This is a genomic window from Streptococcus sp. SP8, assembly GCF_030440045.1.
Classification (GTDB): Bacteria; Bacillota; Bacilli; order Lactobacillales; family Streptococcaceae; genus Streptococcus; species Streptococcus parasanguinis_I.
Genome location: NZ_JAQFJL010000001.1, coordinates 1 through 115,343 on the forward strand (window position 1 = coordinate 1; position 115,343 = coordinate 115,343).

Genomic DNA, 115,343 nt, shown 5'->3' on the forward strand with positions numbered 1-115,343 from the left:
ATGGTTCAACAACCAAGACTGTAGACGGTGTAGGTACTTTCACAGTAGCTGCAGATGGAACCGTAACCTTCGTTCCTGAGAAATCATTTGTCGGAACTGCGCCAGCTGTAACGGTTGTTCGTGAAGACATGAATGGATCTAAGGCTTCAGCGACTTACACACCAACCGTAACACCAGTAACCCCAACAGCAACACCAGCTGAAACAACAGGTGTTCAAGGTGCTACACAAACTGGTAAACCTGAATTTACTGCAGGTAACAGTCGTGTTCCAATGAACGATGATGTTGCTGCAACATTTGACGATGGCTCAACTACTAAGACAGTAGATGGCGTTGGTACTTATACAGTAGCAGCAGACGGTACTGTTACATTTGTTCCAGACCCAAGCTTTACTGGTACTGCACCAGCCGTAACCGTTGTTCGTGAAGACATGAACGGAAGCAAAGCTTCTGCAACTTACACACCAACTGTAAATCCAGTCACCCTTACTCCAACAAATAAAGTTTCTGAAGACATTCAAAATGTTCCTCAAACAGAAACTCCTACATTTGCATTGAGTGATGATGAAACTGCTCAAATTACAAGTAAGAAATTGATTGACCCTGCAACAGGTCAACCGACTGATGAAACAACTGTAACAGTAGCAGGTGAAGGAACTTACACAATCGATCCTACTACAGGAGCAGTAACCTTCACACCTGAAAAAGACTTTGTCGGAACTGCAACTGGTGTGAAAGTCCAAGCGACTGCAACAATTACCAATGCAGACGGTAAGACTGCAACAATCACTTCAGATGCAAGTTACACACCAACAGTTGTAGCAGCTGTTCCAACAGCTAATCCAGCTACATCTAAAGATATCCAAGGTGCGACACAAACTGGAACACCAACCTTTGCAGGAACAACTGTTCAAGTAAATGGTCAAGATAAAGCGATCACGATTAAAGATAATAGCTACACACTTTTGGATAAAGATGGAAATGAAGTTTCAAGTACAACAGCTTATGCTGAAGATGGTACAACTGAAATCGGTACTTACTCAATTGATTCAGCAACTGGACAAGTAACCTTCACACCAACTGACAAATCTTATACTGGTAAAGTAACGCCTGTTAAGGTTCAAGCTGAAAGTTCAAACGGCATCAAGGTAGATACAACCTACACTCCTGAAATTGTTCCAGTAACTCCAACAGCAACACCAGCTGAAACAACTGATATTCAAGGGGCTACTCAAACAGGTAAACCTGAATTCAAGGGTGGAACTGTAACGGTTGATGGCGTTGAGAAAACTGTTGAAATCAACGAAGATGTTCCAGCGACATTTGACGATGGTTCAACTACCAAGACAGTAGATGGCGTTGGTACTTACACAGTAGCAACTGACGGAACTGTAACCTTTGTTCCTGAGAAATCATTTACTGGAACTGCTCCAGCAGTGACGGTTGTGCGTGAAGACATGAACGGAACCAAAGCTTCTGCGACTTACACACCAACTGTAACGCCTGTAACACCAACAGCTGAAGATGCTACTTCAACTGGTAAACAAGGTCAAACTCAAACAGGTAAGCCTGAATTTACTGAAGGCAACAGCCGTGTGCCAATGAACGATGATGTTCCAGCAACCTTCGATGATGGATCAACTACTAAGACAGTTGATGGCGTTGGTACTTACACAGTAGCAGCAGACGGAACTGTAACCTTTGTCCCTGAAAAATCATTCACAGGTAAAGCACCAGCCGTAACCGTTGTTCGTGAAGATAAGAACGGAACCAAAGCTTCTGCGACTTACACACCAACTGTAACTCCAGTAACTCCAACAGCAACACCAGCTGAATCTACTGGACCTCAAGGTCTTGTTCAAACTGGAACTGTAACCTTTACAGAAGGTGATGAAGTAGCTCCAATTAACAAGGATTCGATTACTCTTCTTGATGAAAATGGTCAACCAGCAGCATCAGTAGAAGCGAAATCACCAGCAGGTGATGTAATCGGTACATACACAGTTGATAAAGATACAGGTGTAGTTACTTTCACACCGACAGATAAATCTTATTCAGGTGATGTTGTCCCAGTTAAGGTTCAAGCAGCTGATACAAATGGAACTACAGTTGAAACAACATATACACCGAAGATTACTCCAGTTGTTCCAACTTCTGAAGATGCTACATCGACAGATATTCAAGGTCAAACACAATCTGGTAAACCAACCTTCACCGAAGGAAATCCAAATGTTCCAATCGATGAAGATACACCAGCGACCTTCGAAGATGGTTCAACCACTAAGACAGTAGATGGCGAAGGAACTTACACTGTTTCTCCAGATGGAACCGTAACCTTCGTACCAGAAAAATCATTCACTGGAACTGCTACAGGCGTAACAGTGAAACACGTGGATAAGAACGGTACTGAGATCACAGCGAAGTACACACCAACTGTGACACCAGTAACTCCAACAGCTGAGCCAGCAACATCTACAGATATCCAAGGTGCTACACAAACTGGTAAACCTGAATTCACTGAAGGCGATAGCCGTGTACCAATGAACGATGATGTTCCAGCAACCTTCGAAGATGGTTCAACTACGAAGACTGTAAACGGTGTTGGTACTTACACAGTAGCAGCAAATGGAACAGTGACATTCGTACCAGAGAAATCATTTGTCGGAACTGCACCAGCGGTAACTGTTGTTCGTGAAGATATGAACGGAACTAAAGCTTCTGCGACATATACACCAACCGTAACCCCAGTTACACCAACTGCAGAAGATACAACATCTACTGACAAACAAGGTCAAACGCAAACAGGTACACCAACCTTCACACCAGGTAATCCAAATGTTCCAATGGATGATGATACACCTGCAACATTTGAAGATGGATCAACAACCAAGACGATTCCAGGTGAAGGAACTTACACTGTTGCTCCAGACGGAACCGTAACATTTGTTCCAGAAAAATCATTCACAGGAGAAGGTACAGGCGTAACGGTGAAACGTGTCGATAAGAACGGTACTCCAGTTACTGCTAAGTACACACCAACTGTGACACCAGTAACTCCAACAGCGACTCCAGCTGAATCAGAAGCCCCTCAAGGTGTGGTTCAAACTGGAACTGTGACCTTCACTGAAGGTGACCCAGTTGCACCAATCGACAAGGATACCATTACTCTTCTTGACGAAAATGGTCAGCCAGCAGAATCTGTAGTTGCTAAATCACCAGAAGGTAAAGAAATTGGTACCTTCACCGTTGATAAAGAAACAGGTGTTGTGACCTTCACACCAACGGATAAATCATACTCAGGTGATGTGGTTCCAGTTAAGGTTCAAGGTAAAGATACAAACGGAACTGTTGCTGAGACAACTTACACACCTAAGATCACTCCAGTTGTACCAACTGCTGAACCTGCAACATCTACAGACATCCAAGGTCAAACTCAAACAGGTACACCAAGCTTCACACCTGGTAACCCTGCTATCCCAATGGATGATGATGTACCAGCTACCTTTGAAGATGGTTCAACAACAAAAGTTATTCCAGGTGAAGGAACTTACACCGTTGCTCCAGACGGAACCGTAACCTTTGTACCAGAAAAATCATTCACAGGAACAGGTACAGGCGTAACAGTGAAACGTGTTGATAAGAACGGTACTCCAGTTACTGCAACCTACACACCAACCGTTACACCTGTAACTCCAACAGCTAAGCCAGCAACATCTACAGACATTCAAGGTGCAACTCAAACAGGTAAGCCTGAATTTACTGAAGGTGATAGCCGTGTACCAATGAACGATGATGTTCCAGCAACATTTGACGATGGTTCAACTACGAAGACAGTTGAAGGTGTTGGTACTTACACAGTAGCCCCAGACGGAACAGTGACATTCGTACCTGAGAAATCATTTGTCGGAACTGCACCAGCAGTGACAGTGGTTCGTGAAGATAAGAATGGAAGCAAAGCTTCTGCAACTTACACACCAACTGTAACACCAGTTACACCAACTGCAAGCCCAGCAGTATCTACTGATGTGCAAGGTGCAACTCAAACAGGTAAACCTGTATTTACTGAAGGTGACAGCCGTGTTCCAATGAACGACGATGTTCCAGCAACATTTGACGATGGTTCAACAACTAAGGTAATTCCAGGCGAAGGAACATACACAGTAGCTCCAGATGGAACAGTTACATTTGTACCAGAAAAATCATTCACAGGAACAGGAACAGGCGTGACTGTTAAACGTGTTGACAAGAACGGTACACCAGTTACAGCTAAGTACACACCAACTGTTACACCTGTGACACCAACAGCTGATCCTGCTACATCAACAGATATTCAAGGGCAAACACAAACAGGCAAACCAACATTCACACCGGGTAACCCAGATGTACCAATGGATGATGATACACCTGCAACCTTTGAAGATGGTTCAACAAATAAGGTAATTCCAGGCGAAGGAACCTACACAGTAGCTCCAGATGGAACAGTTACCTTCGTACCAGAAAAATCATTCACAGGAACAGGAACAGGCGTGACTGTTAAACGTGTTGATAAGAATGGTACACCAGTTACAGCTAAGTACACACCAACTGTAACTCCAGTAACACCAACAGCAGAACCAGCTACAACTATTGGACCAAAAGGTAAAGAACAATCTGGTAAACCAACATTCAAGGAAGGCGATAGCCGTGTTCCAATGAATGATGATGTTCCAGCTACATTTGACGATGGTTCAACTACGAAGACAATTCCAGGTGTTGGTACTTACACAGTAGCACCAGACGGAACAGTAACCTTCAAACCAGAACCTGAATTTACAGGAACTGCACCAGCAGTGACAGTGGTTCGTGAAGATGTGAATGGAACAAAAGCTTCTGCAACTTACACACCAACTGTTCTTCCAATCACTAAATTTGTTGATAAAGAAGGTAAGGAAATCCCAGGATATCCTACAGTTGATGGAGAAGAACCAAAAGCTGAAATTCCAGGTTACCGCTTTGTGGAGACCAAGAAATTGCCTAATGGTGATACTGAACACGTCTATGAAAAAGTTACAACTTCATACGTAGACGAAAATGGGGATCCAATCCCAGGTAACCCTACAGAAGATGGGGAACAACCGAAGAAAGAAATCCCAGGTTATGACTTCGTGAAGACTGTTGTAGATAAAGATGGAAACACTCAACATATCTACAAGAAGACTGTGACACCAACTCCAATGCCGGATCCAACTCCGACACCAGAGCCACAGCCACAGCCACAGCCTACTCCACAACCGCAACCAACACCAGAACCACAACCACAACCTACTCCACAACCAAAACCAGAAGAACCAACGATTCCTGTCGTTCCAGAAACGAAAGAAGAAGTGAAGTATATCGATCCACAAAATCCAACTGCACAACTTCCAAACACGGGAACAAAAGAATCTTCTACTGCTGGTCTTGCAATCTTTAGTGCTTTAGCAGGTCTCTCATTATTCGGATTTGCAAAACGCAAAAAAGAAGACTAAGCTAACTTGTGGCTAAGAAAAACCGCGAAAATCTCGCGGTTTTTTCTGTTTGTATTTAAAAAAATATCCTCCAAACTAGATAGTTGAAATCAGTCTTTTATAAGAAAATTTGATAAAATAGAAGTATCAGTGTAAAGGATGAGAGAATGAAAAAGATAATTGGTATCTGGGCTCAAACTGAAAATGGCATTATTGGAAAGGACCAAGTCATGCCTTGGCACCTGCCAGCTGAGCTTCAGCATTTCAAAGAAACGACCATGGGGCAAGCCATTCTCATGGGAAGAGTGACCTTTGATGGTATGAAAAAACGGGTTCTACCAGGTCGGACTAGCATTATCTTAACGCAAGATCAAGCCTACGATTCTGAAAATGACGCTGTACTTGTCATGCACAGCAAAGATGAAGTCTTGGAGTGGTATCAGAACCAAGAGAAGAATCTTTATATTATCGGTGGCAGTCAGATTTTAAAGCTCTTTTCTGACCAGTTAGAAGAGTTGATCCAGACCATGATTCATGCAACGATTGATGGAGATACATTGGCACCAAAATTTGAAGAGAACCGCTATGAAAGAGTCCGTCAAGTCCATCATCCGAAAGATGAAAAGAACCAATATGATTTTACGGTCAACTATTATAAGAGAAAGGATTTAGACTAATGGAGCGAAGTGTCTTTGGTTTTTTTACAGCTGTCTTATGCGTCATCTGTTTGATTTGCGCCTTACAAACCTTTCGTAAAAAACGGTTTGGCCTCGCTATTTTATTCTTACTAAATGCTTTTACCAATCTTGTGAATTCCATTCACGCCTTTTACATGACCTTATTTTAAACTAAATAGAAACAGAAAATGACAGAAAGAGGAAATACATGCCAACGAATCAAAATAATGATATGATGGTTTATTGTTCATTTTGCGGAAAGAGTCAAGATGAAGTCCAAAAAATCATTGCAGGAAACAACGCGTTTATCTGTAATGAATGTGTAGAGTTAGCACAAGAAATTATCCGTGAGGAGCTAGCAGAAGAAGTTCTTGCAGACCTTAGCGAAGTTCCAAAACCAATCGAATTGCTCAATATATTGAACCACTATGTGATCGGTCAAGATCGTGCCAAACGTGCCCTTGCTGTAGCGGTATATAACCACTACAAACGCATCAACTTCCACGATACGCGTGAAGATGAGACAGATGTTGAATTGCAAAAATCAAATATCCTCATGATTGGCCCTACTGGTTCAGGTAAGACTTTCTTAGCCCAAACCTTAGCACGTAGCTTGAATGTCCCATTTGCCATTGCAGATGCAACAGCCTTGACTGAAGCTGGTTATGTAGGAGAAGACGTTGAAAACATTCTCTTGAAACTTCTTCAGGCGGCTGATTTTAACATCGAGCGCGCTGAACGAGGCATTATCTATGTCGATGAAATCGATAAGATCGCTAAGAAAAGTGAAAATGTCTCTATCACACGTGACGTTTCTGGTGAAGGGGTACAACAAGCCCTCTTAAAGATCATCGAAGGAACCGTCGCTAGTGTCCCACCTCAAGGGGGACGTAAACACCCACAACAAGAGATGATCCAAGTGGATACCAAGAATATTCTCTTCATCGTAGGTGGGGCTTTTGACGGGATCGAAGAAATTGTCAAGCAACGTCTCGGTGAAAAAGTCATCGGTTTCGGTAAAAACAATAAAGCTATTGATGAATCAAGCTCTTACATGCAAGAAATCGTGGCAGAAGATATTCAAAAATTCGGGATTATCCCAGAATTGATCGGACGTCTTCCAGTCTTTGCTGCTCTTGAGCAATTGACAGTTGACGACCTTGTCCGTATCTTGAAAGAGCCACGCAATGCCTTGGTAAAACAATACCAAACCTTGCTCTCTTATGATAACGTTGAATTGGAATTCGATGATGAAGCTCTTCAAGAGATTGCTAATAAAGCCATCGAAAGAAAAACAGGAGCTCGTGGACTTCGTTCGATTATCGAAGAAACCATGATGGATGTCATGTTTGAAATTCCAAGTCAAGAAGATGTCAAACTTGTTCGAATTACAAAAGAAGCTGTAGATGGAACTGAAAAACCCATTCTCGAAACAGCCTAGAAAGATAAAATATGGAAATTAACACACATAATGCGGATATCCTCTTAAGCGCTGCAAATAAGAGTCATTATCCTCAAGATGAGATTCCAGAAGTTGCACTTGCCGGTCGATCCAATGTCGGCAAGTCTTCTTTTATTAATACTCTCTTAAATCGAAAAAACCTGGCCAGAACATCTGGGAAACCAGGTAAAACCCAATTGCTCAATTTCTTCAATATCGATGATAAACTCCGTTTGGTAGACGTACCTGGTTATGGCTATGCACGTGTCTCTAAAAAAGAGCGCGAGAAGTGGGGGCGGATGATCGAAGAATATCTCACCAGCCGGGAGAATTTAAAAGCAGTCGTTAGCCTAGTCGATTTTCGCCACGAACCTTCAGCAGATGATGTTCAGATGTATGAATTCTTAAAATATTATGAGATTCCTGTGATCTTAGTTGCTACCAAGGCAGATAAGATTCCACGTGGAAAATGGAACAAACACGAATCGATCATCAAGAAAAAACTAGATTTTGATCCAGCTGACACCTTTATCGTCTTTTCTTCTGTAACCCGGGAAGGATTAGAGAAGTCATGGGTTGCTATTTTAGAAAATGCGTTTTACGAAATAAATTGAAATGACATGAAAATGTCATTTTTGTTTTGGATTTATCTCGCAATTGTAATACAAGTGTAATATAAGTGCCTTTGTTTTCTTCTATTTATATGGTATAATCTCTATAAAGATAAAAGATGATAAAAAATTAATTGGAGATAAATTGTATTATGAAAAAGAAAATACGGAATAAAACGAAATTATTTGGTTTGTTCGTTTCTGTATTAGCAGTGGGGACATTTGCTGCTGCTATGAGCGAGCACGTCACATCAGTTGGTGCTAATGATGGAACTTACCAAGCTTATTCAGACCCTACTGAAGCTTTCATCTCACAAATTGGTGAGTCAGCTCGTCAGCTCGGTCAAGAGAATGACCTTTATGCTTCCGTTATGATTGCACAAGCGATCTTGGAAAGTGGATCAGGACAGTCTGGTTTGGCTTCTTATCCACATTACAACCTTTTTGGAATTAAAGGAAGTTATGCTGGGCAATCTGCAGTGATGCAAACTTGGGAAGATGATGGTGCTGGAAACGCGTATACGATTAATGATGCTTTCCGTTCATACCCATCTTACTATGAATCATTGCAAGACTATGTAGCAGTTTTGAAACAAGGACATTTTGCAGGTGCTTGGAAGAGTAACACATCAAGTTATCAAGACGCAACAGCTGCTTTGACAGGTGTTTATGCGACAGATACTAGCTACTACGCAAAGCTCAATAATATCATTGAAACCTATAATTTGACTCAATATGATTCACCAAATGTTCAAGGTGGTATTACAGGTTCGGTATACAATCCATATCGTCAACAGTTCACTTCACAAGAAATCTTGAATTTGGATATCGCTTGGGCGAACCGTTTGAATTATTAAAACTAAAACAGGCATCTGCCTGTTTTTTTGTTGTTTTTAGCAAACACTGATATTCGATATAAAACGTATATGATGAAAAGTTAAGAATTCTTCCTGAAAACCTTTTCAAACTTTTCTCTCTATGATATAATGATTTTATTCACAAACATTATATAAGGAGAATATTATGTCTGAATCTAATTTCATTCAAAAAGTAGGAGCGGCGTGTAATAAGAAAGAGGATCTCTATCAGAAATCTAAAACGCGCTATGCAGTCCGTTCTATTTTTGCTGGAGGATTTCTTACTTTAAGTACGGCGGTCGGAGCAGTTGCAGCTGACTTATTAAATACCTTTGTACCTGGATTGGGTCGTTTTCTATTTCCATTCATCTTTGCCTGGGGCTTGGTTTACCTCTTATTTTTAAATGCGGAATTAACCACCTCAAATATGATGTATTTGACGGCGGGTACCTATCTAAAGAAGATTCATTGGAAGAAAGCTCTGGAAATTCTTCTTTATTGTACCTTCTTTAATTTAATTGGTGCTTTAATCGTCGCTTTTCTTTTCAATCAAACAACTGCCTTCGCACATATCGATCCAAAAGGTTTCCTAGCCACGGTAGCAGAAAATAAACTACAACGTAGCAATCAAGTAGTTTTCTTTGAAGGCGTTATTGCCAATATCTTTGTAAATATTGCTATTCTTTCTTATCTATATTTCAAAGATGAAACAGCCAAGGTGCTCTTAGCACTCTCAGCTATCTATATGTTTGTCTTTATGACCAACGAACACTTGGCTGCAAACTTTGCTTCTTTCTCATTATTGAGCTTTAATTCAGTTTCTAGCCAATTGCCACATTTTGAGTTTTTAAATATTTTACGTCATTATAGCGTCACCTTTTTTGCCAACTGGGTAGGAGGAGGAGTCTTAATGGGACTAGCCTATGCTTGGTTGAATAATATCAAGAGCCTCTACAACGATTAAAAAATATAAAAAAAGTTTGCAAAAGTACTTGCATTCTTTTTTTATATATGATAAACTAATCTACGGTTTGAAAAAACTGCCTAAGACAGTAGGGGAGCTCGACTCATAAAGATCCTACCGAGGACAAAACGTATCAATTAAAAGAAGCGTATTGTACTTTCGTGTCTAGGTTTGGGCGCGTTTTTCTTTTGGAAAAATTCCCCAAGCAAAATAATTACGGAGGTGAACACACTAATGAGTGAAGCAATTATTGCTAAAAAAGCGGAACTTGTTGACGTAGTAGCTGAAAAAATGAAAGCTGCTGCATCAATCGTCGTTGTAGATTCTCGCGGTTTGACAGTTGAGCAAGATACAGTTCTCCGTCGCAACCTTCGCGGAAGCGAAGTTGAGTTTAAAGTTATCAAAAACTCAATCTTGCGTCGTGCAGCTGAAAAAGCTGGTCTTGAAGATCTTGCATCTGTATTCGTTGGACCTTCTGCAGTAGCATTTTCTAACGAAGATGTTATCGCACCTGCGAAAATCTTAAACGATTTTGCAAAAGACGCTGAAGCACTTGAAATCAAAGGTGGTGCAATCGAAGGCGCTGTCGCATCTAAAGAAGAGATTCTTGCACTTGCAACTCTTCCAAACCGCGAAGGACTTCTTTCTATGCTCCTTTCTGTACTTCAAGCGCCAGTGCGCAACGTTGCTCTTGCAGTCAAAGCGGTTGCAGACAACAAAGAAGACGCAGCTTAATCTTAAGCTACGCAGCGTAGCCTAGCTACAAAAAAATAAAAATATAAAATTAAAACTTATTTGGAGGAAATAACAATGGCATTGAACATTGAAAACATTATTGCTGAAATTAAAGAAGCTTCAATCCTTGAATTGAACGACCTTGTAAAAGCTATCGAAGAAGAATTTGGTGTAACTGCAGCTGCTCCTGTAGCTGTTGCTGCAGCTGGTGCTGCTGACGCAGGTGCTGCTAAAGATTCATTCGATATCGAATTGACATCTGCAGGCGACAAGAAAGTCGGCGTTATCAAAGTTGTACGTGAAATCACTGGTCTTGGTCTTAAAGAAGCTAAAGAACTTGTTGATGGTGCACCTGGTGTTATCAAAGAAGGTGTTGCTACAGCTGAAGCTGAAGAAATCAAAGCTAAATTGGAAGAAGCTGGAGCTTCAGTTACTCTTAAATAAGAGGCATATACCAATTAGAATTCGGAATACTATAGTATCAGCCTTTTAGAATCGTGAACACATTTTAGAAACTGATAAATTAATTTAGTTTCCTACCAAAAACCCTACCAAAAATTAATTTGGCAGGGTTTTTCTTTTTAACAAATTTATCGTGGAGAACAATTGAATATTGTTCTCCTTTTTTTATTTTCAGGAGGGAAAATGACAAAAGAATTACAATCATCACGCTATATTGTCATTTCATTTTTAGTACGTGAAATGGGAATTGATATTGTTGAAGCCATCTCTCTTATGGCAGAATTAGAAAAAAGTGGCTTGGTTCGATTGGAATCAAGTGGAGATTTAATACTCAAAGAACTAGGAGGAGCTCTATGAAACGAATTACCGCAAATCAATACCATACTTCAGAACGGTATTATAAATTACCTAAAATTCTTTTTGAGGATGAAAAATATATGGATATGAAACTAGAAGTAAAGGTGGCTTATTCTATTTTAAAAGATCGTTTAGAATTATCTCTCAGTCGTGGTTGGATAGATGAAGAAGGGGCGGTTTATTTAGTATTTTCTAATTCTAAACTGATGAAGTTGTTAGGTTGTTCTAAGTCAAAATTACTGTCTATCAAAAAAATTCTTAAAGAATATGACTTAATTGATGAAGTTCAACAGTCTTCAAGTGAGAAAGGGAGACTTGCTAATAAGATTTATTTAGGGGAATTGTCTTCTACCCCAGTAGCTAATTCAAACAGGCCTAGTGTTAAAAAAAGACTAGGGCAGGATGAAAATGAAACGGCCCCCGTCTCACATTCAGCCCCTAGTGAGACTGAAGTTAGTGAGACTAAATATAGTGAGACTGATTCTTTATTTATTGAGGATGAGGAGGAGAGGTATACTCAACCTATCTTGAAAAGAAAAGTAGAAAAGGTCACAAAATATGATCAAGATTATATTTGGGGATTGGTACAAGATCAATTTAGACGAGAAGGTTTTTCTGAAACAGCCAGTGAAATTGCTATGACTGATTTTGAGAGAATCTATCAGTATGCTCTAGATAATGTCCGCTTTGTTAGACGTGCGGAAGTGCTTGCTGAATTTGTGTTTAACGGCCTATATTCCGTTTGGAATAACCGTGTTAGAAAAGGAGGTGGTTAAATGTCGCCAATCGAGTGGGTATTAGCCATTCTTATTTTAATTTCAAGTGGTGTGACACTTTGTACATTGATAGTCGATCAGGAGGAGGTGATAAAGAATTGAGATTTATTGATTTATTTTCAGGTATCGGTGGCTTTCGACTTGGAATGGAAAGTGTCGGACACGAGTGTATTGGGTTTTGTGAGATTGATAAATTTGCTAGAGAATCTTATAAGTCCATTTTTCAAACGGAAGGAGAAATTGAATTTCATGACATACGAGATGTTTCAGATGACGAATTTAAAAAACTTAGAGGGAAAGTCGATATCATCTGTGGGGGATTCCCTTGTCAAGCATTTTCAATCGCAGGAAGACGATTGGGATTTGAAGATATTAGAGGAACTTTGTTCTTTGAAATTGCTCGGGCGGCCAAACAAATCCAACCACGTTTTCTTTTTCTTGAAAATGTTAAAGGCCTACTCAATCACGATAAGGGACGGACGTTCACCACAATCCTTACCACACTTGATGAGTTGGGGTTTGATGTTGAGTGGCAGGTGCTTAACAGTAAGGATTTCGGCGTTCCCCAAAACAGAGAGAGGGTGTTTATTATCGGACATTCTAGAAAGAAAAGTACCAGACTCTTATTTCCTTTCAGACGAGAAGGTCAAGCAACTAACTCTGAGATTTTAAAAACATTAGGGAATTTGAATCCATCAAAAAGTGGAATGAGCGGTAAAGTCTATTATTCAGAAGGTCTTGCGCCAACCTTAGTTCGTGGAAAAGGAGAAGGATTTAAGATTGCGATTCCTTGCATTACACCAGATAGATTAGACAAGAGACAAAATGGTAGACGCTTTAAGGAAAACCAAGAGGCGATGTTTACTTTAAATACTCAAGATCGCCATGGTATTGTCGTTGTTGGAGATTTACCAACTAGCTTTAAGGAAACTGGTCGAGTTTATGGAAGTGAGGGGTTATCTCCAACACTGACTACAATGCAAGGTGGAGATAAAATTCCCAAAATACTAATTCCAGAACCAATCAAATTTCTAAAAGTACGGGAAGCAACGAAAAAAGGATACGCTCAAGCAGAAATAGGAGATTCAATCAATTTGGAAAGACCAAGTTCTCAGTATCGTCGTGGTAGAGTTGGAAAGGGTATAGCTAATACGTTAACAACTAGTGGACAAATGGGAGTAGTAGTTGCTAGTTATGAAGGAGAAGATAAACAAGTTTATCATGTAGCAGGTGTATTAATAGATGGACAATTTTACCGTCTGAGGATACGACGAATCACTCCTAAAGAGTGTTTTCGCTTGCAGGGCTTTCCTGATTGGGCTTTTGAAGCTGCTAGAAAAGTCTCTAGTAATAGTCAGCTCTATAAACAAGCTGGTAATAGTGTAACCGTTCCTGTGATTGCCGCAATCGCAAAGAAATTAAAAGAAGTAGAGGAAAAAGATGAAAGCATTAAATAAAGAATCAATACTAGATTGTGATGAATTAGAAACAGAATTACATGATGCAGAAATCAAACAGCTGGATGAACAAATATTTTTGATGCCCAATTATCCATGTGAGTTTGAGGTGACATTTTTAGATGATTACCATAAAAAACACAACTACCCCCTATTTTACGAATCCTATCTTCAAAACATTATGGAATTCCTTGAAAGTCAGGATATAAAGAACGGAGCTGATGCCTTTGTAGATGATAATCAGAATCTTGTTTTTGTTTTATATGGACAAGGCTATCGAGCCGAGGGAAAAGAGGGAATACTTACAACCCAAGTAACTGTAAAAGCTTATGATGAAGACAAGAAACCGATTAACTTCGCAAATTTATTAGATTCCTTAATAGTCTCAGAATATCAAATGGAACCGAATCTTTGGGAGGTCTCCCATGATTGATCTCTATCTAAGTAAAAATAGCCAAAGAAATCAACTTCTTTTAGACTTCTTCCAAAACTATGGCATAGAGGTATCTTGTCATTCAGTTTCTGAAATGACAAAGGATAAATTAATTGAGATGATGAGCTATTCTTCTGATTGTTTTGAATTTTTATCTCCCAATTTATTACGATTTAAGAACCGTGATAATCTAAGATTAACGGATTTCGTTGAGATGATTTTAAAAAATCCTGAACTAACCATCAGACTTCCTCTTGCGGTTTCAAATAAGCGGGTTTATCCAAATCTGAATTTGGAAGAGGCTAGAGCTTTATTGCCAAGAGATACGAAACAATTGATTTACATGGCACAAACACATTATTTATCTAACTAAAGGAGAAGTAATATGGCTGAACGATTTTGGGAGAACTTGTCCATTATTTTAGCTGAAAGAAATATTAGCTGGATTGAGTTAACCAGAAAAATGTTTGCGGGAGAGTTTCACTATCCAAGTGAATTGAATCGTTTGTATCAAAAGATTCGTCACTACAAGATGGAACAACGAATGCCTCAAAGTCCATGGGTAGAAAGGATTGTGCAGGTATTAGATTTAGATTATGAAGATTTATTTCGGAGGTAACTATGAAAAGAATAATTCCAGTTTATATATTCCAACAAGTAAATGTCCTATTGGTATCTCTATACTTATTGAAATTTCTTTGTATCGGTGAGTTAACTATACTACAGATTCTCTATAGTTCGTCACTCATTTCTTTTTTATGGATGTATGGTCAACGCAAACAAGCTCATAAGGTCAATATGAAATCTAGGATGAAATGGCTTGGTATTGGATTCGTTAGCCTACTGATTATAAGTCTATGTTTTAGCCTAATCCATGCTCAAGGAACTACGAATCAAGCAAACTTAATTGGCCTTCAACATCAAGTCCCTTGGTTTTCATTTTTATTGTTCTTAATCAATGCGAGTATGGTTGAAGAATTTCTGTATCGAGAAATTTTATGGAACTTGGTTAGAAAATTAGATATTCGAGTTGCTTTGACAAGTGTTTTATTTGCCTTAGCACATCATCCAGGAACCATTCTAGCTTGGTGTTTATATGTTTCACTTGGGATGTTTTTAGGGCTTGTACGCTACAAATCGGACTTATGGGGCAGTATGGGGCTACATTTGGTGTGGAACCTACTAGTTTATAGTTTGCTGCTTTTTTAAAATAGGTGACCTGATTTTTAGATATTCATAATGAATGTAATTGTTGACAAATATGGACTAATTGCGTATAATGAAGATAATTAAATGATATAATTACTTGTGGGCTAGTGGATATGGTCTGCACCCGCCTGTGGGCTCCGCTCTCAGTTCAGACTGTTTGTTGAGAAAAAGAATAGCAGGACTGCCTACCCTTGAGGAATAGATAGGGCATATCTAGCGTGAGGTGAAACTCAATACGTGGGAGAGAAGGAAGCAGGAGCTTCCTTCTCTTTTTTAGGAGAAAATTCAAATGACTTATACTTTGGAATGGCTAAAGACTTTTGATGGAGAGATTGATATTCTCAATATTAAGATGAATTGCTTGGCCAATACTATTGAGAAAAATGTTTCTCAGTACAAATATATTTATCAGACAAATATGGAGAACTGTCCTGAAATTATTCTATCAGTCCCGAACTCCTCCATTCCTCATCTATTAGGATTATCTAGAGAACATCATGTTAATTTACCAACTAATAATGCAGGGAGTATTTTTGAAGGATTAAAAGATGATTGGACATTGGAAAGCCTGAATAAAGCTGATAATGGTTGGTTCAACGAAAATAAATTCAAAATAGTTGGAACCTTGTTGCTTTATCAAATGTTACATGTAATGGAGTGTAAATTCTATACAACTGATGGCATTTTGAATAGAAGAGTTGGTAGCCGATTTAGAAGAGATAATATTTATTTTGTAGTCTTTAAATTAAGTAATGGTATTAGTTATACAGTAGAACTATCACGTGAACAAGGTAATCAATACTTTCCAAGAAGCCTTAAAATCAATGATACCTCCGTTACAGATTGTAGAGAAATAGATCTTAGACTCATTAATAAGATTAGATTCAAGCCAGTTAAGGCAAGAAAGGTGAAATGGCCATCATGATTTAAAAATTGAAATCATGATTACATCACTATTCTTTTCTTAATAAATGTGAGTATTGTCGAAGAATTTCTGTATCGAGAAATTTTATGAAAGTTAATCAGAAAATTAGATATCAGAGTTTCTTTGACAAGCATTTTATCTTGCTGTTTGTATGTTTTTACTAGAAATGTTTCTAGGGCTTCATTTGGAGTGGAAACTATTAGTCCATGGCTTACTTCTTCTTTATAATAGGTGGTCTAGCTTACTTATAGATTCAGTTTGAAATAAAAAACTAAATGAATTGATTTTAAAGAAATATATTAATCACAAATCACTTATCACAAATCACTTATCACAAATCACAAGTGATTTGTGATTGTTGATGATAAAATAAGAATAAGAAGAAATAGAAAGAAGTGAGTGATTGTGGGAAATTTAGGCGCACAAAAAGAAAAACGAAATGATACACCAATCAGTGCAAAAAAAGATATAATGGGAGATAAGACGGTTCGTGTTCGTGCTGACTTGCACCATATCATAAAAATCGAAACAGCAAAGAATGGCGGAAACGTAAAAGAAGTTATGGAAATAAGACTTAGAAGCAAACTTAAGAGTGTGTTGATAGTGCAGTATCTTAAAATTTTGTGTATAATAGGAATTGAAGTTAAATTAGATGCTAAAAATTTGTAATTAAGAAGGAGGGATTCGTCATGTTGGTATTCCAAATGCGTAATGTAGATAAAACATCTACTGTTTTGAAACAGACTAAAAACAGTGATTACGCAGATAAATAAATACGTTAGATTAATTCCTACCAGTGACTAATCTTATGACTTTTTAAACAGATAACTAAAATTACAAACAAATCGTTTAACTTCTGTATTTATTTACAGATGTAATCACTTCAGGAGTGATTACATGAACAAAAATATAAAATATTCTCAAAACTTTTTAACGAGTGAAAAAGTACTCAACCAAATAATAAAACAATTGAATTTAAAAGAAACCGATACCGTTTACGAAATTGGAACAGGTAAAGGGCATTTAACGACGAAACTGGCTAAAATAAGTAAACAGGTAACGTCTATTGAATTAGACAGTCATCTATTCAACTTATCGTCAGAAAAATTAAAACTGAACATTCGTGTCACTTTAATTCACCAAGATATTCTACAGTTTCAATTCCCTAACAAACAGAGGTATAAAATTGTTGGGAGTATTCCTTACCATTTAAGCACACAAATTATTAAAAAAGTGGTTTTTGAAAGCCATGCGTCTGACATCTATCTGATTGTTGAAGAAGGATTCTACAAGCGTACCTTGGATATTCACCGAACACTAGGGTTGCTCTTGCACACTCAAGTCTCGATTCAGCAATTGCTTAAGCTGCCAGCGGAATGCTTTCATCCTAAACCAAAAGTAAACAGTGTCTTAATAAAACTTACCCGCCATACCACAGATGTTCCAGATAAATATTGGAAGCTATATACGTACTTTGTTTCAAAATGGGTCAATCGAGAATATCGTCAACTGTTTACTAAAAATCAGTTTCATCAAGCAATGAAACACGCCAAAGTAAACAATTTAAGTACCGTTACTTATGAGCAAGTATTGTCTATTTTTAATAGTTATCTATTATTTAACGGGAGGAAATAATTCTATGAGTCGCTCGCAGAAAGGACTGGCTGGTGCGGGAGAATGGGAGACTTTGAAAAAGATGCTACCTGATTTTAAGGGTAAGCGTGTGCTTGATTTAGGATGCGGCTATGGATGGCACTGTATATATGCGATGGAAAACGGTGCTTCCTCTGTAGTAGGTGTTGATATTTCTCATAAAATGCTCGAAGTAGCAAAAGGAAAAACCCATTTTCCACAGATTGAATATGAATGCTGTGCCATAGAAGATGTGGATTTCCCAGAGGAGAGCTTTGATGTAATACTAAGTTCGCTTGCGTTTCATTATGTAGCAGACTATGAGAATTTAATAAAAAAGATATATAGGATGCTGAAGGCTGGTGGCAATTTAGTTTTTACAGTTGAACATCCTGTTTTTACTGCTCATGGAACACAAGACTGGTATTATAACGAAAAAGGAGAAATACTGCATTTCCCGGTGGACAATTATTATTATGAGGGCAAACGGACAGCTATGTTTTTGGAAGAAAAGGTTACAAAATATCATAGAACACTGACCACATATCTAAATACACTGCTTTCAAATAGTTTTATAATAAATCAGATTGTGGAGCCACAGCCGCCAGAGAACATGATGGATATTCCGGGGATGGCGGATGAAATGCGACGCCCAATGATGCTGATTGTATCGGCAAAAAAGAAGATGTAATAATATAGAAAAAATAAACGAGGAGTATGTAAATGAGATCAGAAAAAGAAATGATGGATTTAGTACTTTCTTTAGCAGAACAGGATGAACGTATTCGAATTGTGACCCTTGAGGGGTCACGCGCAAATATTAATATACCTAAAGATGAATTTCAGGATTATGATATTACATATTTTGTAAGTGATATAGAACCGTTTATATCTAATGATGACTGGCTTAATCAATTTGGGAATATAATAATGATGCAAAAGCCGGAGGATATGGAATTATTCCCACCTGAAGAAAAGGGATTTTCCTATCTTATGCTATTTGATGATTACAATAAAATTGATCTTACCTTATTGCCCTTGGAAGAGTTAGATAATTACCTAAAGGGCGATAAATTAATAAAGGTTCTAATTGATAAAGATTGTAGAATTAAAAGGGACATAGTTCCGACTGATATAGATTATCATGTAAGAAAGCCAAGCGCAAGGGAGTATGATGATTGCTGCAATGAATTTTGGAATGTAACACCTTATGTTATTAAAGGATTGTGCCGTAAGGAAATTTTATTTGCTATTGATCATTTTAATCAGATTGTTCGCCATGAGCTGCTGAGAATGATATCATGGAAGGTCGGCATCGAAACAGGCTTTAAATTAAGTGTAGGCAAGAACTATAAGTTTATTGAAAGGTATATATCCGAGGATTTGTGGGAGAAACTTTTGTCCACCTACCGGATGGATTCCTATGAAAACATATGGGAAGCATTATTTCTATGCCATCAATTGTTCAGGGCGGTATCCGGTGAGGTGGCGGAAAGGCTTCATTATGCCTATCCGGAGTATGATAGGAATATAACAAAATATACCAGGGACATGTATAAAAAATACACTGGTAAAACCGGCTGCCTGGATAGCACATATGCCGCTGATATAGAAGAGAGGCGGGAACAGTGATTACAGAAATGAAAGCAGGGCACCTGAAAGATATCGATAAACCCAGCGAACCATTTGAGGTGATAGGTAAGATTATACCGAGGTATGAAAACGAGAATTGGACCTTTACAGAATTACTCTATGAAGCGCCATATTTAAAAAGCTATCAAGACGAAGAGGATGAAGAGGATGAGGAGGCAGATTGCCTTGAATATATTGACAATACTGATAAGATAATATATCTTTACTACCAAGACGATAAATGCGTCGGAAAAGTTAAACTGCGAAAAAATTGGAACCGGTACGCTTATATAGAAGATATCGCCGTATGTAAGGATTTCAGGGGGCAAGGCATAGGCAGCGCGCTTATCAATATATCTATAGAATGGGCAAAGCATAAAAACTTGCATGGACTAATGCTTGAAACCCAGGACAATAACCTTATAGCTTGTAAATTCTATCATAATTGTGGTTTCAAAATCGGCTCCGTCGATACTATGTTATACGCCAACTTTGAAAACAACTTTGAAAAAGCTGTTTTCTGGTATTTAAGGTTTTAGAATGCAAGGAACAGTGAATTGGAGTTCGTCTTGTTATAATTAGCTTCTTGGGGTATCTTTAAATACTGTAGAAAAGAGGAAGGAAATAATAAATGGCTAAAATGAGAATATCACCGGAATTGAAAAAACTGATCGAAAAATACCGCTGCGTAAAAGATACGGAAGGAATGTCTCCTGCTAAGGTATATAAGCTGGTGGGAGAAAATGAAAACCTATATTTAAAAATGACGGACAGCCGGTATAAAGGGACCACCTATGATGTGGAACGGGAAAAGGACATGATGCTATGGCTGGAAGGAAAGCTGCCTGTTCCAAAGGTCCTGCACTTTGAACGGCATGATGGCTGGAGCAATCTGCTCATGAGTGAGGCCGATGGCGTCCTTTGCTCGGAAGAGTATGAAGATGAACAAAGCCCTGAAAAGATTATCGAGCTGTATGCGGAGTGCATCAGGCTCTTTCACTCCATCGACATATCGGATTGTCCCTATACGAATAGCTTAGACAGCCGCTTAGCCGAATTGGATTACTTACTGAATAACGATCTGGCCGATGTGGATTGCGAAAACTGGGAAGAAGACACTCCATTTAAAGATCCGCGCGAGCTGTATGATTTTTTAAAGACGGAAAAGCCCGAAGAGGAACTTGTCTTTTCCCACGGCGACCTGGGAGACAGCAACATCTTTGTGAAAGATGGCAAAGTAAGTGGCTTTATTGATCTTGGGAGAAGCGGCAGGGCGGACAAGTGGTATGACATTGCCTTCTGCGTCCGGTCGATCAGGGAGGATATCGGGGAAGAACAGTATGTCGAGCTATTTTTTGACTTACTGGGGATCAAGCCTGATTGGGAGAAAATAAAATATTATATTTTACTGGATGAATTGTTTTAGTACCTAGATTTAGATGTCTAAAAAGCTTTAACTACAAGCTTTTTAGACATCTAATCTTTTCTGAAGTACATCCGCAACTGTCCATACTCTGATGTTTTATATCTTTTCTAAAAGTTCGCTAGATAGAGTTCTATATTAGAGATGTAAAGAGTTTTGGTGAAGAGGTTTGTGAGTATGGCTTTTATAACCAGGGTGCAATGAGAAGCACTAACAGCAGCTAGCTTAAGAACGCATAGGATATACTTTTTATGGAAGTCACAGAGGAGGAATAAAATTTGAACAGGATTAACAGAGTAACCTCTATTCTTATTCAGCTGCAATCAAAAAAAATAATTCCTGCCAAAGAAATTGCACAGCGATTTAATATAAGCTTAAGGACAGTTTACAGAGATATCCGGACACTTGAAGAAGCCGGAATACCAATTGGATCTGAGGCCGGAAAAGGATATTTTCTTGTAGAGGGCTTCCTACTTCCGCCGGTAATGTTTACAGCGGCGGAAGTGGGTGCATTGATTACAGCAGGGAAATTTTTAAATTGCCATGGAGATGAATCATTTATAAAGGATTTTGATTCAGCTATGTATAAAATCAAATCTATTTTGAAGCATGGTGAAAAAAACTATGCACAGGAGTTGGAGAACAGTATTAACGTGTACAGCACATCTGGACAGAAAAATACATTGGCGGATAACGTTATTGCAGCAATTCAGACTGCAATCTGCAATAAAAGGGTAATATCAATTCAATATCCTGCATCAGGAGGGCAAGAACCGGAAAGCAGAATGATAGAGCCTATATCACTGGGGTTTTATGAACAGAACTGGTACTTAATCGGTTTTGCAGGCTAAGAAATGAATATAGGAATTTTCGTGTGGATCGGATTAAAAGCATTTGCATAGAAGAAGAGCTCTGTCAAAGCCATGATGGCTCTTTGGAACAAATATTAAAACAAATGCTTTCATATAAAAAACTATATAATGTAATTCTTAGAGCTGAAAAAGGGGAGACATACAATTCTATCAAGAACAGGTATTCTCTCGGCTTCCTTGAAGAAACCGATTTGGGAAGTAAAATGGAAATCGAATTCCAGACAGATTCCTTTGAGATATTGAGCAAGCAGCTGATTGAATATGGATCAGGCATTGAAATAGTCCAACCTGATGAATTAAAATGCATAACCCGTAAACACCTGGCACAAATTACGAATCACTGCCTAAACTTGATTTAGAGAAAGCGATTGGTCTGTTATGTATTTTTTGTAAGGTTTCATATCCCCTGCTGACATACAGCTGTCAGTGTATTATGATATTCTACTATCAAAAAGGAGGATTGAAAAATATGAAACCAAAGATAATTATGCACACACAAATTAGCCTTGATGGCCGCATTAAAGGCTTTGATAATCCGGAAGTTTACTACCAGGTTGCCGGGGGAATTCATTCGGATGCGGTGCTGTTTGGGTCCAATACTGTTTTTACTGCATTTGAAAAATATCCTGCTGAAACAGAGGCTGATTTTGGATAAAGTCCGTATAATTGTGTAAAAGTAAAAAGGCCATATAACAGTCCTTTTACGGTACAATGTTTTTAACGACAAAAACATACCCAGGAGGACTTTTACATGACCCAAGTACATTTTACACTGAAAAGCGAAGAGATTCAAAGCATTATTGAATATTCTGTAAAGGATGACGTTTCTAAAAATATTTTAACAACGGTATTTAATCAACTAATGGAAAAACAATGTTTTATTTACACTCAATAGGAATGTTACCTAACTATCAAGACAAAGGTTATGGTTCAAAATTATTATCTTTTATTAAGGAATATTCTAAAGAGATTGGTTGTTCTGAAATGTTTTTAATAACTGATAAAGGTAATCCTAGAGCTTGCCATGTATATGAAAAATTAGGTGGTAAAAATGATTATAAAGATGAAATAGTATATGTATATGATTATGAAAAAGGTGATAAATAAATGAATATAGTTGAAAATGAAATATGTATAAGAACTTTAATAGATGATGATTTTCCTTTGATGTTAAAATGGTTAACTGATGAAAGAGTATTAGAATTTTATGGTGGTAGAGATAAAAAATATACATTAGAATCATTAAAAAAACATTATACAGAGCCTTGGGAAGATGAAGTTTTTAGAGTAATTATTGAATATAACAATGTTCCTATTGGATATGGACAAATATATAAAATGTATGATGAGTTATATACTGATTATCATTATCCAAAAACTGATGAGATAGTCTATGGTATGGATCAATTTATAGGAGAGCCAAATTATTGGAGTAAAGGAATTGGTACAAGATATATTAAATTGATTTTTGAATTTTTGAAAAAAGAAAGAAATGCTAATGCAGTTATTTTAGACCCTCATAAAAATAATCCAAGAGCAATAAGGGCATACCAAAAATCTGGTTTTAGAATTATTGAAGATTTGCCAGAACATGAATTACACGAGGGCAAAAAAGAAGATTGTTATTTAATGGAATATAGATATGATGATAATGCCACAAATGTTAAGGCAATGAAATATTTAATTGAGCATTACTTTGATAATTTCAAAGTAGATAGTATTGAAATAATCGGTAGTGGTTATGATAGTGTGGCATATTTAGTTAATAATGAATACATTTTTAAAACAAAATTTAGTACTAATAAGAAAAAAGGTTATGCAAAAGAAAAAGCAATATATAATTTTTTAAATACAAATTTAGAAACTAATGTAAAAATTCCTAATATTGAATATTCGTATATTAGTGATGAATTATCTATACTAGGTTATAAAGAAATTAAAGGAACTTTTTTAACACCAGAAATTTATTCTACTATGTCAGAAGAAGAACAAAATTTGTTAAAACGAGATATTGCCAGTTTTTTAAGACAAATGCACGGTTTAGATTATACAGATATTAGTGAATGTACTATTGATAATAAACAAAATGTATTAGAAGAGTATATATTGTTGCGTGAAACTATTTATAATGATTTAACTGATATAGAAAAAGATTATATAGAAAGTTTTATGGAAAGACTAAATGCAACAACAGTTTTTGAGGGTAAAAAGTGTTTATGCCATAATGATTTTAGTTGTAATCATCTATTGTTAGATGGCAATAATAGATTAACTGGAATAATTGATTTTGGAGATTCTGGAATTATAGATGAATATTGTGATTTTATATACTTACTTGAAGATAGTGAAGAAGAAATAGGAACAAATTTTGGAGAAGATATATTAAGAATGTATGGAAATATAGATATTGAGAAAGCAAAAGAATATCAAGATATAGTTGAAGAATATTATCCTATTGAAACTATTGTTTATGGAATTAAAAATATTAAACAGGAATTTATCGAAAATGGTAGAAAAGAAATTTATAAAAGGACTTATAAAGATTGATTATATAATATATGAAAAGCTATTATAAAAGACATTAGTATTAAATAGTTTAAAAAAATGAAAAATAATAAAGGAAGTGAGTCAAGTCCAGACTCCTGTGTAAAATGCTATACAATGTTTTTACCATTTCTACTTATCAAAATTGATGTATTTTCTTGAAGAATAAATCCATTCATCATGTAGGTCCATAAGAACGGCTCCAATTAAGCGATTGGCTGATGTTTGATTGGGGAAGATGCGAATAATCTTTTCTCTTCTGCGTACTTCTTGATTCAGTCGTTCAATTAGATTGGTACTCTTTAGTCGATTGTGGGAATTTCCTTGTACGGTATATTGAAAGGCGTCTTCGAATCCATCATCCAATGATGCGCAAGCTTTTGAATATTTTGGTTGATCGATATAATCATGAATCAATCGATTTTTAGCCTCACGCGCTAAGTTAATATCTGTGAACTTAAAAATTCCTTTAACAGCTTCTCTGAAAGATTTTGAATTTTTTTTAGGAATGGTGGTAAAGATATTTCTTAGGAAGTGAACTTGGCATCTTTGCCAACTTACGTTGGTGAAGGATTTTCTAATGGCAGAGACTAATCCTTTGTGCGCATCAGAAATAACGAGTTCCGTACCTTGTAAACCGCGTTCTTTTAGGTATTCAAAAAATGTTGTCCAGGTCTCTTCGCTTTCGCCACTTTGAATCATGAAGCCGATAATTTCACGGTCGCCATCTTTGGTTATTCCAATCGCTATATGACAGCTTTTTGAGAGTACTCGATTTTCTTCTCGTACTTTTATATAGAGTACATCGGTCATTAAGTAAGGATAATTTTTTTCTGATAATAAACGATTCTGCCACTCCGAAGGAATATTTGAATTATTTGGAGGAAAGGCATTACCCATATATTGTGTCAGGAAATGATCATGTGGACTATGAAAAAGCCTTTCAGATCCTGCATGAGCAATATGGGTGTAAATACATGCGGACAGACAGTGGCGGTGGATTAACCAACAAATTATTAGAAAACGGACTTATTGATGAAATCAGTCTTGTGATATCACCATGTTTTGTAGGTAATAAAGAAAAACAACTATTTGATAACCTTCTGTTATCTGAAAAAGTTAATTTGGAATTGCAGGGAACAGAGAATGCAGAACATGGCTGTCTGTCATTGCGCTATGCTGTGAAAAATAAGGATTAGTGCAGCATACTTTAAAAAGTGTCTGTTGGGACAGTGTCCTAAAGGAAGCATAAGCTCATGGCTAGCGGCGGTGTTAAAGTAACGGCACTCGGCCCCAATATATAGTTGATATGCCCCTAAGCCTTTGAGGGCAAGGCGGTCAACCGCGCCTTTTCCGGTCCGCATACAGTCGTTCAATGAGGGTATCAAGCTCGGCAATGCGGCGGTGCTTCTCGGTGGTTCGTTTCTTCGCCGCCGTTTTCGGCTAATTCTAATTGATCCGAACTGTAAGGATAAGCAATTATCCGGGGCTAGTTAAGTATCTTAGAGAGGAAGATAAAGATAAGTAAACCAATTTTAAAGTTGTACCGAATAAAGCCTTCAAGAGGACAACATGCTTTTGAAGGCTTTATTGCTTACAATTACTTGGATTGTAACGCAAAAGCAGGCACCAAATCAATGAAAAATAGCCTATCCAGGCGACTGTTTCAGAAATATGGGCTTCCGCCAAGGGGATACCAGTGGGGTGCGACATCTTTTTTGCCCACTCAAGGCATGTGGAGTGTGTGGCGTTGTTGCGTAGAAAGTAAGGCTGGAGTCCTTATATCTGGCTGAGCTTAATCTCTTTTTCTTCTACGACTTACACTGTTTGGTTTCATGAGCAAGCCCCTCAAAGTGAATTAATAACAAATCATTAGAAGTCATAGTGATGAAATTTCTGTAACGGAAGTAGAGCGAATTGCTGAACCATTAAATGAGTATCTCTCGAAGTAGAAGCGTCTATTTTGACTTTTAGTTTGATAGAATGGTAGTTTGAAAATGTAAATGATAGCTACTGTTCATAAAACATATAAGGTACGTACGGTGTTGTGAGAGGAGCTAGAAATTAGCACTTACCTTATTATTCCAACAACCCCAAAAATGTGATAAAAATTTCAACTACTCTTATCTATAATAAAGCTACCTGTTCTTTGAAAATTGAATCCACTCCGTCTTGATTAGCGTGCCTGTGTAAGTAGGGACTGAGAGTATTTCCCTGTGAAGGGCGACTGGCACAAGACGTGTGTGAGAATTTTCTAACAGACACGGAGTTTATCGTTACCAGACTTAAACGATGCGACAAACTAGATAAAGGAGTTAATCATGAAGGTAGTAAACTTGTATGATTTGAAACAAATGGGAAATAAAGGTGGTTGTACCATCCAATTGATTCATCACTTTCCTTTTGGTATGGGCTTAGGACATCTCAAAAGAGACTACATTGAATTTAAACGTGTTGGTATCTTTGATGGGAAAGCAGTAGAAGTTACTCTTCGAGAACCTTATTCGAGAGATCTACTGCAGGTTGTCAAGTCGATTAAGCAACGTCAGAAATTGATAGCTTATCGTTATAAAGAAGGAAAGCTGCTATTTGTTAAGAAGGAGGCATCAGATGTCCTCTGAACAACAGGAACGAATGGCAGTTCAATATGCTGAGCGTAGTCTTTTATTTACTGTAAAAAGTCTTTTAAAGATTCTAGAATGGTCTAGACGTCAGGCTTTAGCACAAGATTCCGCCTATAAGATAGGGGTGCAGAAATTAGAAGAATTGCTACAATCTCCCTATTCGATTGATACGATTAATCTGAAAAAAGATTTTTTAGACAAACCAATTGATATAGAGAAATTTAAAGCTTTTTTAGAAAAAGAAGAGATTCCTTTAGCCATCGCTTGGCAAGGGGATTCTCTGCATTTCTACACGAAAGACCGTTCGATTCTAGACAATCATTTAGACCATCTGTTAGAAAAAATGGTTAATGATCCGGAGAAATTAGCTGATTTTATCATGGATAAGTCATTAGACGATGCAATTGATGAGGCTAAATCCCAAATTACCTTTAGACAAGAAGGTGCCGTCAAACAGAAAGAGATGGTGAGATGATGTACAGTGGAAAGAAATTCCTACTATTCTCACTGTTAGGTATCTTACTAGGCTATCTTTTTCATCGTTTGACGCTTTTGTATGATTCCTATACTGGAAATACATTAGATAAATGGATTCATCTTCTGATGGAAGGTCAAGATGAAGTTCTTCAGTCGCCATGGAATGTTTCCTTTACTGGAAAATCAAGTGCTTTTTTTCTACTAGGCTTTGTGATGATGTTGCTGGTTTATCTCTATCTAGAGACTGGTAAAAAACAATACCGAGAAGGGGTAGAATACGGGAGCGCCCGTTTTGGAACTCTAAAAGAAAAGAAGCTCTTTTACGGTAAGGAATTTTTACATGATACGATCTTAGCACAAGATGTTCGTTTGACATTATTAGATAAAAAACCACCCCAATATGATAGAAATAAGAATATTGCAGTGATCGGAGGTTCAGGAAGTGGGAAGACATTTCGCTTTGTGAAACCCAATCTAATTCAGATGAATAGTTCTAATATTGTAGTGGATCCTAAAGATCACTTGGCCGAGAAAACAGGAAAACTCTTTTTAGAACATGGCTACCAAGTAAAGGTGTTAGATTTAGTCAATATGAAGAACTCAGATGGCTTCAATCCTTTTCGCTATATAGAGACAGAAAATGATTTGAATCGCATGCTGACGGTTTATTTCAATAACACCAAAGGCTCTGGCTCTCGTAGTGATCCATTTTGGGATGAAGCTTCTATGACTTTGGTCCGAGCTTTAGCCTCCTACTTGGTCGATTTCTATAATCCACCCAAAACAAGAGAACAGCTCATAGAAGAAAGTCGTTTAAGTCAAAAAGAATACAAAAACTTGTTGAAACGTCAAAAAAAAGAAGTGGAGGAGCGAAAAAAACGAGGGCGTTATCCAAGTTTTGCTGAAATCTCAAAACTCATTAAACACTTATCCAAGGGTGAAAACCAAGAAAAAAGTGTCTTAGAAATTCTATTTGAAAATTATGCTAAAAAGTATGGGACTGAAAATTTTACCATGCGAAATTGGGCAGATTTTCAAAATTATAAGGATAAGACTCTGGATTCTGTTATAGCTGTAACCACTGCTAAATTTGCCCTCTTCAATATTCAGAGTGTCATGGATTTGACCAAAAGAGATACTCTTGATATGAAGACATGGGGCAAGGAAAAATCAATGGTTTACTTAGTTATCCCAGATAACGATAGTACCTTTCGCTTTCTTTCAGCCCTCTTTTTTTCAACAGTATTTCAAACTCTAACAAGACAAGCAGATATTGATTTTAAGGGGCAATTACCTCTTCATGTGAGAGTCTACTTAGATGAATTCGCAAATATCGGAGAAATCCCAGATTTTGCTGAACAAACCTCAACAGTCCGTTCTCGGAATATGAGTCTCGTTCCTATTCTACAAAATATTGCTCAACTTCAAGGACTCTATAAAGAAAAAGAAGCTTGGAAAACTATTCTTGGGAACTGTGATAGCTTAGTCTACTTAGGTGGTAATGATGAAGATACTTTTAAATTTATGAGTGGGTTACTCGGTAAACAAACCATTGATGTTCGAAATACTAGTCGTTCCTTTGGCCAAACAGGTTCAGGATCCCTTTCTCATCAAAAGATTGCTCGTGATTTAATGACACCTGATGAAGTCGGAAATATGAAACGGCATGAATGCTTAGTTCGAATTGCCAATATGCCTGTCTTTAAAAGCAAAAAGTACAATTCAACTAAGCATCCAAACTGGAAGTACCTTGCCAATCAAGAAAACGATGAACGGTGGTGGAACTATCAGATCAATCCTTTGAATCAAAGTCAGGAAAATCATCTTGAAGGCCTTAGAATTCGTGATTTAACTTTTGAATCTAGTTTAAAATAAAAATAGAAAAGAGGAAATAGATGATTACGCATTTTAAAGGTTTTGTTTATGGAGTAGACGCAAGTGCTATGTTTGCACAAGCTATGTCTTTGTTACAGAAGGGATTGATTGCGGTTGGTGCCTTTCTCGTTGTTGTGGGGATTGTCAACCTTGCAACCAACATTAAAGATGGTGGACCAGGTGTTCGGAATGCCATTCTTGAAATTGTCGGTGGAGTTATGGTAGGGGCTGCTGGAGCCTTTGTAACCCAGATTTCAATTTAGGAGGATAAACAATGACATGAATCTTAGTTTAGTCTCACCCTTTGTTTACCTTGCATCTGAAAAAATATCAGCTGAAAATTTATTTGAAGGATTTAATGTGGATTTACAATCTACGGTAGATCTGATTAAATCTCTATCTAGCTACAATCCAACTGTTTGGACTTATATGTCTAGTATTACTAAAAGTGTCATGCAACCTCTTGGTGTTGCGATTTTATCAGTTGTTCTCATCTTAGAATTTTCGAAGATGGCAAAGAAAATTGCTAACTCAGGTGGAGCGATGACCTTTGAAGCATTAGCGCCGATGTTGATTAGTTATATTATGGTCGCAGTTGTAATTACCAATACTACCGTTATTGTAGAAGCTATCATCGGGATTGCGAGTCACGCCATTGAACAAGTGGCCTCGATTGTGGCTCACGGTGGGGCAAAGTATGATACACTCTCTGGATTAAAAGGTTCAGGATTTATTGGCCGGATGATTGTGGGCTTTTTCGCCCTCCTCATTTGGCTTGTTCGGATAGTAAGTGCAGCCATGGTTAATCTTTTGGTATCTATTCGATTTATTCAACTCTACCTTATGATTCCATTTGCCCCTCTTACGATTCCAACATTTTTAAGTGATGAATGGAAGTCTATTGGTATTGGTTATTTAAAAAATATTATGGTTTATGCGGTACAAGGGGTTCTCATTTTTCTGATTGTTTCTCTTGTTCCTTTGTTTGAATCTGCTGGGAAAATAGCTGTTTCAAATGGTGCAGGAGTCTTGCAATCACTTGCGATTATGTTTGGTAGTTTGGTACAAGCTATCTTACTGATTATTGCCCTCGTTGGTTCTCAACGTACGGCTCGCTCAATTTTAGGTATGTAATTAGATAAAGGCTAGGAAGTGATTGCTTCTTAGCCTTTTTAGAAAGGAAAGTCATGAATACACGTGTCTTTAAAGACATCTCAAAATACCAACACAGGGCTTGGTTAGGTTTCACCACAAGACAAATCATCTTTGTTTTACCAGCCTTTATTGTCACAATTATTGTTTTGGGCTTGAATCTCTTTTTCTGGCAATTTGGAGATTGGTTTGTTTACGGTTTTGTGTTTGCCTTTACCATCCCCCTCATGCTTTTTGGAGTCTATAAACCCAATGATTTATATTTTGAACATTATTTGAAATACCGTCTTCATTTTGAACTAACGATACCCCTACGCACAATTTCAGGAAAGAAAGGACTTGAACATGAAAAGAAAATCAAATACATTAAAGAAACAAAAAACTTCAACGACTAATAAAAAGGAAGAAGTTAAAGATAAAAAAGAGGAAGTGTTACCATCAACGGCTAATACTCTTTCCTATCAAGCCTTGTATCAAAATGGTCTGATGCAGGTAAAAGAAGATTATTTTTCACAAAGCTATTTACTTGGTGATGTCAATTACCAGACCGTTGGTTTAGAAGATAAGGGCGCAATCATTGAGAAGTATTCTGATTTGATTAACTCTTTAGATGACCAAACCAACTTCCAATTGACCATCTTTAATAAAAGATTGAATTTAGAAAAGTTTAGACAGAGTGTTTTGTATGAGGAAAAAGAAGATGGGTACGATAGCTATCGTAAAGAATTGAATCGGATGATGAATCAAAATTTAGACAGTGGGGAAAATAACTTTTCAGCTGTGAAACTGATTAGCTTTGGTAGAAAGGATTCTAATCCCAAACAAGCCTATCGTTCCTTGTCTCAAATTGGAGAATATTTCAAGAGTGGTTTCTCAGAAATTGATGCTCGATTTGAATCCTTGGCTGGAGAAGAACGGGTGAACTTGTTGGCAGATATGCTTAGAGGAGAACATCATCTTCCTTTTTCTTACCGTGATTTAACGAGATCTGGTCAGACAACTCGTCACTTCATAGCACCTAATCTCTTGGATTTTAAAAATAAGAATTACCTACAAATCAATGACCGCTTATTACAGATTGTCTATGTGAGAGACTACGGTATGGAATTAGGGGATCAGTTTATCCGAGACCTAATGCAAGGAGATCTGGAATTGATTGTAAGCCTTCATGCTCAAAGTTCGACAAAGGCAGATGCCATGAAGAAACTACGAACAAAGAAAACCTTAATGGAATCCCAAAAGATTGGGGAACAACAAAAACTAGCTCGTACAGGTATCTATTTGGAAAAAGTAGGTCATGTATTAGAAAGCAATATCGATGAAGCTGAGGAACTCTTAAAAACCATGACCGAGACAGGAGATAAACTATTTCAAACGGTCTTCTTGATTGGGGTCTTTGGTCAGGATGAAGAAGAACTCAAACAAGCCCTAGACACTATCCAACAAGTGGCCGGCTCAAATGACCTAATGATTGATAAACTTCCATATATGCAAGAAGCAGCCTTTAATAGTTTGCTGCCATTTGGTTGTGATTTTTTAGAGGGAGTATCACGGAGTTTATTAACATCTAATGTAGCAGTAAACTCACCTTGGACTTCAGTAGATTTACAAGACCGTAGTGGGAAATATTACGGTATCAATCAAATCTCAAGCAATATTATTACCATTGATCGCAGCCTATTAAATACACCGTCTGGTCTGATTTTAGGAACATCTGGAGCTGGGAAAGGGATGGCAACTAAGCATGAAATTATCACGACCAAAATCAAGGAATCTGGTGAAAATACTGAAATTATCATCGTGGATCCAGAAGCAGAATACAGTGTCATTGGACGAGCTTTTGGGGGAGAAATGATTGATATTGCGCCCGATTCCCAAACTTATCTCAATGTCCTTGACTTGTCTGAGGAAAATATGGATGAGGATCCTGTAAAGGTAAAATCAGAATTTCTTTTATCTTTTATTGGCAAGTTATTGGATAGAAAAATGGATGGGAGAGAAAAATCGATTATAGACCGAGTCACTAGACTCACCTATCAGTCATTTAAAGAGCCTTCTTTGGAAGAATGGGTCTTTGTCTTGAGCCAACAACCAGAAGAAGAAGCGCAGAATTTGGCACTTGATATGGAACTGTATGTTGAAGGTTCTCTTGATATTTTTTCTCATAAGACCAATATTCAGACAGGATCTAACTTCTTAATCTATAACGTTAAAAAGTTAGGAGATGAGCTGAAACAAATCGCTCTTATGGTTGTTTTTGATCAGATATGGAATCGTGTCGTTCGGAACCAAAAATTAGGGAAGAAGACTTGGATTTATTTTGATGAAATGCAGCTTCTTTTATTAGATAAATATGCCAGTGATTTCTTCTTTAAATTGTGGAGTCGTGTCAGAAAATATGGAGCCAGTCCGACTGGGATAACCCAAAATGTCGAAACCTTATTGTTAGATCCAAATGGTAGACGGATTATTGCCAATAGTGAATTTATGATTCTCCTCAAGCAAGCAAAAAATGACCGAGAAGAACTAGTTCAACTCTTAGGCTTGTCAAAAGAACTCGAAAAATACCTAGTCAATCCAGAAAAAGGGGCAGGACTAATAAAAGCTGGTTCAGTTGTCGTTCCCTTTAAAAATAAGATTCCCCAAGGTACACAATTGTTTGATATCATGAGTACAGATCCTGATAAAATGGCTTCTAATTAAGGGGAAGGTAAATGAAGGATAAGAGAGAAATCATACGTGCCCGAAAGGCATTTAGAAGAAGTCTAAAAGATGAGAAGAAATTCTTAAAACAAGGAAAGAAGGAGGTGAGAAAACAGAAAAAAGATTCCGCTGTACTGGATGAAAAAGCATGGAAAAATGAGATAAAGCAAAAGCTGGAGAATATGAGAGAAGCTTCAAAGGCTAGAGTAAAACAAGCAAATGAAGACTACAATCATATTCTTCAAAATAGTCCTCCATCACTTTTGAATCGGAAAGAATTAAGAGATAGACGATTGCCTCATGCTAGGAAACGATTGAAAATAGCCAAGAAACAATTTAAGGAAGCTAAGGTTGAAGCAAAAGAAGAAAGAAAAGAGAGTCGTAAAGAAAGAAAAACCAATCAAAAATTTTTCTACGGTCAGGAAACGAAAGTAAGATCCAATTTTTTCCTTCAAGGGAAGAATCTAGAAGAATTAAAAGCTAAGAAAGAAGTCAAAGCCGCAAAAGAGAATCTAAAATCTACTAAGCAAGCCTATAAGTTCAAAAAAATCAGTAGGAAAGCCAAAACCTTTCTTTATGTCCTTGGACGTGAAGGTGGAGAGTTAGCTTCAGAAAATGAAGATTTAGAAAGTTATCGCACACTTCATGAGACCATTAGAAAAGGGAAACGCTACAGTCGGCTTTCTTATAATCTTGGAAAAGCTAGTGTCAAAACAGGACAAGCAACAGGTCGTTTTACCAAGAAAAGACTGACCAACACAAAAGAGCGATACCATCATTTTAAGGATGGAAAAGGATGGAAACTAACTAAAGATAATCCAAGTTCCTTTAAAAATCGGTTTCGAAAATTAAAGAAACAAGGTCTTACAAGTGTCCGAAATATCTATCAAAAATTAAAAGCAGCCTTTTCCTTCTTTACATTTGTGGCTGGAAATCCTGTAACCTGGATAGTTGGAGGAATAGTCTTTCTTCTTTTACTTATGATGAGCTTCTTTTTAGGATTTTCATCTGCTAGTTTGATTCAACAAGATGAATTTGAATTAACAAAAGCTTATACCCACCTAACTTGGGAAGATGCAGAACATACTCGCACAAATGACAAAGGAATTACTTATTACACAAAAGTTGATGATGTGATGGGGTATATGAACTTTAAATTCCATGACTATGAGTTACACAAACCAGTTCACTTATTTAGTTCAGAATCTTACAAGGATTATCTGTCTACTTTGTGGCATGATTTAAACGATGGGGATGATTTGAAATCCATGCAAGACCTCTATGAAACTCCTAAGTATAAACTATCGAGAGACGATCAAGAGGAAATAAAGGAACTAAAAGAAGAGGGTGTCTATGCTTCCATGCAGGAATTGGACAATCCATTTGAGGGGAAAAGCAACGAAGATAGTCTAACCATGACTTATCGTTATGGATACTATGATTTAGACGGAAAACCTACTCTTCAGGAGTATATTCTACTAGAAGCGAAGGCTCACCAAACAATTGTCGCACCAATGGATGGTGTTGTATCTCTAGACGGAGATGATGTTATTCTCACTAACGGAAAAGGAGAGAATGAGAGTCGATTGACCTTGTATTCTATTCATAATGGCCGTGCGATTGAGGGGACAAGAGTCCTAACGGGTGATATTATTGGTGAAACACCAGACGATACAGGTTTGAAAGTTTCCTATCAAAAGTATAAAAACAAGAAAGAAAAATTGGTGTATGTCAATCCGCAATTTTATTTTCCAAAAGTCATTCAACTTCAGACCACTATCTTACCAGCCATTGGTCAGTTTGGTGGGGATGAGTTTGAACGAGCAAAACATATTTATGAGTTTTTGAAATCTCAAGGGGCAAGTCCCCAAGCCATTGCGGCAATTTTAGGAAATTGGTCGGTAGAGTCTTCTATTAATCCTAAACGAGCTGAAGGAGATTATTTATCTCCTCCTGTTGGCGCTACCGATTCCTCATGGGATGATGAAAGCTGGTTAGCGATTGGAGGTCCAGCCATTTATAGTGGTGCTTATCCTAATATTCTTCATAGAGGTCTAGGTTTAGGGCAATGGACAGATACCGCAGATGGGTCAACACGGCATACAGCCTTGTTAAATTATGCACGCACCCAAAATAAGAAATGGTATGATTTAGACCTACAACTTGATTTTATGCTTCATGGGGATAGTCCTTACTATCAAAGTTGGTTAAAGGATTTCTTTAAAAATACAGGCAGTGCAGCCAATCTGGCCCAACTCTTTCTGACCTATTGGGAGGGAAATTCTGGTGACAAACTACTGGAAAGACAAACCAGAGCAACGGAATGGTATTACCAAATTGAAAAAGGCTTTAGTCAAACAAATGGAGGACAGGCAAAAAGTGATCCACAATCCCTTGAAGGGGTTCGTGGGGACTTGTATGATCATTCTGTTCCTGGTGGTGGAGATGGTATGGCCTATGCTTATGGACAATGTACATGGGGTGTTGCGGCTCGTATGAACCAGTTAGGCTTAAAATTAAAAGGTAGAAATGGAGAAAAGATTTCAATCATTAATACCATGGGAAATGGTCAAGACTGGGTTGCGACAGCTTCAAGTCTTGGTGGGGAAACGGGCTCTACACCAAGAGCAGGTGCTATTGTTTCTTTTGTAGGAGGTACACATGGTACACCAGCCAGCTATGGTCATGTGGCTTTTGTAGAGAAGGTCTATGATGATGGTTCTTTCCTTGTGTCTGAAACCAACTATGGGGGCAACCCTAACTATACCTTTAGAAAAATCTCTCAAGCAGATAGTGCCATCAGTTTTGCTTATACGACCAAATAGAAGAGTTTACACTTGAAATTGTAGCTATTTAAAGATACAATATGTCTATAAATGAGTGGTCGGCTCATGGTCAATCTGATAGTAATCTTGGACATAAGGGCCAAGCGGTGGCGGACACCAGAACAAAATCCGATAGCAATCTTGGACGTACGGGCCAAGCGGTGGCAGACACCAGAATAAACCGACTGATTAGGTGGCTTACAGGTTCAGTAAGTCATCTTTTTTATTTGAAAAAACAGTAAGAAAGCGTAAAAAATCAATTCCTGTACTAGCGTGTAATTGAAATTTTTTAGTTTTGGCGTTAGAACTGTTTCCTCAGTCCTAGCCCCTTCTCTTTTTGATAAGTATGCTTGGCAGAAAGTAGTTTGTAAATGATTCTGAGAATCTTATGAGCATAAGCAATGACGGCCTTCATCTTGCTTACTCTTTGGGAAATTCGATTATAAAAAAAAGAAAAAGCTGGATCCTTGGAATGTGCTGCAATTAATCCCGACATGGTCAAAGCCTGTTTTATTTAGCGATTTCCTTGCGTGATGTGTGAGGATTTTTTAATGCCAGCACTATAGGCTAAACATCTTTTTCTGTCATGAGTTAGCAGGCTCTGCCTGATTAGAGTTTTACATGTAATCTATTTTAATAGTAATGTTTTATCATTTTCAGGAGAACGCAGTTTTGGCTCGTTCTCTTTTTTGTTGTGATACTTCTTTCAAGGAATATTTGGTAGGATTGGAGTGAAAAAAGATTAACTAAGAAAGAAGGAAGTATATGGAAGCCATTTATCAACGTGATTCGGATCAAGATGGACTGACTGACGCTCAAGAATTTGCGCTAGGAACCAATCCTCTTAGCGCAGATTCTGATGGTGATGGTCGTTCAGATTTAGTGGAAATAGAAGAAGGAACCAATCCCTTAGAAAAGGATTTACAAGACATAGACCAAACAAGTATCACTGAACCGTCCTCAGTATTTATGGAAATGAAACAAAAGATTTCAGATATGATGGAGAGTCACTACAAGGAATTTATACAGGCTCTGATTAGTATTGAAACAGGGATTGAAAACCAACAAGACCTAGAAGACTTATATACTTACTACATGAGAACGGATGCCGTTTCTCTTTTATCTAGTGATTTAGAAATCAGTCCTCAAGAGGTTGAAATGGAGATAGAGTTGTAGGGGAATCATGTGATTCTCCTATTTTCGTATAGATGAAAGGAGCGAGTATGGAAGTAATACAATTATTGGCTATGTTTCGTGGAACAATTCCAAAAGATAGAGAGAAAATGGACTTATTTCTTCGTTATCAAGCGCAACATTTTGATGAGAAATGGCAGAATTTGGTAGAGAGTTTTTTGACTGAAGAGGGCAAGATAGAGGAGATACCTCATGTCTATTCGTTTCATCAAGATATTATCTCTTTCCTAGAGGCCAGTTCTGAAAATAATGACCAAGATTTAGAAAGTTACACAAGAAATTTTGGACAAGCAGGTCTAAGTAAATTATCTCAATTAAGTAATTTTGAGAAAAACTTGGTGCTAGAAGTCGCAACCTATAATCTTTTCACTCGATTTTACATCCAATCTGAGAAAGAGAAGCTAACACCATTAAGTGAGCTTGTATTTCATCAGAATCAGGATGTCAATTTAGTCAATGTCTATCGGGTTGCGAATAATCTATCTGACCGCATTAGTAGAGATATAGAGGAGTTTCTTCTAATGGTTGATTCCAAAGAACTAAAAAAAGAAGTTCTTGAGATTCATTTTGAAGAAAAAGAAGGAGATGTTCTAGCCTATTTGGGTTCAGAATTGATGGCTACTTTAGATATCGTTACGGATCTTGTCCATCATGAAGAAAACTACACACAACTCCCACTGACACAAAAGCTGAAAATTATTACTTATTTTGATGAAGTAAAGGCTATAAGAGAAAAGTCTAAGCAAGTAGAGGAAGCAGTCTTACCTTTAGATAATATTGACCAGGTAGAAGAAAATGTGGAAGTTCATTCCCTATCTAAAGTAGATAAAATTGTAGAAGAAGCTTTGAGGGAATATCCAATCGGTTCACAAGTAAGTTATAAAGGACAAGTATTTCAGTTGGTTTCGATTGAAAATGCGCAGTTAAATGACTTAGTTCGCCTAGAGCTATTCAATGATTCCAACCAGTTATTTGAAGAGAATCCTATCTTATACTTGAACAGTTTGGAAGAGATTGAACAAGTATTGTCTCATTTAGAACTTGAAAAAGAAGATTCAGAGATTGAGATTGAATCACCAAGTGAAAGCCAGGAAATAGATCTGTTTTCCTACCTGGAAGAAGAAAATGAAAAGGATAAGGAAACAGAAACGCTTATTGTAGGCATAGAAGAGACGGATTTCCCTGTTCAAGATTTTGTTTTTCCAGATGATTTAGAGGACTTTTATCCTAAGACAAATCGAGAAAAAATTGAAACGAATATCGCCGCAATTGATCTTGTTAAAAGATTAGAAAAAGAGAGACGACAAGCAAGTCCAGAAGAACAAGAACTACTAGCCAAGTATGTTGGATGGGGTGGTCTTGCTAATGAATTTTTCGATGAACTCAATCCAAAGTATGAAGCAGAACGTTTAACTCTTAAGAGTTTAGTAAGTAAATCAGAATACTCCACCATGAAACAAAGTTCTCTCACAGCCTATTATACAAACCCAATGATTATTCGCCAGATTTGGCAAAAATTACTGGATGATGGTTTTGAGGGAGGAAGGATATTAGATCCTTCTATGGGGACTGGGAACTTCTTTGCGGCGATGCCTAGAAGTATACGAGATAAATCAGAGCTCTATGGGGTTGAATTAGACAGTGTGACAGGCGCAATCGCAAAACAACTCCACCCCAATACCCATATTGAAGTGCGAGGATTTGAAGAAGTTCCCTATCAAAATAATAGTTTTGATTTAGTCTTAACGAATGTTCCTTTTGGAAATTTTCGCATTGCCGATAAAAACTACGATAAACCTTATATGATTCATGATTACTTTGTCAAACACTCACTTGATTTAGTAAGAGACGGAGGACAAGTGTCGATTATCTCATCTATTGGGACAATGGATAAGCGGACAGATAATGTCTTACAAGAGATTAAAACCAACACTCATTTTTTAGGGGGTGTTCGTTTGCCGGATACGGCTTTTAAAACGATTGCAGGTACTCGAGTGACCACAGATCTCCTCTTCTTTCAAAAGGATCAAGCAAAGAATCTTAATGAGGAGGAACTTGTCTTTAGTGGCTCTATTCCCTTTGAGGAAGATAAGCGTGTCTGGATCAATCCTTATTTTGATGGGAAATACAACACACAAGTTTTGGGTGAATATGAAGTACGTAATTTTAATGGAGGAACCCTCAATGTAAAGGGGGAATCAGAAACATTATCTACTGATATAATGAAAGCATTCGAGAATGTGGAAGCACCTAAACAAATTGACAATTCTTTGAAAGCACCTGTTTTTATCCAAGAAGAAGTGGATAATTCGATCCCAAGTCGTATACGTGAGGACTTAGCGCTCTATTCTTTTGGATATGAGGGAAATCAAATTTATTACCGAGATACGCATGGCATTCGGAAAAGTTCAAAAGTAGACGAAATTAGTTATTATGTAGATGAGAAGGGAGATTTTAAAGCTTGGGACAGTTCTTTGTCTGAACATAAAATAGACCGATTCGTGCAACTTCATTTGACAGAAGAGGAAGCACTAGATGTTTACAAGTCAGAAGAAGCGAGTAAAAGAGGGAAATATAAGGGACTGTTCAAAAAAACTGTCTTTTATGAAAGTCCCTTATCGGATAAGGATATTAGTCGCATTAAGGGCATGGTTGATTTGAGAGAGACCTATCAATCCTTAATTGAAATTCAACGTCATCAAGATTATAGTCGGACAGAATTTCAGGTGTTACTTAGTAAACTCAATCATAACTATGACCGCTTTGTAAGTCAATTTGGATACTTGAATGCCTCAGTCAATCGGAACTTATTTGATAGTGACGATAAGTATTCTTTACTAGCAAGTTTAGAAGATGAATACATCGATTCTAAAGACCAGAAAGTAAAATATAAAAAATCTTTAGCCTTTGAGAAAGCATTGGTTAGACCAGAGAGAGAGATTACAAGAGTATCAACGGCTTTAGATGCCTTAAACTCCAGTTTATCGGATGGTAGAGGAGTTGATTTAGACTATATGGTATCAATTTATCCCGAACATAGCCAAGCTGCTATTTTAGATGAGTTAGGTGACCAGGTTTTAATGGATCCAGAAAGTTATTTAAGAGGGGAAAGAAAATATCTTTCTAAGAACCAGTTTTTGTCAGGAGATATTCTCAATAAGATAGAAGTAGTTCAACTATTAGTAGATGAAAACAACCAAGAATTTGACTGGTCTCATGCTTTAGATTTGTTAGAATCTGTTCGCCCTCCACGGATTCATCTGGCAGATATTGAGTTCAAAATAGGGTCACGTTGGATTCCTCAATCCGTTTATGGTAAATTTGCCTTTGAATGTTTTACCAATCGTGAATTTGAATTGTCTTCGCCAGATGTTGAACAAGTCATTGAAGTGAATCCTGTCGATGGCCAGGTTCATTTAAGGACATCATTTGTTTATCGCTATCCAAGTGCCAAAGATAGTAGTCTTGGAGTTAGTGGGTCACGTTATGATACAGGAAGAAAGATTTTTGAGAATTTACTTAATTCGAACCAACCGACGATTACCATGACTGTTACGGAAGGGGAAAAGAAAAAGACTATCACAGATTTGGAAAAAACCTCTGTTCTAAGAGCAAAAGAGCAGCATTTACAAGAGCTCTTTCAAGAATTTGTCTCACGGTATCCAGAAGTCCAACAGGTCATTGAGGAAAGCTATAATCGTCTTTATAATCGAACAGTTAGTCGAGAGTATGATGGTAGCCATCTAGTCATTGATGGCTTGGCACAAAACATCAGTCTTCGTCCTCATCAAGAGAATGCTATTCAAAGAATCGTAGAAGAAAAAAGAGCTTTATTAGCTCATGAGGTAGGTTCAGGAAAGACCTTGACCATGCTTGGTGCTGGGTTTAAATTAAAGGAGTTGGGGATGGTTCATAAGCCCTTGTATGTGGTGCCCTCTAGTTTGTCTGCTCAGTTTGGCCAAGAAATCATGAAATTTTTCCCTACTAAAAAAGTCTTTGTGACCACTAAGAAAGATTTTGTGAAGGCGAGAAGAAAACAATTTGTGTCACGTATCATTACAGGAGATTACGATGCCATTGTCATTGGGGATTCTCAATTTGAAAAAATCCCTGTCAGTAAGGAAAGACAGATGAATTATATCGAGGACAAACTCAATGAACTACGAGAGATTAAAACACATTCTGAAAATAAGTACACCGTTAAAGAAGCAGAGCAATCAATAAGTGGTCTTGAGAGACAATTGGAAGAACTCCAACGCTTTAATCGTGATAGTTTTATTGATTTTGAGAACTTAGGAATTGATTTTCTCTTTGTGGATGAAGCACATCACTTTAAAAATATACGTCCAATTACTGGACTTGGAAATGTAGCAGGGATTACCAATACAACGTCTAAGAAGAATGTGGATATGGAAATGAAGGTTCGACAGATTCAGGAAGAACATGATTTTAAAAACATTGTCTTTGCGACAGGAACACCTGTTTCCAATTCTATTAGTGAGTTATATACTATGATGAACTACATTCAACCAGATATCTTAAAACGCTATCAAGTTGATTATTTTGACTCTTGGGTAGGTGCTTTTGGAGAAATTCAAAACTCTATGGAATTAGCTCCTACAGGGGATAAGTACCAACCTAAGAAACGATTTAAAAAGTTTGTCAATCTACCTGAGTTGATGAAAATCTATAAAGAAACAGCCGACATTCAAACACAAGATATGTTGGATTTACCTGTTCCAGAAGCTCATATTATCCCTATTGAGAGTGAGTTAACTGAAAACCAGAAACTCTATTTAGAAGAATTAGTTATGAGGTCAGATATGGTCAAATGTGGAACAGTTGATCCGAGCCAGGATAACATGTTGAAGATTACGGGTGAGGCGCGGAAACTAGCTATTGATATGCGTTTATTGGACTCTAGTTATAGTCTAGCAGACAATCATAAACTGCTTCAGGTAGTGGATAATGTTGAAAGAATTTATCGTGAGGGAATGGAAAATAAGGCTACTCAGATGATTTTTTCAGATATTGGCACACCTAAGAAAAAAGATAATGGCTTTGATGTTTATTCTGAGATTAAGGCTTTATTAGTTGATAGAGGAATCCCTAGTATGGAAATTGCCTTTGTACATGATGCCAATAGTGATGAAAAGAAGAATAGCTTGTCTCGAAAGGTTAATGCAGGAGAGGTTCGGGTTCTTCTTGCCTCAACTGAAAAAGGAGGAACAGGTTTAAATGTTCAGAGCAAGATGAAAGCAGTTCACCATCTGGATGTACCGTGGAGACCAAGTGACATTCAGCAACGTAATGGACGTATTATCCGACAGGGAAATGAAAACAAGGAAGTGGATATTTACCACTATATTACCAAAGGTTCGTTTGATAATTATCTATGGGCAACTCAGGAGAACAAACTCCGTTATATTAAGCAGATTATGACTTCTAAGGAGCCGATTCGTGCTGCGGAAGATATTGATGAACAGACTATGACAGCTTCTGATTTTAAGGCACTAGCAACAGGTAATCCTTATCTCAAATATAAGATGGAACTAGAGAATGATCTAACTCTATTAGAAAATCAAAGACGCGCCTTTCAACGCAGCAAGGATCACTATCGTCATACAATCTCTTACTGTGAAGAAAATATGCCCATTCTTGAGAAACGATTAAGCAAGTATGAAGGCGACATTCAACAGTCTGAAATGTCGAAAGACCAATCATTTTCTATGACGATAGGTAAACAAGTTTTTGAGCAACGAGCTGAAGCAGGTGAATCCCTACACCGTCTTATCCGTCATAATCAATCTGACAGCAAAGAATTTCGAACCCTAGCAAGTTATCGAGGATTTGACATTAAAATGCTTAGTCTACCAACGAATCAGCCTCTTCCTGAAACCTTCTCTGTTAAGATTGTAGGAGAAAATCAGTATTCTGTCAGTTTGGATTTGTATTCTCCTTTGGGGACAATTCAAAGGCTTCAGCATACGATAGACCACATTAAAGATGACCAAGTGAAAACTCAGAACTTATTGGATGAATTAAAGGATAAATGGACTACTGCTAAGGTAGAAATTGAGAAAAATTTTCCAAAGGAAGAGGATTATCAAACTAAAAAGGCCGAATACGATGTACTCGCGCCATTGATTGAAACAGAAACGGATTTAGATATTATTGATCAGGCCTTACGACAATTCCACGAAAAAGGAAAAGAAAAGCAAGAACAACTTTCTTTTGAATTAGATTAAAAAATAGATATAAATAGCGGACAAGAAAAGAAAAGCGCGGTAGAATAAAGATAGAAAGAAACGAGGTAACGATTATGATGGAAGATACCTATTATCAATTAGAAGAGGCTTTGGTACAGGGATTTCAAACACCTGAAGAATACCAAGCCTACAAGGAGTTAAAGGAACATTATGAGGAAGTGACAGGGGATTACAGTTTTTCTAAACGAGAGCTCACTAGTCAATTGGAAATCGCTCTTCAGAATCATCAAGGTGTGGACTTTGAAGAACATGAAAAAGAAGAGTATTTGGACTTAGTTCAAAAATTAGAAGAGTTTGATTCCTCTCTTGCCACCCATTATCGTCAGTTGATTGATTAGAAAGGAGAAAGTCATGAATGATTTACTCCTTATCCCAGTAATTTTTTTAGCAGTAGGAGGAATTCTCATTCTTTTATGGAGACTCTTTCTTATTGCCAGTGGACTTTTCCTTATTGGTTTTATCAGTTTTCTTATTTTCGTGGAGGTCTATGGAATTTATCTGTTCTTTACTGAACCTAGTTTATATTTTGATGATATCAGACAACATGGTTTAACTAGTTTTACGGCTGTGTACTTTTTCATCAATCTGATGTTGGTTCTAGGATTTAGTTGGCGCTTCATTAACTCCATAAATAAGCATAAAATGTGAACTTTTTAGATAGTTAAAAGACTTTATTCAAAGGTAGGTTTGAATAGAGTTTTTTGTTGATGTGCTTATAATCCAGTCTCAATACTCTGTATTAGAAACAAAAAGAGATGAATTAAAATTAAAGTGTACAGAATGCTTTAGAGTTTCTATTTTTCTTATAATATATAGTAATTTCGGTACAAATTAACTTGTATATTCTATCTGGTTTAGTGTGATATATTCATTGTTAAATAAAAATATGAGTTCTCCTCTTATTTTAAAAAATAATTATTTTATAATTTTTTTTTATATTTAGTGTAAACTATTCATTGCGTCCCCAATACGGGAAGTTTGTTTCTGATTTTCATATTTGGATTATAATATTCTCATCAGAGTTACTTAAGGAGTAAGATATGAACCAGATTATGAAACAATATAAATTACTATATTTCTTGATTATTTTATTAAGTTTGACAAGTGCTCTTTTAATGACATTCTTCTCTCTGCAATTAGGAAGAATACTTGATAGTATATCTAATTCAAATAGTGGATTACTCTTTCATATCACTATTTCTGTAGGTTCGATTTTACTGTGGTTCTTGATTTCTTCTTCCTATTCCTATCTTAAAAACGAATATGTAAAAAAAGTTATTTTAGATCTAAAAAGGCGTCTCTTATTACATTATTTATCGCGTGAATTTAACCAAACTGACAACCGTAACCATTCAGATTTCTTAAATAATATCACCAAAAACAGTGACCTTATTCAAGAAAATTTATTAATCCCTAAAATCTCTCTAATTGCAAATTTAGGGAGCCTTATCATGAGTGTGGTTGCTATTATTTATATAGAATGGCGATTAGCATTAGTCTTCCTTTTATTGTCGAGTATAACGGTTTTCCTATCACAAATTCCTGGAAAGTTAATGACTAAATCAACAAATAATTATTCTCTACAAAATAATCACTATTTGTCAAAAATGACAAACTTTATTAATGGTTTTGAACAAATTAAGTTATTAAATATTCAAAGCTGGACCCAAGAAAAAATTCAGGGAATCAGTTTAGAATTTGAAGAGTCCAGAAAAACATATCAATTCTTAAAAGACTTAGCTTCAACTACTGGAATTTTACTAAGTTTTGGCTCTCAGCTATCCTGTATGGTCGCTGGTATCTTTTTTGTAAGAAATAACTTACTGACTATTGGATTACTAGTAGCAAGTATTCAATTATTAAACGGTGTTTTTGCTCCATTACAATCTATTCTTTACAATAAAAATTTAATCAGCAGTAGCAAGTCCATTATTGATAATATCCAGGAAAATCTATATGAGACAAATCAAGGAACTTCCCATAAAACAAGTACAATTGATTGTGATAACATTTCGACCATTTCTATTAGCCAATTACATTATGAAATTGAAAATAAAATATTATTTGATCATTTTTCCTATGAATTTAAAAAAGGCAAGCGCTATGCAATTATAGGTGCTTCAGGAGCTGGGAAAACAACTTTAGTAAAATTAATACTAAATTATTATCCAAAAAATCTTTATGATGGAGAAATAAAAATCAACGGAAAACAGAATATTGATATTTCCTCAGAGGAGTTATATAAAGATATTGCGTTTGTGCAAAAAAATGACTTTCTGATTGAAGGCAATATTCTAGAGAATATCAAATTGGCTAGAAACCTTCATTTAACTGAAAAATTAAGAAAATCCTTAGGTTTTAATGAAGACTTCCTTCGTAAAAACCTAGCTCAATCAAACCAAATCATTTCAGAAGGAGAAAAGCAACGAATTGATTTAGCTAGGTTTTTAGTCAAAACATATTCAGTTTATATATTTGACGAACCTACAAGTAACCTTGATCCAATAAAAGCAAAAGAAATAATGGATTACATTCTATCCATTAAAGATGCAATTGTTATTGTCATTACTCATGATCAAAATCCAGAAATATTGGAAGAGTTTGATCAGATTATTGTTTTATAATAGAAAGGAGGTGATGATCATGATTATGGAAGATTTCAACATTTTGGAGTTAGAATTTGAAGAAATTCGTGAAGAAGATACAACTAATTGGTACTTTATCTAAGATAATTTTAGATTTAGTTAATTTAAACTCTTAAAAAGAGAGTTTAAATTAGTTTGTATTAATAAAAAAGAAGTCAATAATATTAATCGACTTCTCGTGTATAACAGAAGCATGCATGTTCATCTTGCATGCTTTTATCAAATAGTTGAGGATATAAAATGGATAATTATTTCCCAAAATGGAACCAGGATAGAATCGTTTACCAATGGAAGAACGACAGATTAAGAATTGGAGCTGATGATGTTGATGTATTAGAAATTACAGGATACTCAGATTTTTGGTCAGATTTAATTTCTTGTTGCAATGGAATTAATAGCTTTGAAGAAATTAAAGATTTATTAAGAAAAAAATATGATATATCCGAAAATATTATAGAAAAATATATATCTAAATTTTCTGATCGTAATTTATTAGAAATATTAGATAGACCTGTAAATCAAATTGATCACTATTTAATTAATGAATCACTAGAAACTTATTATTCTAGTGAAGGTATTGGTGGGATTAAATTACTTGAAAAATTGAGTAATTTAAAAGTTACCATACTAGGATGTGGAGCCGGTGGTTCTCATATCGCATTACAATTAGCCCAATTAGGGGTAGGGCGACTTCATTTAGTCGATGATGATATTGTTAAAGAAAATAATATAAATAGGCAATCTATGTTTACCTTTAACGATATTGGTAAATATAAAGTTGACTGTGTAAAAGATTGTATTCTAAAACGTAATTATCAGTGTGTAGTCACAAAAAGAAAATTAAAAATGAGCACTGTTGATGCTGTAAAAAAAGAAATTTCTGAAAGTGACTGGGTATTTTGTTGTATGGATGAACCTCCTTATATAGCACAAAGATTAGTAAATAGAGCATGCTATTTATTTAATATCCCTAGTATATACTGTTTTAGCCAACGTAGCGCAGGTAAACTCTTATTTTGTAATCCTAATATTCAAAATATAGGCTGTGTTGATTGTTTACTTTATGAACAAGATAGTGATAACTTTCAAAATTTAGTTAAAAAATTTTCAAACTATGATGGAAAATTAATAACTGCAAATATTTTAACTAATATTCTATTATTGTCATCATGGGTTGTGAAGAAATGGTTAGATTGTGTAACAGAGAAAAATAGTAATGTTTGGAATACTTTATTTAGATTTGATTTTTATAGTTTTAGGGAAGATGAATTCAAGCACTTCTCTAAGCAATCTCATTGTCCTACATGTGGTCATGATTTCGATAAAAGTAAACTCTGGGAGATTCTAAAAATTGATGAATAAGAAAATTATATTTAAAAAAAATCAAGCAAGTAAATTTGCATATTTTTCATTGATGTTTGTTGCAGGTACTAGTATTGAGCAAGTAAATGAATTAGGATTTTCACATCTTATTGAACATTTACTAATACGAGCAGGGAATGAACAATCACTAAATGAATTGTTTGATATGAATGGTGCAGCTATTAAAGGAGAGACATCTAGAGATTATATTAATTTAAGTGGTTACTGTCTAGCTGAAGATTTCAATAAAATTTTTAAAATACTGATAAGTAGGATTTTCAATCTTTCTATTACTGAAGATGAACTATTGAGGGAAAAGAAAATAGTCTTAATTGAATTAAATCAGTATGAAAATAGTAAAAAATCTATTAATGATAATCGAGTAATTTTTAAAAATAGATCTTGGTCAATAGATATTATTGGTACTAGAGGTAATATTGAGTATGTTAGTTTAGAAACTATATATAAATTTTATATAAAAAATATTCAAGCAGGAGAATTCCAGATTGCTATTGCTGGTCCAAGTTTTCTACAAAGTGAAATCATAAGTATTGAAAATATGTTACCTTTAAGTGGTTCATCTGTAGAAATTAACTCTCCGGCTTTTTCAACTGGTTTAACGGAATTAGATAAACAACAAGAACTTTCTGAAATTTCTATGTATCTAGATATATCTGGTATGGTAGCATCATCTCATGAAATGGCAATGTTAAGTATCTTAAACTCGATGTTAACTGGTATTAAAGATTCATTATTAGGCCATAAGTTAAGGACACAAAAGCAATGGATATATAGTATTGTATCATACCCAATATTTTATAGTAATATGACTTTACTAAAAATAGTAACTATAACACCTACAATCTATAAGAAAAAATTGATTAAAACACTGGAGAACAATCTTGTTAATGAATCCGATTTATCTGATGAACTATTATTTTATAAGGCTAAAAAAAGAGTAATCAATGAATTGTACATAAATTGTGAAGTTAATAAAAATGAATATTTAAAAACAATTTGTAGAGAAAAATTATTTGATATTCCAAGTTGGGATAGTATTGCTGAAGAGCTGGAATTGATTTCTTTAGATGAATTAAAAAGTTTTTCAAAAAAAGCAATTATTCAAAATAGGAATTACCACATTGTAATAAAATGATAATATTTTTTTTGTAGTAATCTTTATAATTTTTGTATAATGTTTTATTGAATAATTCAAAAATTTTTAAAGCATCTTCTATTTTTAAAATTGATTTTTGATTATGATGAAATTTAAGTTCAAAAAATCCTTCTAAATACAAAAGAATAGTTTGTTCAAAAAAATCTGTGGAATTAGATAATATATTCTTAGTAGCTTGTTCTAAAAATAAAGCTTCCTCATATAAGCTGTTTTCAATCATAATAAGAAGTGAATTAAGAAGTAATTGAACGAGAGCTTGTTTATTTCTAGGTATAGAACTATACAACTTTCCTTTTTTAAGCGCCTCTTTGGCATATCTAAATAATAAATTTGGTAATATTGCTCGACAACAATTTCCAAGAATAAGAATTTCGTAATATCCCCAGTTTTCAACAGAAAATAAATAATTAGTAAGATAAGAGGTGTCTTGATTACTCAATTGATGAGTATTATCAATTCCATAGATAATACTTTCAATGAAAATAGCGTTTAACTTATGATAATGAGATTTGGTTTCTCTAAACAGTTCCATCTCTTTGCTTACCATATTAAGTAATGATTTGATTTCTTGATTGTATGCATCCTGTTGAACTAAGCGTATCAAGGTATTGAAGTCTGAAGGCTGATAATTATTACATGAAAGCAAAAACTCCTCTAGTGTTACACCTATTTTTTCAAGTAGATATAATAATTTAAAAAATGAGATTTCTGTCTCTCCTAATTCAAATCTAGATATTTGAGACTTTGAAATTTCTGCACCTGCTAATGAAGAAATAGAAATACCTTTTCCTTCTCGTATTTTTCTATAAGTTTTACCTATAATCATATTTATCTCCATTTACCATAAAAAATCATTAGAAAGCGTGACAGATTATGAAAAAATACTATCAAATTTTTTTATTACTATTTGATATTATCATTATTATTGGATTATATCAATAACATTAATGAGTCTGGGTAAAAACTCAATTTCAGGAGTAAATGAAATGAATATTCCCATAATAAAACGCATTATATCAAGTTTTTTGGACAGCCTTTGTTCGAAAATTATTTTAACTCATAGTTGATGATTCCATAAATTGAAAAGTTTTATACTTAGCATTAAAATGCTCAATTTTAATACGTATTACAAGTATCTCTATTAAACTTCTTATCCTCTTCAGTCAATAGATGCTTTTTAGAATTTTTAACAGGAATGAAGGTTATATTATGAATATTCATAATGCATAAATAATCCAAATACAGAAAATCAAGTGATTGCTCTGGCAAACTTGACCTATCCTTTCTTAAAAAGAGTAAAATCATGTGTATGACCTTCTTAAAAAACTAATTAGCAGGCATGAAGTGGTGTTAAATCGAGTATGATTTGTGTCTTCATGGTGTGTCTCTTTTTTCCTGAATAATTTTACTTTGGTTTCTTTTAGGACGTTGAAATAGGACTTTCTATGACATCAATAGCTATAGTGACACTTGCTGCTTTTAAGTTGTCTAAGGCAAATAGACCTGAAGAACGAAGAGTATCTTCTACCAATATTATCGTTCGGTGACTGTCGCTAATCCAAGACCAAAATCAAAAGCTAGGAGACGTAGAGTTGGTCAATAGAATAAATAACGCAAGTTTAGCATCAACTGTTTTTATAGACTTAGCGTTTTTGGACGTCCTCCTTTATAGTGTTTGGTTTTATAAGCTTTATTTAGACAGGATATCTTCGTTGGGAAGGTGTCCTTTTTTACACTAATAAATAATTTAAAGTTCTCAGAAGTTAGTTGCATGATCTTTTGTAAATAGTTTTCTTAACTATAGTATAGCATAGTACAGTATGCATTTTATTTTTTTCCAATAAGTCTATTATACTTCAAAGACAGCTAGTTTTATTTTTTTCTCTGAACTGTACGATTTTGCGCCTGAAATGTAGGAATTACCTTTCGTTGTGATGTGATAAAACTTACAAGTTCTTTTTGTTATTCTTGACCTAGTTTTTATAGAAAGAAGGTCTAAGATGTTAAATAAAGTCAAAACTAAAGCCTTAATTAGTGTTGGAGCAGTGGCTGCAACTAGCTTTATTCTCATGATGGGATATACTGCTGGTCAACATTCTACTGCTAAACAAAGTCGTAAAGAGATTGAATTGGCTGCAGCTAAACTTGTAGAGGACAAACAAGCAGAAGATAAAGCAAGTATTTTGTCATCAGATACTGTAAAAGAATTTTTGACACAGTACTATACGAAAGAAAAGCTCGGAGAAAATAATACACGTATTCAACCTTATATGACTGAATCAGCTTATTCTCAAGAATTGTCAAGTCAAAATGATGCCATGAACCAAGTGTATAAGGATTATATTTTGGATTATCATTTTGAAAAAGCTGATATCTTTGTCAATCAGACTACGAATCAAGCCATTGCTATGGTGTCTTATAATGTAACCTATGTATCCGATTTAAAGAATGCCAACCAATCAAAGACCAATCAGACAGAAACCAGAACGGTTAAGTTGTCTTATTCGAAACTACCAGGTAAGTTATTGGTCAATCAAGTACAGGTTTGGAAATCTGGGTTAGATGATTTAGATAATGCAACTCCTAAAACTTTAGAAGAATCATCATCAATACCATCACTGCCAAATACTACGACAAAATGATGATATTGCATGGGAATAGAAGAATGTAAGCAAATTTCAATTCTTGATGTAGCCAATCGTTTAGGTATCTCCTTTAAACAAGTTTCGAGCAGTGTCTATGAACATCCTGAACACGATTCATTTCGGATTTTTTCAACTACCAATACTTTTAAATGGTTTTCAAGAGATATTCAAGGTGATGTCATTGATTTTGTTCGACTTGTTAAGGGAATTTCCTTTAAAGAAGCTCTAGCCTTTCTTTCTGAAGAACCTTTTCAAAAAGAAGCTATTCAAGAAAAAAGAGAGAGACCATTTTATTATCCTTTAAAGAGAGTAGAAGATTCTAACTGCAGTTTGACTAGATATTACTTAACAGAATGTAGAGGAATCTCAGAAGAAATCATACAAAAGATGATTCAACAAGGTTTGATAGCACAAGCTAGTTGGAAAACAAATGAAACAGTTGAACCTGTTAACGTTTTTAAAAGCTTTGATCATCGCCACAAGCTGCAGGCAGCAAGCTTACAAGGAATTTATAAGAATCACTCTCTTCCTAGAGAAAGGTTAAAAACGATTCTAAAAGGAAGCCATGGACATGTTGGAATATCCTTTGACATTGGTAAACCAAATAGACTGGTCTTTTGTGAATCGTTCATCGACTTGATGAGCTATTACGAACTTCATCAACAAAGTCTAACTAATGTTCGTTTGGTATCTATGGAAGGATTAAAAAGGTCTGTTGTTGCTTATCAAACTTTACGACTAATAGCTGAAGAAAATCAGAAGTTGGAATTTTTAGATACAGTAACACCTTCAAAGTTATTGCATTTGATCAATACAATTCGTGATACCACCACCTATTTCGATAATCATCCTGATTTATTGACACTTGCGGTAGATTGTGATGATGCAGGAAAAGATTTTTCTGATAAGTTATCTCAATCAGGATTTCCTGTTTTACTGGATTTACCTAATAATGAATCTGGGAAAGAAAAAATAGACTGGAACGATATTCTTAGAGAAAAGAAATCAGATTTTCAATTTAAGCTTGAAACTGTAAAAGAGACATTTGGAAATCCACCAGTAAGACAAAACTCTCAATGTTTAGAATTGTGATAACAAAATCAAGATGTTTTAGCTAATATTAGAATGAAGGAGGATCGTATATGACCATAATCGAGCGCTTAGAAGAAAAGGTCACTAGGCAAGAAAGCAAGGTAGCAAGAGAGACAGAAAAACTCGCTGCTTACAAAGAGCAACTGGAGACAGCGATGTTTGCGACGTTCAAAAGGCGTCAAAGCATCAGTCACATGAGTTTTGAAGAAGCTCTTGACCATGCCTTTGGTAAAGAAAGACAATTCGATGATTCTGAATTTAGAAAGGATGAAATGAGTGAATGACAAAAGATTGGAATTTTAATCAACCATTAGAAAGTAAATCAGAAAATCAAGGGGATTCAGATAAAATTGCGGCCTTATTTGGAAATCATCAAGGAGGTAATGATGTAAATTATGAAGCAGCTTTTCAAAAGCGAAAACAAGCGCCTGTGACGGAATCAAATTCTAGTTCTAAACCTAAAGTTACAGAGGTTAGAACAGGAAAAGAGACAGATATCACTACAAGTTATCAGCAACATCTTAAAAGACTTATTGCTGATAACAATAGCGATATTCAAAGCAGTCAAAAGAAAATTGAAGAGCTACATACGTTGATTGACACAAAGAATAAAGACAATAAGAAATTACAGTCCATTTATGATGCGATTTCGGAATTACACTAAGCAGTCCTGATAGGCTGCTTTTTTTGAGAGGTTATAGATGTTTACAACATTTTTTAAGAAAAATCACGACAATAGTGATGTATTTAAAAAGCTGATTCATAGACTATCTGATATGTCTGTCCAAGATCTTGAAAAAATAGACCGACTGTTAGATATCATTTTCACTCCAGATCAAGAATCAGAACAAGTAAAAACAGAATCAACTTATAGGGAAGAAACTTTGGACGACACATTAAAGGAAGCTAAGAATCAACTTCATAAGGAACAATTGGAGAAGAATTTAGAGAGATTTAGGAAAGACGGAAGGAAGTGAATAGTTTTATACAATTTTCTTTTACTTGAATAAAGTCTTGTGTTATACTTTTAGTATAGACTAGAGAAGGAAGTAAATATTTTGGAGTTGACTACCAAGCAGGAAAAGCAACTAGGTCAGACGCAGTGGTTTCATGCTACATTATTGAGACATTTAGAATCCTTAAAAAGTGGTATAGATGTTAAATTTAATTTAGGAAGTGAGCTAGATTTTGGTCCTGGTTTCTATATCACGCCTGACTTTGAACAAGCTAGAAAATTTATTAACAAGCAAGTTGAAGTATTAAATCGAAGCAGCTCTAATAATAATATTTTTGACTCAGAAGAAGAAGTAGGAATTATAGTAGAATTTCGTATTTCAAATTTTATAGAAATTTTTAAGAACCCTGACTATCATTGTCACTATTTTGCAAAACATAAAAAGTCAGAGTCAGATTTAGATTTTGCTGAATTTGTCGTTCAAAATCGGGAAAATCCAGATGAATTACAACACCATTTTGATTTTATCTATGGTGTTCAGACTGATGACAATCCAACCCAAGCTTTAGCTCGTTTTCGTCAGAATGAAATTACAAAAGAAGAAATGCTTGCTGAGTTTAGAAAACCATATTCTTTTAAACAATTATCCATCCACAACCAATCTTTTTGTGATATAATGAAAATAGAGAAGGTTTATCAATCAAAAACAGGAGAGGAGTTACAAAAATGGCAGTAGTATCATTGGAAAATAATATTAAACTATATAGTTCAGAATTATTTCAAGCACTATTAAAAGCCTCTAATTATAAATTGGATAAGCGTATTGCTCAGACTGTTGCAGAAGGCTATGCTCGTAATCTAGATTATTCTGATCCTGAACTGATGCATGTTGGTGTAACTTCGGTTGCTAACAATCTGCTTACAAAAATTAAACAAGAGTATTTTAATGTATAGTATTTTGAGAAAAGCCACCTAAAAAGAAATAACTCTTTAGGTGGCTTTTATAGAAGTAAAGTTTAGTTAGAAAAATAAGAAATAACGCACCAAAAATGGTGCATTTACTTTTTCTAAATGTTATAATAGTGGTATCAAATAAAAGGAGTTTGCCATGATTGGAAAGAACATAAAATCCTTACGTAAATCACATGACTTAACACAACCTGAATTTGCCCGAATTATAGGAATTTCTCGAAATAGTTTGAGTCGTTATGAAAATGGCACTAGTTCAGTCTCTACGGAACTAATAGATATCATCTGCCAGAAGTTTAATGTATCTTATGTCGATATTGTAGGAGAAGATAAAATGCTCAATCCTGTTGAAGATTATGAATTGACTTTAAAAATTGAAATTGTGAAAGAAAGAGGTGCTAATTTATTATCACGACTCTATCGTTATCAAGATAGTCAGGGAATTAGCATTGATGATGAATCTAATCCTTGGATTTTAATGAGTGATGATCTATCTGACTTGATTCATACGAAAATCTATTTAGTAGAAAATTTTGATGAAATAGAGAGGTATAGCGGCTATTTGGATGGAATTGAACGTATGTTGGAGATATCTGAAAAACGGATGGTAGCCTAATGGAAATCCAAGATTATGCTGATAGTGAATTCAAACATGCTCTAGCACGGAATCTTCGTTCACTGACAAGAGGAAAAAAGTCCAGTAAGCAACCTATAGCAATTTTGCTTGGAGGGCAAAGTGGTGCCGGTAAGACTACAATTCATCGTATTAAACAGAAAGAATTTCAAGGAAATATTGTTATCATAGATGGCGATAGTTTTCGTTCTCAGCATCCACACTATTTAGAACTGCAGCAAGAATATGGCAAAGACAGTGTAGAATACACCAAAGATTTTGCAGGAAAAATGGTAGAGTCTTTAGTAACAAAATTGAGTAGTTTGGGATACAATCTTTTGATGGAGGGAACTTTACGAACGATTGACGTTCCAAAGGAAACAGCACAACTCTTGAAAAGTAAGGGATATGAAGTACAATTAGCTTTGATTGCGACAAAGCCTAAGCTGTCCTATCTGAGCACCCTTATCCGTTATGAAGAACTGTATTCTATCAATCCAAATCAAGCTCGTGCAACACCAAAAGAACATCATGATTTCATTGTAAATCATCTAGTTGATAATACACGACAATTGGAAGAACTAGCTATCTTTGAAAGAATTCAAATTTATCAACGAGATAGAAGTTGTGTATATGATTCAAAAGAAAATACAGCTCCAGCAGCAGATATTCTTCAAGAGTTACTGTTTGGGGAGTGGAGTCAGGTAGAGAAAGAGATGTTGAAGGTGGGGGAAAAGAGACTTAATGAATTACTTGAAAAATAAACAATTTATATTTTTAGGAGAGTAGAAGTGAGAGGGTTTAATAACAAGATAAAGTCTGTTTATCAAGAACTAACAAATTCCAAAGAGAAATTCGGTAGCTTTTACAAGACTTTAATTCATTTGCATACACCTGTTTCTTATGATTACAAGCTATTTTCTAATTGGACTGCAACGAAATATAGAAAAATTACTGAAGATGAACTATATGATATATTTTTTGAAAATAAGAAAATAAAAGTTGATAAGACAATTTTTTTTAGTAATTTTGATAAGGTTGTTTTTTCTAGTTCAAAAGAATATATTAGTTTTCTTATGTTAGCAGAGGCAATCATAAAAAATGGAATAGAAATAGTTGTAGTAACTGATCATAATACTACCAAAGGTATTAAAAAGTTGCAAAAGGCAGTCTCAATCATAATGCAAACTTATCCGAATTATGATATACATCCTCATATTATACATGGAGTAGAAATTAGTGCAGCGGATAAATTGCATATTGTATGTATATATGATTATGAACAAGAGTCATGGGTTAATCAATGGTTAAGTGAAAATATTATAAGTGAGAAAGATGGAAGTTATCAACATTCACTGACTATAATGAAGGATTTCAATAATCAAAAAATAGTTAACTATATTGCTCATTTCAATAGTTATGACATTTTGAAAAAAGGTTCTCACTTATCAGGTGCATATAAACGAAAAATTTTTTCTAAAGAAAATACACGATTTATTGGAGTTAAAAATATATATTCTATTGAAGGTTCTAGAAAAAAACTATTAACAGATTTTAATTGTGAGCCCAACTTTCTATTAGATAATGATTCTCACGAAATTGATTCACTCGGGAAGAACAATCTGTGGTTGAAAGGTGGAAAAATTTCTTTCAAGATGTTTCAAGAAGCATTGTTTGATTATAACGTATCAGTTAGTTTATGTGAGCCAAGCTTTAAACAAAAGTCTTATATAAAAGGATTATATATAGAAAATCGTGGGGGAAATAGAAGCTTTCTTGCAGGTGATAAATTAAAAAAAGATAAAGACTTTTTTTTAACATTTTCACCATCTATGAATTGTTTAATTGGAGGGAGAGGTACAGGGAAAAGCACATTAATTGATATGCTACAATTTGTACTTTCTCAAGATTGTGATAAGCAAAGCAAATTGGAATTTCTATGTAACCATGCAAATGCTTTTGTACTCTATGTTTTAGAAGAAACTGAATATATTATTGAAGTTAGTTTGCCAGATGTCAAACAAGAAAATAAGGATAATATTTTACAATATTATGGGCAAAATCGAGAGAATAGGTTTGGCTATTCTTATAGATTTAATTCTGACTCTATTAAAGAATGGACACGGTCTCAGTACACAAAAGTTTATAAAGTTGAAGGTAACTATTTTAGATTAGTTGATAAAACTAGAATTTTAGAGAAAATGTTTGATAGGAGATATTCTGTTAATGAATTAGTTAGAACAGCTGACGGTGAAAAAATTACAGAATTTATTTCTAATTTAATGATTAAAAATAAAAAATTACCGAGTCCAGACTATGGGCTAAGAACTCAGACACTCGAATCGTTTGAAGTAAAATTAAAGGAACTTGATGAATATTTAAAACAGCGGAAGCAATTAATACTCGAAATTATTGAGGATTTTAATGAAACTCAGATTGGTAAGTTAAGAATTTGTTATGAGCAAATTGATAGATGGGAAGAACCGCATTTCGAAAGTTATCTTTTCAAGAATAGTCGTTCTTCGTTTGATAATTATAGAATTAGTATGCAAGATGTAGCAGACGTTTTATATATTATCTATCGGGAATTAGGAATGAAAGAATTTGTTAAAGTCATTGTAAGACAAAATATCCCTAATAAGTATTTTATGCTTTTAAAAAGTATCTCTGAAGATAATTTTGCAAAACAAGAAAATAATTGGAGAGATAAATCTGAAATCAATGAATACAACATTACGCATTTAAAAACGAGTATCTACTCTTTAATTGAGAATAGTAGTTTATTAAATGAGTTTAAAAGAATTTTAAAAGCGCATGTAGCTAATGAAAGGTTATTTTTGGAGTTTAATATTAACTCCAAAGAAACCTCACAACAACTTGATATTCTCTATAAAGAAGTTGGTGTATTAAGTTTGGGACAAAAAGTTGTAGCCATGCTTGATTTTTTATTAGCGTATAGTGATTATTCTAAAGACTTCAGACCATTGATTATTGATCAGCCTGAAGATAATCTAGACAATCGTTATATTTACAGGCATTTAGTTCAGCAGTTTAGAGATGTAAAAGCTCAACGTCAAATTATTTTAGCAACACATAATGCTACAATTGTAACAAATTCTATGACAGATCAAGTTGTTATTATGGAGTCAGATGGAGTTAACGGATGGATTGAATCACAGGGATATGTTAGTGAAAAATATATAAAAAATCATATCATCAATCAATTAGAGGGAGGGAAAGATTCCTTCAAGCATAAAATGTCTATATATGAGACGGCTTTATCAGAGTAGAGCCAGAAAAAGTAGGTTAGAAATTTAGCCTACTTTTTTCTTTGTTCGACAGGCATAGTGTACATCTGAGGTCCAAGTTCTCTTTTGATATCTGCTGCAGATGAAACCAATAGCGACTCCTAAGCCTGAATATCTTGAGGTAGGGGGGAGAGAAAGGAATTAGCGAAATCAAGGCTCTACAAAAAGAATCGTGACTTGAAGCCATATAGCGGATGAGGAATTCTAAAATCCAAATAGGTGTCGTAACCTATATACGTAAATTACGAGAGTAAACTAGGAAAGATGTACGGCTTATTCCGTGAGCGTTTAGGACGTAGTACAACGAATCATGGGAGTCAGCTGAACCCATAGTATTGAAGAAATTTCTGTAATGGAAATGGAGCGAAGGGTGAATAACTAAATGAATATCTCTCTAATTAAATTTGTCAATCCTAATTCCTCGCCTGAAAAGACAGTGAACTGAAAATGTAAATGATGGAAGCTGATTATAAATATAGGACGGCACTGATAGAACGAATTGTAAAATGAGAAGATGAGTGAGAATAATGCTTTCGTTAAAACTTAGTTGGCCCTCTGTGTGCCGAACGGTACGCACAGTGGTGTGAGAGGGGCTAGAGATTAGTCCCTAATCGATCTGTGATAACTTCTTCAAATAATCCTTGCTATCCTAATATCATCCAAAGAAAATCGATCCTCAAATTTAAACTGGGGGTTTGGGGGCGAAGCCACCAAGTTATCTTATCGTTGGCTGTCAAAACTAGAAGGTTTTGGTCGGCTGGCGATATGATTTTTGGGATATTGTGGACACAATATCTGAGCTCGCAAAGCCTTACAAAAATGTTGAATCTATTTTGAAAAACGTACTGACAGTGTCTGTAAGCTTACATTGTCAGTACAAGTATCTATGAAGGAGGAAAAGCCATATGAAAAGATGTATACGTAGTATTCGGAAACAATTTCGCTTAACAGAAACGGAGGAAAAACAAATACTAGATTTAATGAGAGAGAAAGGAGAGGATAATTTTTCTGATTTTCTCCGTAAAAGCTTACTATTGTCTGATGGACAAAAACAGATGGAAAAATGTTTCAACCTTTGGAAACAGCAAAAGTTGGAACAAATTAGTCGTGATGTTCATGAAATATTAATAATTGCTAAAATAAATCATCAGGTTACTCAAGAACATGTTTCTATTTTGTTAACTTGTATTCAGGAATTAATTAAAGAGGTAGAAAAAACAAGTCCTCTTAGTGAAAATTTTCGTAACAAATACATGAGGTAGTAGAGTGGAGCACCGATATAGAACAAATTTAAAAAAAGTCTTTTTATCTGACCTAGAATTAGTCAAATTGAATGAAAATATCTCAAAAAGTAACTGCTTATCATTCTCAGAATATGCTAGACGAACTCTACTAGATCCTGGTATGAATTTTATCACCATTGATACAAATAGTTATCAAGATTTGATTTTTGAATTAAAACGAATCGGAAATAATATTAATCAAATAGCCAGAAGCATAAATTATTCGAATTTAATAACGGAAGTTGAATTAAATGAGTTGAGAAAAGGTATAGAAGAGTTAATAGTAGAAGTGGAGAAAGATTTTCTTATTCAATCTGAAAAATTGAGGAAATTTTATGGTCATCACTAAACACTTTGCGATTCATGGAAAAAATTATCGTAGTAAACTAATCAAATATATTTTGAATCCAAGTAAAACAAAAAATCTAACACTAGTTTCAGATTTTGGTATGAGAAATTATTTAGATTTTCCTAGTTATAAAGAACTAGTGAAGATGTACAATGATAATTTTTTAAGTAATGATACTCTTTATGAATTTCGTCATGATAGGCAAGAAGTAAATCAACGAAAAATTCATTCTCATCACATCATTCAGTCCTTTTCTCCAGATGAGCATCTCACTCCTGAACAAATCAATCGGATTGGTTATGAGACAGTTAAAGAGTTGACAGGAGGTAGATTTCGATTTATCGTGGCAACTCATGTCGATAAAGATCATATCCACAATCACATCATCCTAAATTCAATTGATCAGAATTCTGATAAAAAGTTTCTATGGGATTATAAGGCAGAACATAATCTACGAATGGTTTCTGATCGTCTTTCAAAAATTGCAGGGGCAAAAATTATAGAAAATCGTTATTCGCATCGTCAGTATGAAGTTTATCGCAAAACAAATTACAAATATGAAATAAAACAACGAGTATATTTTCTAATCGAGAACTCGAAAAATTTTGAAGATTTCAAGAATAAAGCAAAAGCTTTACATTTAAAAATTGATTTTAGACACAAGCATGTTACTTTTTTTATGACTGATTCAAATATGAAACAAGTCGTACGTGATAGTAAATTGAGTAGAAAACAACCTTATAATGAAACTTATTTTAAGAAAAAGTTTGTTCAAAGGGAAATCATAAACATCTTAGAATTTTTACTTCCGAAAATGAAGAATATGAATGAATTGATTCAACGAGCAGAATTTTTTGGATTAAAAATAATTCCGAAAGAAAAACATGTTCAATTTAAATTTGATGAGATTAAGATTTCAGAGCAGGAATTGGTAAAAACGAATCGGTATAGTGTTAGTTATTTTCAAGACTATTTTAATAACAAAAATGAAACTGTTTTCTTAGATAATAAAAATTTAGTTGAACTTTACAATGAAGAAAAGCTAATTAAAGAAAAAGAGTTGCCGACAGAAGAGGTGGTATGGAAATCCTATCAAGATTTCAAGAGAAATAGGGATGCAGTTCATGAGTTTGAGGTAGAGTTGAATCTTAATCAAATAGAAGAAGTAGTAGACGATGGAATGTACATTAAGGTACATTTTGGCATCCGACAAGAAGGACTTATTTTTGTACCAAATATTCAAATCAATATGGAAGAAGAAAAAGTTAAAGTATTTCTCAGAGAAACTAGTTCTTACTATGTATACCATAAAGATTCAGCAGAAAAAAATCGCTTTATGAAAGGTAAAACTTTGATTAGGCAATTTAATCTTCAGTATGAACCGCAGTATATGTATAGAAGAATTCCTCTTAGCGAAATTAGAGAAAAAATAGAACAATTAGATTTTCTTATATCTGCGGAAAATAGTCCGAATGATTTCGAAGATATAACAAATGATTTCATTGCCCAAATATCATATCTAGAGAATATGATTGAACAAGTCCAAAATAAAATTGATGATTTAACTAATTTAGAGGAAGTATTGTTGAATAATACGATAAATAGTTCTAGCAATTTAGAAAATAGTATTCAAGGTAAATGTTCAGTAGATACAATAGAGAAGGATTTATACATATATAAAGGAAAGATTGAAACACTGAAGGAACAACATAGAGAAGCAATAAATTTCTTTGAAATGTTTAATAAAACAATACAGAAATATAAGAAAAAACAAAATATGAAATCTATTAAGGAAAATGAGATACATTTAGAGTAAACAGTTTCCTAAAAAGTATATATAGCATAGTTTCATGTGCCAATTTGTCACATATTTAAAAATAAGAAAATAACTATATTATACTTGTTTTAGGAGACATTGAATGTTGAAAAGGATTAGAGATTTACGCGAGGATACTGATTTGACACAAGAATATGTTGCAAAAGCAATCTTAAATTGTACAAGATCAGCGTATTCTAAAATGGAATCAGGTACCAGGTTAATCTCTATAGATGACCTTATCAAACTTGCAGATTTTTATAATGTAAGTTTAGATTACCTTGTAGGTCGAGTGGATAATAAAGAAGACCATTACTCCAAAAAGTATTAGGTTAAGAAAGCACATTGACAATTGAATAGTCCAAAATGGTACTTTCCTCATTTGTGGAGCAGATTTGAATGGCTCGCCATGATAAGAGCGATTTTAAAACCATCAATAAAATAGAGCGATACTTTATATGCCATGATACAAATGATATACAATGATACTTCTGACCGTTCAGGCTGCCACCGTAAAAGAGCAGCAAGTGAAATTCTTATGATGACTTCATCAGTCATGCCATGGAGGTGAAAAAATCTAAGAAAGGAAGTAGTAAAATCATGGAAACAGTAAACTATAAAGATTTAGTTGCGATTGGTTTTCCAGAGCACACATCGAGGAATATTATTAGACAAGCAAAAAAAATTGCTGTAAAAAAGTTTGAAGAAGCTAGAAAAAATGATAAGAATGCGGTACAATTAGGATGTTCACCTTTCGATAATAAAAGGTTAGGCATTGCTCCTAAAAATATTGTAGAAAATTTAATTGGTATTTCTTTTTCAGATATAGAAGGTGAGAAAAATGGTTATATCAAAGACAAAGAAATATAAAGGTGTATACAAAGATTCAAAAGGAAAAATTTATTTTCAAATTGAATTAGGAGTTGATCCAATAACTGGGAAAAGAATCCAAAAGAAAGGAAGGAAAAATCAACAAGGACTACCGTTTAATTCTTTTAAGGAAGCATATGAAGAGATACTTCGTTTAAAACATGAATTTGTGAACTCTACTACTAATAATAGTTTTCTAACTTTTAGAGAGTTTATGGAAGAGATTTATTTAAAATATTATCAACAAAAAGTTCAATTTGTAACTTATCAGACCGCTTTACCACATCATCAGTTATTTATTAAGCAATTTGGTAGTAAAAAATTATCAGATATTAGTACTATTGACTGTGAAAGATTTCGCTTAGCTATTATAGACAAGTATTCTAGTAACTATGCTAAAAATATGTGGTCTAGATTTAAAGCATGTCTGGGCTATGCAGAAAGATTGGGTTATATTGATAGAGTTCCTTTTAAAGGATTAGATAATCCTAGAGGAAAGCACCCTGATACAAAATTTTGGACATTTGATGAATTTAAGAAGGTAATAAACTCTTTTGATATTAGTGAGTATGAGGGACTCCATAATTACATGACGATCTGGTTATATTTTATGACTGGTTTAAGAGTTAGTGAGGGTATTGCTCTTAAATGGGAAGATATTGATTTTGAACGTAAATGGATTCATGTTCATTCGACAATTGAGAAAGATAAAAACGGTGTATGGTATGCTAAACAACAAACAAAGACAATAGCAGGGGATCGTAAAATTGATTTAGATGATTTTACGATTACAATACTTAAAAAATGGCGAGAAGTTCAAATCAAGAATGATGATAAAGATTATGTAGTATCACGTTTTGGTGCCCCCTTGTGTAAGTCTACAATTTCTAGGATAATAAAAAGGCATGCTAAGATTACTGGCGTACCAGAAATTACGGGGAAAGGATTAAGACATAGTCATGCATCTTATCTTATAAATGTGTTACATAAGGATACTTTATATGTTTCATATCGATTAGGACACGCTGATAAGTCAACCACGTTGAATACATATAGTCACTGGTATTATTCAGGTGATTCAACAATTTCAGAAGAGATTACAAACAGTTTAGATAATCTTGGATTATCAATTTACCTACCAAATTCCTGCCAGAGTTGAAAATTGAGGAATTAACCCACTAATACTGGGAGAAAATAGGATTTGCAAATTGTTACTCTTAAGTAATAGAGTTTCCAATCAAAATGAAAACCGAGGTTTAGGCCTCGGTTTTTTTATGCATTCTTTCTTTTATGATTTTTACAAGCCCTGTATCATCAAATATTTCATTGAGATACAACAAGATTGTTGCTATAATAGGGATATTCTATGAACTAAGGAGAAGGTATGAAAATTTTCAAACAGATTCTTTTGGCTTTAGGTGCTGTTTTTGCAGCAGTCCTCTTGGTAGCCTGTGGTCTAAACAGTGATAATGGGACTTATGTATTCGAACCCTCAACAGAAGAAGTGAGGGAGATGCTACCAAGTCAACTTGCTTATATCATTTCAGATGATTATAAATTTAAGGTTTCGATAATCATTAAGGACAAAACAGGCCTCATAAAGGTTCAGATAAAATCAAATGTTCAAAATACCAATCTACCCTATGATTTTAAGGTTGATCAAAAAACTAAAACAATTATATTGGAAAGTGAATATAGTAAGACTAAAATTACTTATCAAATTTCTGGTGGGGTATTAACAATTAAAGATGTAAGTGATTCTGGCATGAGTAATTCCGACACCTATATAAATTTCATAAAATACGCGAAATTTAAAAAGATCAAATAAAAGAAATGGTAGGTACGGATCCTGCATTTTTAATCGTTTAATATTAGTTGATAAATATATTACAAGAGTATTACATTTGTAATATTTCATTGCCGTGTGTCTGAATTGTTGATATAATAGGGTGAATCTAACTAAAAAGGAGAAGTTATGAAAAACTTTAAACGTATTCTTTTGGCTGTAGTAGCTGTTTTTGCAGCTGTCCTCTTGGTGGCATGTGGTGCCAAAAGTGATAACGGGACTTATGTCTACAAACCATCAAAAACTGAAGTGAAGGAAATCCTTGAAGAACAAGGTGCTCCAAGTTCAAGTGTAGATGCATTGATCGACAATGTTAAATTGGAAGTTTCAGTGACCATTAAAGACAAAACAGGTAGCCTTAAAATTAAAGGTGAAATGATGGGACAAAAGACTGACCAATCATTTGATATGAAAGTTGACCAACAAAAGAAAACTCTTCAATCTAAAACAGGTGAAGGTGAGAAGGTTAAATACAAAGTTTCAGGCGATGTGTTCACTTTTGATTTATCTGGTGAAAAGAGTTCAGGTCATGAGGCCGCTTTGGAAATGTTCAAAAACGCTAAATTCAAACGTACAAAATAATACAAGAGAAGGGCAGAGGGGATCTGCTCTTTTTCTTCTTTAAAACATCTTGAATCGGTATGAAAATAGTGGTAAAATCTCATTATAAAATACATTAGGAGATTGATTATGAAAAATATTAAACGTATTCTTTTAGCTTTCGTTGCAGTTTTTGCAGCCGTCCTCTTGGTGGCATGTGGTGCCAAAAGTGATAATGGGACTTATGTCTACAAACCATCAAAAACTGAACTCAAGAAAATTCTTGAGGAGCAGGGCTTATCAGGTAGTCAATTAGAGTCTATTGGAGACGTTATTAATTTTGAAGTTTCTATTAAGATCAAAGATTCTAAAGGAACCCTCAGCATCGCGGGTGAAGTCGCTGGTCAAAAGAATGAGCGATCTTATGATGTCAAAATCAATCAAAAAGAGAAAACAATCTCGTCAAATGATGGTAGTGGAGAAAAGATTACATATAAGGTCGATGGTGACTATTTGACATTTGATCTTTCTAAGTTAAGTAATAGCAACCAAGGGGATCTTATGATTCTTAAAAATGCAAAACTCAAACGCACGAAATAATTCAAGTGAAGAGCGGGGAAACCTGCTCTTTTGCTTTACTTTTATGACTAGTTTGGTATAATGAATGAGACTACAGATGGGACTGGGGCAGGAATGATTTTCTTTGAAAATGATTTCGTCTCGCTCCCTCTTTTCTGTGTGATCAAGGTTATTATTTATGGAAAAGGAGAATCATCTATGCTATATATTTGGTCTTACTTGAAAAAGTATCCCAAGTGGCTAGCCCTGAATCTATTTTCAGCGGTCCTGTTTGTTATTGTCAATTTGGGCTTGCCAACGATTCTAGCTCGCATGATTGATGAGGGGATTAACCCGCGTGATGTGGATCGATTGTATTTCTGGGGCTGGGTCATGTTTGCGATTATTTTGCTAGGGATTGTGGGTCGGATTATCTTGTCTTACGCGGTTGGTCAACTAACGACCACCATGGTCCGCGATATGCGCAATGACCTCTATGCTAAGTTACAGGAGTACTCGCATCGCGAGTATGAGCAAATTGGGGTATCGTCATTGGTCACTCGTTTGACTTCGGATGCCTTTGTTTTGATGCAGTTTGCGGATTCTATGTTGAAGATGGGGGTCATCACACCCTTGATGATGGTTTCCAGTGTTCTCTTGATTCTGACGACCAGTCCTTCTTTAGCGTGGATTGTAGCGGTATCTGTACCATTTCTTGCTGTCGTCGTCTGGTATGTAGCAGTTAAGACACGTCCTCTTTCTGAGAAGCAACAAAAGACACTGGACCATCTCAATCAGTTTGCGCGTGAAAATTTGACAGGTCTCCGAGTGATTCGTGCCTTTGCCCGCGAAGAATTCCAAGAGGATAAATTTGCAGCTGAAAATGAAGTCTATGCGGAAAACTCGAATAAATTGTTCAAACTAACTGGTTTGACTGAACCCCTGTTTGTGCAGATCATCATTGCGATGATTGTAGCGATTGTCTGGTTTGCCTTGGATCCTCTTCATGACGGTAGTTTGAAAATTGGGGATTTGGTTGCCTTTATTGAGTATAGCTTCCACGCGCTCTTATCTTTCCTCTTTTTAGCCAATCTCTTTACTATGTATCCTCGGACTGCGGTTTCTAGCCGTCGTCTCAAGGAAATCATGGACATGCCCATTTCGATTGATCCGAATGAGAATGGTGTCACAGAGACAGCATCTCGTGGCTATTTGGAATTTGATAATGTCACCTTTGCTTATCCAGGTGAGACGGAGAGTCCAGTTCTTCACAACATTTCCTTTCAGGCCAAACCTGGTGAAACAATTGCCTTTATCGGCTCGACGGGTTCTGGGAAATCTTCGCTGGTGCAGTTAATTCCTCGATTCTATGATGTCACCCTAGGGAAAATTTTGGTCGATGGTGTGGATGTTCGTGACTACAATCTGAAAGCCCTTCGCCAAAAGATTGGTTTTATTCCGCAAAAGGCCTTACTCTTTACTGGAACCATTGCTGAGAACCTTCGTTATGGGAAAGAAGATGCCTCTGTACAAGAGCTAGAACAAGCGGCTGAAATTTCCCAAGCCAAGGAATTTATCGACAGCCGTGAGGAACGCTTTGATACGCATTTGGCAGAAGGTGGTAGCAACCTTTCAGGTGGTCAAAAACAACGCTTATCCATCGCTCGTGCCGTTGTCAAAGATCCAGATGTCTTTATTTTTGATGATTCCTTCTCTGCCTTAGACTACAAGACGGATGCCACTTTGCGGAAACGTCTCAAAGAAGTTACAGGAGATGCGACCGTTCTGATCGTAGCGCAACGTGTGGGAACCATTATGGATGCGGATCAAATTATTGTCTTGGACCAAGGGGAGATCGTCGGTCGAGGTACTCACGATGAATTGATGGAAAGCAATGAGATCTATCGTGAAATTGCCAATTCGCAGCTCGATAGTCCATCATTAACAGAGGAATAGAAAGGAGAAGCAGATGAAACAAGAACAAAACAGTTTTAGTAGACTATGGACTTACTTGAGAGCCTATCGCTTGGAAGTTTGCTTGTCCATTTTCTTAAAAATTCTAAGTGTCATCATGAGTGTTGTCGAACCCTTTGTTTTGGGACTTGCCATTACGGAGTTGACAAAGAATCTCATGGATATGGCAAAAGGCCTTGCAGGAGCTAGTCTGAATACTTCCTACATCGCTATCATTATGACGCTCTATCTATTCCGTGGGGTCCTCTATGAATTGGGATCTTATTATTCCAACTATTTCATGACCAATGCTGTTCAAAAAACCGTTCAGGACATGCGAAATGATTTGTCTCATAAAATCAATCACATTCCAGTTTCTTATTTTGACCGGCATCAGTTCGGAGATTTACTAGGACGTTTTACTAGCGATGTCGAAACCGTCTCGAATGCCTTGCAACAGTCCTTTTTACAAATCGTCAATGCTATCTTTACCTTGCTCTTTGTCATCAGCATGGTCTTGTACTTAAATATCCAATTGGGGATGGTGGTGATCTTGTCCATTCCGATCACTTATTTCAGTGCTCGATTTATCATGAAAAAATCTCAGCCTTACTTTAAAGAGCAGGCAGAAGTTTTGGGGGCAATGAACGGCTTCGTTCAAGAAAATTTAACAGGCTTTAATGTTCTTAAGCTCTACGTTCGGGAAAAATCTTCCCAGGAAGAGTTTCATGATATTACCCATCACCTTCAAAAAGTAGGATTCAAGGCTAATTTCATTTCCGGCTTAATGATGCCGATTTTAAATGGGATTTCAGATTTGACTTATCTCATTATCGCTTTGTTTGGTGGTTTGCAAGTGTTAGCAGGTCGTTTGACTGTCGGGAATATGCAGGCCTTCGTTCAATATGTTTGGCAGATCAACCAACCGATTCAAAACTTGACCCAGTTGGCAGGACAGCTACAAAGTGCCAAATCGTCTCTAGACCGTATTTTCCAAGTCATGGATGAGCCAGATGAAGTAGCAGATGTGACAGAAACCTTCTCTGGAGATTTGACAGGTCAGGTTAGCTTTAAAAACGTAGATTTCCAATATGTAGCAGACAAACCATTGATTCGTGATTTCAACCTAGAAGTGAAACCAGGTGAAATGGTGGCCATTGTCGGACCGACTGGAGCAGGGAAAACAACCCTGATTAATTTGCTGATGCGCTTTTACGATGTGACTGCAGGATCGATTACAGTCGATGGTCATGATATTCGTCATCTATCTCGCCAAGATTACCGCAAACAATTCGGAATGGTGCTTCAGGATGCTTGGTTATATGAAGGAACCATCAAAGAAAACCTTCGCTTTGGTAATCTCGAAGCAACGGATGAAGAAATTGTGGAAGCTGCAAAGGCAGCCAATGTCGATCACTTTATCAGGACGCTTCCTGGTGGTTACAATATGGAAATGAACCAGGAGTCTAGCAATATTTCTCTAGGGCAAAAGCAACTGCTAACCATTGCGCGTGCGCTCCTAGCGGATCCTAAAATCTTGATTTTGGATGAAGCGACGTCTTCTGTCGATACGCGTTTAGAGCTCTTGATTCAAAAAGCGATGAAGAATTTGATGAAAGGCCGGACTAGCTTTGTCATTGCTCACCGCTTGTCCACCATTCAAGAAGCAGATAAAATCCTTGTCCTCAAAGATGGACAAATCATCGAGCAAGGAAATCACCAATCCTTGTTAGCAGATAAAGGATTCTACTATGAGCTCTACAATAGCCAATTTTCAAATAAAAAAGCGGAATAAGTGCGTGTCATCGAAAGAGGTTTGAGAAAGCATTCTCAGCCTCTTTTTCTTACTCACTTTTATTACTACATAAAAAGGTTAACATTTCTGCAACAAATTGATACAGAATATTCACACAATTCACCTTGTTTGTCATGATAATTTTTATTAGGATAGAATCGTTGAAAAAAATAAAAGGAGAAATGTGTGATGAATCATTTAAACAAAGATATCGTTTTTGGCATTCGCAAGTCTAAACTTGGAGTCTTTTCTGTCGTGATTGCGATCATGGGGGCTTGTTTTTTGACTGGAAAATCTGTGGCAGCTGATCAAGCTGGAGAGCAGGCACAAGTCCAGACACAAGGGCAAGAAGCGATAACCTCTGATCCTGCAAGCTCTCAAGTAGATACCAGCCAATATGGAGCATCTATGCCTTACACCCGTTATGAGGCAGACAAAGGGAACCTCCTTGGAAAGGCAGAGGTAGAGGAGTCTCAAGACAGTCACTCAACAGCTATTGAAGCTTCTGATCAGACTTATGTCGCTTTAAAAGAAAAGGGAGATGGTGTCTCCTTTAAGGTCAATGAACCAGCCAATGCTTTAACCGTACGCTACACAGTGCCAGATGGAACCAGTGGACAACTCGATGTACAGGTGAATGGTCACAGTGTTCAACAATTGGACCTTTCATCTATGTCTAACTGGCAGTACTTGAATGACAAAGGTGTTCATGATAGTGCTCAGGCGGATACACGCGCTCGGTTCCAATTTGATGAAGTACACAGCCTTCTTCCAGGACTTCAGCTTCAAAAAGGAGATGTGGTTTCACTGGTGAAAAACAGGTCAGACGACGTCCATTATGGTCTTGACTTTGTGGAATTCGAGCAAGCTCCTGACCCGATTGCTCAAGGGGACAATGCTATCAATATTGTTTCTAAAGGAGCTACGCCAAACGATGATACTGATGACAGCCAGGCCCTCTATGATGCGATTTATGAGGCAAAACAAACCGGTAAAAATGTCTATATCCCAGCTGGGCGATTTAATCTCAATCGAAAAGTCGGTATCGATGCTTCTGATATGAAGATTTCAGGGGCTGGTATCTGGTATACCCAACTGCATTTTACTAGTGACCAAGCTGGTGGCGGTGGATTTGACTTCCTTCACCAAGACAACCATGTTGAATTTAGCGATGTCTATCTTTCTTCCAACCTACGTTCACGCTATGGTGAAAATGCTCAGTACAAGGCCATTTCTGGAACGCCAGGGAAGAATTCTCATATTCACGATATTTGGGCCGAACATTTTGAAGTCGGCATGTGGATTGGCGATTATGCTGGAATAAATGATATGAAGTACACAGATGGTCTAGTAGTAGAAAATGTCCGTTTGCGCAATAACCTGGCTGACGGAGTCAACTTTGCCCAAGGGACTAAGAATTCGATTGTCCGCAATTCTAGTATCCGTGGGAATGGAGATGACGGACTAGCCAGCTGGTCAAGTATTGCGGATGGAACAGAATCGGCAGTAGCAGAAAATAATAAATTCTTGCACAATACGATTGAACTTGGTTGGCGCGCTGGAGGTGTGGGAATCTTTGGTGGGAAAGGCCATGAGATCGCCTACAATCGGATTAAAGACAATATCGGGGATGCCGGAATTCGCTTGACGACTGTCTTTAAAGGCCATAACTTTGATCTGAATGAAGAAGGAATTTGGGTTCACCACAATCTCTTGGAGCGTACAGGAACGAAGAGCGATATCTACAACAAGCATCGTGGATCGATTGATGTTGAAACGCGCTATGGAGATATTAAAAATGTCACCATTGAGGACAATGTATTTGTAGCGCCATTTGATACAGGTGTGATCGATCACCTCAATCCAAATGGAGGTATCCTAAACCATGTCGAAGTCAGAAACAATCAAACCATGAGTCAACTCTCTCATGCAGCTCAAGCAGGATTATCTGCTCCTGCTTCAAAACCAATTGGACAAGCCTTGAAAGTCAAAGAAAAACCACTTCAAGCAAGCGCAGTGAAAGTTCCCCTTCAACCATCGAAAGTTCAACCGTCTAAAAAACAAACCGGTCTGAATCTTAAACAAGCAAAGACAGTCACTAAAACAGTCAAACCTAACTATGTTTTAAAAGCAACAAATTCCAAGCAAAAGAGCTTTTTGAAAGCTCCGAGTGCTTTATTCCTTTACCGGATGATGGGGTTACGTCAAACGGTTTAAGAAGGATGGAAATCCTGGATACAATTCCAGGATTTTTTTGCTTGCTGCTAGTCCTTCATTGACAGTGAGAAGGCATATCGGTATACTAGGTATAATCTAATGAGGAGGCCATTATGATGATTCGACCCGTTCAGCTCAGCGATGCAGCAGCTATCCGAGCGATTTACCAACCTTATGTGACAGAGACAGCCATTACCTTTGAGGTTGATGTGCCGACTGTCCAGGAATTTGAAAGTCGCATCACAAAAACGCTGACTCAATTTCCTTATTTGGTCGCAGAAGTGGATGGGAAAGTTGTGGGGTATGCCTATGCTTCGACCTATTATGCACGCGCTGCCTATGATTGGACCACTGAATTATCTATTTATGTCGCAAAAGAAGCGCGTGGACAAGGGATCGGATCGGCTCTTTATACTGCCTTAGAAGAGAAGTTGCAAGCACGAGGCTACTTACGCTTTCTGGCTTGTATCGCAGTTCCTAACGAAGCCAGCATTGCCATGCATAAAAAGCGGGGCTATGTCCAAGTGGCTCATTTCCCAAAGATTGGCTATAAATTTAATCAATGGCACGATATCGTATGGATGCAAAAGAGCTTGGATGGGCCTGTGAGACAAATCAAGTAGAACTGGTAAGGATCGTAGCTAAATGATAGCTATATCCTAAGGTCACAAAGCAAATCAATGGAAGATCCATTTTTAACGGAAGGAAGTTAAATGACTCAAGAACAAAGTGCTAGACTGTTACCCCAAAAGCCCTCCAGATGGGCCAAAATTCTACTTAACCGAAAGGTTCCCATTCTTCTGTTCTTCTTACTGGAATTGGCCTTTCTTGTCTTTTCATATCTCAGCCTACAAGAGCATTTCCCATCCATTATCTTATGGGAACACTTGTTGAGTGTCTTTACCTTCTTATACTTGCTCAATCGTTCCATGGATTCTCGTTCCAAACTGTCCTGGATAATTATCATTGCCCTCTTTCCAATTTTTGGGACGGCTCTGCTTTACTTTTCGTTAGCTGATTTGGGTGTGAGACGATTGAAGAAGCGGCTTGAGAATGCTACAGTGCAGGCATCTGACTATCTAAGCACCGATCCAGAAGTTGCTGATTATTTATCCCAAAGTGATCGCCAATTACAGAAATTAGCTTATTTTTTGGAGCATAGTCCAGCCCAGTTTCCTATTTACAGAAACACAGAGGTTACCTATTTTCCACTTGGAGATGACATGCTTCCAGCCTTGTTGGAGGATTTGAAAAAGGCCGAGCGTTATATCTTCATGGAATATTTCATCATTGACGAAGGGATCATGTGGGGCGAGATTTTAGCCATTTTGGAGGAGAAGGCCAAGGCAGGTCTGGATGTTCGTGTCATGTTTGATGGGATGAATGAGATGACTACCTTGTCCTACGATTATATCGAGCGATTGCACAAGGTTGGGATTAAAGCTCAGGCCTTCTCACCAGTCAAGCCTATTCTATCAACCTATTACAATTACCGAGACCATCGAAAAATTACAGTAATTGATGGTCAAGTTGCTTATACTGGTGGCGTTAATATCGCTGATGAGTATGTCAATAAACGAGAACGCTTTGGTCATTGGAAGGACACGGCCCTTCGATTAGATGGTTCAGCAGTTCAAACACTGAAAGCTCTCTTTTTGACCATGTGGTCAGTGACCGGAATAGAAGATAAAAGGGATATGGAGCACTATCTACAAGAAAAACCTCAACAAAGAAAGAGCCAGGGCTTTGTACTCCCTTATGGCAATTCACCATTGACCTATCACAAAGTGGCTGAGGATGTTTATCTTCATTTACTGAATACATCGACCAATTATGTTCACATCATGACCCCTTATTTGATCTTGGATGACGAATTGGTTAGAGCCATGACTTTTGCGGCCAAACGAGGAGTAGATGTTCGGATCATTATGCCAGGGATTCCAGATAAACAGTATGCCTTTGATATTGCGACGACCTATTTTAAAGTGCTCTTGGATGCTGGCGTCCGTATTTTCCGTTATACCCCAGGCTTTGTCCATGCTAAAGTATATGTTTCTGATAGCAAACAAGCTGTGGTAGGAACCATTAATACAGACTACCGAAGTCTCTATCAAAATTTTGAAGATGGGGTCTATCTATACAAAACTCTGGAAGTGCTAAAGATTGAAGAAGATTTTGAGAAAACCCAGGAGCTCTCAGAGGAAGTCACTCTAGAAGGTTTATCTAAAATGCCTATGGCTCATCGTCTGGGTGGTTATCTCTTTTCTCTGATTGGACCTTTAATGTAAAAAAGGAGGAATCATATGGATACAAAAATTCTTTTGAAATTGTTAGAAGACCAAGCTGATCCAGCGAAAGTCCCAGCAATGGAAGCTTATATGAAAAATAAATTCAGCTTTATTGGCGTTCAAAAACCAATTCTCAAAAAGATTGAAAGAGAGTTTTTTAAACCTTTCATAAAGGATCCAATTGATTGGACTTTTGTGGAAGAGTGTTGGCAGCAACCCTACCGTGAGTTCCAATATATTGCTATGGATTATCTGGATAAAAAGAAGAAGGAGCTTAGACCTGAAGATTTTCCAAAGCTAAAGGAATTGGCTCAAATCAAATCATGGTGGGACAGTATAGATCAATTGGACCTTATCATCGGAGAGATTACTTTTCACTATCCAGAAACCAAGCAGGTTATGCTGGATTGGAGTAAGGATCAGGACTTTTGGTTGAGGCGGATTGCCATTGATCACCAGCTTATGAGGAAAGAAAAAACAGATACGGATTTGTTAGAAAAAGTGATCCTCAATAATCTAGGTCAAAGCGAGTTCTTTATAAATAAGGCAATCGGCTGGAGTTTGCGCAATTATTCCAAGGTTAATCCGGATTGGGTAGGGGCCTTTATCGACCGCTATCGAGAGCAGTTATCTCCTTTGAGTATTCGAGAAGGAAGCAAGTACCTACCTTCTTGACAGTTTGTGGATGTTCATGGTAAACTAAATTCATGCGATGAGTCGATTGGCTCCTTTGGAGCCTTTTGCGCTGAGGAGGTCTACATTCAATTGTAACGCAGGAGCGGACCTTGAACAGTTGTGTGAACCTGCTGTTCTCACCGAAAGGTGCCTCGAATCCTGGTCTTCGGATCAGGATTTTTTTGTGTCTTCTAAGAACTGAAAACTATTATAATACAGTTGCTACAAAGTTATGTTGGTGTTATAATATAGTAAAGTGCCTAGGTCAGAAAGGAGTGGAGTTGATTGGGAGATTTCTATCATTCTAATGATTCAGCATCTACAGACTATTCGCAGAAAATTGGGGAGCTTGAAAACTCCAAACAATTTCAGGATGCCATCGGAGTGATCCGAGAACAGATGAAGAACAATCTTCAGTGGAATGTTTTGCGATCTTTTGGTATTGTTTGCGCTATACTGTCTCTCATTTTATTGCGTTTTGCAGCTATTCCTTTGATCCTTTTAGTGGTTGGTTTGTATTATTGGCCACAATATAAAAAACGAAAAGCCTTGTTTGGGGATCGAATTCGTTCGAACGATGAGATCTATCTTGATGATATCTTGTCGCCTGTATTAAAAGAAGTTTTTCCTCAGGCTTCGATCAAAGAGGACGGTTCCATCCCTTCTGAAGCTCTCTCGCATTTATGTCCTCGGTCGACTGATTTTCTATGTTTCAAAGAGCTATCATTTCATGATGACAAAGAGCTGACGGTGTCAAATCTCTATGCCCATCATACAGAGACTCGTTACCGGACATCTAATGGTCATACGAGGACGGAACATGTGGAAGTTACAGATTTCCTTGGACAAGTGTTCTCTTTATGTCTACCGATCAATTTCTCGGGTCATCTTCGGGTGGTTCCGACCAAGAAATCCTTTCTTTTTAAGAGGGAGGTGAATGGGGTTTATCCTGGAGCCAGAGGGGATGAAGTGCAGATTGAAACCGAGGATATTCGCAATAACGAAAATTACAATATCTACTGCACGGATGAATTGTCTGCCCGTAAATTTCTCACCCCTAAGATGTTGGAATGGTTTGATCGACAAATTTCTCAAAATGCCATGTGTGTATTTTTGAAAGACAAGAAACTATTTATTTCTTTGTATACCGATCGCTATATCTTTCCGACGCCCCAAAAACCAGAAGATATTGATCAACTATCTTTGGTATCTGAATATCATAAATTATGCAGAGAACTAGCTTTAATTAAAGAAATAACAGCAATTTTTGAAGGAGAAGCATCATGAATCTCATTATCGGCTTAATCATATTTGTTGCCCTATTGGCTATTTGGTTTATTAGTGTAGGAAATCGTCTCAATCGCTATCTAGTGACCATTGAAGAATCAAAGAGAACGGTCGATATCGTTCTCGTAAAACGCTATGATACCATTTCGGAAATGCTAAAAGTAGCCAAAGCTTATGCCAAACATGAGCAAGAGATTTTCACTGATTTAGTTGCTTTACGCCAAGGAGCAACTATTCAAGAATCCAACCAAGTCATTACCAATCAAAATGATGTCTTGGCACAAATTCGTGCAGTGGGTGAAAACTATCCAGAGCTCTTGTCTTCTAACCAATTCTTGGCCCTACAAAAGGAAATTGCTGACGAAAATGAAGATCTTGCTGCAGCGAAGCGAATTGTCAACAGTAATGTCAGCCATATCAATCAAGAAATTGTTTCATTTCCGGCGTCTATCGTAGCAGGTGTAAAGGGGATCCATCAAGTTCCATTTCTTGCTGAAGAAACACAAGGTAAGAAAGATTTAAGTGACTTGAACTATGACCTGAACTAAAGAGCTATTTATGATAAATAACCATCAACAATCCTGGTCTTAGAATCAGGATTTTTTCCTACTGTTGGTACTTTTCATTTATGCCAAAAAATTGTATAATAGTACAAATACTCAATTTTTAGAAAATTTTGAAAGAGGATTTACTATGGGATACACAGTTGCTGTTGTCGGTGCTACAGGTGCCGTTGGTGCTCAAATGATCAAAATGTTGGAAGAATCAACTCTTCCAATCGATAAAATTCGCTACCTTGCGTCAGCACGTTCTGCAGGAAAAGTCTTGCAATTTAAAGGGCAAGACGTGACCATCGAAGAAACGACTGAAGATGCTTTTGAAGGCGTTGATATTGCTCTTTTCTCAGCTGGTGGTTCAACATCTGCCAAATATGCACCTTATGCGGTGAAAGCAGGCGCAGTAGTGGTTGATAACACTTCTTATTTCCGTCAAAATCCGGATGTCCCATTGGTAGTTCCTGAAGTGAATGCACATGCTCTTGATGCTCACAACGGAATCATCTCTTGTCCAAACTGTTCGACCATCCAAATGATGGTCGCTCTTGAGCCAGTTCGTCAAAAATGGGGCTTGGACCGTATCATCGTATCTACTTACCAAGCTGTTTCAGGTGCCGGTATGGGAGCTATTCTTGAAACCCAACGTGAGTTGAAGGAAGTCTTGAATGATGGGGTCAACCCACGCGATGTCAAAGCTGAAATCTTGCCTTCAGGTGGTGATAAAAAACATTACCCAATTGCTTTCAACGCTCTTCCACAAATTGACGTCTTCACAGAAAATGACTATACTTACGAAGAAATGAAGATGACAAATGAAACCAAGAAGATCATGGAAGATGATAGCATTGCCGTTTCAGCAACTTGTGTGCGGATTCCAGTCTTGTCAGCTCACTCAGAGTCAGTCTACATTGAAACAAAAGAAGTGGCACCAATTGACGAAGTGAAAGCTGCTATTGCGGAATTCCCAGGTGCAGTTCTTGAAGATGACGTTGCTCACCAAATCTACCCACAAGCGGTTAATGCGGTCGGTTCACGCGATACTTTCGTTGGACGGATTCGTAAAGACTTGGATGCTGAAAAAGGGATCCACATGTGGGTTGTTTCAGATAACCTTCTTAAAGGTGCCGCTTGGAACTCAGTCCAAATCGCAGAAACTCTTCACGAACGTGGACTCGTACGTCCAACAGCTGAATTGAAATTTGAGTTGAAGTAGGGAGCGAAACAGAAATCAGCAACTCGAAGAGTTTGATTTCTTTCTCAGCTTTCTAACGAATCAACTTGTTTTATGAACAGATCATGAGGCAAAGGCAAGCAGGCCCCAGCCTCTTTCTTATATAGAGAAAGGTTTTTTCTATGTCTTATAATGATTTGAAAGATTGTAAAATCATCACTGCATTTATCACCCCCTTCCATGAAGATGGAACCATTAATTTTGATGCTCTTCCTGACTTGATTGAGCACCTTTTGACTCATCATACAGATGGGATTCTCTTAGCTGGAACGACTGCAGAAAGTCCAACTCTAACCCACGATGAGGAATTGCAACTCTTTGCGGCTGTTCAAAAGATTGTCAATGGTCGAGTTCCTTTGATCGCTGGTGTCGGAACCAATGAAACCCGCGACTCGATTGAGTTCGTTAAAGAAGTGGATGCTTTTGGTGGCTTTGCAGCAGGATTGGCTATCGTCCCTTACTACAACAAACCATCTCAAGAAGGAATGTATCAACACTTTAAAGCGATTGCGGATGCATCCAATCTTCCGATTATTATCTACAATATTCCTGGACGTGTGGTTGTGGAAATGACGCCTGAAACCATGCTTCGTTTGGCAGAACACCCAAATATCATTGGGGTGAAAGAGTGTACAACCCTTGCCAATATGGCCTACTTGATTGAACACAAGCCAGAAGAATTTCTCGTCTATACAGGGGAAGATGGAGATGCTTTCCATGCGATGAACCTTGGTGCAGATGGAGTGATCTCAGTGGCTTCTCATACAAATGGAGATGAAATGCATGAGATGTTCCAAGCCATTGAACACAACGATATTAAAAAGGCTGCGGCTATCCAACGTCAGTTTATCCCTAAAGTCAATGCTCTCTTCTCATATCCGAGTCCAGCTCCTGTCAAAGCTGTCTTAAACTATATGGGCTTTGAAGCAGGACCAACTCGTTTGCCATTGGTGCCAGCACCAGCAGAAGAAGCGAAGCGCATCATCAAGGTTGTAGTAGATGGGGATTACCATGCAACCAAAGAGATCATTACGGGAGTTCTTCGTCCGGATTATTAATAAAATTGTCATGAGGAATGTATGTCAGAGTTAGAAAAAACGGATTCAGAAAAATCAGAACTAGAAAAATTTAAAGAACGTCATAGCCTTGATAAGTTAGATGGTGTGATAATCTATGATAAACCGACCATTAAAACAGGCGAAAAAGCTGGATGCATCGGTGCACTCTTACTTTTAATTGGATTTGGTACAGGAATTATTTTGTTGCTCCTTCATTTCATATTTGACTTCGATTCCAAGCTCCTCAACCTTCTTTGGGAATCGATAGCAGCTTTAGGATTCATTTTTAGTTTAGCAGGGGCTTTTCAAATTGGTCCCCTTACAATACACCGCTACTCAAGAGAAGCTGATAAGGATAAACATTTTGAAATTGATAGAGCCTATAATCTCTATAATGTTCTCTATAAACCGACTAAAACTATCCTTCTCCAATATGATAGTGACGAAGATCAGCTGATTGCTGTCAATGCTGGTGGTGAACTATTAGTGGAACTCATTAGAAAAGTAGAGATGGAGAAGTTACCTCTGAAGAAGATTTTGAAGACCTTCCGTTTGGATCATGTCTCTGACAATCTTTGGAGATTGACCTACAGCTATAAAAAAGAAGATGTGGTCATGGAAAAAAGTGATCGTTAGATTTTTTCATCCAATCATCTACTCTAAGTCCTGAAAAGAGCTTTGATTCTTGGCAAAAAAATTATATAATAAAGTAGTAGGTCTTCATTTCTTTCTAAGGGAAATGGAGTATTCATGAAAATTTAAACATAAAGGAGACTCCGATGGAAGTCATTAAACGTAGTGGAGAAGTGGTTGAATTCAACCCAGATAAAATTTACCAAGCTATTTTGAAAGCTGCGCAAGTTGTCTATGTTTTGACAGATGATTTGCGACAAAACCTAGCTCAAGTGACCAAGAAAGTTGCTATGGATTTGGATGAAGCACAAGTAGAACGCGCAACCATCAGCATGATCCAATCAATGGTTGAGCACCGTTTACTTGGTGCTGGTTATATTACCATTGCAGAACACTACATTTCTTATCGCTTGCAACGTGATTTGGAACGGAGTGGCTATGGTGATCATATCGCCGTGCATTTGCATTTTGAGCAAATTCGCTAGAATACTAATAGAAGTTACTTCGGTAGCTTCTTTTTAGTATTTTTCTTAATCACAGTGATTTCAGAAAACATGGTATAATAGAAGAGATTGAACTGGAAAGGAATGGAGAACATGGCAACTATTCAATGGTTTCCTGGACACATGTCCAAAGCTAGAAGACAAGTACAAGAAAATTTAAAATTCGTGGATTTTGTGACGGTTTTGGTAGATGCTCGTTTGCCCCTATCAAGCCAAAATCCTATGTTAACAAAAATAGTTGGTTATAAGCCCAAATTAATGATTTTAAACAAGGTAGACTTGGCAGATCCTGTTGCCACAAAAGAATGGCAGGATTATTTTGAGTCACAAGGGATCAAAACCTTGGCTATCAACTCCAAAGAGCAATCTACGGTAAAAAAAGTAACAGATGCTGCTAAGTCTTTGATGGCCGATAAAATTGCTCGTCAGAAGGAACGAGGGATTCAGATTGAAACCCTTCGGACCATGATTATCGGGATTCCTAATGCCGGGAAATCAACTCTGATCAACCGCTTGGCGGGGAAAAAGATTGCAGTCGTTGGAAATAAACCAGGCGTGACCAAGGGGCAACAATGGTTGAAAACCAATAAGGATCTTGAAATCTTGGATACTCCAGGGATTCTCTGGCCCAAGTTTGAAGATGAAGAAGTGGCCTTAAAGCTCGCTTTAACAGGCGCCATCAAAGATCAGCTGCTTCCAATGGATGAAGTGACCATCTTTGGCCTTAACTATTTTAAAGAGCATTATCCAGCTGTTTTGCAGGAACGTTTTAAACAAATGGATCTGGAACAAGAAGCTCCTGAAATCATTATGGAAATGACCCAGAAATTAGGATTTCGTGAAGATTACGACCGTTTTTACCAACTCTTTGTTAAAGACGTCCGCGATGGAAAATTGGGACGGTATACCCTTGATCGTGTAGGTGAAATAGATGCCAACGATTAAAGAAGTTAAAGAGCGTTTAGCAATGATTGACGAGCTAGATCATCCCTTATTTGAAGAGTTGATCCTTGATGGTCGAGCGGGGGTTCAAGCAGCTATCAGCAAACGAAAACGCGAACTCCAAAAACAAGTGGACGAAGATTTGCGTTTGGAAAAAATGCTAGCCTATGAAAAAGAACTTTATACTCAAGGGATTCACCTTATTGCAGGTGTGGATGAAGTAGGGAGAGGTCCTCTGGCTGGCCCTGTCGTCGCAGCAGCCGTCATTCTGCCGGAAAATTGTAAAATTCCAGGGTTAAATGATAGTAAGAAAATTCCGAAATCGAAGCACCATGCTATTTACCAAGCGGTTTTAGATCAGGCTCTCTCTGTCGGGATTGGGATAAAAGATAATCAGGTCATTGATCAGGTTAATATTTATGAAGCAACCAAATTAGCTATGCTAGAGGCTATTCAAGAATTAGACCCACGACCTCAACATCTTTTGATTGATGCCATGAGGTTGGATCTTCCTATTCCCCAAACTAGTATCATCAAAGGGGATGCTAACTCCTTATCCATTGCTGCAGCATCCATCGTAGCCAAGGTGACTCGGGATCAGATGATGGAAGAGTTTGATTGCGAATATCCGGGTTATGATTTTACGCAGAACGTTGGCTATGGGACGGCTAACCATCTGGCTGGCCTTCACAAGCTGGGAGTGACTCCTATCCATCGGCGTTCATTTGAACCCGTCAAATCAATGTGTGAGGATTAGGTTATGCTATTTACCATCGATATCGGAGGGACCTTTATAAAGTACGGTCTGATGGATGCAGACTATCAATTGATCCGTACAGACAAGATCCCAACACCATCTACGATTGAGGACTTTTGGCAAGGATTAGAAGGAATCGTTGCTCCTGTACGGGAAGAAATCGAGGGAATCGCCATTTCATGCCCTGGTGAGATCCAAAAGAGCCTTGGCTTTGTCTTTCGAGGTGGTCTCATTCCATATTTGCGAGGCATTCCTCTAGCTAGTAGATTAGAACAAACATTTCAAGTACCCGTCACCGTTCTTAATGATGGAGAAGCTGCTGGTCTAGCGGAAGCAAGGCTTGGTAATCTAAAAGATTGTCCTTGCGGTGCGACCTTGGTCCTAGGGACTGGAGTTGGTCTTGCTCTTCTTTCGAATGGTGACCTATTGAGAGGATGGCAACTGACAGAATACATTCGGTCTATTGATAAGGCAGAAAGAACACCAGAAAATCGCCGCTTTCATCGCGAACTCTTTTTGCAAGGCATTTCCAATCTTTTGGAAAACACTGGTTCTGCTGTTCAATTTGTTGAGAAAGCTAGTCACATCTTGAACCTAGAAAAGGCAGATGGTATAGCCGTTTTCAAGGCTCTTGATCAAGGAGGCCATGAGGAGCTGAAATCCTTGTTTTGGGAGTATTGTCATGATATTGCTATTCTGATTTTTAATCTTCAATCATTGCTCCTGCTTGAGAAGGTGACAATTGGAGGGGGCATTAGTAGCCAACCGCTACTGATCGATGAGATCAGTCGACAATACCATAACCTACTCTCTCAAAAAGGGCATAAACCATTTGAGGCCTTGCCGATCCAAGCGGCTCGCTTCCATAATGAAAGCAACTTGATTGGTGCCGCATCTTACTTTTATTCTTCTACATATCAAAAAAAGTTCTAGAAATAGAGCTTTTTTTCCATTCTTTTTCGAATAAATAAGTGAGAGGAAGTAGAAGGTGACCATGGAGAAATTTGAAATCTTTAAATTAAAAGAAGCTGGTTTATCAAATGAGCAAGTCTTGAGAGTTTTGGACTACTGTAGGAAAGACCAAGCCTTACCAAGCTTAGAAGAGATAGCAAGGATCGCTCGCTGTCGCAGTATTATTCATTTTGTAGACAAATACCGGCAGCTGGATGAAGAGCATTTACACAAGGAGTTTGAACGGTTCCCATCTCTATCCATTTTTGATCCTGAATACCCTGAGGAATTGCTACAGATCTACAATCCTCCTGTACTCCTTTTTTACCAAGGGGATTTGCAACTGTTAAGCAAACCGAAGATTGCAGTTGTTGGAGCTCGAGAGACCACGCGAGAAGGGGTTCGTTCTGTAGAGAAGATAATTAAGGAACTTGGAAATGAACTGGTCATTGTTAGTGGACTTGCTAAGGGAATTGATGCGACAGCGCATTATGCCAGCATTCGTAATGGTGGAAAGACCATCGGAGTGATAGGAACGGGGCTGGATGTTTTTTATCCGAAAAGTAATCAGAGATTACAGACCTACATGGGAGAGCACCATCTGATCTTGAGCGAGTATGGTCCAGGACAGGCCCCTTTGAAGTTTCATTTTCCTGAGAGAAACCGCATCATTGCAGGACTCTGTCAGGCTGTGATTGTGGCAGAGGCACGACTTCGTTCAGGGAGTTTAATTACTTGTGAGCGTGCCATGGAGGAAGGACGAGATGTTTTTGCTATTCCAGGAAACATTTTAGATGGAAAATCTGCAGGATGCCATCACTTGATTCAAGAAGGTGCAAAGCTTGTCACATCAGGCCAGGACATTCTTGATGAATTGAAATACGAATTGTGATTTTCCTATAGGAGAAGTTCCTAGTTGACATCTTTCTTAAAATGTATTAAACTCAATGAGATTTATACAATACAGAGGGATAAAACGTGGTAACAAAAAAGAAAAGCAGTACAACCAAGAAAAATTTGGTGATTGTGGAGTCTCCTGCTAAGGCGAAAACAATCGAGAAATACCTTGGTCGTAACTATAAAGTCATGGCCAGTGTTGGTCATATTCGGGACCTGAAAAAATCAACCATGTCAATTGACTTCGACAATAACTATGAACCGGAATATATCAATATTCGCGGAAAAGGTCCCTTGATTAATGATTTGAAAAAAGAAGCTAAAAAAGCCAAACAAGTCTTTCTCGCAAGTGACCCGGACCGAGAAGGAGAAGCTATTTCTTGGCATTTGGCTCATATTTTGAACTTGGATGCTAAGGAAAAGAACCGTGTGGTCTTTAATGAAATCACTAAGGATGCAGTTAAAAATGCCTTTAAAGAACCGCGTCAAATCGATATGGATTTGGTTGATGCCCAACAAGCACGTCGGGTCTTGGACCGGATTGTAGGGTATTCGATTTCACCTATTCTTTGGAAAAAGGTTAAAAAAGGACTTTCTGCAGGGCGCGTGCAATCAGTTGCCCTCAAATTAATCATTGATCGTGAAAATGAGATTAATGATTTCAAGCCGGAAGAATACTGGACCATTGATGGTGTCTTTAAAAAAGGGACCAAGCAATTCCAAGCCAGCTTCTATGGGATTGATGGCAAGAAGATGAAGCTCAACACCAATGAAGAGGTGAAAGCTGTTCTTGAACGCTTAGATGGCAAAGATTTTACCGTTGAAAAGGTGGAAAAGAAAGAACGTCGTCGGAATGCGCCACTTCCATACACCACCTCTTCTATGCAGATGGATGCTGCCAATAAGATCAACTTCCGTACACGTAAGACCATGATGGTCGCCCAGCAGTTGTATGAAGGAATCAATATTGGCTCTGGTGTTCAAGGTTTGATTACTTATATGCGTACCGATTCCACACGGATCAGTCCAGTTGCGCAAAATGAGGCAGCGAACTTTATCGTGGATCGCTTCGGTGAGAAATATTCCAAGCATGGAAGCCGAGTGAAGAATGCTTCTGGTGCCCAAGATGCCCACGAAGCGATTCGTCCATCCAGCGTCTTCAATACTCCTGAGAGCATTGCTAAATACTTAGACAAAGACCAATTAAAACTCTACACCTTAATTTGGAACCGCTTTGTAGCTAGTCAAATGACAGCAGCTGTCTTTGATACCATGAATGTCCGTTTAGGTCAAAATGGGGTTCAGTATACGGCAAATGGGAGCCAGGTGAAGTTTGATGGTTATTTGGCTATTTATAACGACTCAGATAAGAACAAGATGTTGCCGGATATGGTAGAAGGCGATAGCGTTAAGCAAGTCAATAGCAAGCCTGAGCAACACTTTACCCAACCACCTGCTCGATATTCTGAAGCAACTTTGATTAAGACCTTGGAAGAAAATGGGGTTGGTCGCCCTTCAACCTATGCTCCGACGATTGAGACCATTCAAAAACGCTATTATGTGAAGCTGGTAGCCAAACGCTTTGAACCAACGGAATTAGGGGAGATCGTTAATAAACTGATTGTTGAATTTTTCCCAGATATTGTCAATGTGACCTTCACAGCGGAGATGGAAGGGAAACTCGATGATGTCGAACTCGGAAAAGAAGAGTGGCAAAAAGTCATTGATGCCTTCTACAAACCATTCTCTAAAGAAGTCGCGAAGGCTGAAGAAGAGATGGAAAAAATCCAAATCAAAGACGAACCAGCTGGTTTTGATTGTGAAGTCTGTGGCAGCCCGATGGTGATTAAATTAGGACGTTTTGGTAAGTTCTATGCTTGTAGTAATTTCCCAGATTGTCGCCATACCCAAGCGATTGTCAAAGAAATCGGGGTGGAATGTCCAAACTGTCATCAGGGACAAATCATCGAGCGTAAAACCAAACGAAATCGTATTTTCTATGGCTGTAATCGCTATCCAGACTGTGAATTCACTTCTTGGGACAAGCCAATCGGCCGTGACTGTCCAAAATGTGGTCATTACTTAGTTGAGAAGAAAGTCCGTGGCGGTGGCAAACAAGTCGTTTGTAGCAATGGGGACTACGAAGAAGAAAAAGTGAAATAATCTTTTAAATGATTTAATGTCTATTATAACGGCAATTTTTATAAATGTCTGTTATAATAGACATTTTTGTTTTTTTTCGTTATAATAGACACAAGGAGGTGGGCTTATGTATCTTGCTTTGATTGCAGATGTCATTGATTCCAAAATGGTTCAAGAACGTTTTGACCTGCAAAAACAGTTAGAAAATACGCTTCAAAAGATCAATGAGCTTTTTAAAGACTGCCTAGCATCGGCTTTTACCTTAACTTTGGGTGATGAGTTTCAAGCACTTTTGAAAGTGGATGCTCCAGTTTTTCAAATCATCGATACCTTACGTTCAGAACTAACCCCTACACAACTTCGTTTTGGTATTGGCCTCGGGGAGATTGTAACGGATATCGATCCCCTGCAAAGTATCGGTGCAGATGGACCAGCCTATTGGAATGCGCGTGCAGCTATTAATCTGGTTCATCAGAAAAATGACTATGGCAATACACAGATTTATTTTTCAAGCGGGAAGGAAAACCAAGACTTTTTTGTAAACTCCCTCATCGCTTCTGGAGAAGCCATTCGTTCAGGTTGGCGGGATAGTCAGGAGGAGATCTTGCTCAATCTTCTAAAGAGATCCGTATATAGCGAGTCCTTTAGTCAGCAGGATTTGGCTCAATCACTAGCTATCAACCCAAGTGCTCTCTCTAAACGGTTAAAGAGTAGTAGTATCCGTGTTTATTTACGGGGGAGAGCAGCTGCCCTGGCTAGTATACAAAGCACAGTGAAAGGAGAGAAAGATGAGCGGATTGTCTAGTATCGTAGTGAATCCATACTTGATTCTCTTGTTGATTTGTCATTTACTATCAGATTATTATTTTCAAAGCCAAAAGATGGCGGATCGTAAGGATCAGGATAAGAAGGTGCTAGGGCTTCACATTCTATATGTAGCTCTGCCTCTGATTGTGGTTTCCCTCTGTCATCTGGACTTGTGGTGGATTTGCTTGGTCATTTTACTAACTCATGCTGGAATAGATTTCTTAAAACCGATCGTGCAGAAGCAATTGAAATTACCAAAAGCATGGACTTTTGCCTTGGATCAAGTCTTGCATATTGGCATCTTGACGTGTCTAGTCCTTTTAGGAGCGAATAATGGTTCGACCTATCTGCCTCTGGACACTTTAAATCTAATCTTTTATGTCCTCCTAGTTGGGAAACCGAGCAATATTGCCTTTAAAATTCTGTTTGCCAAGTATCAACCCACCAGCAAGAAGAAAATGGATACGATCACTGGGGCTGGTTCCATGATTGGCTTTTTAGAGCGTTTGGTGATTGGTGCCTGTCTGGTCTATGGGCAATTTGCTTCTATCGGCCTAGTATTTACAGTCAAATCCATCGCCCGCTATAATAAAATTTCGGAGAATCCAGCCTTTGCGGAGTATTACTTGATCGGGTCCTTGTTCAGTATCCTATCTGCCCTCTTAGGAGCTTGGTTGTGTTTATAAGAAAATAATTAGTTAAAGTCTAGACAGGAAGGAAAAGCCTCCCTGTCTTTTTACTTGGCTTTTTGGTATAATGGACCAAGTAGAAAATTAGAAAGATTTGTGGGTGTCTAACAGTTCAGTGAGGTGTTTTGATACCCAAAGAGGTATTAGTGTCATGTCTCAATCTTATATCAATGTGATCGGCGCGGGCCTTGCAGGCTCAGAAGCAGCTTACCAGATTGCCCAACAGGGAATTCCGGTCAAGCTTTATGAAATGCGGGGAGTCAAATCTACTCCGCAACATAAAACAGACAACTTTGCTGAGCTAGTTTGTTCCAACTCTCTTCGTGGGGATTCTCTCACCAATGCTGTCGGGCTCCTCAAAGAAGAAATGCGCCGTCTGGGTTCTGTCATCCTTGAAGCAGCGGAAGCGACTCGTGTACCAGCCGGTGGAGCACTTGCTGTGGACCGAGAAGGTTTTGCTAGTCGAGTGACGGAGAAGGTGTCCCAACACCCGCTCATTGAAGTCATTCGCGATGAAATTACGGAATTGCCGACAGATGCCATCACAGTGGTCGCAACAGGGCCTCTAACCAGCGATGCCTTGGCGGAAAAGATCCATGCCCTTAATGGTGGCGATGGTTTCTATTTCTATGATGCAGCAGCTCCTATTATCGATGTCAATACTGTCGATATGAACAAGGTTTACCTCAAGTCTCGTTATGACAAGGGAGAAGCGGCCTATCTCAACTGCCCAATGACCAAACAAGAATTTATGGATTTTCACGAGGCCTTGGTCAATGCAGAAGAAGCCCCGCTCAACTCTTTTGAAAAAGAAAAGTATTTCGAAGGTTGTATGCCAATTGAAGTCATGGCTAAACGAGGCGTTAAAACCATGCTCTATGGTCCTATGAAGCCAGTTGGACTCGAGTATCCGGATGATTACAAAGGACCTCGTGATGGGGAGTTTAAGACGCCTTACGCAGTCGTTCAGCTTCGCCAAGACAATGCGGCGGCTAGCCTCTACAATATCGTTGGCTTCCAAACTCACCTTAAATGGGGTGAGCAAAAGCGGGTCTTCCAAATGATCCCTGGTTTAGAAAATGCGGAGTTCGTTCGTTACGGCGTCATGCACCGCAATTCTTACATGGACTCGCCAAATCTCCTCGAGCAAACCTACCGTTCTAAGAAACAACCAAACCTCTTCTTTGCAGGGCAAATGACAGGGGTAGAAGGCTATGTCGAGTCGGCAGCTTCAGGATTAGTTGCCGGGATTAATGCAGCTCGTCTCTTTAAAGGTGAAGAAGCAGCTGTGTTCCCTGAAACAACAGCTATCGGAAGTCTGGCTCACTATATCACCCATGCCGACAGCAAGCACTTCCAACCCATGAATGTCAACTTTGGAATTATCAAGGAGCTAGAAGGACCACGTATTCGAGATAAGAAAGAACGCTATGAAAAAATTGCCGAACGTTCTTTAGAAGATTTGGCCCAATTTATGGAAAAATAGTATATGAAGTGAAAAAGTTTGGAGAAAATCCAGACTTTTTCTTCTAAAAATGGTATAATGAATAAAATTTAGAATATAGAGAGTTTTCTGACAATGAACAAATCCTATTTTTATTTAGATATGAAGACACACGAGTTGAAAGTGCCTTATACCGGAAAACTCCGTCGTGTGAGAGTCTTATTACCTAAGAATTATGAAACAGATACCGATCGACGCTATCCTGTTGTCTATTTTCATGATGGCCAGAATGTTCTCTATAGCAAGGAAGCTTTTGCAGGTCATTCCTGGAAGGTGATTCCAGCCATTAAGCGGAATCCTGATATTAGCCGCATGATTGTCGTTGCTATCGATAATGATGGTTTCCAACGCATGAATGAATACTCTGCCTGGAAATACAAGGAATCTAATATTCCTGGAATGCAATTTGGTGGCAAGGGCGTTGAGTACGGAGAGTTCGTTATGGAAGTGGTCAAACCTTTCATTGACCAAGAATACCGAACGCTTGCTGATCGAGAACATACGGCCATGATTGGATCTTCCTTGGGTGGGAATATTACCCAATTCTTGGGCTTAGAGTACCAAGACCAAATTGGTTGTCTGGGAGTCTTCTCCTCTGCCAACTGGTTGCACCAAGAGGCCTTTGACCGCTATATCGAGCGCAAGAATCTCTATGCAGATCAACGGATCTACATCTATGTGGGGACTGAAGAGGCGGATGATACAGATAAAACGCTGATGGCGGGGAATATCAAGCAAGCCTATATTGACTCATCCCTTCGTTACTATCACGATGTCATTCAACAAGGAGTGGCTTTGGAAAATATTGCTATTCGGATACAATCTGGGGCTATTCACCACGAAGAAGCCTGGGCTGAACATTTACCAGAATGCCTTCGTTTTTTGGCAGAAAATTGGGATTAATAGACTGTAAATAAAGAAATAAAGGAAAGAGGGAACTTATGAATATTGAACATTTAAGCCACTGGAGTGGCCAACTCAACCGTGAAATGTATCTGAACCGCTATGGACACGCAGGTATTCCTGTTGTGGTCTTTGCTTCATCAGGTGGCAGCCATAACGAGTACTATGACTTTGGTATGATTGATGCTTGTGCTCAGTTTATCGAAGAAGGACGGGTTCAATTCTTTACCCTTTCTAGTGTCGATAGTGATAGCTGGCTTTGTAATTGGAAGAATCCTCACGATCGTGCCGAAATGCATCGTGCTTATGAACGCTATGTGATTGAAGAAGCCATTCCTTTTATCAAACACAAAACAGGCTGGTTTGATCCGATGATGACAACTGGTTGCTCTATGGGGGCCTACCACGCGCTCAACTTCTTCTTGCAACATCCAGATGTCTTTAACAAAGTGATTGCCTTGAGTGGTGTCTATGACGCTCGTTTCTTTGTTGGTGATTTTGGAGGCGATGAAGCCATTTACCAAAACTCTCCATCTGATTATATTTGGAACCAAAATGATGGCTGGTTTATAGATCGTTACCGTCAGGCCGAAATCGTTGTTTGTACTGGTTTAGGAGCTTGGGAACAAGATGGACTTCCATCTTTCTACAAACTGAAAGAAGCCTTTGATCACAAAAATATTCCTGCATGGTTCGCTGAATGGGGACATGATGTAGCCCACGATTGGGAATGGTGGCGCAAACAAATGCCATATTTCCTAGGCCAAATGCATTTATAAGTAAAAAGGGAGGAGACCTCAATGAATTATATCGTTATTTCACCATATTACCCACAAAACTTCCAACAATTTACAATCGAACTAGCTAATAAAGGGATCACTGTTTTAGGAATTGGTCAAGAGCCATATGAACAGTTAGATGACCCTTTGCGCAACAGCTTAACAGAATATTTCCGTGTTGAAAATTTGGAAAATCTGGATGAAGTGAAGCGTGCGGTAGCCTTTCTCTTTTACAAACATGGTCCAATCGATCGTATCGAATCCCACAATGAGTACTGGTTGGAATTGGATGCGGCGCTTCGGGAGCAATTCAATGTCTTTGGTGCCAAACCAAAAGATTTGAAGAAAACCAAGTTCAAATCTGAAATGAAGAAACTCTTTAAGAAAGCTGGAGTCCCAGTCGTTCCGGGTGCTGTGGTTAAAACAGAAAAAGACATTGATAAAGCTGTGAAGAAGATTGGGTTGCCTTTGATTGCTAAGCCTGACAATGGGGTAGGAGCAGCAGCGACCTTCAAGATCGAAACGCCAGAAGATGTGGACCATTTCAAGGCTGAGTGGGATGGCCATACAGAGTACTTCTTTGAGAAATTTGTCACTTCTAGCGAGATTTGTACCTTTGATGGTCTGGTCGATCGCGATGGTAATATTGTCTTTTCGACTACTTTTGACTATGCCTATACGCCACTCGATTTGATGCTCTACAAGATGGACAATTCTTATTATGTCCTCAAAGAGATGGATCCAAAATTGCGTCAATACGGGGAAGCCATTGTCAAAGCTTTTGGCATGAAGGAACGTTTCTTCCACATTGAGTTCTTCCGCGATGGGGATGACTATATTGCGATCGAGTACAATAATCGCCCTGCAGGTGGCTTTACCATCGATGTCTACAATTATGCTCATTCCATCGACTTGTACCGAGGTTATGCTGCCATCGTAGCAGGAGAACCTTTCCCAGCTTCTGAGTTTGAGCCCCTTTATTGCTTGGCAACTTCTCGCCGTGCCAATGCAGCCTATGTCCTTTCAGAGGAAGAAGTTCTGGCTAAATACCGTGATCAATTCCGTGTGAAGAAAGACATGCCTGCTGCTTTTGCTGAGCTTCAAGGTGATTACCTTTACATGTTAACAACGCCTAGTCGTGAAGTATTAGAACAAATGATTCATGACTTTGGTCAACGCCAATCATAAGATAACGACCGGTAGGATAGGATCCTATCGGTTTTTTATATTTTAATGCAATCTCATGAAAGAAAAGTTTGTGAAATAGTTTATTTTAAGTTGAAAATGCTTATAAAACCTTCCTCCAAGGTATATAGTTTGTGAAATCATTTGAGCATTATTTTTGACAGTGCTTTCATTTTTGGCTAGAATAAAAGAGAATGAATAAATGCTAAGAAAGGCGAAATGATGGCAACATTAGATAAAAGTCTCTTATTGGAAATGTTCCGTAAAATGGAAGAAATCCGTCGCATGGACTTAAAAATTGCACAGTTAGTAAAAAAAGGGAAAGTGCCAGGAATGACGCACTTTTCTGTTGGGGAAGAAGCGGCTAACGTTGGAGCGATGTTGGCTTTAAACGACGATGATTTGCTGACATCAAATCACCGTGGTCACGGACAAGCGATCGCTAAAGGTATCGACCTGAATGGCATGATGGCTGAAATCCTAGGCAAGTATACTGGTACTTGTAAAGGGAAGGGAGGCTCTATGCATATCGCTGACCTTGATGCTGGTAACCTCGGTGCCAACGGGATCGTCGGTGGTGGTATGGGGATTGCTGTAGGGGCTGCCCTTACTCAACAAATGCATAAGACTGGTAAGATTGTTGTCTGCTTCTTTGGGGATGGTGCAACCAATGAAGGTGTCTTCCACGAAGCGGTCAATATGGCTTCCATCTGGAACCTACCAGTAATTTTCTACTGTATTAATAATGGTTACGGAATCTCTGCTGACATTAAGAAAATGACCAATATCCAGCACATTCATGAGCGTAGTGCTGCTTACGGAATTCCAGGAATGTTTATTCCTGATGGTAACAACGTCATTGATGTCTATGAAGGATTCCAAAAAGCTGTTGAACACGTCCGCTCCGGTAAAGGTCCTGTCTTGATCGAAAGTGTCACCTATCGTTGGCTTGGTCACTCTTCATCTGACCCTGGTAAATACCGGACTCGTGAAGAAGTCGAAGAGTGGAAGAAAAAAGATCCAATCGAAAACCTTCGCAAGTATCTCCTTGAAAATAAAATTGCGAGCGCAGAAGAATTGGATCAGATCCAAGAAGAAGTGAAAGAAGCAGTGGAAGCTTCAGTGAAATTTGCGGAAGAAAGCCCATTCCCTCCACTCGAATCAGCTTTCGAAGATATTTACGCAGACTAAGGGGGAGTAGAGAATTATGGAAACAAAATTAATGTCTTTCCGCGATACCATTATCCTTGCTATGTCTGAGGAAATGCGTCGCGACGAAAATGTATTGTTGATGGGGGAAGATGTCGGAGTTTTTGGTGGAGACTTTGGTACTTCCGTAGGGATGCTAGAGGAATTCGGTCCAGAACGTGTTCGTGACTGTCCAATTTCGGAGGCTGCTATCTCAGGTGCTGCAGCTGGTGCAGCCATGACCGGACTTCGTCCAATCGTTGATATGACCTTCATGGATTTCTCAGTGATTGCTATGGATGCTATCGTCAACCAAGCTGCGAAGACGCGCTACATGTTTGGTGGAAAAGGGCAGGTACCGATGACCATTCGCTGTGCTGCCGGTAACGGAGTTGGATCTGCAGCCCAACACTCCCAATCTTTGGAATCATGGTTTACTCATATTCCTGGTTTGAAAGTTGTTGCTCCTGGTACGCCAGCGGATATGAAAGGACTTCTCAAGTCATCGATCCGTGATAACAACCCCGTTATCATTCTTGAGTACAAATCAGAATTCAATCAAAAAGGGGAAGTGCCTGTTGATCCCGACTATACCATTCCACTTGGTGTCGGAGAAATCAAACGTGAGGGTACTGATGTCACTGTCGTAACTTACGGGAAAATGCTTCGTCGTGTCATGCAAGCAGCTGAAGAATTAGCTGAAGAAGGCCTTTCAGTAGAAGTAGTAGACCCACGTACCTTGGTTCCACTTGATAAAGAGATTATTATTAATTCTGTTAAGAAAACAGGAAAAGTCGTCCTTGTCAATGACGCCCATAAAACAAGTGGTTATATCGGTGAAATCTCAGCTATCATTTCTGAATCAGAAGCATTTGATTATCTGGATGCACCCATCCGTCGTTGTGCAGGGGAAGATGTGCCAATGCCTTATGCACAAAACCTTGAGAATGCAATGATTCCAACAGTTGAAAGCATCAAAGATGCCATTCGGAAAACGTATAATAAAGAATAAGACATAATTTAAATTATGTAGTATCTATTAAATCAGACGAAGAAACTTTGTATCTATCGATGCAAAGTTCTCTGCGTCCTTGATATCTTAGATTAGAGTACGGGCTAAAAGCTCGGAAAAAAGATAAATCTCCTTGACTTCATCGAAGTCTGCGTTGATTTCCTATTTTTCGGTCGCTTTTAAACGCCCTTTGCATCTTGTAACTGAATCCGGACGGAGGACTGTGAAAAAAAGATAGATTTCCTTGTGTTCATCGAACACAGCGTCAATCTCCTATTTTTTCTTTGTCCTCTACGTCCTTGATATCTTATAATAGAATAGGAGAGGTCATGGCTGATGATAAGCTAAGAGCGACTCCTGCGGCTAGAAAATTAGCGGATGATCTAGGGATCAACCTCTATGATGTTTCTGGTTCAGGCGCAAACGGTCGTGTCCACAAAGAAGACGTGGAAACATATAAAGACACAAATGTGGTTCGCATTTCACCACTTGCAAAACGAATTGCTTTAGAACACAATATTGCTTGGCAAGAAATCCAAGGAACAGGTCATCGTGGCAAGATCATGAAGAAGGATGTCCTTGCTTTCCTTCCTGAGAATATTGAGAAGGATACCATTAAGTCACCTGCTCAAATTGAGAAGGTAGAAGAGGCTCCTGATAATGTAACACCTTATGGGGAAATCGAGCGAATTCCGATGACACCAATGCGTAAGGTGATTGCTCAACGGATGGTGGAATCTTATTTGACAGCACCAACCTTTACATTGAACTATGACGTTGATATGTCTCAAATGTTGGCCCTTCGTAAGAAGGTATTGGATCCAATCATGGAAGCAACTGGCAAGAAAGTCACTGTAACAGATTTGCTTTCTCTTGCGGTTGTTAAGACCTTGATGAAACACCCATACGTCAATGCGTCATTGACGGAGGATGGCAAAACCATCATCACTCACAACTATGTCAACTTAGCTATGGCGGTTGGGATGGACAATGGGCTGATGACACCGGTTGTCTATAACGCAGAAAAGATGACTTTATCAGAGTTGGTGATAGCCTTCAAGGACGTTATCGGACGTACCTTGGATGGTAAGCTTGCTCCAAGCGAATTGCAAAATTCAACTTTTACCATCAGTAACTTGGGGATGTTTGGTGTTCAATCTTTTGGACCGATTATCAACCAACCAAACTCTGCCATTCTTGGGGTTAGCGCAACTGTTGAAAAACCAGTTGTAGTTAATGGTGAAATCGTCATTCGTCCAATCATGAGCTTGGGCTTGACCATTGACCACCGCGTTGTCGATGGTATGGCTGGTGCCAAATTCATGAAAGACTTGAAAGCCTTGATTGAAGACCCGATTTCAATGTTGGTCTAATCAACGAGAGAGAATAGAAACAAGAAAAAGAGGGAAATAAAATGGCCTTAGAAGTAATTATGCCAAAAGCCGGCGTAGATATGACCGAAGGACAAATCGTTCAGTGGAATAAAAAAGTCGGCGAATTTGTAAAAGAAGGAGAAATTCTCCTTGAAATCATGACAGATAAAGTTAGCATGGAATTGGAAGCTGAAGAAGATGGCTACTTGATTGCTATCTTAAAAGGGGACGGCGAGACTGTTCCTGTAACAGAAGTTATCGGTTATCTTGGTGAAGAAGGGGAAAATATCCCAACCGCTGGAGCAGTAGCAGCAGAAGCGAGTCCAGCGCCAGCTGCAGCAAGTGCTTCAAATGATGACAATAAGAGTGATGATGCTTATGATATCGTAGTGATCGGTGGTGGACCTGCTGGTTACGTATCTGCTATCAAGGCAGCTCAATTGGGTGGTAAGGTTGCCCTTGTTGAGAAATCTGAACTTGGTGGAACTTGCTTGAACCGCGGATGTATCCCAACTAAGACTTACCTACACAACGCTGAAATCATTGAAAATATCGGTCATGCGGCAAACCGTGGGATCATCATTGACAATCCTAGCTTCACAGTAGATATGGACAAGGTTCTTGAAACCAAGAACAAGGTCGTAAATACTTTGGTTGGTGGTGTTGCAGGACTTCTTCGTAGCTACGGAGTTGATGTTCATAAGGGTATCGGTACCATTACGAAAGATAAGAATGTCTTGGTCAATGGTTCTGAATTGCTTGAAACGAAGAAGATTATCCTTGCTGGTGGTTCTAAAGTCAGCAAGATTAACGTTCCTGGTATGGAATCATCCCTTGTAATGACGAGTGATGACATCTTGGATATGAATGAAGTCCCAGAAAGCCTTGTGATCATTGGTGGTGGGGTTGTCGGTATCGAGCTTGGTCAAGCCTTTATGACCTTTGGTTCAAAAGTAACTGTTATTGAAATGATGGACCGCATTGTTCCAGCTATGGATGCTGAAGTATCTAAGAACCTTCGTTTGATCCTTGAACGTAAAGGCATGACAATCTTGACCGATACGAAACTGCAAGAAATCATTGAAGAAGATGGCAAACTCCGTATCAAGGTTGAAGGCAAAGACGATATCATCGCAAACAAAGCTCTTCTTTCAATCGGTCGTGTTCCAGATCTTGAAGGAATTGGAGAAGTTGAATTTGAATTAGACCGTGGTCGTATCAAGGTCAATGAATACATGGAAACATCTGTTCCAGGTATCTATGCGCCAGGTGATATCAATGGTACGAAGATGTTGGCCCACGCTGCCTTTCGTATGGGTGAAGTAGCGGCTGAAAATGCTCTTAAAGGAAACCACGCTGTTGCCAAATTGAACTTAACTCCTGCAGCTATCTACACACTTCCAGAAGTTGCGGCTGTTGGTTTGACAGAAGAACAAGCTCGTGAGAAATATGATGTCCAAATCGGTAAATTCAACTTTGCCGCAAACGGGCGTGCCATTGCATCAGATGCGGCTCAAGGATTTGTAAAAGTCATTGCTGACAAGAAATATGGTGAAGTTCTTGGGGTTCACATCATTGGTCCAGCAGCTGCTGAATTGATCAACGAAGCTTCTACCATCATTGAGATGGAAATCACTGTAGAAGAAATGCTCAAGACCATTCATGGTCACCCAACCTTCTCAGAAGTGATGTACGAAGCTTTTGCGGATGTACTTGGCTTGGCAGTTCACTCACCTAAGAAAAAATAAAAATAGATAGACTAGACTGGAATTATTTTCCAGTCTCTATCGTATTAGAAGGTATCTTATGAAATACATTATCAATCATTCAAACGACACTGCTTTTAATATTGCTTTAGAGGAATATGCTTTTAAACACCTTTTGGACGAGGACCAAATCTTCCTTCTTTGGATTAACAAACCATCTATTATTGTAGGACGTCACCAAAATACCATCGAGGAAATTAACCGTGACTATGTTCGTGAAAATGGAATTGAAGTAGTCCGTCGAATCAGTGGTGGTGGAGCTGTTTACCATGATTTGAACAACCTAAACTATACAATCATTTCAAAAGAAGATGAAAACAAGGCCTTTGACTTCAAAAGCTTCTCTACTCCAGTTATCAATACTTTAGCTGAACTTGGTGTTAAAGCTGAATTTACAGGCCGTAACGACTTAGAAATCGACGGTAAGAAATTCTGTGGCAATGCTCAAGCCTATATCAATGGCCGAATCATGCATCATGGTTGTCTTCTCTTTGACGTGGATTTGTCAGTCCTAGCTAACGCACTTAAAGTGTCTAAAGATAAGTTTGAATCAAAAGGGGTAAAATCAGTCCGTGCTCGAGTAACTAATATTATCGATGAGTTACCAGAAAAGATCACTGTTGAAGAGTTCCGTGACCTACTTTTGGACTACATGAAAAAAGAATATCCTGAAATGACAGAATATGTATTTTCAGATGAAGAATTGGCTGAAATCAACCGTATTAAAGATACTAAGTTTGGGACATGGGATTGGAACTATGGTAAATCACCAGAGTATAACGTCCGTCGTGGAACAAAATTCCCAAGCGGTAAGGTTGAAATTTTTGCTAATGTCATTGAATCAAAAATTCAAGATATCAAGATTTACGGTGACTTTTTCGGTATCGAAGATGTTGCAGCAGTAGAAGACGTTCTTCGTGGTGTCAAATACGAACGTGAAGATGTCCTCAAAGCATTTCAAACCATTAACCTAGGTCGTTACTTCGCAGGAATCACGGCAGAGGAAATTGCTGAAGCAGTGGTGGAATAAAGTAAAAGATATCCATTTAACATGGATATCTTTTATCTTAAACTTGATATTTAAATATCATGAGTGTACAATATAGAGGAAATCTGAACACAAAAGGGGATTATATTCGATGATGAAAGTTCCAGTGGAAAATCTTGGTCTATTTGAACAGTTAGATCGTATAGTAGTGGCTTTTTTCAGAAAGCAACAATCTTCAAGTCCTTATGATTTGAATGTCAGTATTACACAAGGACACGTTGACCAGAAAAAACAGGAGCTAGAACCATTAGGCTATCAAGCTGTCCAACTACCATTAGGAATGGCTTTAGATAACGTCATCCAGCAACCTTATTATAAAAACTTAATCATTGGTGGTCTTGCTCCTGAGGAAATAATCGTTAGCAAAGAAGAATTAATGCCTTTGAAAGATATCGTGGATAGCTTTTGTATTATGTACGCTGCAGCGAATAATAGATTGGAAAATAGTAAAGCTTATGAATTAATGAAAGATAAGACGGTTTATTTTATTGGTAAACTATTTACAGATTTTCCGAAGGCCGGTGATGAAATTGCTTATTTAGGAATTGATCGAATAGCGAGTGACGGAACACCATATGAAGCAGTTAAATGCTTTTTAACAGAAGAGAGTGCAGAGAAGTACAATGGTGAAAAAAGACCGGTCACTCCTGCAAACCTGGCTTATCTAAAATTATTTTGGGGAAAACCAGTCATTATTGAGCCACACCGTAATTATTGGATCGAATTTTTATAGAAAAAATAAAAGAGCGTAAGATACCATAAAAAAATCTTACGCTCTTTTTCTAACACTAAAACATTGCATAATTTATATTATGTATCTTATAAACTATCCAAGGCATTTTTCTGTTCGTCATTAACGATATGCGTATACAAGTCCGTTACCTGTGTGCTAGCGTGGCCTAGCTGATGACTGACTAAAACTTGGGATTTGGTTGCATCATAGAGACGAGTTGCTAATGTATGGCGTAGTTTGTGGGGAGTTACGCGGACTTTAAAGTCTACTGAATACTTGGCCACCATCTTTTCAACACTAGAAGCATCAATCCGGTTTGGAACACCTCGATACAAGGTCAGAAAGAGGGCTGTATCAGTCTTTTCTGTCTTGTATCGTTTGTCTCGAATAGCAAGATATTTCTCTAAATAAGGCTTAGCAAAGGCAGCAACATTGACTGAGTCTCGTTTTCCACCTTTTCGAGTGACGTCAATCACCATCATCTTAAGGTTGAGATCTCGAAGATCTAGGTTAACTGCTTCAGAGAGACGGACACCAGAGGCAAGAAGGAGTGCGATAATGGCTAAATCTCGCTCTTTATTCTTATTAAAGGAAGATAAGGCACGATTTGAGAGTGTTTGAGGGTATTCCTGGTCGATATAGTTAAGGAAACCTTCTGTCTCATCACCTAAAAAGAGCTTTTGCTTGATATTTTCAGCCCGAGCAGCCAAGGTTTCTTTCTTTTTCTTGGTAGCAACCTTCTTCATGACATTACGGTAGAAATAAGGTTCCCCATGCTCGTTTTCAACTTCCTCAGTCAAATACTTATACAGACTAGAAAGTGCCGAAAGGGTGCGGTTAATGGTTGTTTGAGAAACCCCGTTTTTAGTCGTATTGGCATTGAGCAGAGGACGTTCACGCAAGTAAAGGATAAAGGATTCCATGTTTTTCTTGGTCATGTGCTCCAGAACCTCTAAAGGGATATTGGCCATGGTGTCAGCATCTGATATACCAGATTCCAAGACCCAGGTGAAAAATCGATCGTATTCCTTTAAGTATTCGTATAAGGTCGTAAAACTATATGGAACGGCCAGTTTTGATTGGTAATATTCTAAGACGTACCAAGGCATGACTTGTTTGAGTTTATCAATCCGTTCTAATAAGATCTCGCGTTTCATGTTTTTCTCCAAATCTTTCTATACTAGTAGTATAGCATAGCCAGATATATTTTTCAAGAAAATTATAGTTTTTCGGAAAGATGTCATAGGGTTTATTTCATTAACTGAAAAAAATTTTTGAGCAAAAAATGTACTTTATTCCCGTGAAAACTAAATCTTTCGCATACTAAAATTCTGTACACTATCTACTTGAAAACTAAAAATACAATCTTTTAAAATAATGTACTTTATAAAAATCTATGATAAAAAACAAGTTCAAATTTGAACCTGTTGTTTAAATTTTCCTATAAGGAACAAAATGTTCTCTTTTTCGTCTACGCCCTTTACAAAATATGCATGGCTCGATAGATCGTTTTACATTTGCAATCTTATCTACAATAGCCATTCTATAACGATGCTCTGGATTATTCTTACAAATCCACCAAAATCTTAATTGCGTATTATTTGGGATTCTTTCTGGATCCCCTAGAATAAGATTGTTAAGATAGTCCCACTCGTTCATCAAATCTTCAAATGAGATATTATCTTGTCTTTCTTTTAATTCTGCACAAAATGGACACATTTCTTTAAGATCTTTTGTCTCGGAATTTAAATACTTATTTAATATAATGCTGAAGCGCTCATGAAATTCGAAGTTACATTCTTTGCAGCGCCATAAATAAAACCTTTTTTCAGTTAATAATGGAACAAAACTATCTATTGAGACTTTATTATTTGGTGCCCACAATTTTGCTAGTTCAGGGTACAAATAATCAAATGTATTATACCCATTCAGAGGCTTATCGTTGTTACAGAAAGGACAACACTGAGAAACTTCTCTTCGAATTGGGATAGAACATAAATATGTCCCATGACACTTTGAACAATCCCACCAATATTTTTTCGTTTCTATTGTTGTCTGAGATAAATGAATAGGAATTTTATTTTTATCGCTCCATTCTTTGATGAGTTTTGGTTCTTTAAGGAAAATATTATTTTTAAATACCTCAGTCCTCCAGTCACATTGATTGGGACATGTTTGAAAGTTTTGATTTTCTAAATCGGTTCGACTGATCATTTCGGCTGGGCTACATTGAAAGTTGATTTTACAACAAGGACAAACCCAACTAACTACATTATTTGACTTAAACCAATATTCGGAAAAATCCCTTTCATTACTGAGGTCCCAAAATTCCCTCAAATAGGGATGTGTTTCATTTAGTGTATTAAAATCCTGAAGTTTTTCTCTATTTGAACAAAATGGACAAGACCTATCTGTTTTTTCAAATAGTGAGCATGAATACTCTCCGTGACAATTCGTACATTCCCATAACACATGAACATTAGATAATACATCAACTTGATTAGGTGTAATATTGTTCCTTTTAGACCACTCCTTGAGCATGGAAGAATTTAAAAAAGATAGAGGAGAAACATCAAAACCTTTATCCAATAACTCTTCAAATGAAGAATGACACTCCAAACAGTAATGACCACTTCTTTTAATTCGGTTCAATAATCTATCAATAGATAATTCAAATTTGCAATGACACTTATCACATTCCCAATGGATAGGTACTGTTATATTGTAACTCAGCTTCAGTTCGTTAAATTTAAATTTGTTTAAATGTTCGCTATAGATTTTAGCTAAATTTGGATAAATTGATTTGTAATCGCAATGATAGGAAGTTTCATTGCAGCCAAAATGAAATAAATCCCCACTTGTTAGTTGAAATAACCTCTTATTTGTCGCAGAATCTTTCCAACTTAATTGACACGTCGGACATTTAAAATTGAATTTTCTTTTACTATTGAACGGCAAGGTAAGAAGTTTCTCATCTAATTCTTCATCTTGCTCAATGCTGTAGTTTATATAATTTCTGAAATCGGGATAAACCTGAAGGACGCTCTCATTTTCATCAATGGAACGTTCACCTAATCCACAATGGGGGCAACACCTAAGATATTCATAACTGTCAAGCTGCACATCAATGATTTTCGCTTCCCAATGGTGTTGACAATAAGGGCAAGACCAATAGGCATATTTTAAACTATTTGACGATAATTTTTTGGGGTCAAGAACATTTCGTTTTTGATCCCAGTACATGTAAATAGCTGGATTATCTTTAACTTTCTTGTTCATTTCTTTCCTCATTTATAATTAGTTTTGCTGTCTAGTAAGTTTTTAATAGAAACCACTTTAGTTGATTTTTGAGGATTTTCTTGTTCAATAAGACCACCAGAATGAAAATCTATTTCTGAATCAGCGGTGATGATATTGTCTGCTAGGAAATCCTCACTGATAACCTTTTGAGAATATTTTAACAATCCTTCTGCTTTTAAAAGCTCATTCGCAATTTCTGGATAGACACTTGTTTTGATTATTTGTAATAGTTTTTGATTCTCATCACTTAACTCATTTTCTCTTTGTAGCTTCTGTTTTAAATCTTCATTAGTTGACTGTAGTTCAGAATTTAAACTACGTAACTTATCTGCTTCTTGTTTATAGCTGGCCGCAATGTTTGCTATTTTCTTGTAGTATTGGCTAATTTCCACCAATGCTCTTTTCATAGCACCTGGAGCACGATTTTTTGCCATAAAATTGTCAGGATCTATGGTCTTATAAGTAATTACAGCTTCATAATTTTCATCTTGGTATTTAATTTCACTTTCTTTTAAAAAATCCCTGAATCTTTTATTACGTCTAATGGTTGTATCCGCAACATTTTGATAGCCATTATTCCTAACATAGTCACCAAACCGAGGGATTTTTACCAAGCTTAAATCACAGGAACACTGGGAAATTAAATACTGTTCAAACAAATGAATCAATTCATCATCAGAAATTGATTTCTTTCTAGCCATTAGACTTATTCTCCTCTAAAGATAGTTGTTTAGCATTTAAGTAATCTTGATAGGTATTGCTAACTGTTTTTAATTTCAACAAAGCTTCTCCAATATCTTCAATATGACCTTTCCCTTGCCTAACTTTTCTAATCGCTTCATCTACAACCATAGCTTTTTCATCAACTGACTTTTTAAATGTTTTATCCATTGAAAAATAATCTTTACCTGCTTTACGGTAAAAAGGGCAGCTCGTACAAGCACCTAGTTCTGCATGCTCACTAATAACTTTCAGACAATCTGAATAATCACCTTTCGCAAAGCGGGGTGAGTAACACCGTCCTTTATTTTCTAAAGTGATGTATTGTCCTTGTGCTGTATAAAATGGCTCTCTCTTACTTATGGTGTAATTCGTATTCTTACTCGTTAGTTTACGATACATTTGATAACTACGACATTCAATAAATTGGCTTAAATTTGAAAAATAGTGAGATGAAGTTGTCACATCTTCATGACCAGCTAAAAGCATAGCTGTAACAGGACTAGCCCCTTCTGCAATTAAATTGATCATTGCAATGTGTCTCGTATCCCCAATATGAATCAAATTAATCTCGTTTTCATCTAATCTAGCTGGAAAACTAAAATAATTAACTTGATAACCGTATTTTTGAGAAATAATCTCATTAAAAAAATACCTCAAAATAGTATTGAGATTAGTGTAAGTTAAAAATCGGTTATTAACACCTGTTCGACGACCCCAACGGTTATAATGAGGATCAGTCACAAATAATGTATCTAATTTAGTAGAATTATCATTTTCCGTAAGTTTGAGGTAAGTCTTTATTTCAGAAGCTAATGAATTAGTAATTTCATAAGTATTCAAAGTATAATCTTCAGAAATTTTATGTGCAACAAGTCGATCCCTTCCTTTGATTATATTTCTCCTTAATGTAAGAAAATATTTTCCATCTTTCTCGGTTAAACAGTTTCTTTGTATTAAAAGAAATTCTCTTGGCCTTAAAGGTAAAATTGCTGTAATCTGCCACCAGAGATACAATGGATAATAAAATAGACGTTCTTTCTTAGATAATGTTTGAGACCAATAATCATTTAAAATGTCATTAAAAGTAAAATAGGATTGAAATTGCGCTAATTGTCTTTGCTGTTTTGACCTCTGCTTTTTTTGAAGGTTGATAGTTAATTTATTATCTAATTGCTCCAATAGTTGATTTAGTTGACTATCATCTGAACAGGGAAGATTTGAGAAAAAGTCAATACATAAACCAGGAAATTTTACAGAAATATTTTCTAAATCTAAAAACGTATCTTTGGTTGTATTTTTAATAATTTGTTTAATATCCATTAGAAATAGCTGTAAAGTTTTTAAAACATGTTGTTTCATTGAGAAAACAATAAAACTTTTTAAGTAATCGATAAATTCCTTATAAGGCAACTGAAAAAATGATTGATAAAATCTCCTATATTGAAATTCAGAAATGTTAAAAAACAGGCTAATATTGGCATATTCATTTGTAGTTTCCCATTTCTTATGATCAAAATCGTAACTTAGAATAATTCCTTTATCAAAATAGTCATCGAAAACTTCTTTTGCTCGCAGAACACAATCACGGTCAAAAGTTTCAAAATAATTTTCAATTTTAAAAAGTTTAGCTTGATTGTTCAATTTATTAACTCCTTTATTATTTCTTCGTAATCATGTAACACGTCATCTCCATATTGCTCGCATAAAGCTTGCAACATTTCAGTTAAACAAGGTTTTATTTGTTCTTCTAAAATACTCCGAATTTTACCTTTTTCTAAATCAGTTCGAACTCTAGAGTATTGTTTGTTCAAACGATTGAATTCTCCTACTAATAACAATAAAGTAGATTTCGTTTGTAATTCATAATGACAACCGATGCAATGTTGCCTATCGTCATATGGACAAATCTTTCCAAGCGAAGATAAAAGACACATGCTTTCACCTTGTTTTGAGAAGGCTTCACCGTTTCCTATACGATGACAAATAGTAAGAAGTTGATTAGGCTCTGCTTCTTCTTCTACCAAAATCTTTAATGCCTTTTGCGATTTCACTTCTGCCTGAATGCTTAAAGCCAATGTTTTTTCAATCTCATTTGGTGTCAAATCTAACTGTTTAATCATCTGAGTCTGTTGACTAGGACTTAATTCTTTATACTTTCCTCTAGTTACAATCGTCAGGATCATTGATGGAATCATAGATAAAACACCTCGTTCAAATAGTTCTCTCGCAACCATTTCTGGTTTAAGCTGGCTTAGTTGGGCATCTTTTAGGTACGTTGTTGTAGTTTGTGCAAATTCATCGAATGAACCTTTATGGCTACGGGCTAATGCGGCTAAAAAATAGCCTTTAATATTTAACTCAGATTTTTCTTGCAAAACATCATCTGCTAACATGGCAACAGTTTGAAGATAGGATTTATTTGCAGATCTAGAACTAAAATTCCTTTCAAGAAATAAGTCTCCAATTTCTTTCCCCATATATCGATTAATTCGTTTATATTCTTTTATTTGTCGAATTAAAGGTTCATCATTATTATCTTTATTCAACTGATAATGAGCTTCACAGATAGCCAACAACGTTCCAATCAATACCTGACAACTCTCAGGGACCTGAAATTTAATCTGACTAATATTTTTAGTTCGCTTTGTTTTGTTTGGAGTAATATTTAAATAAGTTAAACGAGTTGTAATACTTAAAAGAGTTCTTCTTGCCTCACTGCTACTCCAATTACCACTTCTAACTGATTTTAGAACTTCTTTCGGTGTTCTAGGAAGTTGTGGATGTCCAAGTTGTTCTAAATCTGTTCCACGTAGCGCACATATAAAATGAAGTGCTAGAAATAGCCAGGTATCTGCGTAGTCTTTTGAGATTGCTGCTTTATAAAGCATATCTTCTTTTCTAATGTAATCGTCATTAAAAAGAAAATACAGTAATTCTAAATATTCGTCTAACTCGTAAGCGTTAGTCTCCTGTTCTAATGTGTATCGAGGTGTAAATTCATATCTTTTGTGATAGTTACATCTCGTTTTATTTATTAACCACTTTAAAAAATCAATAAAAACTTCGCCTTTTTGCTTTTCAAGCGCATATACTGCTTCTTCAACCAACAATTCAATCTCATTATCATTACAGAGAAATAAATCTCTCTTTAAATAATAAGCAAGAAAATCTTGAACATAAAACATGCTTTCTTTGGATAAGTTGCTATCTTCTGAGTATTGCTGAAAATATTTGTAAGTTAATGGGAATTTTTGTTTAAATATAGGCTGAATTCCTGCTAAACCAGTTGGTCCAAGAAGATAATTGGTTATTTTTTCTATTAATAATTGAGCATCTTTATCTGAGATAGAATAGTTATCCAAATCAATTTCTATGTTAAACCAATTGTTATCAACTAAAAACTTACTAATTTTGCCTTTATACTGTATATCGTTTTTTCCGAGTTCACTTAACAGATTTTCGATCAAAGATTTAATTGAATAAGTCATACATTACCTTTCTAATTTATCACCAAAAAGTTCATTTGCTCGCCAATTCATATAATCAAAAACACCATTATTAACTTGACCATATTGTTTTGCGATTTCACCTTTATTTTGTAGATAAACCCAAGCACTCTCAGGAGATTTATCACCTCTTGCTGACATAAGCTCACTGATTTCAGAAACCCCAGATAATACTAACTGTGTCGTGTACCAGTGTCTGAAAATATGTGGGGAAATATTATGCTCCTGCAAAAGCTGCCCAAAAAAGACAACCTCTGCATCATCAGATTTTAAGAAGATTGGGATCATTTCGTCGCGAATAATCTTACGAAATCGTTGATAGTATACATCGTATGATAATGCTTTTCCTCGTCTGTTAAGATTTAAAGGTCCATAATCCTTCTCATACTTCTTACCTTCCAGATAAGTCATATAGTCATTATAAGTGTCTAAAAAGACCTCCAAGAAGATATAAGGTACTGCTTGAAGTCTTTCCTTTTTAATCCGTCCAGTTGGCTTTAAATCGCTTCTAAGAGGTATTTCTTTTCGTAAGTCAATTTCAATCTTAAATACTTGGCCATCACTTTGGTGAAATAAAATACCTGGTCCTAGAGGACTATCTTCACGTCTTACGTTACATGCTTCTGATGGTCTTAAGCCAACAAAGGCTCCCAAGGCCACAACCATGAGTAGATCTTTATGATATTGTGCTATGTGAGAAAATAACATCTCAAAAGCACTATTTGGCATATCACGAAAAATAGCTTTCTCAGTGTTGCTATCATCTACGTATATTTCAAAATTTGGTTCTTTACGCTTTACAACCCGTCCTTTACTATTCGTAAAAGTCGTCGTAGAATACAAATCTTCTGCTTTTAACTTAGCCTTTCCCTCTCGCTCACTTAAATAAAGAGTTAAAAAATCAAGAACTGCATTAACACATTTTTCAACAGTGCTTTTCTTTCTTTTCCCGCTATCTTCAGGTAACTGAGATAATCCATAAAGCGTAAAAAACTCTCTAACCATTTCAAGTGTAAGTTGATCTACACTTTTAAGTCCAGAAGTACCAAATATAAAATTTAGAAACTTAACAACGTAAGAAAAGCGTTTATTCCCATCATCTGAAATCGACTTGATTCTTGAAGTAGATTTAACATAACGATGAAAATCAGTAAATTGTAAGTTGTCGTCATCGTGTTTCAGAACTATAAATTGCTTTGTCACGATGTTGTTATCACCTAAAACCAGTGAATGTTTATATACAACAAATCTCATGTTATCTCCTTGTTTAATATGACTTAAGGTTCTGACTGGGTTTTAGGATGTCAATACACAAAAAAACGATCAAATCAGTACCATTTTCCTTTGTGCTCTAAACTGCATAAAGGGAATATCGATGAGTACTTTCATTGATCGTTATTATTATTTAAATTAATTCAATAAAAAAAGTAACTTCATCTAAGTAATAAGAGCAATTGATTAGCTCAGCAACAACGATAACCACAGCAACTCCTTCTAAACGATGAAATGAATATCTGCTGTGGCTATCTATTTACCTTTTTTCTTTTACTTTTGTAAGTTACTTTTATTATTTTTACTTTTTCTGTATTATATCATATTTTGATTGAATAGTCATCTGAGATAGTGATTTTAGAAAAACTGGAGTTTTTTTCAATCGTACATTTTGACAATAAAATACACTTTAATATCAATTTAATGATTTTATAGTGTTTTTAGCTTGTTTGATTTTAAAGTTGTCGTATATTCATCAGAATTACCTGAAGAACAGGAAAAATCCGACAACAAAGTTGTTGATCTTTTCAGTTATAAAACCTATTTATGCAGTGGAGTTTAACAATCAAACCTATGTAAAAAAGTGTATCTTCATAAAACCTACCTACGACTTGCTTCAATAAACAAGAAGTATGATGATATTTATGCTCCATACGAAGAAAACCCTTGGATTATTGGAAAGATTGTAGGGCATTTTACACCTATTGAGAAATACTGATAAGGATATAAACCATTTCCGTTTGAATAAAGATCGAGTGGAGAAAAAAATAATATGATAAATTAATCTGAAATTTAAATATTTCGATAATAAAACGCATAGTGTCAGTTTTTAGTATCTGATACCATGCGTTTTTATTTTTTAAAAAATTCTTTGATTTACTTCATGTTAAAAAAGGTTTTAAATTCTTTATAATCGTTTTTTTCTGTTTAAGCGTCTAGATTTTAATCTTTGCCAACCTGATTTAAATTTAAAAATTTCTTGTTCGGAAAAATTTAATTTGTCCTTTAGAATGATATTATCAATAATATCAACCGCTTGTTGAAACTTAGAGTCTTCAAGCAAATTGATTAGAACTTTTTTTTCAGAATCGTTGAATTGATAATATGGTAGTTTTATGGAACGTACCTCACCTGGTTCAAACGTGAGCACCCCTCCTCCATAGCTTCGTCCAGATAGTTCACATTGGAGCAAAGTGAGTGAATTTAAGAAAGACAGAGATATATTATAAATATCAAAACCATCTTTTGCTCTAACTTTATGAAGAGTATCTGTGTTTACAGCTTTTGTGTTGTTTACTACTATTTTAGGATACTCATGTACTTGACGTAAAAAGAATGCTTCTGGAAACCAAGTAAGTGGGACTCTGTACCATTCTTTGCGAATTCGAGTCTTATATCCTAAATGATACCCATTTGATTCTCCGAAAAGTACATAGTTCTTTTCATTGTCACTTAGAACTGTTTTGGGGATAAACATTTTTACTTTTTTGTTATCTTTGTACAATTCCTGTAGTCTAGATTTATTAAGTTCTATCCCTTTGAGTTGTTCAGCTCTACTAATTATATCAGTTAAACTATTACTTTCTAATTCAAAAGATTCAACAGTTTGTTTATTTACAACAAAGAACTCGTTTTGTCCCGTTACAATCCCAACATTTACCTCAGCAATATCATTAAAGCTATGTAAATCTTTATGTGAAATCGCTAATTTAAAATTACTTAATTCACTAGGCTTTAAAAAATATTTCAACCACTTATCTCTAGAAACTTCGACATCCTTTATTAGTGGTACATCATCATTTATGTCAAAAGAATCTAGATCGTTTAAACTATCTAATTCAATGAATCTAAATCCTTTATTTTCTGATCTAGTTTTTCCTAACAGTACCACTACTTCTTGCTGTGCACCTTCAAATAAATTGTCATTAAAAGAAATTAAAGTAAGCTCTTGAAATTTTTCAAGTAGATAAGATCTAATATCTGCAGCATAATCTACTTGAAGTAACTCAGCTGGAATTACCATACCTAATCTACCCCCATCAGTAATCAACTCGGAGGATAACAATAAAAATGGGGCCCATAAATTTGTCATTTTGTTAGGTGTAAATCCGTAGTATTTCATGGAATCAAATGCCCTATCACTCACATCCCTATCGATGGATTGATATCTAATAAAAGGGGGATTTCCCAAAATGACATCAAAAGTTTCTTTATTTTGAAGTTCTGCTTGAAAATATTTAAAAAAGTCTGAATTAACTACTTTTGCTTTTGTCTGATCTATTTTTGATGCCTCAAATTCATTATATTCGATAGCTAAACATTGTTCAGTACAAAATTTATCATCCATACTTTTAAATACTTCATAGGCAGAATTCACAAATCCCCCATCACCTGCGCTTGGTTCCAACACTTTGTCGCTAGGTTTTTCTATAGCCCATTTAGAAATAAAATCGGTTAATTTTTTAGGTGTGTAATATCCACCTCGATTTTTTTTACTATTTAAAGTTTCTCTCATTATTTATTTTATTCCATAAAGAGTTTCGATTAAAGAATTTAATTTTTTCTCTTTAAAAGCAATTTGTCTTTCTATGTTAATTTTTTTAGAGGCTGAACTAGTTTTTTCTAGACTTTCTGAAAAAGCCTCTAACTCTTCAATTGTATTTAATATTGTATCATAAATATTTATTTCTTCCACCAAATTAAAATCTATTTTCCTTATAGGGATTTTTTCAAGGTATTGTTTGCCTGCACTATAATACCCCCCCTCATAATAAACGCTACTTTCTTCAATTAGATTACTTATAAATGGAGAGTTCAATATTGCTTGAATATATTTTACAGAATATTCATCATTTTTTGATTTGAGTCCATAATAAGGTCCTTGACCTCCCCCAGTAAATAATATTGGTTGCTTAGAATAAACAAAATTTGATTTTAAAGTTAGAACAGACCAAATTAACATTTCACCTTCATTAAAATTACTGATGCTTTGTTGTCTCCCATATTTATACCATTCTTTATTTATATCTTTTAAGGGTTGAATGTTTCTTTCTTTTAATTCTTTTTTAAATTTTGAGAGATATTTATAACATTCAGGGTATTTAGTTTTCAGCTCGTCTATATCAATTAACTGCATTTTAGAATCCACTTTTTTATAAGGGAAGATAATGATTCTATTTGATTTAATTTTCTTATATTTTTGTATAGTAAGTTTGTAAATAGCTGGCTTAACAATCTCTTTCTCAATTTTATAATTAACACCATTATTTGAAAAATAATAGTAGTCATCATCACTTGACGTTGCTTCGATTATGAATACTTTGTCCAAACTTGTTTGTAATCCTACACTTATATTAACTAAGTCTTCCAAATTACAAAATTTATCTGTATCTGAAGTATTTTCTAATAGTTGTCTATTTGATTCACTGAAAAGCTGCCACGGTTTATCAGTTAAACTTTTTGTATTGTAAAATACACTTAATTTAATCTGTTCGTTTATCGGAATTTGTTGCTTTAGAGATAGTGAAATATATTCGGTCTGTATATTCTTCTTTGAAGTAAGAAATACTAAACAAGAGTATGCAGAAACATTAGGAAACAACTGTATTTCATTATAATTAATTATCTTATTAACACACCTCTCTTCAAAAAGGATGTTCCGAAATTTGGATTGATTTTTTTCTTTAATAAATCTATTCGGAATAATATAACCCAAAACCCCTGAATTATCTTTAAGTAAATATAAGCCTCTTTCTACAAATAAGTGATATTTATCAAGAGATGAAATTTTAGAACTTTTATAATAAGAAAAATCAGATTTATAATAATTGTATTCTATTGGAGAGTATTTTGATAAGGTTTGTGTCCTTGTATATGGAGGATTACCAATTAATAAATCAAATTTAACTCCTTCTCCAAATTCAGTATTAAAATCAAATGGCGAGATATTTCCTATTACATCAATAATATTAGCTGAGCTACCAGAATCAGAATAATAATCGTAAAATTTATCATCAACCAAAGAATTACCAAATTTTATATTATCATCCAAATTTGGTAATAAAGCTTCTTGTCTTATTTGAGAAAATTCAGTGAAGCTTATATCTCTTAGACAAGAAAGTAATAAAGAGAACTTACAAACTTCAACCGCACTTAAATCTATGTCAACTCCATAGATCGTGTCTGTTAATAATTCTTTTTTTACGTTAAACGATAGCTTATATGAATCATTTTCTTGAACTAAGATACCAGCTTTGACTGATTGTTTTGGATTTTTGATAGCATCTTCATAAACATAATTTTGTAAATACTCATAAGCAGACAATAAGAAAACTCCTGAACCGCAACAAATATCTGCTACCTTAAAATCTTTTAAAGTTATTTCACTTTCCTGAGAGCGTATTTGAAAAGATTCTTTAACAATTAAATCAGCTATATCTTTTGGAGTTGATACTGCGCCTAAAAAATCAACCACTTCATGTTTCGTAACTAATTCAATATCTTTATTTATGAACTCGAACCGTTCTGAAAGAAATACATCGTAAACTTTCGCTAAAATTGATGGTGGAATTACAGAAAAATCATACGGACTAAGAGGATAGTATAAATCATTAAAAATTTTTTTTATAATATCAAAATCCACAGTATACGAATTTTCGTCTAATAAATGAAAAATACCAGAATTATACTTTTTATCTGCGTTAGCAAATAATCCTTCTAATTCACTTATATTATTAAGTTTTTGAAGTTGTTCATAGTCTTCAAGATTGGTGTCTTCACATATTCTTAGAAATAGTATCTTGTTAATAAGACGTTGTATAAAAACATTAAAATCTTCAATATCTACAATATCATTATTTTTTTTAATGTTTTGTGCAAGCGAAAGTCTCCAACTTTTAATCTGATTTAAAAAATAAGAATCGAAAGAACTGAACTCTCTACTGTTTGATAAATCAAATTTATTTTCTTCAACTATATCTTTTTTTAAATAGTAAGAGATTGAATCTAGCTTATCAACATATTCAGTAAAGTTAAATTTTGCTATTCGTGCAACATGAATATCATCTGTTGCATTTGGTTTTACTTTACAATCGTAAATTGCCATTTCTTTGAAATTAGTAAGAATTGAGTACTCCATTCCAGCACTCCAACCATACCTTCTTAGTTGAAAAACCGATTTTTGAGAATTACTTATATCGACAGATGGCTTTTTTGCTTCAACAAAAAAGACGCTTCTCCCTTGAATTTGAAACATGTAATCTGGTTTCTTTTTCTTTATTACTTCATCTTCTTCAACTTTAACTGAAGCTTCATGTATTACTTCTCGTAAATTTTCTGGCAATAATTTTTGATTATCGACATCCCAACCAAAGATTTCAAATAATTTATTTAAAAAATCAATTCTAGTAGATGTCTCATCGTACAAAGGAGTTTCGTAAATATCTTTACTTAAAAGATATTTGTCAATTAGAGTTTGAATTTCTTTTTCCATATATTTTCTCCCAAAGTTATTTGTATAAAATTTTAATAGACGGACAAATAGTTGTCAGATGATTACATTTTGTTTTTATTTTAAAAATTCATAGAAACACTTCCTCATTTAATTGAAATTGCACTTCAATTATATCATTAATTAATAATATTTAATTAGAAGTAACATTCAAATTTGTGTTAAAATAGTGCTATAAATATGAAATAGAGGTTATTGCGATGGAAAATCCTTGGATAGATACTACTTCGGAAATATATAATGGTGAAAAGATAATCGTTGCTACTGCGGACCTGAAGTATATTAAAAAGCTATTAAATTCAAAAAAATATCCCCCAGTAGATAAAGTAGACGATGATGCTAATGAAGAAACAAAGAAAGAAGCCAAAGAAAAATACAAACTCCGACTAAATGTTTATCCTCAACATTTTGTTGGTGATATAGATAATGCAGAAATTATAATTTTAAGTTTAAACCCAGGATACAGCACAGAATATTATGATGCTTATAAAAACAGCACTAATAAAAACGGCACTAAATACGAACAAACCATAAAAGAAAATCTAGAAATGGAAAAACCATTCTTCCACGCATTTGAATTAGCAAATGAAAGTGATCTAGGATATTGGGGAAATAAAATGAAATGCTGGGTTGAAGACCATGATGAAAAAGATATTGAAAAAGATAAAGAAAAATATAACAAAAAAATTATTAAATCTTTAAAAAAGATAACTAAAAAAATTGCACTTGCTGAGTTCTTTCCCTACCATTCTATATCTTATAACGGTATGTATGACAAATTAGGTAAAGGCACTTCCCCAAATAGTAATAGAAAAATAAAAGATTACCTTCCTACGCAAAAATTCCTCTTTGAAAAAATTAAAAAAAGAATTGATGACAAAAATGATGAAGTGATAATAATTCTTACTCGCTCATTTGCAAAATGGTATGAAGCTATTGAAGGTTTACGAGATTATAAGCATTGTTATGAAGTTAATAACACTAGGAATTTTTCACTAAACCCAGCTCAGATATTTAAAGTACATAGAGACTCTGTAGAAGATAAATTAAAAAGCATAATTTTAAAATAATATAAAAAAAGAATCGACTGATTCTTTTTTAATTGATATTTTCAAGTGAGAACTCTCTATTATAATCTTTAACCTGTTCATATGTTCGATTCATAGCTTCTACACTGGTTAACAATCTGTTTTTACCAGTTATTTCATCTTTATCGCAAAGTTTGCTAGGAATAAACAAATGATAAGGATCGAGTAAAACTACTTCTAAATAATGTTTTAGTCTCTCTTTTTTATGTGACGAAGGTTTAATTGTATAAACACAAATTACTCTAAATCTTCCCTCATGAGGCGACAAAATATTGAAATTGTCCAAAATGGATGATTTTCTAAAATATGATTCATGAAAATCAACAAAAGTTTTGTCTAAAAAATTATAAAGGATATCTTTTATTCGTTTGCCTTGATCGTTATTTTTAATATTAATTTGAGTAGAGTTGTTTTGAATAATGGATGGCTCATTAATGATTTTTTTAAAACATAACATTGTTTTTGAATCACCACCCAATTCACTTTTCATATTTGAAAATTTTAAAGAAGGTAGATTAACAAATTTTTTTGAACATTTTTTAAAAACAACTTCTAATTTAATATCTTTAAAATCAATCTTGTTAGGTGGTGTGTATGATTCCGAATTAAATATTTTATCCTGGAATTTTATTTTCGGCTTGTTACCGAACACATCAACTGAAAACTGTTCATTACGCATATTTTTCAGCATATTCGTCAACAATTACTTGAGGATCCATTTTTATATGCATTTCACCCTCTTTTTCCTCAAACGGGACACGCCATGCATCATCCTCATGAGTTCTATCAACCAATGTAAAATCATCAACTTCATTAGTTTGTTGAATGATGCTGTCAATAAATTGAATCACGTTCCTTTTTTCTGAAGGGGTAAGTTTTTCGTTTAATTTATCTTCAGTCAACTCTACTGCTTCATAAAGGTCTTCACGGTAAGCTGTATAGACATCATCATCAACTGGTCCATACTTCCATGCTTCGAATTTAGGTTCAAATAAGAAATTAGTGTAATTAACAGATTCTAATTCCCCAAAGCTTTCTTCACCTGATAATTTTCCGTATGTTGCTCCATAAAAAGCAAATAGGAAATATAAAGTCTTTTGAATTTTAATTGGAGAGGCTTCGTTTAATTTATAAAACAAATGATTTACAAGGTCAGTCTTATCCTGAAAGATGTAATCAGACATTTTTCTAGTCTCCTTTTACTACAAAAAATGCAAGTAACACACATCTGTCACCTGCGTTTTTTCATATTATAGTTATATTATACACTGTTAAAAGGCTTTGTCAATGTTTTTCCCTTCAAAATGAAAGAAAAGTAATGTCTATCTTAATATCCGTTAAGTTCTGATAATATTTAAGACAATTAAATTTCAATATACATTTTCTTATATTTAAAAAATGTACAAGTGAACCGCCACTTCTTCTGCTATTA

General features: G+C 36.4%; 98 protein-coding genes, 10 pseudogenes and 1 other annotated feature. Of the genes and pseudogenes, 96 read left to right on the plus strand and 12 right to left on the minus strand.

What is annotated here, in order from left to right; all coding sequences use genetic code 11:
- From PCY11_RS00005 to aph(2'')-Ia, 30 genes and pseudogenes are all read left to right on the plus strand, one after another.
- Positions 1-5,507, plus strand: a 5,507-nt coding sequence (locus PCY11_RS00005) for an LPXTG cell wall anchor domain-containing protein (RefSeq protein WP_301362284.1), incomplete at its 5' end; no start/stop codon positions are given.
- 146 nt (positions 5,508-5,653) lie between these two features.
- Entirely contained in the window at positions 5,654-6,163 is a 510-nt protein-coding gene (locus tag PCY11_RS00010) for a dihydrofolate reductase (protein ID WP_070846456.1), read from the plus strand.
- A 208-nt stretch (positions 6,164-6,371) separates the two neighbouring features.
- On the plus strand, positions 6,372-7,604 hold the full coding sequence (gene clpX, locus PCY11_RS00015) for an ATP-dependent Clp protease ATP-binding subunit ClpX (protein ID WP_003001797.1): 1,233 nt from the start codon (positions 6,372-6,374) through the stop codon (positions 7,602-7,604).
- 11 nt (positions 7,605-7,615) lie between these two features.
- Complete coding sequence (yihA, locus tag PCY11_RS00020) at positions 7,616-8,218, plus strand: ribosome biogenesis GTP-binding protein YihA/YsxC (protein WP_070846454.1); 603 nt, start codon at positions 7,616-7,618, stop codon at positions 8,216-8,218.
- Positions 8,219-8,367: 149 nt separating this feature from the next.
- Positions 8,368-9,072 carry a glucosaminidase domain-containing protein gene (locus PCY11_RS00025; protein ID WP_024055610.1) on the plus strand — a complete coding sequence of 235 codons (705 nt, stop codon included), beginning with the start codon at positions 8,368-8,370 and terminating at the stop codon, positions 9,070-9,072.
- A 166-nt stretch (positions 9,073-9,238) separates the two neighbouring features.
- Positions 9,239-10,036 (plus strand): formate/nitrite transporter family protein, encoded by a 798-nt coding sequence (locus PCY11_RS00030; RefSeq protein WP_070846452.1) that lies wholly within the window; start codon positions 9,239-9,241, stop codon positions 10,034-10,036.
- A gap of 61 nt (positions 10,037-10,097) precedes the next feature.
- Positions 10,098-10,232 (plus strand) — a sequence feature (ribosomal protein L10 leader region).
- Between the two features lie 38 nt (positions 10,233-10,270).
- The gene (gene rplJ, locus PCY11_RS00035) at positions 10,271-10,771 is read left to right on the plus strand and encodes a 50S ribosomal protein L10 (protein ID WP_003001722.1); all 501 of its coding nucleotides are present in this window, start codon (positions 10,271-10,273) and stop codon (positions 10,769-10,771) included.
- 75 nt (positions 10,772-10,846) lie between these two features.
- Positions 10,847-11,215 (plus strand): 50S ribosomal protein L7/L12, encoded by a 369-nt coding sequence (gene rplL, locus PCY11_RS00040; RefSeq protein WP_003016256.1) that lies wholly within the window; start codon positions 10,847-10,849, stop codon positions 11,213-11,215.
- 201 nt (positions 11,216-11,416) lie between these two features.
- A complete protein-coding gene (locus tag PCY11_RS00045) occupies positions 11,417-11,590 on the plus strand; it encodes a hypothetical protein (protein WP_000159607.1) in 174 nt (57 codons plus the stop codon).
- On the plus strand, positions 11,587-12,366 hold the full coding sequence (locus tag PCY11_RS00050; protein ID WP_000822760.1) for a replication initiator protein A: 780 nt from the start codon (positions 11,587-11,589) through the stop codon (positions 12,364-12,366). Before PCY11_RS00045 ends, PCY11_RS00050 begins: the two co-directional genes overlap by 4 nt.
- A 98-nt stretch (positions 12,367-12,464) precedes the next feature.
- Positions 12,465-13,823 carry a DNA (cytosine-5-)-methyltransferase gene (gene dcm, locus PCY11_RS00055; RefSeq protein WP_032908832.1) on the plus strand — a complete coding sequence of 453 codons (1,359 nt, stop codon included), beginning with the start codon at positions 12,465-12,467 and terminating at the stop codon, positions 13,821-13,823.
- Positions 13,807-14,256 (plus strand): hypothetical protein, encoded by a 450-nt coding sequence (locus tag PCY11_RS00060; RefSeq protein ID WP_002917298.1) that lies wholly within the window; start codon positions 13,807-13,809, stop codon positions 14,254-14,256. Before dcm ends, PCY11_RS00060 begins: the two co-directional genes overlap by 17 nt.
- Positions 14,249-14,629, plus strand: a complete 381-nt coding sequence (locus PCY11_RS00065) for an arsenate reductase family protein (protein ID WP_001845485.1) — start codon at positions 14,249-14,251, stop codon at positions 14,627-14,629. Before PCY11_RS00060 ends, PCY11_RS00065 begins: the two co-directional genes overlap by 8 nt.
- 12 nt (positions 14,630-14,641) lie before the next feature.
- Positions 14,642-14,875 (plus strand): hypothetical protein, encoded by a 234-nt coding sequence (locus tag PCY11_RS00070; protein ID WP_000840776.1) that lies wholly within the window; start codon positions 14,642-14,644, stop codon positions 14,873-14,875.
- A gap of 2 nt (positions 14,876-14,877) precedes the next feature.
- On the plus strand, positions 14,878-15,465 hold the full coding sequence (locus PCY11_RS00075) for a CPBP family intramembrane glutamic endopeptidase (RefSeq protein ID WP_000821296.1): 588 nt from the start codon (positions 14,878-14,880) through the stop codon (positions 15,463-15,465).
- Between the two features lie 289 nt (positions 15,466-15,754).
- Positions 15,755-16,390, plus strand: coding sequence for a hypothetical protein (locus tag PCY11_RS00080; RefSeq protein ID WP_000222719.1), 636 nt, complete (start codon positions 15,755-15,757; stop codon positions 16,388-16,390).
- 30 nt (positions 16,391-16,420) lie between these two features.
- A pseudogene (locus tag PCY11_RS00085) lies at positions 16,421-16,652 on the plus strand (CPBP family intramembrane glutamate endopeptidase); the annotation flags it as partial.
- Positions 16,653-16,789: 137 nt separating this feature from the next.
- Positions 16,790-17,031 (plus strand): annotated as a pseudogene (locus PCY11_RS00090) (peptide-binding protein).
- A gap of 48 nt (positions 17,032-17,079) precedes the next feature.
- Positions 17,080-17,163: a 23S rRNA methyltransferase attenuation leader peptide gene (locus PCY11_RS00095; protein ID WP_001814874.1), complete on the plus strand. Its 84-nt coding sequence runs from the start codon at positions 17,080-17,082 to the stop codon at positions 17,161-17,163.
- Between the two features lie 124 nt (positions 17,164-17,287).
- Positions 17,288-18,025: a 23S rRNA (adenine(2058)-N(6))-methyltransferase Erm(B) gene (gene erm(B) / locus PCY11_RS00100; RefSeq protein WP_001038792.1), complete on the plus strand. Its 738-nt coding sequence runs from the start codon at positions 17,288-17,290 to the stop codon at positions 18,023-18,025.
- Positions 18,026-18,029: 4 nt separating this feature from the next.
- The gene (locus tag PCY11_RS00105) at positions 18,030-18,713 is read left to right on the plus strand and encodes a bifunctional 2-polyprenyl-6-hydroxyphenol methylase/3-demethylubiquinol 3-O-methyltransferase UbiG (protein WP_012775604.1); all 684 of its coding nucleotides are present in this window, start codon (positions 18,030-18,032) and stop codon (positions 18,711-18,713) included.
- A gap of 32 nt (positions 18,714-18,745) precedes the next feature.
- Positions 18,746-19,654 carry an aminoglycoside nucleotidyltransferase ANT(6)-Ia gene (locus PCY11_RS00110; protein ID WP_001255866.1) on the plus strand — a complete coding sequence of 303 codons (909 nt, stop codon included), beginning with the start codon at positions 18,746-18,748 and terminating at the stop codon, positions 19,652-19,654.
- Positions 19,651-20,193 carry a streptothricin N-acetyltransferase Sat4 gene (sat4, locus tag PCY11_RS00115; protein WP_000627290.1) on the plus strand — a complete coding sequence of 181 codons (543 nt, stop codon included), beginning with the start codon at positions 19,651-19,653 and terminating at the stop codon, positions 20,191-20,193. Before PCY11_RS00110 ends, sat4 begins: the two co-directional genes overlap by 4 nt.
- 92 nt (positions 20,194-20,285) lie before the next feature.
- The gene (gene aph(3')-IIIa, locus PCY11_RS00120; protein ID WP_001096887.1) at positions 20,286-21,080 is read left to right on the plus strand and encodes an aminoglycoside O-phosphotransferase APH(3')-IIIa; all 795 of its coding nucleotides are present in this window, start codon (positions 20,286-20,288) and stop codon (positions 21,078-21,080) included.
- Between the two features lie 275 nt (positions 21,081-21,355).
- Positions 21,356-21,487, plus strand: a pseudogene (locus tag PCY11_RS00125) (HTH domain-containing protein); the annotation flags it as partial.
- A gap of 75 nt (positions 21,488-21,562) precedes the next feature.
- Positions 21,563-22,308 (plus strand): annotated as a pseudogene (locus PCY11_RS00130) (helix-turn-helix transcriptional regulator).
- 110 nt (positions 22,309-22,418) lie between these two features.
- Positions 22,419-22,598, plus strand: a pseudogene (locus PCY11_RS00135) (riboflavin biosynthesis protein RibD); the annotation flags it as partial.
- A 102-nt stretch (positions 22,599-22,700) separates the two neighbouring features.
- A pseudogene (locus PCY11_RS00140) lies at positions 22,701-22,823 on the plus strand (transposase); the annotation flags it as partial.
- Positions 22,814-23,056: pseudogene (locus PCY11_RS00145) on the plus strand (GNAT family N-acetyltransferase); the annotation flags it as partial. The pseudogenes PCY11_RS00140 and PCY11_RS00145, both read left to right, overlap by 10 nt.
- On the plus strand, positions 23,057-24,496 hold the full coding sequence (gene aph(2'')-Ia / locus PCY11_RS00150; protein WP_001028144.1) for an aminoglycoside O-phosphotransferase APH(2'')-Ia: 1,440 nt from the start codon (positions 23,057-23,059) through the stop codon (positions 24,494-24,496). It abuts the pseudogene before it with no gap.
- Between the two features lie 129 nt (positions 24,497-24,625).
- Here aph(2'')-Ia and PCY11_RS00155 read toward each other — a convergent pair.
- Positions 24,626-25,351, minus strand: a pseudogene (locus PCY11_RS00155) (IS256-like element IS256 family transposase); the annotation flags it as partial.
- On the opposite strand from PCY11_RS00155, the pseudogene PCY11_RS00160 reads away from it, so the two are divergent.
- The 16 genes and pseudogenes from PCY11_RS00160 to PCY11_RS00235 form a co-directional block, all read left to right on the plus strand.
- Positions 25,327-25,692: pseudogene (locus PCY11_RS00160) on the plus strand (dihydrofolate reductase family protein); the annotation flags it as partial. The pseudogenes PCY11_RS00155 and PCY11_RS00160 overlap by 25 nt on opposite strands.
- A 1,122-nt stretch (positions 25,693-26,814) precedes the next feature.
- Positions 26,815-27,114, plus strand: coding sequence for a hypothetical protein (locus PCY11_RS00165; RefSeq protein WP_000869764.1), 300 nt, complete (start codon positions 26,815-26,817; stop codon positions 27,112-27,114).
- On the plus strand, positions 27,104-27,592 hold the full coding sequence (locus PCY11_RS00170) for a hypothetical protein (RefSeq protein WP_000093676.1): 489 nt from the start codon (positions 27,104-27,106) through the stop codon (positions 27,590-27,592). The genes PCY11_RS00165 and PCY11_RS00170 overlap by 11 nt, the downstream gene beginning before the upstream one ends.
- On the plus strand, positions 27,592-29,469 hold the full coding sequence (locus tag PCY11_RS00175) for a VirD4-like conjugal transfer protein, CD1115 family (protein ID WP_149555820.1): 1,878 nt from the start codon (positions 27,592-27,594) through the stop codon (positions 29,467-29,469). The genes PCY11_RS00170 and PCY11_RS00175 overlap by 1 nt, the downstream gene beginning before the upstream one ends.
- Positions 29,470-29,489: 20 nt before the next feature.
- On the plus strand, positions 29,490-29,732 hold the full coding sequence (locus PCY11_RS00180; RefSeq protein ID WP_000627865.1) for a hypothetical protein: 243 nt from the start codon (positions 29,490-29,492) through the stop codon (positions 29,730-29,732).
- A gap of 16 nt (positions 29,733-29,748) precedes the next feature.
- A complete protein-coding gene (locus PCY11_RS00185; protein WP_001054259.1) occupies positions 29,749-30,603 on the plus strand; it encodes a conjugal transfer protein TrbL in 855 nt (284 codons plus the stop codon).
- A gap of 53 nt (positions 30,604-30,656) precedes the next feature.
- Entirely contained in the window at positions 30,657-31,016 is a 360-nt protein-coding gene (locus PCY11_RS00190; protein WP_050078386.1) for a PrgI family protein, read from the plus strand.
- Positions 30,967-33,324 carry a VirB4-like conjugal transfer ATPase, CD1110 family gene (locus PCY11_RS00195; RefSeq protein WP_050078388.1) on the plus strand — a complete coding sequence of 786 codons (2,358 nt, stop codon included), beginning with the start codon at positions 30,967-30,969 and terminating at the stop codon, positions 33,322-33,324. The genes PCY11_RS00190 and PCY11_RS00195 overlap by 50 nt, the downstream gene beginning before the upstream one ends.
- An 11-nt stretch (positions 33,325-33,335) precedes the next feature.
- Positions 33,336-36,149: a phage tail tip lysozyme gene (locus PCY11_RS00200; RefSeq protein ID WP_301362285.1), complete on the plus strand. Its 2,814-nt coding sequence runs from the start codon at positions 33,336-33,338 to the stop codon at positions 36,147-36,149.
- Between the two features lie 765 nt (positions 36,150-36,914).
- Complete coding sequence (locus tag PCY11_RS00205) at positions 36,915-37,325, plus strand: thrombospondin type 3 repeat-containing protein (protein WP_020998530.1); 411 nt, start codon at positions 36,915-36,917, stop codon at positions 37,323-37,325.
- Between the two features lie 47 nt (positions 37,326-37,372).
- Positions 37,373-43,591, plus strand: coding sequence for an SNF2-related protein (locus PCY11_RS00210; RefSeq protein WP_195327910.1), 6,219 nt, complete (start codon positions 37,373-37,375; stop codon positions 43,589-43,591).
- A 74-nt stretch (positions 43,592-43,665) separates the two neighbouring features.
- Entirely contained in the window at positions 43,666-43,950 is a 285-nt protein-coding gene (locus PCY11_RS00215) for a DUF5962 family protein (RefSeq protein ID WP_000969637.1), read from the plus strand.
- 13 nt (positions 43,951-43,963) lie between these two features.
- A complete protein-coding gene (locus tag PCY11_RS00220; protein ID WP_000998890.1) occupies positions 43,964-44,260 on the plus strand; it encodes a DUF5966 family protein in 297 nt (98 codons plus the stop codon).
- A gap of 392 nt (positions 44,261-44,652) precedes the next feature.
- Positions 44,653-46,236, plus strand: coding sequence for an ABC transporter ATP-binding protein (locus PCY11_RS00225; protein ID WP_001071847.1), 1,584 nt, complete (start codon positions 44,653-44,655; stop codon positions 46,234-46,236).
- Between the two features lie 261 nt (positions 46,237-46,497).
- The gene (locus PCY11_RS00230; RefSeq protein ID WP_000371017.1) at positions 46,498-47,619 is read left to right on the plus strand and encodes a ThiF family adenylyltransferase; all 1,122 of its coding nucleotides are present in this window, start codon (positions 46,498-46,500) and stop codon (positions 47,617-47,619) included.
- Complete coding sequence (locus PCY11_RS00235) at positions 47,612-48,775, plus strand: pitrilysin family protein (RefSeq protein WP_195327908.1); 1,164 nt, start codon at positions 47,612-47,614, stop codon at positions 48,773-48,775. Before PCY11_RS00230 ends, PCY11_RS00235 begins: the two co-directional genes overlap by 8 nt.
- Here PCY11_RS00235 and PCY11_RS00240 read toward each other — a convergent pair.
- Entirely contained in the window at positions 48,738-49,622 is an 885-nt protein-coding gene (locus PCY11_RS00240; protein ID WP_301362287.1) for a helix-turn-helix domain-containing protein, read from the minus strand. The two genes, PCY11_RS00235 and PCY11_RS00240, sit on opposite strands and share 38 nt — an antisense overlap.
- A 1,174-nt stretch (positions 49,623-50,796) precedes the next feature.
- On the opposite strand from PCY11_RS00240, the gene PCY11_RS00245 reads away from it, so the two are divergent.
- From PCY11_RS00245 to PCY11_RS00480, 48 genes are all read left to right on the plus strand, one after another.
- Positions 50,797-51,438: a hypothetical protein gene (locus tag PCY11_RS00245; RefSeq protein ID WP_050078401.1), complete on the plus strand. Its 642-nt coding sequence runs from the start codon at positions 50,797-50,799 to the stop codon at positions 51,436-51,438.
- A 9-nt stretch (positions 51,439-51,447) separates the two neighbouring features.
- Positions 51,448-52,533 carry a toprim domain-containing protein gene (locus PCY11_RS00250; protein WP_000510561.1) on the plus strand — a complete coding sequence of 362 codons (1,086 nt, stop codon included), beginning with the start codon at positions 51,448-51,450 and terminating at the stop codon, positions 52,531-52,533.
- A gap of 50 nt (positions 52,534-52,583) precedes the next feature.
- Positions 52,584-52,817, plus strand: coding sequence for a DUF5965 family protein (locus PCY11_RS00255; protein WP_000152419.1), 234 nt, complete (start codon positions 52,584-52,586; stop codon positions 52,815-52,817).
- On the plus strand, positions 52,814-53,197 hold the full coding sequence (locus tag PCY11_RS00260) for a DUF5945 family protein (RefSeq protein WP_000159223.1): 384 nt from the start codon (positions 52,814-52,816) through the stop codon (positions 53,195-53,197). The genes PCY11_RS00255 and PCY11_RS00260 overlap by 4 nt, the downstream gene beginning before the upstream one ends.
- A gap of 37 nt (positions 53,198-53,234) precedes the next feature.
- The gene (locus tag PCY11_RS00265) at positions 53,235-53,510 is read left to right on the plus strand and encodes a hypothetical protein (RefSeq protein WP_000495441.1); all 276 of its coding nucleotides are present in this window, start codon (positions 53,235-53,237) and stop codon (positions 53,508-53,510) included.
- 81 nt (positions 53,511-53,591) lie between these two features.
- Positions 53,592-54,224: a DUF3990 domain-containing protein gene (locus PCY11_RS00270; RefSeq protein ID WP_000424175.1), complete on the plus strand. Its 633-nt coding sequence runs from the start codon at positions 53,592-53,594 to the stop codon at positions 54,222-54,224.
- On the plus strand, positions 54,215-54,442 hold the full coding sequence (locus tag PCY11_RS00275) for a hypothetical protein (RefSeq protein ID WP_000301903.1): 228 nt from the start codon (positions 54,215-54,217) through the stop codon (positions 54,440-54,442). The genes PCY11_RS00270 and PCY11_RS00275 overlap by 10 nt, the downstream gene beginning before the upstream one ends.
- A 154-nt stretch (positions 54,443-54,596) precedes the next feature.
- The gene (pezA, locus tag PCY11_RS00280; protein ID WP_041823159.1) at positions 54,597-55,073 is read left to right on the plus strand and encodes a type II toxin-antitoxin system antitoxin PezA; all 477 of its coding nucleotides are present in this window, start codon (positions 54,597-54,599) and stop codon (positions 55,071-55,073) included.
- Positions 55,073-55,834 carry a type II toxin-antitoxin system toxin PezT gene (gene pezT / locus PCY11_RS00285; RefSeq protein WP_301362289.1) on the plus strand — a complete coding sequence of 254 codons (762 nt, stop codon included), beginning with the start codon at positions 55,073-55,075 and terminating at the stop codon, positions 55,832-55,834. The genes pezA and pezT overlap by 1 nt, the downstream gene beginning before the upstream one ends.
- Positions 55,835-55,861: 27 nt before the next feature.
- Positions 55,862-58,360, plus strand: a complete 2,499-nt coding sequence (locus PCY11_RS00290; RefSeq protein ID WP_195327906.1) for a Spaf_1101 family AAA-like ATPase — start codon at positions 55,862-55,864, stop codon at positions 58,358-58,360.
- Positions 58,361-59,283: 923 nt separating this feature from the next.
- Positions 59,284-59,640, plus strand: a complete 357-nt coding sequence (locus tag PCY11_RS00295; RefSeq protein ID WP_250316021.1) for an SAG1252 family conjugative relaxosome accessory protein — start codon at positions 59,284-59,286, stop codon at positions 59,638-59,640.
- A 4-nt stretch (positions 59,641-59,644) separates the two neighbouring features.
- Positions 59,645-60,010, plus strand: a complete 366-nt coding sequence (locus PCY11_RS00300; protein ID WP_000401235.1) for a MobC family plasmid mobilization relaxosome protein — start codon at positions 59,645-59,647, stop codon at positions 60,008-60,010.
- Entirely contained in the window at positions 59,997-61,826 is a 1,830-nt protein-coding gene (locus PCY11_RS00305) for an SAG1250 family conjugative relaxase (RefSeq protein WP_301362290.1), read from the plus strand. The genes PCY11_RS00300 and PCY11_RS00305 overlap by 14 nt, the downstream gene beginning before the upstream one ends.
- Positions 61,827-61,929: 103 nt before the next feature.
- On the plus strand, positions 61,930-62,157 hold the full coding sequence (locus tag PCY11_RS00310; RefSeq protein WP_000919634.1) for a helix-turn-helix domain-containing protein: 228 nt from the start codon (positions 61,930-61,932) through the stop codon (positions 62,155-62,157).
- 269 nt (positions 62,158-62,426) lie between these two features.
- Positions 62,427-62,696 carry a DUF3173 family protein gene (locus PCY11_RS00315; RefSeq protein WP_000450956.1) on the plus strand — a complete coding sequence of 90 codons (270 nt, stop codon included), beginning with the start codon at positions 62,427-62,429 and terminating at the stop codon, positions 62,694-62,696.
- Positions 62,668-63,855, plus strand: a complete 1,188-nt coding sequence (locus tag PCY11_RS00320) for a site-specific integrase (RefSeq protein WP_261043012.1) — start codon at positions 62,668-62,670, stop codon at positions 63,853-63,855. The genes PCY11_RS00315 and PCY11_RS00320 overlap by 29 nt, the downstream gene beginning before the upstream one ends.
- A gap of 225 nt (positions 63,856-64,080) precedes the next feature.
- Complete coding sequence (locus tag PCY11_RS00325) at positions 64,081-64,524, plus strand: hypothetical protein (RefSeq protein ID WP_045759483.1); 444 nt, start codon at positions 64,081-64,083, stop codon at positions 64,522-64,524.
- A gap of 147 nt (positions 64,525-64,671) precedes the next feature.
- Positions 64,672-65,124, plus strand: coding sequence for a hypothetical protein (locus PCY11_RS00330; protein WP_003007432.1), 453 nt, complete (start codon positions 64,672-64,674; stop codon positions 65,122-65,124).
- A 108-nt stretch (positions 65,125-65,232) separates the two neighbouring features.
- Positions 65,233-65,682: a hypothetical protein gene (locus PCY11_RS00335; protein ID WP_045759482.1), complete on the plus strand. Its 450-nt coding sequence runs from the start codon at positions 65,233-65,235 to the stop codon at positions 65,680-65,682.
- Between the two features lie 177 nt (positions 65,683-65,859).
- Entirely contained in the window at positions 65,860-67,596 is a 1,737-nt protein-coding gene (locus tag PCY11_RS00340) for an ABC transporter ATP-binding protein (protein WP_301362291.1), read from the plus strand.
- 13 nt (positions 67,597-67,609) lie between these two features.
- On the plus strand, positions 67,610-69,388 hold the full coding sequence (locus tag PCY11_RS00345) for an ABC transporter ATP-binding protein (RefSeq protein WP_049486159.1): 1,779 nt from the start codon (positions 67,610-67,612) through the stop codon (positions 69,386-69,388).
- A gap of 189 nt (positions 69,389-69,577) precedes the next feature.
- A complete protein-coding gene (locus PCY11_RS00350; protein WP_301362292.1) occupies positions 69,578-71,605 on the plus strand; it encodes a glycosyl hydrolase family 28-related protein in 2,028 nt (675 codons plus the stop codon).
- A gap of 113 nt (positions 71,606-71,718) precedes the next feature.
- Positions 71,719-72,228: a GNAT family N-acetyltransferase gene (locus tag PCY11_RS00355; RefSeq protein WP_301362293.1), complete on the plus strand. Its 510-nt coding sequence runs from the start codon at positions 71,719-71,721 to the stop codon at positions 72,226-72,228.
- A gap of 90 nt (positions 72,229-72,318) precedes the next feature.
- Positions 72,319-73,893, plus strand: coding sequence for a cardiolipin synthase (gene cls / locus PCY11_RS00360; protein ID WP_301362294.1), 1,575 nt, complete (start codon positions 72,319-72,321; stop codon positions 73,891-73,893).
- 15 nt (positions 73,894-73,908) lie between these two features.
- Entirely contained in the window at positions 73,909-74,568 is a 660-nt protein-coding gene (locus PCY11_RS00365) for a DNA alkylation repair protein (protein WP_301362295.1), read from the plus strand.
- A gap of 285 nt (positions 74,569-74,853) precedes the next feature.
- Entirely contained in the window at positions 74,854-75,855 is a 1,002-nt protein-coding gene (locus PCY11_RS00370) for a DUF3137 domain-containing protein (RefSeq protein WP_301362296.1), read from the plus strand.
- Complete coding sequence (locus PCY11_RS00375; protein ID WP_155199048.1) at positions 75,852-76,403, plus strand: LemA family protein; 552 nt, start codon at positions 75,852-75,854, stop codon at positions 76,401-76,403. Before PCY11_RS00370 ends, PCY11_RS00375 begins: the two co-directional genes overlap by 4 nt.
- 145 nt (positions 76,404-76,548) lie before the next feature.
- On the plus strand, positions 76,549-77,625 hold the full coding sequence (locus tag PCY11_RS00380; RefSeq protein ID WP_254732483.1) for an aspartate-semialdehyde dehydrogenase: 1,077 nt from the start codon (positions 76,549-76,551) through the stop codon (positions 77,623-77,625).
- A 140-nt stretch (positions 77,626-77,765) separates the two neighbouring features.
- The gene (gene dapA, locus PCY11_RS00385) at positions 77,766-78,701 is read left to right on the plus strand and encodes a 4-hydroxy-tetrahydrodipicolinate synthase (protein ID WP_301362297.1); all 936 of its coding nucleotides are present in this window, start codon (positions 77,766-77,768) and stop codon (positions 78,699-78,701) included.
- A gap of 21 nt (positions 78,702-78,722) precedes the next feature.
- The gene (locus tag PCY11_RS00390) at positions 78,723-79,337 is read left to right on the plus strand and encodes a hypothetical protein (protein WP_070665747.1); all 615 of its coding nucleotides are present in this window, start codon (positions 78,723-78,725) and stop codon (positions 79,335-79,337) included.
- Between the two features lie 143 nt (positions 79,338-79,480).
- Complete coding sequence (locus PCY11_RS00395) at positions 79,481-79,819, plus strand: ATP cone domain-containing protein (RefSeq protein WP_049514815.1); 339 nt, start codon at positions 79,481-79,483, stop codon at positions 79,817-79,819.
- Between the two features lie 111 nt (positions 79,820-79,930).
- Positions 79,931-80,782, plus strand: coding sequence for a ribosome biogenesis GTPase YlqF (ylqF, locus tag PCY11_RS00400; RefSeq protein ID WP_301362298.1), 852 nt, complete (start codon positions 79,931-79,933; stop codon positions 80,780-80,782).
- The gene (locus PCY11_RS00405; protein ID WP_301362299.1) at positions 80,769-81,536 is read left to right on the plus strand and encodes a ribonuclease HII; all 768 of its coding nucleotides are present in this window, start codon (positions 80,769-80,771) and stop codon (positions 81,534-81,536) included. Before ylqF ends, PCY11_RS00405 begins: the two co-directional genes overlap by 14 nt.
- Positions 81,537-81,539: 3 nt before the next feature.
- Positions 81,540-82,469: an ROK family protein gene (locus PCY11_RS00410; protein ID WP_301362300.1), complete on the plus strand. Its 930-nt coding sequence runs from the start codon at positions 81,540-81,542 to the stop codon at positions 82,467-82,469.
- 61 nt (positions 82,470-82,530) lie between these two features.
- Entirely contained in the window at positions 82,531-83,379 is an 849-nt protein-coding gene (gene dprA, locus PCY11_RS00415) for a DNA-processing protein DprA (RefSeq protein WP_003007405.1), read from the plus strand.
- A gap of 86 nt (positions 83,380-83,465) precedes the next feature.
- Complete coding sequence (topA, locus tag PCY11_RS00420; RefSeq protein ID WP_070673955.1) at positions 83,466-85,547, plus strand: type I DNA topoisomerase; 2,082 nt, start codon at positions 83,466-83,468, stop codon at positions 85,545-85,547.
- A gap of 106 nt (positions 85,548-85,653) precedes the next feature.
- Positions 85,654-86,331, plus strand: coding sequence for a SatD family protein (locus PCY11_RS00425; protein ID WP_070846324.1), 678 nt, complete (start codon positions 85,654-85,656; stop codon positions 86,329-86,331).
- Entirely contained in the window at positions 86,315-87,019 is a 705-nt protein-coding gene (locus PCY11_RS00430) for a DUF3307 domain-containing protein (protein ID WP_070673953.1), read from the plus strand. The genes PCY11_RS00425 and PCY11_RS00430 overlap by 17 nt, the downstream gene beginning before the upstream one ends.
- Before the next feature lie 154 nt (positions 87,020-87,173).
- Complete coding sequence (gene trmFO, locus PCY11_RS00435) at positions 87,174-88,508, plus strand: methylenetetrahydrofolate--tRNA-(uracil(54)-C(5))-methyltransferase (FADH(2)-oxidizing) TrmFO (protein ID WP_024055751.1); 1,335 nt, start codon at positions 87,174-87,176, stop codon at positions 88,506-88,508.
- Between the two features lie 93 nt (positions 88,509-88,601).
- Positions 88,602-89,429, plus strand: coding sequence for an alpha/beta hydrolase (locus PCY11_RS00440; RefSeq protein ID WP_301362301.1), 828 nt, complete (start codon positions 88,602-88,604; stop codon positions 89,427-89,429).
- A 38-nt stretch (positions 89,430-89,467) separates the two neighbouring features.
- The gene (locus PCY11_RS00445) at positions 89,468-90,208 is read left to right on the plus strand and encodes an esterase family protein (protein ID WP_070659233.1); all 741 of its coding nucleotides are present in this window, start codon (positions 89,468-89,470) and stop codon (positions 90,206-90,208) included.
- Between the two features lie 21 nt (positions 90,209-90,229).
- A complete protein-coding gene (locus tag PCY11_RS00450) occupies positions 90,230-91,396 on the plus strand; it encodes an acetyl-CoA carboxylase biotin carboxylase subunit family protein (protein WP_301362302.1) in 1,167 nt (388 codons plus the stop codon).
- 219 nt (positions 91,397-91,615) lie between these two features.
- Complete coding sequence (locus PCY11_RS00455; protein ID WP_070846577.1) at positions 91,616-92,584, plus strand: thiamine pyrophosphate-dependent dehydrogenase E1 component subunit alpha; 969 nt, start codon at positions 91,616-91,618, stop codon at positions 92,582-92,584.
- 16 nt (positions 92,585-92,600) lie between these two features.
- A complete protein-coding gene (locus PCY11_RS00460) occupies positions 92,601-93,593 on the plus strand; it encodes an alpha-ketoacid dehydrogenase subunit beta (RefSeq protein WP_070846318.1) in 993 nt (330 codons plus the stop codon).
- Positions 93,594-93,922: 329 nt separating this feature from the next.
- Positions 93,923-94,966 (plus strand): dihydrolipoamide acetyltransferase, encoded by a 1,044-nt coding sequence (locus PCY11_RS00465; protein ID WP_070846316.1) that lies wholly within the window; start codon positions 93,923-93,925, stop codon positions 94,964-94,966.
- Between the two features lie 41 nt (positions 94,967-95,007).
- Entirely contained in the window at positions 95,008-96,714 is a 1,707-nt protein-coding gene (lpdA, locus tag PCY11_RS00470) for a dihydrolipoyl dehydrogenase (RefSeq protein ID WP_301362303.1), read from the plus strand.
- Positions 96,715-96,772: 58 nt separating this feature from the next.
- A complete protein-coding gene (locus tag PCY11_RS00475; protein ID WP_024055033.1) occupies positions 96,773-97,762 on the plus strand; it encodes a lipoate--protein ligase in 990 nt (329 codons plus the stop codon).
- Positions 97,763-97,871: 109 nt separating this feature from the next.
- The gene (locus PCY11_RS00480) at positions 97,872-98,513 is read left to right on the plus strand and encodes a hypothetical protein (protein WP_070846312.1); all 642 of its coding nucleotides are present in this window, start codon (positions 97,872-97,874) and stop codon (positions 98,511-98,513) included.
- Between the two features lie 86 nt (positions 98,514-98,599).
- Here the strand turns inward: PCY11_RS00480 and xerS are convergent, their stop codons facing one another.
- The 6 genes from xerS to PCY11_RS00510 form a co-directional block, all read right to left on the minus strand.
- A complete protein-coding gene (gene xerS / locus PCY11_RS00485) occupies positions 98,600-99,670 on the minus strand; it encodes a tyrosine recombinase XerS (RefSeq protein ID WP_070846310.1) in 1,071 nt (356 codons plus the stop codon).
- Positions 99,671-99,944: 274 nt separating this feature from the next.
- Entirely contained in the window at positions 99,945-101,792 is a 1,848-nt protein-coding gene (locus PCY11_RS00490; RefSeq protein WP_301362304.1) for a zinc-ribbon domain-containing protein, read from the minus strand.
- Between the two features lie 8 nt (positions 101,793-101,800).
- Complete coding sequence (locus tag PCY11_RS00495) at positions 101,801-102,514, minus strand: hypothetical protein (protein ID WP_049550152.1); 714 nt, start codon at positions 102,512-102,514, stop codon at positions 101,801-101,803.
- On the minus strand, positions 102,507-104,177 hold the full coding sequence (locus PCY11_RS00500; RefSeq protein ID WP_070845642.1) for a hypothetical protein: 1,671 nt from the start codon (positions 104,175-104,177) through the stop codon (positions 102,507-102,509). The genes PCY11_RS00495 and PCY11_RS00500 overlap by 8 nt, the downstream gene beginning before the upstream one ends.
- Positions 104,174-106,024: a hypothetical protein gene (locus tag PCY11_RS00505; RefSeq protein WP_301362306.1), complete on the minus strand. Its 1,851-nt coding sequence runs from the start codon at positions 106,022-106,024 to the stop codon at positions 104,174-104,176. Before PCY11_RS00505 ends, PCY11_RS00500 begins: the two co-directional genes overlap by 4 nt.
- A 3-nt stretch (positions 106,025-106,027) precedes the next feature.
- Complete coding sequence (locus PCY11_RS00510) at positions 106,028-107,296, minus strand: site-specific integrase (protein WP_301362307.1); 1,269 nt, start codon at positions 107,294-107,296, stop codon at positions 106,028-106,030.
- Between the two features lie 560 nt (positions 107,297-107,856).
- Between PCY11_RS00510 and PCY11_RS00515 the strand changes: the two are divergent.
- Positions 107,857-108,032: pseudogene (locus PCY11_RS00515) on the plus strand (S24 family peptidase); the annotation flags it as partial.
- Positions 108,033-108,221: 189 nt separating this feature from the next.
- On the opposite strand, the gene PCY11_RS00520 reads toward PCY11_RS00515, so the two are convergent.
- Complete coding sequence (locus tag PCY11_RS00520; RefSeq protein ID WP_070845480.1) at positions 108,222-109,829, minus strand: class I SAM-dependent DNA methyltransferase; 1,608 nt, start codon at positions 109,827-109,829, stop codon at positions 108,222-108,224.
- A 3-nt stretch (positions 109,830-109,832) separates the two neighbouring features.
- On the minus strand, positions 109,833-112,805 hold the full coding sequence (locus PCY11_RS00525; RefSeq protein ID WP_070845481.1) for an N-6 DNA methylase: 2,973 nt from the start codon (positions 112,803-112,805) through the stop codon (positions 109,833-109,835).
- Between the two features lie 218 nt (positions 112,806-113,023).
- Here PCY11_RS00525 and PCY11_RS00530 point away from each other — a divergent pair, with 218 nt between their 5' ends.
- Entirely contained in the window at positions 113,024-113,893 is an 870-nt protein-coding gene (locus PCY11_RS00530; RefSeq protein ID WP_301362308.1) for a hypothetical protein, read from the plus strand.
- A 28-nt stretch (positions 113,894-113,921) separates the two neighbouring features.
- Here the strand turns inward: PCY11_RS00530 and PCY11_RS00535 are convergent, their stop codons facing one another.
- Together PCY11_RS00535 and PCY11_RS00540 are read right to left on the minus strand one after the other, a co-directional pair.
- On the minus strand, positions 113,922-114,602 hold the full coding sequence (locus PCY11_RS00535) for a hypothetical protein (RefSeq protein WP_070845518.1): 681 nt from the start codon (positions 114,600-114,602) through the stop codon (positions 113,922-113,924).
- Entirely contained in the window at positions 114,583-115,095 is a 513-nt protein-coding gene (locus PCY11_RS00540) for a Panacea domain-containing protein (RefSeq protein WP_070845517.1), read from the minus strand. The genes PCY11_RS00535 and PCY11_RS00540 overlap by 20 nt, the downstream gene beginning before the upstream one ends.
- Positions 115,096-115,343 lie beyond the last annotated feature (248 nt).

Bases quoted from the DNA above. Each gene is read 5' to 3' on its own strand.
- PCY11_RS00010 (WP_070846456.1), top strand. From the start codon at position 5,654: ATGAAAAAGATAATTGGTATCTGGGCTCAAACTGAAAATGGCATTATT.
- clpX (WP_003001797.1), top strand. From the start codon at position 6,372: ATGCCAACGAATCAAAATAATGATATGATGGTTTATTGTTCATTTTGC.
- yihA (WP_070846454.1), top strand. From the start codon at position 7,616: ATGGAAATTAACACACATAATGCGGATATCCTCTTAAGCGCTGCAAAT.
- PCY11_RS00025 (WP_024055610.1), top strand. From the start codon at position 8,368: ATGAAAAAGAAAATACGGAATAAAACGAAATTATTTGGTTTGTTCGTT.
- PCY11_RS00030 (WP_070846452.1), top strand. From the start codon at position 9,239: ATGTCTGAATCTAATTTCATTCAAAAAGTAGGAGCGGCGTGTAATAAG.
- rplJ (WP_003001722.1), top strand. From the start codon at position 10,271: ATGAGTGAAGCAATTATTGCTAAAAAAGCGGAACTTGTTGACGTAGTA.
- rplL (WP_003016256.1), top strand. From the start codon at position 10,847: ATGGCATTGAACATTGAAAACATTATTGCTGAAATTAAAGAAGCTTCA.
- PCY11_RS00045 (WP_000159607.1), top strand. From the start codon at position 11,417: ATGACAAAAGAATTACAATCATCACGCTATATTGTCATTTCATTTTTA.
- PCY11_RS00050 (WP_000822760.1), top strand. From the start codon at position 11,587: ATGAAACGAATTACCGCAAATCAATACCATACTTCAGAACGGTATTAT.
- PCY11_RS00060 (WP_002917298.1), top strand. From the start codon at position 13,807: ATGAAAGCATTAAATAAAGAATCAATACTAGATTGTGATGAATTAGAA.
- PCY11_RS00065 (WP_001845485.1), top strand. From the start codon at position 14,249: ATGATTGATCTCTATCTAAGTAAAAATAGCCAAAGAAATCAACTTCTT.
- PCY11_RS00070 (WP_000840776.1), top strand. From the start codon at position 14,642: ATGGCTGAACGATTTTGGGAGAACTTGTCCATTATTTTAGCTGAAAGA.
- PCY11_RS00075 (WP_000821296.1), top strand. From the start codon at position 14,878: ATGAAAAGAATAATTCCAGTTTATATATTCCAACAAGTAAATGTCCTA.
- PCY11_RS00080 (WP_000222719.1), top strand. From the start codon at position 15,755: ATGACTTATACTTTGGAATGGCTAAAGACTTTTGATGGAGAGATTGAT.
- PCY11_RS00095 (WP_001814874.1), top strand. From the start codon at position 17,080: ATGTTGGTATTCCAAATGCGTAATGTAGATAAAACATCTACTGTTTTG.
- PCY11_RS00105 (WP_012775604.1), top strand. From the start codon at position 18,030: ATGAGTCGCTCGCAGAAAGGACTGGCTGGTGCGGGAGAATGGGAGACT.
- PCY11_RS00110 (WP_001255866.1), top strand. From the start codon at position 18,746: ATGAGATCAGAAAAAGAAATGATGGATTTAGTACTTTCTTTAGCAGAA.
- PCY11_RS00165 (WP_000869764.1), top strand. From the start codon at position 26,815: ATGAAGGTAGTAAACTTGTATGATTTGAAACAAATGGGAAATAAAGGT.
- PCY11_RS00170 (WP_000093676.1), top strand. From the start codon at position 27,104: ATGTCCTCTGAACAACAGGAACGAATGGCAGTTCAATATGCTGAGCGT.
- PCY11_RS00175 (WP_149555820.1), top strand. From the start codon at position 27,592: ATGTACAGTGGAAAGAAATTCCTACTATTCTCACTGTTAGGTATCTTA.
- PCY11_RS00180 (WP_000627865.1), top strand. From the start codon at position 29,490: ATGATTACGCATTTTAAAGGTTTTGTTTATGGAGTAGACGCAAGTGCT.
- PCY11_RS00185 (WP_001054259.1), top strand. From the start codon at position 29,749: ATGAATCTTAGTTTAGTCTCACCCTTTGTTTACCTTGCATCTGAAAAA.
- PCY11_RS00190 (WP_050078386.1), top strand. From the start codon at position 30,657: ATGAATACACGTGTCTTTAAAGACATCTCAAAATACCAACACAGGGCT.
- PCY11_RS00195 (WP_050078388.1), top strand. From the start codon at position 30,967: ATGAAAAGAAAATCAAATACATTAAAGAAACAAAAAACTTCAACGACT.
- PCY11_RS00200 (WP_301362285.1), top strand. From the start codon at position 33,336: ATGAAGGATAAGAGAGAAATCATACGTGCCCGAAAGGCATTTAGAAGA.
- PCY11_RS00205 (WP_020998530.1), top strand. From the start codon at position 36,915: ATGGAAGCCATTTATCAACGTGATTCGGATCAAGATGGACTGACTGAC.
- PCY11_RS00210 (WP_195327910.1), top strand. From the start codon at position 37,373: ATGGAAGTAATACAATTATTGGCTATGTTTCGTGGAACAATTCCAAAA.
- PCY11_RS00215 (WP_000969637.1), top strand. From the start codon at position 43,666: ATGATGGAAGATACCTATTATCAATTAGAAGAGGCTTTGGTACAGGGA.
- PCY11_RS00220 (WP_000998890.1), top strand. From the start codon at position 43,964: ATGAATGATTTACTCCTTATCCCAGTAATTTTTTTAGCAGTAGGAGGA.
- PCY11_RS00225 (WP_001071847.1), top strand. From the start codon at position 44,653: ATGAACCAGATTATGAAACAATATAAATTACTATATTTCTTGATTATT.
- PCY11_RS00230 (WP_000371017.1), top strand. From the start codon at position 46,498: ATGGATAATTATTTCCCAAAATGGAACCAGGATAGAATCGTTTACCAA.
- PCY11_RS00235 (WP_195327908.1), top strand. From the start codon at position 47,612: ATGAATAAGAAAATTATATTTAAAAAAAATCAAGCAAGTAAATTTGCA.
- PCY11_RS00240 (WP_301362287.1), bottom strand. From the start codon at position 49,622: ATGATTATAGGTAAAACTTATAGAAAAATACGAGAAGGAAAAGGTATT.
- PCY11_RS00245 (WP_050078401.1), top strand. From the start codon at position 50,797: ATGTTAAATAAAGTCAAAACTAAAGCCTTAATTAGTGTTGGAGCAGTG.
- PCY11_RS00250 (WP_000510561.1), top strand. From the start codon at position 51,448: ATGGGAATAGAAGAATGTAAGCAAATTTCAATTCTTGATGTAGCCAAT.
- PCY11_RS00255 (WP_000152419.1), top strand. From the start codon at position 52,584: ATGACCATAATCGAGCGCTTAGAAGAAAAGGTCACTAGGCAAGAAAGC.
- PCY11_RS00260 (WP_000159223.1), top strand. From the start codon at position 52,814: ATGACAAAAGATTGGAATTTTAATCAACCATTAGAAAGTAAATCAGAA.
- PCY11_RS00265 (WP_000495441.1), top strand. From the start codon at position 53,235: ATGTTTACAACATTTTTTAAGAAAAATCACGACAATAGTGATGTATTT.
- PCY11_RS00275 (WP_000301903.1), top strand. From the start codon at position 54,215: ATGGCAGTAGTATCATTGGAAAATAATATTAAACTATATAGTTCAGAA.
- pezA (WP_041823159.1), top strand. From the start codon at position 54,597: ATGATTGGAAAGAACATAAAATCCTTACGTAAATCACATGACTTAACA.
- pezT (WP_301362289.1), top strand. From the start codon at position 55,073: ATGGAAATCCAAGATTATGCTGATAGTGAATTCAAACATGCTCTAGCA.
- PCY11_RS00295 (WP_250316021.1), top strand. From the start codon at position 59,284: ATGAAAAGATGTATACGTAGTATTCGGAAACAATTTCGCTTAACAGAA.
- PCY11_RS00305 (WP_301362290.1), top strand. From the start codon at position 59,997: ATGGTCATCACTAAACACTTTGCGATTCATGGAAAAAATTATCGTAGT.
- PCY11_RS00310 (WP_000919634.1), top strand. From the start codon at position 61,930: ATGTTGAAAAGGATTAGAGATTTACGCGAGGATACTGATTTGACACAA.
- PCY11_RS00315 (WP_000450956.1), top strand. From the start codon at position 62,427: ATGGAAACAGTAAACTATAAAGATTTAGTTGCGATTGGTTTTCCAGAG.
- PCY11_RS00320 (WP_261043012.1), top strand. From the start codon at position 62,668: ATGGTTATATCAAAGACAAAGAAATATAAAGGTGTATACAAAGATTCA.
- PCY11_RS00325 (WP_045759483.1), top strand. From the start codon at position 64,081: ATGAAAATTTTCAAACAGATTCTTTTGGCTTTAGGTGCTGTTTTTGCA.
- PCY11_RS00330 (WP_003007432.1), top strand. From the start codon at position 64,672: ATGAAAAACTTTAAACGTATTCTTTTGGCTGTAGTAGCTGTTTTTGCA.
- PCY11_RS00335 (WP_045759482.1), top strand. From the start codon at position 65,233: ATGAAAAATATTAAACGTATTCTTTTAGCTTTCGTTGCAGTTTTTGCA.
- PCY11_RS00340 (WP_301362291.1), top strand. From the start codon at position 65,860: ATGCTATATATTTGGTCTTACTTGAAAAAGTATCCCAAGTGGCTAGCC.
- PCY11_RS00345 (WP_049486159.1), top strand. From the start codon at position 67,610: ATGAAACAAGAACAAAACAGTTTTAGTAGACTATGGACTTACTTGAGA.
- PCY11_RS00350 (WP_301362292.1), top strand. From the start codon at position 69,578: ATGAATCATTTAAACAAAGATATCGTTTTTGGCATTCGCAAGTCTAAA.
- PCY11_RS00355 (WP_301362293.1), top strand. From the start codon at position 71,719: ATGATGATTCGACCCGTTCAGCTCAGCGATGCAGCAGCTATCCGAGCG.
- cls (WP_301362294.1), top strand. From the start codon at position 72,319: ATGACTCAAGAACAAAGTGCTAGACTGTTACCCCAAAAGCCCTCCAGA.
- PCY11_RS00365 (WP_301362295.1), top strand. From the start codon at position 73,909: ATGGATACAAAAATTCTTTTGAAATTGTTAGAAGACCAAGCTGATCCA.
- PCY11_RS00375 (WP_155199048.1), top strand. From the start codon at position 75,852: ATGAATCTCATTATCGGCTTAATCATATTTGTTGCCCTATTGGCTATT.
- PCY11_RS00380 (WP_254732483.1), top strand. From the start codon at position 76,549: ATGGGATACACAGTTGCTGTTGTCGGTGCTACAGGTGCCGTTGGTGCT.
- dapA (WP_301362297.1), top strand. From the start codon at position 77,766: ATGTCTTATAATGATTTGAAAGATTGTAAAATCATCACTGCATTTATC.
- PCY11_RS00390 (WP_070665747.1), top strand. From the start codon at position 78,723: ATGTCAGAGTTAGAAAAAACGGATTCAGAAAAATCAGAACTAGAAAAA.
- PCY11_RS00395 (WP_049514815.1), top strand. From the start codon at position 79,481: ATGGAAGTCATTAAACGTAGTGGAGAAGTGGTTGAATTCAACCCAGAT.
- ylqF (WP_301362298.1), top strand. From the start codon at position 79,931: ATGGCAACTATTCAATGGTTTCCTGGACACATGTCCAAAGCTAGAAGA.
- PCY11_RS00405 (WP_301362299.1), top strand. From the start codon at position 80,769: ATGCCAACGATTAAAGAAGTTAAAGAGCGTTTAGCAATGATTGACGAG.
- PCY11_RS00410 (WP_301362300.1), top strand. From the start codon at position 81,540: ATGCTATTTACCATCGATATCGGAGGGACCTTTATAAAGTACGGTCTG.
- dprA (WP_003007405.1), top strand. From the start codon at position 82,531: ATGGAGAAATTTGAAATCTTTAAATTAAAAGAAGCTGGTTTATCAAAT.
- PCY11_RS00425 (WP_070846324.1), top strand. From the start codon at position 85,654: ATGTATCTTGCTTTGATTGCAGATGTCATTGATTCCAAAATGGTTCAA.
- PCY11_RS00430 (WP_070673953.1), top strand. From the start codon at position 86,315: ATGAGCGGATTGTCTAGTATCGTAGTGAATCCATACTTGATTCTCTTG.
- trmFO (WP_024055751.1), top strand. From the start codon at position 87,174: ATGTCTCAATCTTATATCAATGTGATCGGCGCGGGCCTTGCAGGCTCA.
- PCY11_RS00440 (WP_301362301.1), top strand. From the start codon at position 88,602: ATGAACAAATCCTATTTTTATTTAGATATGAAGACACACGAGTTGAAA.
- PCY11_RS00445 (WP_070659233.1), top strand. From the start codon at position 89,468: ATGAATATTGAACATTTAAGCCACTGGAGTGGCCAACTCAACCGTGAA.
- PCY11_RS00450 (WP_301362302.1), top strand. From the start codon at position 90,230: ATGAATTATATCGTTATTTCACCATATTACCCACAAAACTTCCAACAA.
- PCY11_RS00455 (WP_070846577.1), top strand. From the start codon at position 91,616: ATGGCAACATTAGATAAAAGTCTCTTATTGGAAATGTTCCGTAAAATG.
- PCY11_RS00460 (WP_070846318.1), top strand. From the start codon at position 92,601: ATGGAAACAAAATTAATGTCTTTCCGCGATACCATTATCCTTGCTATG.
- PCY11_RS00465 (WP_070846316.1), top strand. From the start codon at position 93,923: ATGGCTGATGATAAGCTAAGAGCGACTCCTGCGGCTAGAAAATTAGCG.
- lpdA (WP_301362303.1), top strand. From the start codon at position 95,008: ATGGCCTTAGAAGTAATTATGCCAAAAGCCGGCGTAGATATGACCGAA.
- PCY11_RS00475 (WP_024055033.1), top strand. From the start codon at position 96,773: ATGAAATACATTATCAATCATTCAAACGACACTGCTTTTAATATTGCT.
- PCY11_RS00480 (WP_070846312.1), top strand. From the start codon at position 97,872: ATGATGAAAGTTCCAGTGGAAAATCTTGGTCTATTTGAACAGTTAGAT.
- xerS (WP_070846310.1), bottom strand. From the start codon at position 99,670: ATGAAACGCGAGATCTTATTAGAACGGATTGATAAACTCAAACAAGTC.
- PCY11_RS00490 (WP_301362304.1), bottom strand. From the start codon at position 101,792: ATGAACAAGAAAGTTAAAGATAATCCAGCTATTTACATGTACTGGGAT.
- PCY11_RS00495 (WP_049550152.1), bottom strand. From the start codon at position 102,514: ATGGCTAGAAAGAAATCAATTTCTGATGATGAATTGATTCATTTGTTT.
- PCY11_RS00505 (WP_301362306.1), bottom strand. From the start codon at position 106,024: ATGACTTATTCAATTAAATCTTTGATCGAAAATCTGTTAAGTGAACTC.
- PCY11_RS00510 (WP_301362307.1), bottom strand. From the start codon at position 107,296: ATGAGATTTGTTGTATATAAACATTCACTGGTTTTAGGTGATAACAAC.
- PCY11_RS00520 (WP_070845480.1), bottom strand. From the start codon at position 109,829: ATGAGAGAAACTTTAAATAGTAAAAAAAATCGAGGTGGATATTACACA.
- PCY11_RS00525 (WP_070845481.1), bottom strand. From the start codon at position 112,805: ATGGAAAAAGAAATTCAAACTCTAATTGACAAATATCTTTTAAGTAAA.
- PCY11_RS00530 (WP_301362308.1), top strand. From the start codon at position 113,024: ATGGAAAATCCTTGGATAGATACTACTTCGGAAATATATAATGGTGAA.
- PCY11_RS00535 (WP_070845518.1), bottom strand. From the start codon at position 114,602: ATGCTGAAAAATATGCGTAATGAACAGTTTTCAGTTGATGTGTTCGGT.
- PCY11_RS00540 (WP_070845517.1), bottom strand. From the start codon at position 115,095: ATGTCTGATTACATCTTTCAGGATAAGACTGACCTTGTAAATCATTTG.